The sequence below is a fragment of the Hyphomonas pacifica genome (genome assembly GCF_000682675.1).
GTDB lineage: Bacteria > Pseudomonadota > Alphaproteobacteria > Caulobacterales > Hyphomonadaceae > Hyphomonas > Hyphomonas pacifica.
This window is the reverse complement of sequence record NZ_AWFA01000023.1, coordinates 57672-170038: the sequence shown is the minus strand read 5'-3', so window position 1 is coordinate 170038 and position 112367 is coordinate 57672. Positions and strand designations below refer to the sequence as shown.

Annotated in this window: 113 protein-coding genes, 3 tRNA genes and 1 pseudogene (2 of these 117 cut by a window edge); 40 read left to right on the top strand and 77 right to left on the bottom strand. The window is 56.4% G+C overall.

Going from position 1 to position 112367, the window contains the following annotated elements; translation table 11 throughout:
- Nucleotides 1-856, bottom strand: the 5' portion of a protein-coding gene (locus HY2_RS09150) for a CaiB/BaiF CoA transferase family protein (protein WP_034826870.1). 350 nt of this gene lie to the left of the window's left edge; 856 of the gene's 1206 nt are visible here — the first part of the coding sequence; it begins with the start codon at nucleotides 854-856; its stop codon lies beyond the left edge, outside the window.
- Between the two features lie 156 nt (nucleotides 857-1012).
- Here HY2_RS09150 and HY2_RS16795 point away from each other — a divergent pair, with 156 nt between their 5' ends.
- The 7 genes and pseudogenes from HY2_RS16795 to HY2_RS17135 form a co-directional block, all read left to right on the top strand.
- Complete coding sequence (locus HY2_RS16795; RefSeq protein ID WP_051594872.1) at nucleotides 1013-1711, top strand: TetR/AcrR family transcriptional regulator; 699 nt, start codon at nucleotides 1013-1015, stop codon at nucleotides 1709-1711.
- On the top strand, nucleotides 1708-2211 hold the full coding sequence (locus HY2_RS09140; protein ID WP_034826868.1) for a DUF8051 family protein: 504 nt from the start codon (nucleotides 1708-1710) through the stop codon (nucleotides 2209-2211). The genes HY2_RS16795 and HY2_RS09140 overlap by 4 nt, the downstream gene beginning before the upstream one ends.
- A 125-nt stretch (nucleotides 2212-2336) precedes the next feature.
- Nucleotides 2337-2714: an ArsR/SmtB family transcription factor gene (locus HY2_RS09135; protein WP_233346254.1), complete on the top strand. Its 378-nt coding sequence runs from the start codon at nucleotides 2337-2339 to the stop codon at nucleotides 2712-2714.
- A complete protein-coding gene (gene arsB, locus HY2_RS09130) occupies nucleotides 2714-3760 on the top strand; it encodes an ACR3 family arsenite efflux transporter (RefSeq protein WP_034826864.1) in 1047 nt (348 codons plus the stop codon). Before HY2_RS09135 ends, arsB begins: the two co-directional genes overlap by 1 nt.
- Before the next feature lie 18 nt (nucleotides 3761-3778).
- Nucleotides 3779-4210 (top strand): arsenate reductase (glutaredoxin), encoded by a 432-nt coding sequence (arsC, locus tag HY2_RS09125; RefSeq protein WP_034826862.1) that lies wholly within the window; start codon nucleotides 3779-3781, stop codon nucleotides 4208-4210.
- 11 nt (nucleotides 4211-4221) lie between these two features.
- Nucleotides 4222-4344: a hypothetical protein gene (locus HY2_RS17785; RefSeq protein WP_267895813.1), complete on the top strand. Its 123-nt coding sequence runs from the start codon at nucleotides 4222-4224 to the stop codon at nucleotides 4342-4344.
- Nucleotides 4308-4770: pseudogene (locus HY2_RS17135) on the top strand (NAD(P)H-dependent oxidoreductase); the annotation flags it as partial. The gene HY2_RS17785 and the pseudogene HY2_RS17135, both read left to right, overlap by 37 nt.
- On the opposite strand, the gene HY2_RS09120 reads toward HY2_RS17135, so the two are convergent.
- Nucleotides 4763-4852 (bottom strand) — tRNA-Ser (locus HY2_RS09120). The pseudogene HY2_RS17135 and the gene HY2_RS09120 sit on opposite strands and share 8 nt — an antisense overlap.
- Before the next feature lie 267 nt (nucleotides 4853-5119).
- On the opposite strand from HY2_RS09120, the gene HY2_RS16790 reads away from it, so the two are divergent.
- The 6 genes from HY2_RS16790 to HY2_RS09090 all read left to right on the top strand — a co-directional run bounded on the left by HY2_RS16790 (nucleotide 5120) and on the right by HY2_RS09090 (nucleotide 10756).
- Entirely contained in the window at nucleotides 5120-6328 is a 1209-nt protein-coding gene (locus tag HY2_RS16790) for a septal ring lytic transglycosylase RlpA family protein (protein ID WP_162173281.1), read from the top strand.
- 121 nt (nucleotides 6329-6449) lie between these two features.
- On the top strand, nucleotides 6450-7601 hold the full coding sequence (locus HY2_RS09110) for a D-alanyl-D-alanine carboxypeptidase family protein (protein ID WP_034826860.1): 1152 nt from the start codon (nucleotides 6450-6452) through the stop codon (nucleotides 7599-7601).
- Nucleotides 7594-8247 carry a dTMP kinase gene (gene tmk / locus HY2_RS09105; protein ID WP_034826858.1) on the top strand — a complete coding sequence of 218 codons (654 nt, stop codon included), beginning with the start codon at nucleotides 7594-7596 and terminating at the stop codon, nucleotides 8245-8247. Before HY2_RS09110 ends, tmk begins: the two co-directional genes overlap by 8 nt.
- The gene (locus tag HY2_RS09100) at nucleotides 8247-9182 is read left to right on the top strand and encodes a DNA polymerase III subunit delta' (protein WP_051594870.1); all 936 of its coding nucleotides are present in this window, start codon (nucleotides 8247-8249) and stop codon (nucleotides 9180-9182) included. Before tmk ends, HY2_RS09100 begins: the two co-directional genes overlap by 1 nt.
- Before the next feature lie 9 nt (nucleotides 9183-9191).
- A complete protein-coding gene (locus HY2_RS09095) occupies nucleotides 9192-9965 on the top strand; it encodes a TatD family hydrolase (protein WP_034826856.1) in 774 nt (257 codons plus the stop codon).
- Nucleotides 9965-10756: an MBL fold metallo-hydrolase gene (locus tag HY2_RS09090; protein WP_034826854.1), complete on the top strand. Its 792-nt coding sequence runs from the start codon at nucleotides 9965-9967 to the stop codon at nucleotides 10754-10756. Before HY2_RS09095 ends, HY2_RS09090 begins: the two co-directional genes overlap by 1 nt.
- Nucleotides 10757-10950: 194 nt before the next feature.
- On the opposite strand, the gene HY2_RS09085 is transcribed toward HY2_RS09090, so the two are convergent.
- The 15 genes from HY2_RS09085 to HY2_RS09015 form a co-directional block, all read right to left on the bottom strand.
- The gene (locus HY2_RS09085; protein WP_034826852.1) at nucleotides 10951-11886 is read right to left on the bottom strand and encodes a 5-oxoprolinase subunit C family protein; all 936 of its coding nucleotides are present in this window, start codon (nucleotides 11884-11886) and stop codon (nucleotides 10951-10953) included.
- On the bottom strand, nucleotides 11883-12512 hold the full coding sequence (locus tag HY2_RS16785; RefSeq protein ID WP_051594869.1) for a 5-oxoprolinase subunit B family protein: 630 nt from the start codon (nucleotides 12510-12512) through the stop codon (nucleotides 11883-11885). The genes HY2_RS09085 and HY2_RS16785 overlap by 4 nt, the downstream gene beginning before the upstream one ends.
- Nucleotides 12509-13270, bottom strand: coding sequence for a 5-oxoprolinase subunit PxpA (pxpA, locus tag HY2_RS09075; RefSeq protein WP_034826850.1), 762 nt, complete (start codon nucleotides 13268-13270; stop codon nucleotides 12509-12511). Before pxpA ends, HY2_RS16785 begins: the two co-directional genes overlap by 4 nt.
- Nucleotides 13267-14481 carry an Nramp family divalent metal transporter gene (locus HY2_RS09070; protein ID WP_034826848.1) on the bottom strand — a complete coding sequence of 405 codons (1215 nt, stop codon included), beginning with the start codon at nucleotides 14479-14481 and terminating at the stop codon, nucleotides 13267-13269. Before HY2_RS09070 ends, pxpA begins: the two co-directional genes overlap by 4 nt.
- A gap of 34 nt (nucleotides 14482-14515) precedes the next feature.
- Complete coding sequence (lpdA, locus tag HY2_RS09065) at nucleotides 14516-15931, bottom strand: dihydrolipoyl dehydrogenase (protein ID WP_034826846.1); 1416 nt, start codon at nucleotides 15929-15931, stop codon at nucleotides 14516-14518.
- Nucleotides 15928-16170: a hypothetical protein gene (locus HY2_RS09060; RefSeq protein ID WP_146617165.1), complete on the bottom strand. Its 243-nt coding sequence runs from the start codon at nucleotides 16168-16170 to the stop codon at nucleotides 15928-15930. The genes lpdA and HY2_RS09060 overlap by 4 nt, the downstream gene beginning before the upstream one ends.
- 140 nt (nucleotides 16171-16310) lie before the next feature.
- Nucleotides 16311-17654 (bottom strand): pyruvate dehydrogenase complex dihydrolipoamide acetyltransferase, encoded by a 1344-nt coding sequence (locus HY2_RS09055; RefSeq protein ID WP_034826842.1) that lies wholly within the window; start codon nucleotides 17652-17654, stop codon nucleotides 16311-16313.
- 9 nt (nucleotides 17655-17663) lie between these two features.
- Nucleotides 17664-19064 (bottom strand): pyruvate dehydrogenase complex E1 component subunit beta, encoded by a 1401-nt coding sequence (locus HY2_RS09050; RefSeq protein WP_034826840.1) that lies wholly within the window; start codon nucleotides 19062-19064, stop codon nucleotides 17664-17666.
- 55 nt (nucleotides 19065-19119) lie between these two features.
- Nucleotides 19120-20133, bottom strand: coding sequence for a pyruvate dehydrogenase (acetyl-transferring) E1 component subunit alpha (pdhA, locus tag HY2_RS09045; RefSeq protein ID WP_034826838.1), 1014 nt, complete (start codon nucleotides 20131-20133; stop codon nucleotides 19120-19122).
- A 67-nt stretch (nucleotides 20134-20200) separates the two neighbouring features.
- Complete coding sequence (locus HY2_RS09040) at nucleotides 20201-20500, bottom strand: FtsB family cell division protein (protein WP_034826837.1); 300 nt, start codon at nucleotides 20498-20500, stop codon at nucleotides 20201-20203.
- 70 nt (nucleotides 20501-20570) lie between these two features.
- Nucleotides 20571-21851, bottom strand: a complete 1281-nt coding sequence (eno, locus tag HY2_RS09035; protein ID WP_034826836.1) for a phosphopyruvate hydratase — start codon at nucleotides 21849-21851, stop codon at nucleotides 20571-20573.
- A gap of 105 nt (nucleotides 21852-21956) precedes the next feature.
- Nucleotides 21957-22142 (bottom strand): 50S ribosomal protein L32, encoded by a 186-nt coding sequence (gene rpmF / locus HY2_RS09030; protein WP_034798733.1) that lies wholly within the window; start codon nucleotides 22140-22142, stop codon nucleotides 21957-21959.
- Nucleotides 22143-22269: 127 nt separating this feature from the next.
- On the bottom strand, nucleotides 22270-23523 hold the full coding sequence (locus HY2_RS09025; protein WP_051594868.1) for a dipeptidase: 1254 nt from the start codon (nucleotides 23521-23523) through the stop codon (nucleotides 22270-22272).
- Nucleotides 23524-23744: 221 nt separating this feature from the next.
- Nucleotides 23745-24434, bottom strand: coding sequence for a histidine phosphatase family protein (locus tag HY2_RS09020; protein WP_233346252.1), 690 nt, complete (start codon nucleotides 24432-24434; stop codon nucleotides 23745-23747).
- 44 nt (nucleotides 24435-24478) lie between these two features.
- On the bottom strand, nucleotides 24479-25576 hold the full coding sequence (locus HY2_RS09015; protein WP_034826833.1) for a CaiB/BaiF CoA transferase family protein: 1098 nt from the start codon (nucleotides 25574-25576) through the stop codon (nucleotides 24479-24481).
- 117 nt (nucleotides 25577-25693) lie between these two features.
- On the opposite strand from HY2_RS09015, the gene HY2_RS09010 reads away from it, so the two are divergent.
- On the top strand, nucleotides 25694-26947 hold the full coding sequence (locus tag HY2_RS09010; protein ID WP_034826831.1) for a PleD family two-component system response regulator: 1254 nt from the start codon (nucleotides 25694-25696) through the stop codon (nucleotides 26945-26947).
- On the opposite strand, the gene mfd is transcribed toward HY2_RS09010, so the two are convergent.
- Nucleotides 26944-30405 carry a transcription-repair coupling factor gene (gene mfd, locus HY2_RS09005; RefSeq protein WP_034826830.1) on the bottom strand — a complete coding sequence of 1154 codons (3462 nt, stop codon included), beginning with the start codon at nucleotides 30403-30405 and terminating at the stop codon, nucleotides 26944-26946. The genes HY2_RS09010 and mfd overlap by 4 nt on opposite strands.
- A gap of 43 nt (nucleotides 30406-30448) precedes the next feature.
- Complete coding sequence (locus HY2_RS09000; RefSeq protein WP_034826828.1) at nucleotides 30449-30724, bottom strand: FAD assembly factor SdhE; 276 nt, start codon at nucleotides 30722-30724, stop codon at nucleotides 30449-30451.
- A 79-nt stretch (nucleotides 30725-30803) separates the two neighbouring features.
- On the opposite strand from HY2_RS09000, the gene recG reads away from it, so the two are divergent.
- Nucleotides 30804-32870, top strand: coding sequence for an ATP-dependent DNA helicase RecG (gene recG / locus HY2_RS08995; protein ID WP_034826826.1), 2067 nt, complete (start codon nucleotides 30804-30806; stop codon nucleotides 32868-32870).
- Here recG and HY2_RS08990 read toward each other — a convergent pair.
- Nucleotides 32842-33600, bottom strand: a complete 759-nt coding sequence (locus tag HY2_RS08990) for a DUF502 domain-containing protein (RefSeq protein ID WP_081814991.1) — start codon at nucleotides 33598-33600, stop codon at nucleotides 32842-32844. The genes recG and HY2_RS08990 overlap by 29 nt on opposite strands.
- 58 nt (nucleotides 33601-33658) lie before the next feature.
- On the opposite strand from HY2_RS08990, the gene HY2_RS08985 reads away from it, so the two are divergent.
- The 3 genes from HY2_RS08985 to HY2_RS08975 are packed head-to-tail and all read left to right on the top strand — an operon-like array spanning nucleotide 33659 to nucleotide 35942.
- Entirely contained in the window at nucleotides 33659-34687 is a 1029-nt protein-coding gene (locus HY2_RS08985; RefSeq protein ID WP_233346726.1) for a phosphotransferase family protein, read from the top strand.
- A gap of 4 nt (nucleotides 34688-34691) precedes the next feature.
- Entirely contained in the window at nucleotides 34692-35060 is a 369-nt protein-coding gene (locus tag HY2_RS08980; RefSeq protein WP_034826824.1) for a DUF6285 domain-containing protein, read from the top strand.
- 33 nt (nucleotides 35061-35093) lie between these two features.
- Nucleotides 35094-35942, top strand: coding sequence for a hypothetical protein (locus HY2_RS08975; RefSeq protein ID WP_034826823.1), 849 nt, complete (start codon nucleotides 35094-35096; stop codon nucleotides 35940-35942).
- On the opposite strand, the gene maiA is transcribed toward HY2_RS08975, so the two are convergent.
- The 11 genes from maiA to HY2_RS08920 form a co-directional block, all read right to left on the bottom strand.
- Nucleotides 35939-36580: a maleylacetoacetate isomerase gene (gene maiA / locus HY2_RS08970; RefSeq protein WP_051594867.1), complete on the bottom strand. Its 642-nt coding sequence runs from the start codon at nucleotides 36578-36580 to the stop codon at nucleotides 35939-35941. The two genes, HY2_RS08975 and maiA, sit on opposite strands and share 4 nt — an antisense overlap.
- Entirely contained in the window at nucleotides 36577-37893 is a 1317-nt protein-coding gene (locus tag HY2_RS08965; RefSeq protein ID WP_034826821.1) for an N-succinylarginine dihydrolase, read from the bottom strand. Before HY2_RS08965 ends, maiA begins: the two co-directional genes overlap by 4 nt.
- 14 nt (nucleotides 37894-37907) lie before the next feature.
- Nucleotides 37908-39362 (bottom strand): succinylglutamate-semialdehyde dehydrogenase, encoded by a 1455-nt coding sequence (gene astD, locus HY2_RS08960; protein WP_034826819.1) that lies wholly within the window; start codon nucleotides 39360-39362, stop codon nucleotides 37908-37910.
- A gap of 1 nt (nucleotide 39363) precedes the next feature.
- Nucleotides 39364-40401, bottom strand: coding sequence for an arginine N-succinyltransferase (locus HY2_RS08955; protein WP_034826817.1), 1038 nt, complete (start codon nucleotides 40399-40401; stop codon nucleotides 39364-39366).
- A gap of 1 nt (nucleotide 40402) precedes the next feature.
- Nucleotides 40403-41671 carry a hydrolase gene (locus HY2_RS08950; RefSeq protein ID WP_034826815.1) on the bottom strand — a complete coding sequence of 423 codons (1269 nt, stop codon included), beginning with the start codon at nucleotides 41669-41671 and terminating at the stop codon, nucleotides 40403-40405.
- A gap of 109 nt (nucleotides 41672-41780) precedes the next feature.
- Nucleotides 41781-42953 carry an OmpA family protein gene (locus HY2_RS08945; protein WP_034826813.1) on the bottom strand — a complete coding sequence of 391 codons (1173 nt, stop codon included), beginning with the start codon at nucleotides 42951-42953 and terminating at the stop codon, nucleotides 41781-41783.
- Nucleotides 42954-43211: 258 nt separating this feature from the next.
- Nucleotides 43212-43288: transfer RNA gene (locus HY2_RS08940), tRNA-His, on the bottom strand.
- Nucleotides 43289-43375: 87 nt separating this feature from the next.
- Nucleotides 43376-43918, bottom strand: coding sequence for a transcription termination/antitermination protein NusG (nusG, locus tag HY2_RS08935; RefSeq protein ID WP_034798766.1), 543 nt, complete (start codon nucleotides 43916-43918; stop codon nucleotides 43376-43378).
- A 39-nt stretch (nucleotides 43919-43957) separates the two neighbouring features.
- Nucleotides 43958-44173, bottom strand: coding sequence for a preprotein translocase subunit SecE (gene secE / locus HY2_RS08930; RefSeq protein WP_034826812.1), 216 nt, complete (start codon nucleotides 44171-44173; stop codon nucleotides 43958-43960).
- Between the two features lie 120 nt (nucleotides 44174-44293).
- Complete coding sequence (locus tag HY2_RS08925) at nucleotides 44294-45175, bottom strand: SMP-30/gluconolactonase/LRE family protein (protein WP_034826810.1); 882 nt, start codon at nucleotides 45173-45175, stop codon at nucleotides 44294-44296.
- Between the two features lie 42 nt (nucleotides 45176-45217).
- On the bottom strand, nucleotides 45218-46081 hold the full coding sequence (locus HY2_RS08920) for a 2-dehydro-3-deoxygalactonokinase (protein WP_034826808.1): 864 nt from the start codon (nucleotides 46079-46081) through the stop codon (nucleotides 45218-45220).
- A 152-nt stretch (nucleotides 46082-46233) separates the two neighbouring features.
- On the opposite strand from HY2_RS08920, the gene mazG reads away from it, so the two are divergent.
- Nucleotides 46234-47067, top strand: a complete 834-nt coding sequence (gene mazG / locus HY2_RS08915; protein ID WP_233346250.1) for a nucleoside triphosphate pyrophosphohydrolase — start codon at nucleotides 46234-46236, stop codon at nucleotides 47065-47067.
- A gap of 4 nt (nucleotides 47068-47071) precedes the next feature.
- On the opposite strand, the gene hflX is transcribed toward mazG, so the two are convergent.
- The 9 genes from hflX to HY2_RS08870 all read right to left on the bottom strand — a co-directional run bounded on the left by hflX (nucleotide 47072) and on the right by HY2_RS08870 (nucleotide 58738).
- Nucleotides 47072-48388 (bottom strand): GTPase HflX, encoded by a 1317-nt coding sequence (gene hflX / locus HY2_RS08910; RefSeq protein ID WP_081814990.1) that lies wholly within the window; start codon nucleotides 48386-48388, stop codon nucleotides 47072-47074.
- A gap of 6 nt (nucleotides 48389-48394) precedes the next feature.
- Nucleotides 48395-48643 carry an RNA chaperone Hfq gene (gene hfq / locus HY2_RS08905; RefSeq protein ID WP_034798772.1) on the bottom strand — a complete coding sequence of 83 codons (249 nt, stop codon included), beginning with the start codon at nucleotides 48641-48643 and terminating at the stop codon, nucleotides 48395-48397.
- Between the two features lie 81 nt (nucleotides 48644-48724).
- Nucleotides 48725-50092: a potassium transporter TrkG gene (locus HY2_RS08900; RefSeq protein WP_158534039.1), complete on the bottom strand. Its 1368-nt coding sequence runs from the start codon at nucleotides 50090-50092 to the stop codon at nucleotides 48725-48727.
- A 43-nt stretch (nucleotides 50093-50135) separates the two neighbouring features.
- Nucleotides 50136-51509, bottom strand: coding sequence for a Trk system potassium transporter TrkA (gene trkA / locus HY2_RS08895; RefSeq protein WP_034826804.1), 1374 nt, complete (start codon nucleotides 51507-51509; stop codon nucleotides 50136-50138).
- A gap of 22 nt (nucleotides 51510-51531) precedes the next feature.
- Nucleotides 51532-52920, bottom strand: coding sequence for a nitrogen assimilation response regulator NtrX (gene ntrX / locus HY2_RS08890; RefSeq protein WP_034826802.1), 1389 nt, complete (start codon nucleotides 52918-52920; stop codon nucleotides 51532-51534).
- Between the two features lie 13 nt (nucleotides 52921-52933).
- On the bottom strand, nucleotides 52934-55198 hold the full coding sequence (locus HY2_RS08885) for a sensor histidine kinase (RefSeq protein ID WP_051594865.1): 2265 nt from the start codon (nucleotides 55196-55198) through the stop codon (nucleotides 52934-52936).
- A 108-nt stretch (nucleotides 55199-55306) separates the two neighbouring features.
- Nucleotides 55307-56683 carry a sigma-54-dependent Fis family transcriptional regulator gene (locus tag HY2_RS08880; protein WP_034826800.1) on the bottom strand — a complete coding sequence of 459 codons (1377 nt, stop codon included), beginning with the start codon at nucleotides 56681-56683 and terminating at the stop codon, nucleotides 55307-55309.
- Entirely contained in the window at nucleotides 56676-57749 is a 1074-nt protein-coding gene (locus HY2_RS08875; RefSeq protein ID WP_034826798.1) for a two-component system sensor histidine kinase NtrB, read from the bottom strand. The genes HY2_RS08880 and HY2_RS08875 overlap by 8 nt, the downstream gene beginning before the upstream one ends.
- Complete coding sequence (locus HY2_RS08870) at nucleotides 57749-58738, bottom strand: tRNA dihydrouridine synthase (protein ID WP_081814989.1); 990 nt, start codon at nucleotides 58736-58738, stop codon at nucleotides 57749-57751. The genes HY2_RS08875 and HY2_RS08870 overlap by 1 nt, the downstream gene beginning before the upstream one ends.
- A 118-nt stretch (nucleotides 58739-58856) precedes the next feature.
- Between HY2_RS08870 and HY2_RS08865 the strand changes: the two genes are divergently transcribed.
- Both HY2_RS08865 and HY2_RS08860 read left to right on the top strand, forming a co-directional pair.
- Nucleotides 58857-59993 (top strand): bifunctional 2-C-methyl-D-erythritol 4-phosphate cytidylyltransferase/2-C-methyl-D-erythritol 2,4-cyclodiphosphate synthase, encoded by a 1137-nt coding sequence (locus HY2_RS08865; protein ID WP_034826794.1) that lies wholly within the window; start codon nucleotides 58857-58859, stop codon nucleotides 59991-59993.
- Nucleotides 59994-60061: 68 nt separating this feature from the next.
- Nucleotides 60062-60553 (top strand): CinA family protein, encoded by a 492-nt coding sequence (locus HY2_RS08860; RefSeq protein ID WP_034826792.1) that lies wholly within the window; start codon nucleotides 60062-60064, stop codon nucleotides 60551-60553.
- On the opposite strand, the gene HY2_RS08855 is transcribed toward HY2_RS08860, so the two are convergent.
- Nucleotides 60546-61007, bottom strand: a complete 462-nt coding sequence (locus HY2_RS08855; protein WP_034826789.1) for a type II toxin-antitoxin system RatA family toxin — start codon at nucleotides 61005-61007, stop codon at nucleotides 60546-60548. The genes HY2_RS08860 and HY2_RS08855 overlap by 8 nt on opposite strands.
- A gap of 2 nt (nucleotides 61008-61009) precedes the next feature.
- On the bottom strand, nucleotides 61010-61984 hold the full coding sequence (gene lipA, locus HY2_RS08850; protein ID WP_034826786.1) for a lipoyl synthase: 975 nt from the start codon (nucleotides 61982-61984) through the stop codon (nucleotides 61010-61012).
- Nucleotides 61985-62134: 150 nt separating this feature from the next.
- Between lipA and HY2_RS08845 the strand changes: the two genes are divergently transcribed.
- Complete coding sequence (locus tag HY2_RS08845) at nucleotides 62135-63712, top strand: AMP-binding protein (RefSeq protein ID WP_051594864.1); 1578 nt, start codon at nucleotides 62135-62137, stop codon at nucleotides 63710-63712.
- Here HY2_RS08845 and HY2_RS08840 read toward each other — a convergent pair.
- Complete coding sequence (locus HY2_RS08840; protein ID WP_034826783.1) at nucleotides 63709-64047, bottom strand: winged helix-turn-helix transcriptional regulator; 339 nt, start codon at nucleotides 64045-64047, stop codon at nucleotides 63709-63711. The genes HY2_RS08845 and HY2_RS08840 overlap by 4 nt on opposite strands.
- A gap of 60 nt (nucleotides 64048-64107) precedes the next feature.
- Here HY2_RS08840 and HY2_RS08835 point away from each other — a divergent pair, with 60 nt between their 5' ends.
- The gene (locus HY2_RS08835; RefSeq protein ID WP_034826780.1) at nucleotides 64108-64713 is read left to right on the top strand and encodes a 2-hydroxychromene-2-carboxylate isomerase; all 606 of its coding nucleotides are present in this window, start codon (nucleotides 64108-64110) and stop codon (nucleotides 64711-64713) included.
- On the opposite strand, the gene HY2_RS08830 is transcribed toward HY2_RS08835, so the two are convergent.
- Nucleotides 64704-65702, bottom strand: a complete 999-nt coding sequence (locus HY2_RS08830; protein WP_034826776.1) for an adenosine kinase — start codon at nucleotides 65700-65702, stop codon at nucleotides 64704-64706. The two genes, HY2_RS08835 and HY2_RS08830, sit on opposite strands and share 10 nt — an antisense overlap.
- An 82-nt stretch (nucleotides 65703-65784) precedes the next feature.
- On the opposite strand from HY2_RS08830, the gene HY2_RS08825 reads away from it, so the two are divergent.
- Complete coding sequence (locus tag HY2_RS08825; RefSeq protein WP_034826773.1) at nucleotides 65785-66669, top strand: ATP-grasp domain-containing protein; 885 nt, start codon at nucleotides 65785-65787, stop codon at nucleotides 66667-66669.
- Here the strand turns inward: HY2_RS08825 and HY2_RS08820 are convergent.
- Together HY2_RS08820 and nth are read right to left on the bottom strand one after the other, a co-directional pair.
- Nucleotides 66666-67433 (bottom strand): DUF481 domain-containing protein, encoded by a 768-nt coding sequence (locus HY2_RS08820; protein ID WP_233346248.1) that lies wholly within the window; start codon nucleotides 67431-67433, stop codon nucleotides 66666-66668. The genes HY2_RS08825 and HY2_RS08820 overlap by 4 nt on opposite strands.
- 121 nt (nucleotides 67434-67554) lie before the next feature.
- Nucleotides 67555-68283, bottom strand: a complete 729-nt coding sequence (nth, locus tag HY2_RS08815; RefSeq protein WP_034826770.1) for an endonuclease III — start codon at nucleotides 68281-68283, stop codon at nucleotides 67555-67557.
- Between the two features lie 63 nt (nucleotides 68284-68346).
- On the opposite strand from nth, the gene HY2_RS08810 reads away from it, so the two are divergent.
- The 4 genes from HY2_RS08810 (at nucleotide 68347) to HY2_RS08795 (ending at nucleotide 71651) form a co-directional block, all read left to right on the top strand.
- Nucleotides 68347-68829 (top strand): DUF2244 domain-containing protein, encoded by a 483-nt coding sequence (locus HY2_RS08810; protein WP_034826767.1) that lies wholly within the window; start codon nucleotides 68347-68349, stop codon nucleotides 68827-68829.
- Nucleotides 68830-68931: 102 nt separating this feature from the next.
- The gene (locus HY2_RS08805; protein WP_034826764.1) at nucleotides 68932-70263 is read left to right on the top strand and encodes a cytochrome P450; all 1332 of its coding nucleotides are present in this window, start codon (nucleotides 68932-68934) and stop codon (nucleotides 70261-70263) included.
- Between the two features lie 64 nt (nucleotides 70264-70327).
- A complete protein-coding gene (locus HY2_RS08800) occupies nucleotides 70328-70999 on the top strand; it encodes a nitroreductase (protein ID WP_034826761.1) in 672 nt (223 codons plus the stop codon).
- Nucleotides 71000-71039: 40 nt separating this feature from the next.
- The gene (locus HY2_RS08795; RefSeq protein WP_407066585.1) at nucleotides 71040-71651 is read left to right on the top strand and encodes a DUF1287 domain-containing protein; all 612 of its coding nucleotides are present in this window, start codon (nucleotides 71040-71042) and stop codon (nucleotides 71649-71651) included.
- Nucleotides 71652-71655: 4 nt separating this feature from the next.
- Here HY2_RS08795 and scpB read toward each other — a convergent pair whose 3' ends face one another.
- The 5 genes from scpB to HY2_RS08770 form a co-directional block, all read right to left on the bottom strand.
- Nucleotides 71656-72699, bottom strand: a complete 1044-nt coding sequence (gene scpB, locus HY2_RS17040) for an SMC-Scp complex subunit ScpB (protein ID WP_233346888.1) — start codon at nucleotides 72697-72699, stop codon at nucleotides 71656-71658.
- Nucleotides 72700-72709: 10 nt separating this feature from the next.
- On the bottom strand, nucleotides 72710-73543 hold the full coding sequence (locus HY2_RS08785) for a segregation and condensation protein A (RefSeq protein ID WP_034826755.1): 834 nt from the start codon (nucleotides 73541-73543) through the stop codon (nucleotides 72710-72712).
- A complete protein-coding gene (gene nagZ, locus HY2_RS08780) occupies nucleotides 73540-74583 on the bottom strand; it encodes a beta-N-acetylhexosaminidase (RefSeq protein WP_081814988.1) in 1044 nt (347 codons plus the stop codon). The genes HY2_RS08785 and nagZ overlap by 4 nt, the downstream gene beginning before the upstream one ends.
- A complete protein-coding gene (locus HY2_RS08775) occupies nucleotides 74583-75446 on the bottom strand; it encodes an SPOR domain-containing protein (protein ID WP_034826753.1) in 864 nt (287 codons plus the stop codon). Before HY2_RS08775 ends, nagZ begins: the two co-directional genes overlap by 1 nt.
- Nucleotides 75447-75579: 133 nt before the next feature.
- A complete protein-coding gene (locus tag HY2_RS08770; protein ID WP_034826750.1) occupies nucleotides 75580-76752 on the bottom strand; it encodes a deoxyguanosinetriphosphate triphosphohydrolase in 1173 nt (390 codons plus the stop codon).
- Between the two features lie 27 nt (nucleotides 76753-76779).
- Between HY2_RS08770 and erpA the strand changes: the two genes are divergently transcribed.
- Together erpA and HY2_RS08760 are read left to right on the top strand one after the other, a co-directional pair.
- Complete coding sequence (gene erpA / locus HY2_RS08765; protein WP_034826748.1) at nucleotides 76780-77121, top strand: iron-sulfur cluster insertion protein ErpA; 342 nt, start codon at nucleotides 76780-76782, stop codon at nucleotides 77119-77121.
- 56 nt (nucleotides 77122-77177) lie between these two features.
- Nucleotides 77178-78347 carry an epoxide hydrolase family protein gene (locus HY2_RS08760; protein ID WP_034826746.1) on the top strand — a complete coding sequence of 390 codons (1170 nt, stop codon included), beginning with the start codon at nucleotides 77178-77180 and terminating at the stop codon, nucleotides 78345-78347.
- Nucleotides 78348-78652: 305 nt separating this feature from the next.
- Here HY2_RS08760 and nusB read toward each other — a convergent pair whose 3' ends face one another.
- From nusB to glyA, 7 genes are read right to left on the bottom strand one after another with little or no spacing between them, the layout of a single operon-like run.
- The gene (gene nusB, locus HY2_RS08755) at nucleotides 78653-79120 is read right to left on the bottom strand and encodes a transcription antitermination factor NusB (RefSeq protein WP_051594863.1); all 468 of its coding nucleotides are present in this window, start codon (nucleotides 79118-79120) and stop codon (nucleotides 78653-78655) included.
- Complete coding sequence (ribH, locus tag HY2_RS08750; protein WP_034826741.1) at nucleotides 79117-79545, bottom strand: 6,7-dimethyl-8-ribityllumazine synthase; 429 nt, start codon at nucleotides 79543-79545, stop codon at nucleotides 79117-79119. The genes nusB and ribH overlap by 4 nt, the downstream gene beginning before the upstream one ends.
- A complete protein-coding gene (gene ribB, locus HY2_RS08745) occupies nucleotides 79545-80672 on the bottom strand; it encodes a 3,4-dihydroxy-2-butanone-4-phosphate synthase (RefSeq protein WP_034826739.1) in 1128 nt (375 codons plus the stop codon). Before ribB ends, ribH begins: the two co-directional genes overlap by 1 nt.
- Nucleotides 80673-80682: 10 nt before the next feature.
- Nucleotides 80683-81303 carry a riboflavin synthase gene (locus HY2_RS08740; protein ID WP_034826737.1) on the bottom strand — a complete coding sequence of 207 codons (621 nt, stop codon included), beginning with the start codon at nucleotides 81301-81303 and terminating at the stop codon, nucleotides 80683-80685.
- Nucleotides 81304-81327: 24 nt separating this feature from the next.
- Complete coding sequence (locus HY2_RS08735; protein WP_034826735.1) at nucleotides 81328-81975, bottom strand: RibD family protein; 648 nt, start codon at nucleotides 81973-81975, stop codon at nucleotides 81328-81330.
- Complete coding sequence (gene nrdR / locus HY2_RS08730) at nucleotides 81972-82448, bottom strand: transcriptional regulator NrdR (protein ID WP_034826733.1); 477 nt, start codon at nucleotides 82446-82448, stop codon at nucleotides 81972-81974. Before nrdR ends, HY2_RS08735 begins: the two co-directional genes overlap by 4 nt.
- Before the next feature lie 6 nt (nucleotides 82449-82454).
- Nucleotides 82455-83762, bottom strand: a complete 1308-nt coding sequence (gene glyA / locus HY2_RS08725; protein WP_034826730.1) for a serine hydroxymethyltransferase — start codon at nucleotides 83760-83762, stop codon at nucleotides 82455-82457.
- Nucleotides 83763-83984: 222 nt separating this feature from the next.
- On the opposite strand from glyA, the gene HY2_RS08720 reads away from it, so the two are divergent.
- Nucleotides 83985-84401, top strand: coding sequence for a Ros/MucR family transcriptional regulator (locus tag HY2_RS08720; RefSeq protein ID WP_034826728.1), 417 nt, complete (start codon nucleotides 83985-83987; stop codon nucleotides 84399-84401).
- A gap of 1 nt (nucleotide 84402) precedes the next feature.
- Here the strand turns inward: HY2_RS08720 and hemA are convergent, their stop codons facing one another.
- Together hemA and HY2_RS08710 are read right to left on the bottom strand one after the other, a co-directional pair.
- Entirely contained in the window at nucleotides 84403-85620 is a 1218-nt protein-coding gene (gene hemA, locus HY2_RS08715) for a 5-aminolevulinate synthase (protein WP_034826727.1), read from the bottom strand.
- Between the two features lie 104 nt (nucleotides 85621-85724).
- Nucleotides 85725-86516 carry a class II aldolase/adducin family protein gene (locus HY2_RS08710; protein ID WP_034826919.1) on the bottom strand — a complete coding sequence of 264 codons (792 nt, stop codon included), beginning with the start codon at nucleotides 86514-86516 and terminating at the stop codon, nucleotides 85725-85727.
- A gap of 168 nt (nucleotides 86517-86684) precedes the next feature.
- Here HY2_RS08710 and HY2_RS08705 point away from each other — a divergent pair, with 168 nt between their 5' ends.
- Nucleotides 86685-87449 (top strand): NAD kinase, encoded by a 765-nt coding sequence (locus HY2_RS08705; protein ID WP_034826917.1) that lies wholly within the window; start codon nucleotides 86685-86687, stop codon nucleotides 87447-87449.
- A 77-nt stretch (nucleotides 87450-87526) separates the two neighbouring features.
- Nucleotides 87527-88105 carry an Hpt domain-containing protein gene (locus tag HY2_RS08700; RefSeq protein ID WP_158534038.1) on the top strand — a complete coding sequence of 193 codons (579 nt, stop codon included), beginning with the start codon at nucleotides 87527-87529 and terminating at the stop codon, nucleotides 88103-88105.
- Here the strand turns inward: HY2_RS08700 and HY2_RS08695 are convergent, their stop codons facing one another.
- Together HY2_RS08695 and HY2_RS08690 are read right to left on the bottom strand one after the other, a co-directional pair.
- A complete protein-coding gene (locus HY2_RS08695; RefSeq protein WP_034826722.1) occupies nucleotides 88106-88945 on the bottom strand; it encodes an alpha/beta fold hydrolase in 840 nt (279 codons plus the stop codon).
- A 5-nt stretch (nucleotides 88946-88950) separates the two neighbouring features.
- Nucleotides 88951-90639 (bottom strand): alpha/beta fold hydrolase, encoded by a 1689-nt coding sequence (locus HY2_RS08690; RefSeq protein ID WP_034826720.1) that lies wholly within the window; start codon nucleotides 90637-90639, stop codon nucleotides 88951-88953.
- 155 nt (nucleotides 90640-90794) lie between these two features.
- Between HY2_RS08690 and HY2_RS08685 the strand changes: the two genes are divergently transcribed.
- Nucleotides 90795-91427: a TetR/AcrR family transcriptional regulator gene (locus tag HY2_RS08685; RefSeq protein ID WP_051594862.1), complete on the top strand. Its 633-nt coding sequence runs from the start codon at nucleotides 90795-90797 to the stop codon at nucleotides 91425-91427.
- Between the two features lie 40 nt (nucleotides 91428-91467).
- On the opposite strand, the gene HY2_RS17600 is transcribed toward HY2_RS08685, so the two are convergent.
- A complete protein-coding gene (locus HY2_RS17600) occupies nucleotides 91468-92391 on the bottom strand; it encodes a phasin family protein (RefSeq protein WP_051594861.1) in 924 nt (307 codons plus the stop codon).
- A 139-nt stretch (nucleotides 92392-92530) separates the two neighbouring features.
- Between HY2_RS17600 and HY2_RS08675 the strand changes: the two genes are divergently transcribed.
- Nucleotides 92531-93235, top strand: a complete 705-nt coding sequence (locus tag HY2_RS08675) for a dienelactone hydrolase family protein (RefSeq protein WP_034826718.1) — start codon at nucleotides 92531-92533, stop codon at nucleotides 93233-93235.
- Here HY2_RS08675 and phoB read toward each other — a convergent pair.
- The 5 genes from phoB to pstC are packed head-to-tail and all read right to left on the bottom strand — an operon-like array spanning nucleotide 93232 to nucleotide 98453.
- Nucleotides 93232-93918: a phosphate regulon transcriptional regulator PhoB gene (gene phoB / locus HY2_RS08670; protein WP_034826716.1), complete on the bottom strand. Its 687-nt coding sequence runs from the start codon at nucleotides 93916-93918 to the stop codon at nucleotides 93232-93234. The two genes, HY2_RS08675 and phoB, sit on opposite strands and share 4 nt — an antisense overlap.
- 25 nt (nucleotides 93919-93943) lie before the next feature.
- On the bottom strand, nucleotides 93944-94636 hold the full coding sequence (gene phoU / locus HY2_RS08665) for a phosphate signaling complex protein PhoU (RefSeq protein WP_034826714.1): 693 nt from the start codon (nucleotides 94634-94636) through the stop codon (nucleotides 93944-93946).
- A gap of 10 nt (nucleotides 94637-94646) precedes the next feature.
- Nucleotides 94647-95477, bottom strand: a complete 831-nt coding sequence (gene pstB, locus HY2_RS08660) for a phosphate ABC transporter ATP-binding protein PstB (RefSeq protein ID WP_034826711.1) — start codon at nucleotides 95475-95477, stop codon at nucleotides 94647-94649.
- On the bottom strand, nucleotides 95477-97045 hold the full coding sequence (gene pstA, locus HY2_RS08655) for a phosphate ABC transporter permease PstA (protein ID WP_034826710.1): 1569 nt from the start codon (nucleotides 97043-97045) through the stop codon (nucleotides 95477-95479). Before pstA ends, pstB begins: the two co-directional genes overlap by 1 nt.
- Nucleotides 97038-98453, bottom strand: a complete 1416-nt coding sequence (pstC, locus tag HY2_RS08650) for a phosphate ABC transporter permease subunit PstC (protein ID WP_081814987.1) — start codon at nucleotides 98451-98453, stop codon at nucleotides 97038-97040. The genes pstA and pstC overlap by 8 nt, the downstream gene beginning before the upstream one ends.
- A 133-nt stretch (nucleotides 98454-98586) precedes the next feature.
- Between pstC and hslV the strand changes: the two genes are divergently transcribed.
- Both hslV and hslU read left to right on the top strand, forming a co-directional pair.
- A complete protein-coding gene (gene hslV, locus HY2_RS08645) occupies nucleotides 98587-99141 on the top strand; it encodes an ATP-dependent protease subunit HslV (RefSeq protein WP_034826908.1) in 555 nt (184 codons plus the stop codon).
- A 55-nt stretch (nucleotides 99142-99196) separates the two neighbouring features.
- Nucleotides 99197-100501 (top strand): ATP-dependent protease ATPase subunit HslU, encoded by a 1305-nt coding sequence (hslU, locus tag HY2_RS08640; protein WP_034826707.1) that lies wholly within the window; start codon nucleotides 99197-99199, stop codon nucleotides 100499-100501.
- Between the two features lie 6 nt (nucleotides 100502-100507).
- Here the strand turns inward: hslU and HY2_RS08635 are convergent, their stop codons facing one another.
- A complete protein-coding gene (locus HY2_RS08635) occupies nucleotides 100508-101311 on the bottom strand; it encodes an NUDIX hydrolase (protein ID WP_034826705.1) in 804 nt (267 codons plus the stop codon).
- Between the two features lie 269 nt (nucleotides 101312-101580).
- Between HY2_RS08635 and HY2_RS08630 the strand changes: the two genes are divergently transcribed.
- Nucleotides 101581-102108 carry an EAL domain-containing protein gene (locus HY2_RS08630; protein ID WP_241762397.1) on the top strand — a complete coding sequence of 176 codons (528 nt, stop codon included), beginning with the start codon at nucleotides 101581-101583 and terminating at the stop codon, nucleotides 102106-102108.
- On the opposite strand, the gene spbR is transcribed toward HY2_RS08630, so the two are convergent.
- The 5 genes from spbR to HY2_RS08605 form a co-directional block, all read right to left on the bottom strand.
- Nucleotides 102105-103271 carry a SpbR family protein gene (gene spbR / locus HY2_RS08625; RefSeq protein ID WP_034826701.1) on the bottom strand — a complete coding sequence of 389 codons (1167 nt, stop codon included), beginning with the start codon at nucleotides 103269-103271 and terminating at the stop codon, nucleotides 102105-102107. The two genes, HY2_RS08630 and spbR, sit on opposite strands and share 4 nt — an antisense overlap.
- A gap of 139 nt (nucleotides 103272-103410) precedes the next feature.
- Entirely contained in the window at nucleotides 103411-104748 is a 1338-nt protein-coding gene (gene tig, locus HY2_RS08620; RefSeq protein WP_034826906.1) for a trigger factor, read from the bottom strand.
- Between the two features lie 179 nt (nucleotides 104749-104927).
- Nucleotides 104928-105012: transfer RNA gene (locus tag HY2_RS08615), tRNA-Leu, on the bottom strand.
- A 65-nt stretch (nucleotides 105013-105077) separates the two neighbouring features.
- Nucleotides 105078-106520: a bifunctional ADP-dependent NAD(P)H-hydrate dehydratase/NAD(P)H-hydrate epimerase gene (locus HY2_RS08610; protein ID WP_034826699.1), complete on the bottom strand. Its 1443-nt coding sequence runs from the start codon at nucleotides 106518-106520 to the stop codon at nucleotides 105078-105080.
- A gap of 9 nt (nucleotides 106521-106529) precedes the next feature.
- Nucleotides 106530-107069: a histidine phosphatase family protein gene (locus tag HY2_RS08605; RefSeq protein WP_034826697.1), complete on the bottom strand. Its 540-nt coding sequence runs from the start codon at nucleotides 107067-107069 to the stop codon at nucleotides 106530-106532.
- Nucleotides 107070-107475: 406 nt separating this feature from the next.
- Here HY2_RS08605 and HY2_RS08600 point away from each other — a divergent pair, with 406 nt between their 5' ends.
- Both HY2_RS08600 and glnA read left to right on the top strand, forming a co-directional pair.
- Nucleotides 107476-107814: a P-II family nitrogen regulator gene (locus HY2_RS08600; RefSeq protein WP_034791406.1), complete on the top strand. Its 339-nt coding sequence runs from the start codon at nucleotides 107476-107478 to the stop codon at nucleotides 107812-107814.
- Nucleotides 107815-107870: 56 nt separating this feature from the next.
- Nucleotides 107871-109280, top strand: a complete 1410-nt coding sequence (gene glnA / locus HY2_RS08595; protein ID WP_407066588.1) for a type I glutamate--ammonia ligase — start codon at nucleotides 107871-107873, stop codon at nucleotides 109278-109280.
- 200 nt (nucleotides 109281-109480) lie between these two features.
- Here glnA and clpX read toward each other — a convergent pair whose 3' ends face one another.
- The 3 genes from clpX to HY2_RS08580 all read right to left on the bottom strand — a co-directional run.
- Complete coding sequence (gene clpX, locus HY2_RS08590) at nucleotides 109481-110743, bottom strand: ATP-dependent Clp protease ATP-binding subunit ClpX (protein ID WP_034826693.1); 1263 nt, start codon at nucleotides 110741-110743, stop codon at nucleotides 109481-109483.
- Between the two features lie 126 nt (nucleotides 110744-110869).
- Nucleotides 110870-111493, bottom strand: coding sequence for an ATP-dependent Clp protease proteolytic subunit (locus HY2_RS08585; protein WP_034826691.1), 624 nt, complete (start codon nucleotides 111491-111493; stop codon nucleotides 110870-110872).
- A 112-nt stretch (nucleotides 111494-111605) separates the two neighbouring features.
- On the bottom strand, nucleotides 111606-112367 hold the 3' portion of the coding sequence (locus tag HY2_RS08580) for an alpha/beta fold hydrolase (RefSeq protein WP_233346241.1). 147 nt of this gene lie beyond the right edge of the window; 762 of the gene's 909 nt are visible here — the last part of the coding sequence; its start codon lies off the right edge, out of view; the stop codon is at nucleotides 111606-111608.

Below are 112367 nucleotides of genomic sequence, written 5' to 3'. Positions count from 1 at the left end.
CAGCGCGGTGCTTGCGCCGACTTTTGGCGGAGGTGAAGCGCGGGTCTGCGATCAAATCCTCCCGGTCTATCGCGCGACATATAGGAGCCCAGTCCACCTCACCCTGTCGCGATACCAGACAGATCCAGTTACCATCTTGGGTCTTGAAGAAATTAGTGATCGGCACATTTTGATCGTGTCGCGACTTGGTGGATGCAACGCGATCAAAGAAGAGCTGGATGGCGAAGTCGGACCCTAGTGCATAGAGGCCCGTTCTGAAGAGAGAGGCCTCAACCAAGCGACCTTTACCCGTGCGGCCGGCCTCGACAAGTGCTGCGCAAATGCCTGCGGCAGCCGACATGGACGTTGTGTGGTCGCCAAAGGCCGTGCGATTGGCAAACAGTTCCTCTCCTTTCGGAACAGTCAGGCGCGCAACTCCTGTGCGACTCCAGAAGCTTGCAATGTCAAAGCCGGGACGGTCTGCATCAGGGCCTTCCAGGCCATAACCTGTGAGGGAGCAGTAAACGAGCTTGGGATTCAGGGATTTCAAGCTGTCATAGTCCAGCCCCGAACGTTCTAGACCGCCAGGGCGAACATTGGTGAGGAACACATCGGCATCGGCCACAAGCTTGCGGATAATCTCCTGACCCTCATTCTTTGACGTATCCACGATGATCGACTTTTTGCCACGATTATCGAAATCAAAGACTGGATTATCCTGAATGTCTGTTCCGATGGTTCGGAAGAAAAGGCGGATCGGATCGCCGCCAGGCGGTTCGATCTTGATGACATCGGCGCCCCAATCCCGCAGGATAGCCCCTGCACCAGGCGCAGCCATGTAAGTGGCGTATTCGATGACCTTGATGCCCTCAAGCATTCCGTTTCCTCCTCTTATCTTCGTTGCGACAAAACTGGCGTATTCGCTTCGCAATAGCCAGACCTGTCGATGCGACAAGCAGCCAGCCTATGGACAGAATTAGACCGCCAGTCTAATTACCGCGACATTAGACTAGTGGTCTATAGGTCTCCATGAATGCAAATCACAGAACTTTCCAAGAGCAGCAAACAGCGCCAGCGCTTTCTCGCTTTGAGTGCAGAGCAACAATCTATTTGGCTGGACCCTGCTGAAAAAGAGTTTTCTAAACATGGCTTTAAAGCAGCATCCATGAATCAGATTCTACTGGAGGCGGGCGCAAGCAAGGGCCAATCCTATTATTATTTTCAGGACAAAGCAGACCTTTACAGGGCTGTGATCGAGCGGGCGTTCAAGCGGTTTCTAGCATTGGCGGACCTGAAATACCCTAAGCCATGCTCTCCTGAAGATTTCTGGCGCCAGTCAGCGGCCAATATGGCAATCGTCTCCACCATCATGCATCAGGATGCACGTCTGGCCGACTTGGCGAGGAGTATCCATCAGGACCTAGCGGCCCAGCAAGTCCTGGCTGAGTTCATGCAAATGCTGACACAGCGCCTGACCGTGCTGATTGTCATAGGCAGGGAAGCAGGGGCGGTGCGCCAGGATATACCTCTGGACCTGCTCGTATCGACAGCATTCTCGGCCATGCGGGAGGTCGACAACTGGTTCGCCAATCACATGGAAGCGGTGCTTCCAGACGAGCACGAAACCCTAAATCTGCGTGCGGCACAGATTATATTCATGATGCTCGCGCCTGCCGACATGTCAACTCGGCTCACCCACACACTTTCAACCAAATCAGGAGATCAGAAGTGAGGAAACCTCTGCATTGGGGCGTTGTCGCCCTGCTTGTCGCTTCAGCCGCTAATCTTTGCGTTATGGTCCCGGGCGGACCAATCGAGGAGCGGGATTTCAGCGCCATCTCACCCGTCATTTTAGGCAGCTTCAACCTGTTCCTGACTTTGTTGGGGCTCAGCAGTTTTGCGCTCGCCTACCTGATCGCATCGAAACGCTACAGCGGATACATATTGGCAAGCCTGATTGGCCTTGGATATTTCGCCGTTTATGCGCTGGATTTGACCTTTATCTTCCCCAAATCCCCCACACCCATGCCGGCTTTGCTCTTCAAACTGGAATGGCTGGGCATATTCCTCTCAGTTCCGCTGATTCTTGGTGCCGCCCTCATGTCCAAGCAGCATGCGCAGAACGGGCATGCCGCCAGAGGTGCTATATTCTCCATGCCAGCCATTCTGGGCGCAGGCGTGCTGATCTTGGCGATCGTAACCTTCTCAACCTATTCGGCCATGGGGCTTTAGGAGGAGCATTTTCCATAACAATGGCGGACCTCAGCTAGAAAGTTCAAACCGCCACTTGGAGATTCTGGAGGGGTGGTCGAGAATCCTATTGACACAAACAGGTCAATTATTCGATAATACTAGAAATGTCGAATAATATGACCCCGACCGCCGCCTTATCCAGTCTAGCGGCTCTCGCGCACGAGTGCCGCCTCGACGTGTTCCGCATGCTTGTCAAAGCAGGCACGGAAGGCCTGGCGGCAGGCCAGATCGCGGCAGCACTCGATTGCCCTGCATCCTCTCTCTCATTCCATCTGGCACAGCTCACCCGTGCGGGATTGCTTGAGCAAAAGCGGGAGGGACGTTCGCTCATCTATTCGGTTTCATTCGACCAGTTTGTGGCTTTGATGGGCTTCCTGTTGGAAGATTGCTGTCAGGGCCGATCCGAAATCTGTGCGCCTCTTGCCGAGATTGCGCGAACTGCTGCCTGTTGCAGCGAAACCGATGCGGGAAGCCAGCAATAATGTCGATTTTTGAGAGATATCTGAGCGTTTGGGTTTCGCTGTGCATCCTGGCTGGGATTGCCCTTGGATATCTTTTGCCAGACGTATTTCAATCGATTGCCGCTGCCGAGATTGCACAAGTCAATCTGCCTGTCGCGGTTCTGATCTGGCTGATGATTGTGCCGATGCTGATAAAGGTCGATTTCAAAGCCTTGGGCGAAGTGCGCAAACACTGGCGCGGCGTGGGTGTCACTCTCTTCATCAACTGGGCAGTCAAACCCTTCTCGATGGCGGCTCTGGGCTGGCTTTTCATCGGTTGGCTGTTTCGGGATATGCTGCCAGAAGGCCAGATCGACAGCTATATTGCAGGCCTGATCCTGCTTGCCGCCGCTCCCTGCACGGCAATGGTGTTTGTCTGGAGTAACCTCACCAAAGGTGAGCCGAATTTCACGCTCTCGCAAGTTGCGCTCAATGACACGATCATGGTGTTTGCCTTTGCGCCCATCGTCGGTCTTCTCCTCGGATTGTCAGCTATAACAATCCCTTGGCAGACCTTGCTGCTTTCGGTCGGGCTTTACATCGTGATTCCAGTAATTGCCGCCCAGCTTGTCCGTTCGCAGCTTTTACGAAGCGGCGGAGAAGGCGCGTTGCAGATCGCTCTTGATCGCATCCAGCCGCTGTCCCTGATCGCGTTGCTGGCAACCCTTGTCTTGTTGTTCGGCTTTCAGGGCGAGCAAATTCTCGCGCAGCCGCTCATCATTGTGCTGCTTGCCGTGCCGATCCTCATTCAAGTCTATTTCAATTCGGGGTTGGCCTATCTGCTTAACCGCGTGACAGGCGAGGCGCACTGCGTTGCCGCCCCTTCTGCTCTGATCGGTGCAAGCAACTTCTTCGAGCTGGCAGTTGCCGCCGCCATCAGCATTTTCGGCCTGCAATCGGGTGCTGCACTCGCAACCGTTGTCGGTGTCCTGATCGAAGTGCCGGTTATGCTCTCGATTGTCAGCATCGTGAACAAATCAAAGGGTTGGTACGAGCGCGGCAGCGCGGTCAGCCGCAATCAAATCTGATACAAAGGGAGCAGACCCCTGTCCGATCCGTTTCCCGTAACGATCTATCACAACCCCAAATGCGGGACTTCGCGCAATGTTTTGGCGATGATCCGTGCCGCAGGTCATGAGCCTGAAATCGTTGAATATATCCAGACGGGCTGGGGGCGCGAGCAACTGACAGAATTGCTTCACGTCATGAACGCGACCGCTCGCGAAGTTATGCGCGTGAAGGGAACCCCCGCCGAGGAATTGGGGCTAACGGATCCGAATACCGCAGACGAGGTCATCTTCGAGGCGATGCTGGAACATCCTATTCTCGTCAATCGCCCGATTGTTGTGACTCCGAGCGGTACAAGGCTTTGCCGCCCATCCGAGGCAGTCATCGCCTTGCTCGATAGCTTTCCCGACAGTTTCACCAAGGAAGACGGCGAGACCGTTTATCGCAAAGACGACGCCCCAACGCTTTAGAAATTGCCAAAATGACCGATTTACCCACTCTTGATCCTGATTATCTGTATACCCTGACACTGGATGCGCTGGACGTTGCAAGCGCCGCGCTTCCTGATCCCGTTGTGCTGCTGAGGAAGCTGGTCGCATTCTAGAGCGGTTTGGCGGCGAGGTGCGCTATTTCGATCATCACGGATTACCCCAACCCGATGATGCCGAGGCCGACCATCCCAAGGTCAAAGAACTGCGCAAGCTGCTTTTTTGGTCGGAAGGGCAGGTCTGGTGCAGCCCAAAGCGTCACGGGACGATCACAGGGATTATGAAATCGCAAATCGACTGGGTGCCGCTCTCGCTTAGCGGGGTGCGCCCTTCACAAGGCCGTACCCTTGCCGTCATACAGGTCTCGGGCGGCTCGCAATCGTTTAACACGGCCAATACCCTCAGCATACTAGGGCGCTGGATGCGGATGTTCCGCCATCCCCAACCAGTCATCCGTTGCCAAGCTCTATGAGCAGTTTGACGATGACGGGCGGATGGAGCCATCAATCTACTATGACCGTATCGTCGATGTGATGGCGGAGGAGGAGGGATTCGAACCCCCGGAGCCCGCGAAGGCTCAACGGTTTTCAAGACCGCCGCATTCAACCACTCTGCCACTCCTCCGAAGCGGGCTGTTTCGGACAAGGCGGCGCGTTTTGCAAGCCCCTATATGCGCCTGACGCATGGAAAATAGTGCGTAAAAGTATGGTTAAAGAGAAGTCTCAAACTCGTTAATCTGGTTCATCCTGTGTCCACCAAAGCGTGGTAAACAAGCAAGGTCGGCAGAAAAGCCAAAGACTTGGTGCAAAGCGCCAAAGATGAACTCAGAACGAGGTTGACCTGCGAATGTTCGCCAAACCACAATCCAGATCCCTTCATTTTTCCTCCCTCATGGCCATAGCCATGGTTGCCTTTAGCGTCGCTGGAACAGCTGAAGCAGGCAAAGGAAGCGCTGCGCCTATCGTGTACAAAGGTCAGTCCGTCGGTGGCGAGCGCATATCCAGTGAGCGCGAGACCGTTTTCATCTCTCCCGATCAGGCCCGCCCTGACCGCGATAAGGCTCGCGCGCGCATTCAATTTAACTATCCGGGGCAGGGCACTGGCGCCTCTACTATAAAGACAGCTCAGCCTGTCAAACGTGAATATGCCAGCATTAGTGCGCCGCTGAGTTCCATGCAGGCACCAGTTTATGACCCGACAGTCAGTCCAAAGGGGTTTGATGCAAAGGCCGCCGCGGCGAAGATTGTGCCTCAGCAAGTAGAGCCCTCCGTCGAAGCAGAAGCCTTGCCCTCACTTGCGGTTCCGGCACCAGGAGAGCAGGGGGCACCGCAACCTGCCCAGCAACGCGCACAACGGCAGACACCAGCCACCGCCCAAGCAATTTCCCTGGATCCTATCCCAGTCTTTGACGAAATGGGCCTGGCGACGACTTTCGGTGATGAGTTCGAAGGGCTGCCGACCGCCAATGGCGAAATCTTCAGCCAGAACGATCTGGTGGCCGCGCACCCGACCCTGCCACTGCCAAGCCTGGTGGAAGTCATCAATCCGCAAACAAATGCTCGCGTCATCGTCCGCGTAAATGACCGTGGTCCGTTTGAAGAAGGCGCCATGTTGCAACTTTCGAAGCGCGCCGCCAACGAGCTTGGTATCGGTGGAGCAGGGAGAGGCAATATCAAGCTGCGCTATCTGGGCGCTGCGCCGGCCATCGCACCAGGCACGCATCGGGGAACCCCTGCCGCGAGTTATCAAAGCGTGTCTGCCGAGCCCCCCCAAGCCGCCACACCTGCGCCGGTCTACACATATACACCCGTCGCTGCCGAACCGACGCCTGCTGCGGCAGCGCCAAGCCGCTACCAACCGCAAACCATGGGCGACTATTATGTCCAGGTCGGCGCATTCTCTGATATTTCCAATGCGCAGGATCTCGAAAGACGTCTGCCGGCTGGAATGGCGACCGTGGTCGTGCCTGCCCGCGTAAATGGAGCAGACTATTTCCGCGTTCGCGTGGGCCCCTTCATGAGCCGCGATAGCGCTGATCGCATCCAGGCAGACTTGCGTGCCTATGGCTTCGGCACTGGCCGGGTTGTCACCGCCAACTAGAGAAAACACTTCACAGCCACCATTGACGCTGACCACAAACCGGCCCTTTTTCCTGTATAGACAGGAGGAAGGGCCGGTTTCCTGTTTCGGCCCGGACATCAGCACATTCCGGAGGCCAGACATGCTGCCGAAAGCGAAGATTTTTTCCGCAATGCTCGCCACTGCCCTGATTGTGTCAGGTGCACGCGCCCAGATCATGGACACCCCGGCTTCGCATGCCGTGATAATGGATCATGCGACGGGCACGATCCTCTTCTCGAAAGACGGCTCGGAACCGATGATTCCAGCTTCCATGACAAAGATGATGACCGCCTATCTGGTGTTTGAGCTCATTGATCGCGGTGAGATTTCTCTGACGGACCGCCTGACGGTCAGCGAGGATGCCTGGCGTCGCGGCGGATTCCCGTCTGGAACCTCCACGATGGGGCTCGCCCCCGGCGACACGCCGACAGTCGAGGAATTGTTGCATGGCGTCATCATCATGTCCGGCAATGATGCTTGCATGGTGCTGGCGGAAGGCATCTCCGGATCTGAGGAAGCCTTTGCGCGCCGCATGACCGCCCTGGCCCATGAGCTAGGTTTGAACTCGGTAAACTTCAAAAATGCAACGGGCCTGGAAGCTGTTGGTCACGTCATTTCTGCTGAGGATTTGGCAAAGCTCGCCAAGCTCACCATCGACAATTATCCGCAATATTATGAGTGGTACGACATGCCGTCCTACACATGGCGCGACTACACTCAGGCCAACCGCAATCCGCTGCTCGAAGTATCCGGCGCCGACGGGCTGAAAACCGGACACTTGGAAGAGTCCGGTTATGGGCTGACTGCTTCCGCTGTACGTGATGGGATCCGCCGCACGATTGTGATCAACGGCCTCGACAGCAAGGCCGCCCGAGCCCAGGAAGGCGAACGCATGATGCGCATGGCCTTTCAAAGCTATGACCTGAAAGTCATCACGCCTGAAACTGTCGTCTTGCCGGAAGTCAAAGTCTGGCTCGGCGAGCGCAGTACAGTTCCGGTCTCACTGGCGAGCCAAATGACAATTGCCGGTCACAAGGCGGTTCTGGAAAAAGCCAAGTCAGAAATCGTGCTAGAGAACGCTTTGGAGGCGCCGATCAAGGAAGGCGATACGGTCGGAAAACTGGTCGTCACAGTTGACGGACAGCCGCCTGTTGAAACCCCAATCGTCGCTGAAGCAGACGTCAAGAAGCTGGGCTTCTTTGGCCGCGCTATCGAGGGACTTAGCCAGATGATTTCTGGTGGCAATGGCTGACACAGAGCGCACCCGATTAATCACGCTTGAAGGCGGTGAAGGCACCGGCAAGTCCACCTTGCAGCACGCCATAGCTGAACGTCTTGTCGCACTCGGCGGTGAAGTCATCACGACACGTGAGCCCGGCGGCACGCCCTTGGCCGAAGCAGTTAGGCAATTGGCACTGCACCCGCCAGAGGGAGAGTCATGGTCGGCCATGGCAGAGGCTTTGCTGATGAATGCCGCCCGAAGTGATCATTTGGACAAACTAATCCGGCCAGCCCTGCAAAATGGGAAATGGGTGATCTGTGATCGCTTTGCAGACTCCACGCGCGTTTATCAAAGCGTCAAAGGGGGTGTGGCTGAAAACATTCTTAGGAATATGGAGGCCTCTGTTCTAGCTGGCACGATCCCTGGCCTCACGCTGGTGCTCGACGCACCACTCGAAACAACGTCAGGCCGACGGGCGCAAAGAGGTGGCGAGAAGGATTCATTCGAGACGCGGAACGATGACTTCCATCACGCTGTTCGTCAGGCCTTCATAACGCTTGCGCGGTCAGAGCCTGAGCGCTGCGTTCTGATTGATGCTTCACGGGATATCGACAGCGTCTTCGATGCAGCCTGGACCGCGATCTCCAAGCGTTTTGCTTTGAAAGCGGACGCGTAATGGGCGTGGCTTGGCCCCTTTTTGGACACTGCGCGGCTGAAATGTCTTTTCACGCTGCAGCTGTAAGCGGGAAGCTGCATCATGGCTGGCTGATCGAAGGGCCGTCCGGAATTGGCAAGGCGCGACTCGCGCAACGGCTGGCGGCCTACATGCTTGGCGCGCGCGGCCCTGAGGATGCGCCGTTCGACATCAGCGATGATGATCCGGTGGCGCGTATTTGCCTGTCAGGAAGCCATCCTGATTTGCGCGTCGTGCACAGGGAACTCAACGACAAAGGAAAGCTGCGCCAGGATATCTCGGTTGAGCAGATCCGCGAGTTGACGCATTTCTTCTCTCTAAAGCCGGCCCAGGGCGGGTGGCGCATCGGCATTATTGATGCGCTGGATGAGCTGAACAGAAACGGCGCGAACGCTTTGTTGAAAACGCTTGAAGAGCCGCCTGAACACAGCGTGCTGTTCCTGGTCAATCACGGCACGATGCCTATTCTGCCGACCATTCGTTCACGCTGCCGCGTGCTGCGTCTCGGCCGTCTCAGCGATGAAGATGTGAAAGCTGCGCTCGACCTGGCGGATGCGCCAAGAGAGGCTGTCTCGCTCGCAAAAGGTCGGCCCGGTCTGGGCTTCAGGCTGTCCACACCGTCCGGACTGGCTGCCGCGAATGCGGCGCGCGCTCTGCTGCGCAGCTTGCCGAAGCCCAATGATGCACTCGTCACTGACGCCATGCAGTCTGCCAGTCAGGACGAGACGGCTCTGCAGGCTTTCCTGGAAGAGATTCTCGCTTGGCTGGCCGATCGAGCGGAAACGGATGCCCATGCCGCAAAAGTGTGGCTGGAGACGTCACGGCTTTCCGGTCAGGCGCGCGAGTTGAAGATGGATGCAGCACAGACCGCATCAAAGCTGATTGCCGGCCTTTATGGCGTCGCCAGAACGCACTAAGTCGCAGACATGTTTGATACCCATGTAAACCTGCACGGCGAGCCCTTCGAGGAAGACCTGGAAGATGTTCTTGCGCGCGCCCGCACAAGCGGCGTCCAGCGCATGCTGGCGATCTGCGACCGTCTGGATAATTTTCCGGCCGTCCTGCGGATCGCAGAGGCGCAACCAGATATCTGGTGTTCCATCGGCGTCCACCCGCACCACAGCAAGGACTTTACCGATCTGACCGTAGACGCGCTGGTCGAGGGCGCACAGAATCCGAAAGTTGTGGCGATAGGAGAAACCGGCCTGGACTTCCATTATGGCTACAGCCCGGAAGACGCGCAGGTCAAAAGTCTAAGAACCCATATCGAAGCAGCACGCCAAACCGGCCTGCCATTGATCCTGCATACACGCGAAGCCGACGACATGATGGGCGATATTCTGGAGGAGGAATTCGCGCGCGGTGAATTTGTGCCTCTGCTGCATTGCTATACGGGCGGCTTGCGGCTTGCGCAGCGCGGCCTGGCGCTCAGCGGTTTTGTTTCCGTGTCGGGCATCCTGTCATTCAAGAGCGCTCGTGACGTCAGAGAGGTGATCGCCGAAGTGCCGATGGACCGCATCATCCTGGAAACGGATTGTCCATATCTGGCGCCGGTGCCGATGCGAGGGCGGCGCAACGAGCCGTCCTATCTGCGCCATGTCGCTGAAGCGCTGGCAGCATTGAAGGACATACCGGTCGATGAGGTGATCGCGGTGACGGACGAGAACGCTCAGCGCCTGTTCTCGAAGGTTCGCGCATAATGGCGAGGAATGTATTCACCTTGCTTGGCACAGGGTCTTCTGGCGGCGTGCCAAGGGTTGGAGGCGATTGGGGCGCGTGTGACCCGGCAGAACCACGCAATCGCCGGACACGCTGCTCAGCCCTGGCGCAGCATTTTGACGATGTAGGCAATATAACGAATGTGCTGATCGACACGTCGCCGGACCTGCGCCAGCAGCTTCTGGATGCTGAGATCGGACATCTGGACGCGATCGTGTACACACATGACCACGCAGACCAGAGTCACGGCATTGATGATGTGCGGCCGCTATTTATTAAGATGCGGAAACCCATTCCGACCTATATGAGCGCGGAAGCCCGCAGCACACTGACCAAACGTTTCGCGTATTGCTTTGAGGGGAAGGGCGGCTATCCGGCCATTCTAGACCTTCAGGAGGATTTGCAGCCGCTCAAATCTGTTGAAGTTAGCGGCTTCGACATTTTGCCCATTGATATGGAGCATGGGCGTATACGCTGCATGGGGTTTCGCATTGGCAATCTCGCCTATTGCAATGATGTGAATGGCCTGCCTGAGGAAAGCCTGGAAGCCCTCAAGGGCGTCGATACGTTCATCATCGATGCGCTACGCTACACAGCGCATCCATCGCACGCCAATCTGGACCAGGCGCTGGAATGGATCCGCGAGATCAATCCAAGACTGGCTGTGCTGACCAATATGCACGTAGACTTGGATTACAGGACCCTGGAGCGGGAATTACCCAAAGGCGTTATTCCTGGATTTGATGGCTTAAGCCTTGAATTCACTATATAAGCCTGAAGAGCCATTTCCCATAATGTTGATTATGCGACTTATATATCAAAACTTCCGACCCTGTATGCGGTTTTGAGCGCGCATCGTTTTGTCTTGTTTCTTCGGCCTACGGCGCATGAGTATGCTGTCTGATTATCAGGCCCTCGGCGGCTGTATGCGCTGGAGTAAGATTTCGTTTACCCCTGCTCCGGCGTTTACAGTCGGAAATCCGGCATCCAGGTCAACAGCAATTCCTGTTTCTGTTTGAGGTCAGCGGCCGCTTCATCGGGTGTTCGCTTCAGGAACATGACGGAGTCGCCGGGTCTGATCTGCCCCATCAGGTGCCGATCTGATCGATTTACCTGCAGGATGTGCGGATAGCCTCCGGTTGTCTGGCAATCCGGAAGCAACAGGAACCCCCTTCCCTGTGGAGGCAGTTGCAAGGCGCCAGGGAAAATCCCGGCGCTCGGAAGGTTGCGGTTTAACTCGAGCGTAGGGAAATCGCCATCCAGTTCGATTCCAATGCGACTGGCTCGGCGAGTGGCCGAAAAACTCCGTGACCAGAAGTCAGTCTTACGATCAGGAAAATCTGGTCCAGATGTCGCGCGCAGAGCAAATGCGTTAGTAAACGGCAGTTGCAACTCAGACGGCGTTCTGAGTGGTTCGTCTGGCAAATGAAAACTCGCCTCACCAATCGCCAGTACATCCCCCGACATGAGAGCTCTGCCATCAAACCCGCCGAGATGCGCCGGAAGATATGTAGAAGGACTGGATGCGAACACCTCTCCCTTGAGCCCTCCGCCCACGGACACATAGGTCCGCAAGCCGGCGGTAGGATGTCCAAGTTTCAGGGTCTCACCGCTGCGGACTTTAAGTGTCTCATGAAATGGGACAGGTTTGTCATTAATATGGGCCTCTGAAACGGCGCCTGTCAGACTGATGTGCGCATTGCAATGAAAAACGGCTTCAAACGGCCCATACGTAATTTCAATTGACGCGCAGCTGATATCATTCCCGACCAGTCTGGCGCCCAGTGCGTGAGACACGGGATCAGCTGCCCCGGAAGCAGGAATGCCGACATGGCGCATACCGGTTCTCGGCGTCGCCTGAAGCGTACTTTGCGGGCTAGCCTGAATAATTTCGAGACTCATTGCGACACTTCCAGTTTGATGCGCGTACCAGGCGCAAGAAGGACCGGATTGTCTGACGTCTTGTCGAAAAGACGCTCCGAAACTTGCCCTATGATGGGCCACCCACCGGGACCATCCAATGCGTAGATCCCCAGGAATCCCTGAATGAATCCAACTGATCCCGCGTGCGTTAGCTGGCGCGGATGCTCAAGCCTTTTCCCGACCAGAGCATCACCAACGCCAGAGACATATGCAAATCCCGGCGCAAAGCCCAGCATATCTACCATCAGGTCTGAACCGGTTATCCGATCAAGGAATTCATTTGCGGACAGGCCATTGGCTTCTGCACAAGTTACAAGCTCTGGCGCGCTCTTTTCATCAATCCGCATACGTAAAGTAACGGAGCTGGCACTCTTTTGCGTCACCAGGTTCACCTGATCCAAAGCACTGAGGATAAGCTTCCTGGTAGCCTCTGGCGAGGTTTCACAGGGATCATACTGAACGGTCACGCTTTCACGACCGACGACAACTTCGCTCCAAACACCCTTGCTGCGGAGCGCTTCTGCGATCGCGTGGCGCTGATGATTATCTGATGGCATGAGCCTGTAGGCATCATCGCCGCAGGCAAGGATTTTTTGTAAGATCATAAGGTCGGCGTTTCAATCTCTATGTCGTGCGCATGCAATGCGGCGCGCAGCTCCATTGCACTTTGTATCGCCCCCGGAGTATCACCATGGAGGCAGATGGTTCGAACCTTCATCAGGATCCGTTCGCCTCTTGCGACTTTGACAGACCCCTGATCAACGAATTCAAGAACCTGCGCAATCTGGTCTTTTATGTCCTTCAGCACGGCACCTGGTTCAGACCGCGGAGTGAGGCTTCCATCAGCCTGATATCGACGATCCGCAAATCCTTCCGGAAGGTAGTTCAAATGAAACTCTGCCGCGGCACGGGAAAGCTCACTATTCGGAGGCCCCACTAAAACATTCAGCCGGGCCTCACGCGCAACAGCTGCTATGATGGACGCGAGGCCCGCATTACGTGCGGCATCATTATAAAGCGCGCCATGCGGTTTGAGATGCTCAACAGGCGCGCCGATATCTAGCGCAATACGCAGAAAGGTGCGCACTTGCTGGCGTAGAGTGTCCTTCAACTCTTCGGCTGGCATGGCCATGCTGAGACGTCCGAAATTTTCCTTATCAGGATAAGATGGATGTGCGCCGGCAATCACATTACGTGCTTTGGCTGCCTTGAGGGTCTGGCCCATGCTAGTTTCGTCACCTGCGTGGCCCCCACAGGCAATGTTGCAACGACTGACGACATCCAGAATGGCGCGGTCCATCGCCCGGCCGTTGTGTCCAGGCAATTCTCCGATATCAGCGTTCAGGCAGATTGTGCGGGTCATGGCCAGATATTTAAGGCGCGCAGCACCAGTCTCAAGCCGAGGCCAAAACATATTATCACGACGAAGCTGCCGATCAGATTAGCCGGCAGACGATTGGCATGTGCCCCCAGCAAAGCCTTCCGGTTCATCAAGATTAGCAAAAAACTCGCCAGTACAGGCAGGAGCAGGCCATTTGCGATCTGGGCAAACATGATGACGCTGACGGGCCTCACGCCAGATATCGCTACAAGAGTTCCGATAAGAAGGACAGCCAGCGCAATGAGACGAAAGCCCGCCCCATTGCGCTTCACTTTCATGATTTCGCTCATGGCGTAAGCGGTGGCCAAGGGTGCGGTAATGGAAGACGACAGCCCTGCCGCAAACAATCCTGCGCCCACCATATAGCGCGCGACCGGACCATATGAGGGCTCTATGGCCATTGCCATATCGCGCGCCGAGTTGATCGTCAGACCGCTACCGTAAAGACTCGCCGCAGCAGTGGTCAGGGCAAGGATGGATATCAGGCCGCCCAGGCCAATGGATAATCCAGTATCTCTCCGGGCTTCCTTGATAGCGGCCCCTGTATCGCCAAGCCATTTCTCTCTCACAGAAGAAGAGTGCAGGAAAAGGTTATACGGCACGATTGTCGTACCAATCAGCGCAACCGCCGTGAATAAGCCTGTGTCCGGAATACTAGGCTTAAGCCCAGCCAGAAAGGCCCCGAAGTCCGGCCGCGTGATGATGACACTACCGGCGAAGGCAAGGCTCATCAAAAGGACAAGGCCGATGAGTAGCTTTTCAATATGGCTGTATTTGCCGAAATACAGGAACAGGCCAGCCAGAAGGCTTAAGCCCAGAACCACGATGTTTTTGGGTGATTCAAAACTGCCGGTGACGGCTTCAATACCAAGCGCGCCACCTGCAAGGTTTCCCGCTTCATAGGCTGCATTGCCGACAGCCAGCGCAGACACGCTTAACAGAATGGCGATGCAGCGAAAGACCATCCCGTTCGATGGATGCACGAGCGCAGCCCCGAGCCCCATGCCAGCCGCAAGGCCCAGTCGTGCCGACATCTCCTGAAGAATGATGGTGGCAAACGTTGCGAAAACGAGTGTCCAGACAAGTGCATAGCCAAAGCTGGCACCCGCCACGGTGCATGCTGTCACGGTACCAGGGCCAATAAAGGCCGCTGCCACAAGCGCGCCCGGACCGATTGGCAGTTTCAGACGCACCGTTTCCCCTTATGGCTATGGTCCGAGATAGAGATCAGACGTGTATGACGCGTCCTTCGGCATCCAGAACGGATTCATGCATGGTTTCGGAAATGGTCGGGTGCGGAAAGATCGTGTGGATGAGATCCCGTTCCGTAAGTTCACCCTGCCGTGCTATGACATAGCCTTGGATCAGTTCTGTCACCTCAGCGCCGATCATGTGCGCGCCAAGCAATTCGCCAGTCTTCTTGTCAAAGATGGTTTTCACGAGACCTTCACTGGCACCCAGGGCGATGGCCTTGCCGTTTCCGATAAAGGGAAAACGCCCAACTTTAATGTCGTAGCCTTTTTCCTTGGCAACCTTTTCCGTAAGACCAACGCTGGCGACCTGTGGATGGGAATAGGTGCAACCCGGAACATTCCAGGGGTCAAACGCTTCGGCATGCTCCGCGCCCGCAATGCCTTCCACGCAGACAACGCCCTCATGAGACGCCTTGTGCGCGAGCCATGGCGGCCCCGTCAGGTCGCCAATTGCGTAAAGACCTTTGACACCTGTGCGTCCAAAGTTGTCCACGACAACATGGGTCTTCTCGACTTTGACGCCCAGATCTTCCAGTCCAAGATTTTCGACATTGCCGACAATCCCGACGGCTAGGATAGCGCGGTCGAATTCCTTCTTTTCCTTCTTGCCGGACTTGTCAGTGATTTCCGCCGTCACCGTATCTTTTCCGGCTTTCAGGTTTTCGACCTTTGCGCCCGTAACAATATTCAGGCCCTGCTTCTTGAAATCCTTCTCGGCGAGTTTTGAAATCTCTTCGTCCTCAACCGGCAGGATACGGTCCATAACTTCGGCCACTGTTACCTCTGCACCAAGTTCATGATAGAAGCTGGCGAATTCGATGCCGATAGCACCAGAGCCGATGACGAGCAGGCGCTTGGGCATCACGTCCGGTGTCATTGCTTCGCGGTATGTCCAGATCAGCTTCTTGTCGGCAACGAGGCCAGCCTGAGGAATGTCTCGCGCACGAGCGCCTGTTGCCAGCATGACATGCTTGGCCTGATAGCTCGTTTCCTTGTCGTCTTTGCCCTTGACGATAACCTTCGGCGCAGGCGTGCCTTTTTCCAAGCGCGCGGTGCCCTCGATGACATCGATCTTGTTCTTCTTCATCAGGAACTTCACGCCAGTGGACAACTGGTTGGCTACACCGCGGGAGCGTTTGACCACAGCCTCCAGATCAAAATCTGCTTTGTCGATCTTCAGGCCAAAATCCTTGGCATGTTTGGCAAGATGCATAACTTCGGCAGAGCGCAACAGCGCCTTTGTCGGGATACACCCCCAGTTCAGACAAATGCCTCCAAGGCTTTCCCGCTCGACTATAGCAGTCTTCATGCCCAGTTGGGTTGCGCGGATGGCCGCAACATAGCCACCTGGACCGGAGCCGATCACGATGAGGTCGTATTGGGTGCTCATTGAGTAATTCCTCTCATCTCGTCCCATTTCTTCCGGGCCTCGGCGACCCGTATGGCTGAACTTTCGAACATTTCCGGCGTGCAGATATATTCCGGTTCTTCAGTACTGATCTTGTTCATCATCACGACGCTGTCTGCCGCGATGCTCTCCCTGACCTCTTTGGAAATGCCACTATGGCGCAGCTCTTCCATGAAGGTGCTGAGATTGTCTTCACCGTTCGCCTCGCAAAGCAGATTCATGCCTTTTTCAACGGCAAGATCATTTGCGATGAGACGAATTTGCGTTTCGTTGATCCCTGCGGAGGAGTGTCTCTCTGATGTCTCTTGCTCGCAGCTTGCAACTGCCAGAAGGCACATCAGTGTAGCGGCCGCGTTCCGGATCAAAGCAGCATCGCCTCCGGCGTTTCAACGTAGCGCTTGAAGGCCTGGAGCCATTTAGCGCCTTCCGCCCCGCCAATGACGCGGTGGTCACAGGTAAGGGTAACGGTCATGATCGTGCGGGCAACGATACCGCCCTTGTCATCGACCACGGCGCGCTTCTGCCCTGCCCCAACGGACATGATCATGCCTTCAGGCGGATTGATGATGGAGGCAAAGCTCTTGATGCCGAACATGCCGAGATTGGAAATGCTGAATGTACCGCCGGTATATTCCTGCGGCTTCAGCTTCCGTTCGCGGGCGCGGCTGGCAAGATCCTTAATCTCTTCAGAAATCTCGGCAAGGCCTTTGGTTTCCGCCTTAAAGACAACAGGCGTGATCAGGCCGCCATCAATAGCAACTGCGACCGAAATATTTGCATGCTTGTGATAGGCAATACCATTGTCCGTATAGGACGCATTGCAATCCGGCTCGTCTTTCAGGGCCAGCGCAGCCGCCTTGATCAGCATATCATTGACAGATATCTTCACACCATCTTTGGCGGCCGCATTGATTGCCGCCCGGCTGCTGAGCAGTTTATCGAGCTCAACATCCACATTCAGCGGGAAGTGAGGCACCTGCATGAAGCTGGTTGTCAGCCGCTTGGCAACGGTCTTGCGCATGCCATCCAACGGCACAAGCTCATATGTGTCCGGAGCGTATATGCGGTCGTCAAGCACTTGCGGCAGGATCAGGCTGTCTGGCTGAGTCGGCGTGCCGGAGGATTTGGATGCGGCAGGCTTGGCGCTCTCGACATCACGCTTGATGATACGGCCGCGCGGACCGGTCCCTTCAAGGGTCTTGAGATCAATGCCCTTCATGTCGGCAATGCGGCGTGCCAGCGGGCTAGCCTTGATGCGGCCGTTATCCGTGTTTGCTGACGGCAGCGGAGTGGAAGCAATTTGCTTCGTGCCGGAAGGGGTATCAGACTTTGACGGTTCCTGCTTTTTCTCTTTGGGTTTCGACTCCTCAGCAGGTTTCTTTGCCTTAGCGTCTTCCTTTTTGGGCTCTTCTTTCTTGGGCGAATCCGATTTTACGGGCGCATCAATCGAAGAGGCGTCTTCTCCCTCTTCCGCAAGCACCGCAATCACTTCATTGACCTTGACGCCTTCGGTTCCAGCCTCAACCAGGATCTTCGCCATGGTACCTTCATCGACAGCTTCGACTTCCATCGTCGCTTTGTCGGTTTCGATCTCGGCAATGACGTCGCCGGAGGAGATTGTGTCACCTTCCTTGACGAGCCATTTAGACAAAGTGCCCTCTTCCATCGTGGGAGATAGAGCGGGCATGGTGATATTGATCGGCATGTCTGTCTCCTAGTCCACGTAGCAAACCTTGCGGGCGGCGGCGACAATGTCGTCAGCATCCGGAAGGCTTATGGCTTCGAGGTTGGCAGCATAAGGCAGCGGCACGTCTTTCTGGTGCACGCGGGCCGGCGGGGCATCGAGATAGTCGAAGGCTTCTGCCGTGACGGTCGCAGCGATTTCCGCGCCAACACCAAAGAAGCGCCAGCCTTCTTCGCAGCAAACGATGCGGTTCGTTTTCTTCACGCTTTCGACCACTGTGTCGGTATCCAGCGGACGAATGGTCCGCAGGTCGATAACTTCAGCATCGATCCCCTGCTCTGCCAGAATATTGGCGGCTTCAAGGGCAAAGCCAACCATACGCGAATGCGCGACCAGAGTCACATCTGTGCCCTCACGCTTGATGGCTGCCTTGCCGATAGGCAACACATGGTCGTCAAGGTCAGGCACAGGAAAGCTGTTCCCGTAGAGCAGCTCATGCTCAAGAAACACAACCGGGTTCGGATCGCGAATAGCCGCTTTCAGAAGGCCTTTGGCATCGGCCGCATCATAAGGGGCAACGACTTTCAGGCCGGGAACATGACCATACCATGCCGAATAATCCTGGCTGTGCTGAGCACCGACGCGGGAGGCTGCCCCATTGGGGCCGCGGAACACGATCGGACACCCCATCTGGCCACCAGACATATAGAGTGTCTTGCCGGCAGAGTTGATGATCTGGTCAATCGCCTGCATGGCGAAGTTGAAGGTCATGAACTCCACGATTGGCTTGAGGCCGGCAAATGCAGCGCCAACACCAAGACCCGCAAAGCCATGCTCCGTGATCGGCGTATCGACGACGCGCTTGGAGCCAAACTCCTGAAGCAGCTCACGCGTAACCTTATAGGCCCCTTGGTATTCGGCTACTTCTTCGCCCATGACGAATACGGCTTCGTCACGTCGCATCTCTTCGGCCATGGCATCACGCAGGGCATCGCGAACGGTCGTATCCGTGAAAGATGTTCCCTCCGGAATACTGGGATCGTTCAGCCGTTTTGCCTTGGGCGCTTCGGCTTGCTCGGTCTTACTCTCTGAGTCATCAGAGGACTCTTCCTTGTCGGAAGAGGCCGTATTTTCTTTCGCGTCAGCGCTCGCCGCATCCCCTTTTGCTTCGACAGAATGAGCGTCTTCGCCCTCTTCAGCCAGCACGGCGATGACGGCATTGACCTTCACGCCTTCGGTTCCTTCCGGAACGAGTATCTTGGCGAGTGTCCCTTCATCAACCGCCTCGACTTCCATCGTGGCTTTATCGGTTTCAATTTCGGCAATGACATCACCGGAAGAGATCGTATCCCCTTCCTTCTTGAGCCATTTGGATAGAGTGCCCTCTTCCATGGTCGGAGACAGGGCGGGCATAAGAATATCGACGGACATTAATTGGCTCCGGAAAACAGAATGACTATCAGACGCGACGTTTGTTCCAGAGGCATCAGGCGACCTCTACGTCTTTGAGGACATCCGTCCAGAGTTCGGAAGGATCAGGCTCCGGGCTCTCCAGTGAAAAGTCCGCAGCTTCCTTCACGATAGCTTTGATTTCTTTGTCGATGTCCTTGAGTTCGTCCTCTGTGGCATGACCATGCTCAAGAATCTGGCCTTTCAGGCCTTCGATCGGGTCGTGATGCGAGCGGATGTCATCTACTTCCTCGCGTTTGCGATATTTGGCCGGATCAGACATGGAGTGACCGCGATAGCGATAGGTCTTCATTTCCAGAATATAAGGCCCCTTGCCGGAGCGCGCATATTTCACGGCTTTCTCGCCAGCCTCGCGGACAGCCAGCACATCCATGCCGTCGACTTCCTCACCTTCTATTTCAAAGGATATGCCGCGCTTGAAAAGCTCAGTCTCGGAAGCGTGCCGGGCAACACTTGTACCCATGGCGTACATATTGTTTTCGATCACGTAGACTACAGGCAGATCCCAGAGCGAGGCCATATTGAAGGCTTCGTAAACCTGGCCCTGGTTTGCGGCGCCATCCCCGAAATAAGCCACGGCAACGTTGTCTGTGCCGCGATATTTGTTCGCGAAACCGAGGCCCGTACCAATGGGAACCTGGGCGCCCACAATACCATGACCGCCATAGAAATTCTTTTCCTTGGAGAACATGTGCATTGAGCCGCCCTTCCCCTTGGAATAGCCACCAGTTCGCCCGGTGAGCTCCGCCATAACGCCTTTCGGGTCCATGTCACAAGCCAGCATGTGGCCGTGATCGCGATAGCCGGTGATGATCTGGTCACCCTCTTTCAGGCAAGACTGCATACCTGTCACGACCGCCTCTTGGCCGATATAGAGGTGGCAGAAGCCTGCAATCTTTCCCATGCCGTAAAGTTGTCCGGCCTTCTCTTCGAATCGCCGGATCAGCAGCATGTCGCGGTAGTATTTCAGCATCTCGGCCTTGCTGGCCTTAGAGGGTGCTTTTTTGGTACTCTTAGATTTTGTCGCCATAAATCGCTCCATCCCTTTACCGACTTATGTAGGCGCAGATACGCAACGACAAGTCAGATCAACTATGTCAATTTGCAGGGGTCCGTTCAGACACAAGCAAAACGACCTCGTTTGGGTAGACAAAAGCCAGCTTCTCGCGAGCCATTGCCTCCACAAAGTCCGGATCGACAGAACCTGGCGTAAGACGACGAATATCCGTCTGAAGACGTGTGATTTCCGTCTCGATCCGGGCCAGTTCCGTCTTGCGGTCTTCCAGCTCTATCTGAGCATCTGACCACCGACCAAGCCCCTTCTCCCCCGCAAAGGCGTGGTAAGCAAAATAGAGCACAAGAAGACAAAGGCCAGCGGCCCCGAATCGGGATTTCATACCTATTAGCTAATACAGTTATGGTTAAGAGACCGTGACAGCGCAGATTGGCCGTCACGGTCTAGTATTTTTATTCAGCGTTGATGCGAGAACGGCCCGCATAGATACCAATTGGGCCTAGCTCTTCTTCAATCCGAATCAGTTGGTTGTATTTTGCTATCCGATCCGAACGCGAAAGAGAGCCTGTTTTGATCTGACCACAATTCGTGGCCACTGCGAGATCCGCGATCGTCGAATCCTCTGTTTCACCAGATCGGTGAGACATTACGGCTGTATAGCCATGCAGGTGCGCAAGCTCGACAGCATCCAGCGTTTCAGAAAGCGTGCCAATCTGGTTCACTTTCACAAGGATTGAGTTTGCTGCGCCCTTCTGAAGGCCGATGGACAGCCGGTCCGGATTGGTCACGAATAAATCGTCGCCAACCAATTGAACGCGATCACCAATGGCTTCCGTCAACGCAACCCAGCCATCCCAATCATCTTCAGCCATGCCGTCTTCGACAGACATAATCGGATAACGGCTGCAGAGGTCTGCCAGATAGGCGGCGAATTCATCGGAGTTGAGCGATTTACCTTCACCAGCCAGCTCATACTTACCGTTCTTGTAGAACTCGGTGGAAGCAGCATCCAGAGCCAGGGCGATGTCTTCGCCAGGTTTGTAGCCAGCTTTCTCAATGGACTTCATGATGAAACCAATAGCCTCATCTGTTGAGGCCAGATTCGGCGCGAACCCGCCTTCGTCCCCCACATTGGTGTTGTGACCTGCATCATGCAGCGTCTTCTTCAGGGCGTGGAAGACTTCAGCGCCCATGCGAATCGCATCGGCCATGCTCTCCGCACTTACCGGCATGACCATGAATTCCTGAATATCGATCGGGTTATCCGCATGTGCGCCACCATTGATGATGTTCATCATGGGCGTCGGCAGAACGCGTGCATTGGGTCCACCAATATACCGGTAGAGCGGCATGGCAGAGCTCTCTGCTGCCGCCTTGGCCATCGCCATGGACACGCCTAGAATAGCGTTTGCGCCCAGACGAGACTTGTTCTCTGTGCCATCCAGGTCGATCATGAGCATGTCGATCATGCGTTGCTCGGTGGCATCCAGGCCGGCAAGCTCGTTAAAGATCTCGCCATTAACAGCATCAACCGCTTTGAGGACGCCTTTGCCCAGATAGCGGGACTTGTCACCGTCGCGCTGCTCATGAGCCTCATAGGCGCCTGTAGACGCGCCGGATGGCACAGCTGCGCGGCCTACAGAACCGTCTTCCAGCGTCACATCCACTTCCACAGTCGGATTACCCCGGCTATCGAGTATTTCCCGGGCATGAATGTCGATGATCTCGCTCATGGGTGACTATTCCCTTTGTAAGTGCATATGAAAAAGCGCCCCCTGCGTGGCAGGAGGCGCTCGAACCCTTAAGGCTGTCAGCACAAAAGCGCAACAGCGGGCAATTTAGATATCGTCGCGCGGCTCAAGAACCTGACGGCCGCGATACATGCCGGTCTTCAGATCGACGTGGTGCGGACGACGCAGCTCACCGGAGTCTGCGTCTTCAATGTATGTGTTCATGTCGAGACGGTCGTGGGCGCGGCGCATGCCACGGCGGGACTTCGACTTTTTACTCTTGGGGACTGCCATGACAGGTATCCGGTGGTTTGGCGCGAAAATGCGCGTGAATTGGAAAGGGGCCTCATACATAGGCCGAAAGGTGTTTGCAAGGCATCAACCTCATTGGGCGCCGAATTTCTTCAGCGCCCTGTTGTGATCACTTCTTCTTGGCAGCTTCAACCTCGCGCAGAACCCGCAGCATGTTACCGCCCCAGATTTTCTCCAGATCTTCTTCGGTATAACCCTCTTCCAGAAGACGCGCGGTCACTTTCGGCAGAAAGGAAACATCTTCCATGCCTTCAACACCGCCACCACCATCCCAATCGGCGCCCATGCCAACATGGTCTGGTCCAACCAGTTTAAGGGCATAGAGCATCTGGTCCATAAACACGTCGAATGAGGACAGGGGTGCCGGAAATTCGGCATCAATTGCCTCATAGCGCTTACGGAAATCGGCCATTTGCTCATCCGTCAGGCCAGCCTCTGAGGCCGCATTATATTCTTTCTGAACGGCTTCGATAGCAGCCTTGCGCTCCGGGCTCGGCTCCAAATTCTCGATATAGCTGCCATAGGCATTGATATGAATCACGCCGCCATCATCCGCGACCTTCTTCAGCAGTTCGTCCGTTACGTTGCGAGGATGATCAAAGAGCGTGCGCACGCCCGTATGTGACAGGAAGATTGGCGTAGTCGATATGGCCATGATGTCTTCCACGGTCGAATCAGATGCGTGTGAACCATCAATCATCATGCCGAGCCGATTAGCTTCCCGAATCAGCTCCTCCCCCAGCGGGGTGAGACCGCCATAATCATTGGCCTCAAGATCAGTTGCACTATCGGCAAACTGGTTGTCACGGAAATGGACAGGCCCGATGAGACGTACGCCCTTGTCGTAAAACGTCTGCAGTAACGAAATATCGGTTCCGAGTGGGTAGCTGTTCTCGATGGACTGATAAACGACGCGCTTGCCCTCTCCGACGATACGTGCGGCGTCGTCAGCCGTGTAAGCCAGCTCAAAATTATCCGGATGGGCTTCGACCATCTGAATGATCTCGTCAGACCGATGCAGGGCTGCATTCTTGGCAGATTCATAAGAGGCGTCATCAAGCGGGCCTTGAGGTGTAAAGATGACCCAGAAACCACCATCCAGACCGCCCCGTTTCATTTTTGGCAGGTCTACCTGCACCTGCCCCAACTTAGAGGGATTGTCAGCCATGATGTCAAAATCAGGTTTTGAGAAATTGGCCGGAGTGTCCAAGTGCGAATCAAGCACCATCAGGCGTTCATGAATCTCCGCAGGCGTGGCCACCGCCTCCTGTTCAGTCTCTGGAACGGGTTCGGATTTCGGGGCTGACGGGCTGCAAGCAACCAAAGCCAGAACGGACACACCCAAGGCGAGATGTCTAATCATCTGTAATATATTCTCCAGTTTTCAGACTGGAGCCTAAGCCCTGTTTGCGCCGATGCAAGAAAAATGGCCGCCCATTGGGCGGCCAAGTTCAGCAAGAAGGACGTTAGACCAAAACCCGAAGCGGTTGCCTAAAGCTCAGGCCTAACAATTAGGATTAATAGCAGATCAATCTGAACAGCTACGCGCAGACGCGTTGTGTTTCATTCATGTTCACGCAGGGCTCAGTCCTCTGCACGCGTGAAGATGGCCTCCAGGCTACGCAGATTCATGCCATTCTTGAGATAGTTCGCCGGTGTAAGGTTCACGGCCTTGATCATACCGCGTTCTATCCGCGTGCCTGCATTATCGTCGTCTGGCACCAGATCGAAATCGATAATGTTGATGCATCCCGTATCCTGCTCAAAGCCAGAACAAGCCCCGAGCGGAGCTCCGATCACAGAAGCCAGCACCATGCGATTAACCACCTCATGCGCCACGATCAGCGCGCAGGCCCAGCTTGGTCGGTACAACAAGGCGCGCAAACCTTTTTCGATGCGCACCATGGCATCGGCGAATTTCTCACCCCCAGGCAGGAAGGTCGCATCAGGCTTTCCTGCGTTTTCAAAAGTGAAAGTCATCGTCGCGGCCAGATGCTCTGGAGATTTGAAGTCAATGTATTGGCCAGAGCGAAGCTCTCCGAATCGCGCATCCTCTTCGAGCGGTGGAGCATTTGGATGCTCCGCCAGCACAATCTCTGCAGTTTGGCGCGTCCGGCGAAGACCTGAGCAGATCGCAAGGTCAAACTCTACTTCCGACAGGGCAACACCTGCAGAACGGGCTTCTGCCTCACCCTGCTCTGTCAGATGCGCCACGGATGGATCGCGCGTGTCGCGCACCTCTTTAGAGGTGTAATCCACAAACCCATGGCGCATCAGATATATACGACGCCTACCGGTAGTTCCCGGCAAAGCACTCATTAGCGGCTCACATCCCAATCCTTGAGAATCTCGTCTGTATGCTCGCCAAGCCCTGCCGGCCGGCCCTGAATGGCGCCCGGTGTCACAGAGAATCTCGGCGCTGGCGCAGGCTGCATTACCCCTTCGATTTCAACAAAGGTCTGCCGGTCTGCATTGTGCTTGTAAGCCGGTGCTTCGGTCATGGAGAGAACTGGCGCAAAACAAATGTCTGTGCCTTCCATGATCTCGCACCACTCATCCCGCGTCTTGGTCTTGATGACATCCATGACCTTTTGCTTCAGCTCAGGCCATTTGGATTTGTCCATCTGAGCGTCGAATGACGTATCAGTCAGGCCAGCCTTCTCACGCAGTATGGCGTAGAATTGCGGCTCGATAGACCCGATGGAGATCCATTTTCCATCCGCACACTCATACGTGTCGTAGAAATGTGCGCCGCCATCGAGAAGATTCGACTCACGATCATCTGTCCATATGCCAGCGGCTTTCATTCCATAAAACATCGCGGCCAATGAGGCAGCGCCATCGGACATGGCCACGTCAATCACCTGACCTTCACCGCCATTCTTGACGTTCAGAATACCCGCCAGCATGCCCATGGCGAGATAAAGCGCACCCCCGCCATAATCGCCTACAAGGTTAAGTGGTGGCCGCGGCCGACTATTTCCGTCGCCCATCGCATGCAGGGCCCCCGTGATGGCAATATAGTTCAGATCATGGCCTGCGGAGTGTGAAAGTGCGCCATGCTGGCCCCAGCCTGTCATGCGACCATAAACGAGGTTTGGACTGCGCTTGAGCACGTCTTCCGGCCCTAGGCCATTGCGCTCCATAACGCCAGGCCGGTATCCTTCTATCAGACCATCAGCCTTCTCCAGCAATTTCAATGCAACTTCCACATCGGCTGGGTCCTTAAGATTCAGCCCAATAGAGCGGCGTCCTCGACCCATTACGTCAGCGGCCCTACCCGGTCGGCCATCACCCGGACGATCAATGCGAATCACATCTGCGCCGAGGTCTGACAACAACATGCCGCAAAAAGGCCCCGGCCCGATTCCGGCAAATTCCACAATGCGAACGCCATTAAGTGGTCCTTGGCCCATAATATTTCCTACCCTTACTCATTGTTGATCTTGAGATTAGCAGATCATTAAGCGGCGCACCCACAAAAGGAAGGGGTATCGTAACGTCGCCTTCTCCCCACGAGAGTATCCCTTTTTATGCCTGACCTGTCTTATCTGGACCCTCCTATCGAAGTGGCAGCGGAAAGCCCAAGACTGGAAATGATCCAGTCACGGCTGCGGTCAGGTCGCCTGCGTCCTTACAGGGCAAGCAAGTCCGTCTCGCGAAACTGCTCTGAGCCGCTCTTGGTAGATCTGGCAAGCGCCGACCCGGAAATTCTTCGGGCGCTAGCCAGCTCGATTTTCACGCGCCCGGTGGTTATTCTTGGGGAAGATTCAGAAGGTCGTACGCTCTTTGATGCACTCATCATCGATCGCGATAAGGATATCCCTCTATTGAGGGGGCGACTGGCAGCTCTATCACGCCGTAAAGCGCGGGCAACGGAGCTGAAATTGCGACGTGAGACAGCACGTGAGTTTGGCGTGGAATTCCCGTCCAGCCCGTCAGAAGTCGTTCCGGAACTGCTCTATCTAGGAGATGGCTCCACACGTTTTCTTGCGCTTCAGGCGGCATTGAATGAGCGCGGTGTATCTGTCACCGCGGCGCTTAGCGTTCATACGGCCACAGACTATATGAGGCATCGACGCTTTTCGGCTGTCCTGTTCGATGTCAGGCCCGCCTCGAAGGGACGCGCCAGTCTCGAACAATGGATTTCCTCTGGCGAAGCGGCTTTCTCAAACGTGCCACTGTTTGCATTGGTCGATTCCCTTCATGGTTTTGAGGAATCAGAGCGCAACATACTTGCGTCGACATCAGAGGTGCTGGAGCATGGCGTTGCTGCCAAGCGACTGGCTGAGCATATCGACATGATCAGCCGAAAATATCTTCATGAGGACTTGTTTGACACATCCCTAGACTATTCCGCTGACGTTATTGATGCTGACACACGTCTCCACGCCAGACCATATTTCGAGGCTCATCTGGAAAAGCAGATTGAAGTATCCATACAGCGGGGAGAGCCTCTGTCATTACTGATCGTAAAACACTCAGATAGTGGCTGGTTCGATCTCGGACAACGCCAGCGCTTGGCCGAGATCCTGACGAACAGTTTGCGCGATACAGACATGCCAGCCGTTCTGGGAATAGACTCGTTTGTCATCAGTATGCCAGCGACACCCTATCGGGGCGCAGTGACTCTATGCGAGCGATTCCTGCGATCGGTTGAAGAACACGACCCGCATCTGGCTACACAGATTGGCTGGCGCATCATGGAAAAGCGCACCTACCATACGGCCCGAACATTGGTGGCCAATACAGCCGCCGGCATATTCCAGCGTCTTCGTGTGGCCTAGACAGGCACGAGGCCCGCTGCAGCCTCCAGCTCTTTCAGAAAGCTCCGTATGCGTGTCAGTCTCTGCTCTGGTGTTCCGCCAAGACCGGAATGCACGAGCTTTGAATCCGGACGAATACGCAAAGCTGACGGACGGCTGCGAACGACTTCCAGCAGTTGGCCTGGATCAAGCACGGTGTCCTCCCGGAATGCGAAGACCGCTCCCTTCTCGCCCGCATCCAGCTTGCTGATGCCCAAGGCCTTGCACTGCACCTTGATAGCGGTGACTTCCAGCAATTGCTTGGTCTCTTCAGGCAGCGGACCAAAACGGTCAATCAGTTCTGCGGCAAAGGCTTCACGCTCCTGCGCGGTGGAGATTTCTGACAGGCGGCGATAGAGCGACAATCTGATATTGAGATCTTCAACATAGGTCTCCGGAATCAGAACTGCCGCGCCGATATTGATCTGCGGGGACCACTCGTCTGCAAAGTCCTCGTCCTCATTTGCCCCCGCCTTCAGGGCGTTCACAGCGTCCTCCAGCATGGATTGGTAAAGCTCCACACCAACTTCCTTGACGTGACCGGACTGTTGATCGCCGAGCAGGTTGCCGGAACCACGCATATCCAGGTCGTGACTCGCCAACTGGAAACCGGCCCCGAGCGAATCGAGGGACTGCAGGATCTTCAGTCTACGGTCGGCTGAATCAGTGATGACCTTATCTTTCGGTGTTGTGAAATACGCATAGGCGCGAAGCTTGGAGCGTCCCACACGTCCGCGCAGCTGATAAAGCTGCGCGAGGCCAAACATATCGGCCCGATGAATGATCAGCGTATTGGCTCGCGGGATATCCAGACCGCTTTCCACAATAGTCGTCGACAGCAGAACATCATACTTGCCTTCATAGAAGGCAGTCATGATGTCTTCGAGCTCTCCAGAGGCCATCTGGCCATGCGCCACGATAAAGGAAACTTCAGGCACATTGTCGGACAGGAAGCGTTCCAGCTTGTCCAGATCCTGAATGCGGGGTGCCACGAAGAAGGCCTGCCCGCCGCGATACTTCTCGCGCAGCAGGGCTTCCCGTATCGTTACGGTATCTTCTTCTGTAATGTAGGTTCTGACCGAAAGTCGGTCGACTGGCGGCGTCGCAATGATCGACAGATCGCGAATTCCTGTAAGCGCCATCTGAAGCGTTCTCGGGATAGGCGTCGCAGACAGGGTCAGTACGTGAACGTCTGACTTCAGTTCCTTCAAACGTTCCTTGTGCTTGACGCCAAAACGCTGCTCTTCATCGACGATCAGAAGGCCAAGGCGCTTGAATTCAATCGTCTTGGTAAGGAGGGCATGCGTGCCAACGACAACATCAACACTGCCGCTTGCTAGCCCGTCCCGTGTCTCTGCTGCTTCGCGTTGACCGACCAGACGCGACAGAGGGCGCACATTGAGTGGCCACCCGGCAAATCTTTCGACAAATGTCTTGTAGTGTTGACGCGCCAGCAGAGTCGTTGGTGCAATGACGGCAACCTGCTTGCCGCTCATCGCCGCGACGAACGCCGCGCGCAGGGCAACTTCGGTTTTGCCGAAGCCAACATCGCCGCAAACGAGGCGGTCCATGGGCCGACCTGAGCCAAGATCGCTGAGGACATCCTCAATGGCGTTTAGCTGATCATCTGTCTCTTCATAGGGGAACCGCGCAGCAAACTCTTCATAGAGCCCCTGCCCCGCATTGACGGCTTCAGCACGCTTAAGCTCCCGCGCGGCGGCGATGTGCATCAGCTCCGCCGCCATCTCCAGGATGCGCTTCTTGGCCTTGGCCTTGCGCGTCTGCCAGCCTGCCCCGCCCAGTTTGTCCAGTTGGCTTTCATCATCTTCCGAGCCATAACGGCTCACCAAGTCGATATTCTCGACCGGCAGGAAGATGGTATCGCCACCGGAATACTCAATTTGCAAACAATCATGCGGTGCGCCGGTCACTTCCAGCGTCTTAAGGCCTATATAGCGCCCGACCCCGTGATCGATGTGGACCACGAGATCGCCAGTATTCAGCGTCGCCGCATCGGAGATAAAATTGGCTGACTTCCGCTTACGGCGCGGAGCAGCAAGCCTGTCTCCGAGAATGTCGGCTTCAGAGATGAGGGCAAAATCCGGCGTTTCGAACCCGGCCTCGATTGGAATTTCGACAACCGTGAAATCTGTCTTGCTAGTCGCTTCCAGGCTATGCACAAGCGCCAGATCGGTTAGGCCATGATCTGCCATGACATTGATCAAACGGTCCGCGGATCCAGCAGACCACGCGGCAAAGGCAACCGGGCGACCCGAGCTGTTCAGAGCTTTTGCATGCGCTATGGCAGCTTCGAAAATATTGCTGTCCGTGTGTAGTCTTTCCGGAGCGAAATCCCGTCCCGGACGGCCTTGCAGGTCGAACGCATTTGCGCCCGGCTCTGCGGGATAGAAACGCGCCGTCGCGCTCGCAGCAAGGCGCTGTTCCAACTCCTTGGGAGTGAGGTAAAGCTCCTCCGGCGGAAGCACTTTCGCATGGCGGACATCCCCCCCGCCTGCTTCCAGACGTGCGGCATGATAGTCCTCAGCCTGCGCCAGTCGCTCAGACGCTGCTTCACCGGCCAGATGACCCATTCCTATCAGAGGCGCCTGGCCCAGATAATCGAACAGGGTTTCCATATGATCATGGAATAGCGGCAACCACGCCTCTACGCCTTGCCGGCGAATGGATGCCCGGGCCGCTTCATAGGCCGGATCACCAGATGGAGGGCCAAAGACGGCGAGATACTTCTCGCGGAAACGGGCCAGCACATCATCGTCGAATAGAATTTCGCTGACAGGAGCAAATGCGACGCTCTTTGCATCGCCTGTGGAGCGCTGCGTTTCGGTATCAAATGTACGGAGGGTCTCCAGCGCATCACCAAAGAAATCAAGCCGGTAAGGTTCAGGCGCAGTTGGCGGGAAGATGTCGATAATCCCCCCGCGAATGGCAAACTCCCCCTGCTCGCGTACAGTACTGGCGCGGAGGTATCCGTTTACCGCCAGATACTCTGTCAGATCCTTCTGGTTGACAGACTGCCCCACGCCAACAGCGAAGGAAGAGCGCTTGAGCACGCTGAGCGGCGGAACCCTTTGAACCAGAGACGAGGCCGTCGTGACGACCAGCAAAGCGCCCTGCTCCGGCTGGTATCTGGAAAGCCGCGCCAAGGCTGCACACCGACGCGCGGCCACACCAGCGGTTGGGCTAACGCGGTCATAGGGCAACGTATCCCAACTCGGTAGATCAACCTGATCCAGCTTGGGCTGAGCGAATTGGGCAATCCGGCGCGCCGTCGCCGCCGTCTTGTCGTCACGTGCGACATAGACGCCAACGCCGCCACGCTGGACCAGCGCCTTAGCGAAGGTAATGAGGTCAGCACCAAATGGAGCCCCCGATAGCGCCGCGGGCCCGCTGAGGGATTGCAGGAGGTCAACAGGGGTCATCTGAACCGAAACCTATGGAGAAAGATAGGAATTTGCGGCTCAATCAACCGCCCTGTGCGGCGTAACGGAATGCGATCAGTTGGTCCAGCACCGGGCCGCGATGATTGTCAGGCACAGGCGTCTGACCAATCAACCATGCATACACCTCCCAGTCCGGAACGCCGAGAAGCGCTTCGAACTCATCAAGCTCTTCAGCCTGATAAGCTTCAAGATACTCATCCGCGAATGAGCCCATCAGTAGGTCCATTTCACGGAAGCCTCTGCGCCAGGCGCGGAAATTGAGCTTGCGGCGGCGTGTATCAATGGATGTATCCTGCATGACTTCACCATATAGCCTTCCTGTCAGAGATAAAAAGCGACGATTGTGCACCCAGTGCAGCGCGCATAGTCTGCGTCGCATGCGAGATGAACGCCTCTTTCCACTCTTTGCCGAGCTCACCAGCCTTTCTGGCGTTGGACCGAAGCTGAGACCTGTGCTCGAAAGGCTGACAGGTGGGGAGACTGTCTGGGATCTGTTGCTGCATCTGCCTGAAAGGTGGGTGGACCGCCGTGTGAAGGACACGATCGAGGACACCGTCATTGGAGAGGTCACCACCCTGAAAGGCGAAGTGCATGCTTATAACGCCCCATATTCCGATAAATCCCCACACAAGATCACCCTCTATGACGGAACTGGATTTCTGACGCTTGCCTTCTTTCGGGCAGATGGGCGCTGGCTGCAGGGCCAGTTCCCTATTGGCAAGGAGCGGATCGTCTCCGGCATGATCGAGGAGTATCAAGGCGAACGTCAGATGACGCATCCCGATTACATCATGGACCCTGCCAAGGGAGAGCGGCCACCTGAAGTCGAACCTATCTATGGCCTGACTGCCGGTCTGACCAACAAGCGCGTTCATTCCCTGGCAGTGCAATCCCTGTCCAGAGTTCCGGAAGACCTGCCGGAATGGGCCGACCCGACATTGGTTGCTAACCGGCATTGGCCGGGGTTTCGTCAGGCCCTCTATGATCTGCATTCGCCTGATGAATATGATGAAGACATGTTTGCCCTGGCACGTGAGCGTCTTGCCTATGACGAGGCCCTGGCCCGCGAGTCCGCTTTCGCCCTGGCCCGCGCCAGCCGCGCTCGCAGGTCCTCGCCCGCCATTCCCGCCAATACTGCCGCACATCAGAAACTATGCAGGACGCTTCCCTACAAACCGACGGGCGCCCAGCAGAGAGCTTTTGCAGAAATTTCCGCAGACATGTCCAAAACAGCGCCAATGCGCCGGATGCTTCAGGGTGACGTAGGGGCAGGCAAGACACTTGTAAGCGCCATGGCTGCCGTCCAGGCTGCTAGCACGGGATTCCAGGCTGCCATCATGGCGCCTACGGAAGTTTTGGCGCGGCAGCAATACGAGACCATGGACAAGCTATTGTCGCCCTTAGGGTTCACCGTGGCGGCCCTGACCGGGCGGGACAAGTCGACAGCACGCGAAAGTATCCTGATGGGTCTTGCAGACGGATCTATAGATATCATTGCGGGCACGCAGGCCCTGTTCCAGCAATCCGTGACCTTCCGAAATCTAGGTCTGGTTATAGTGGATGAACAGCACAGGTTCGGTGTGGCAGACCGCATGAAACTGGCCGGTAAGGCTGTCAGCCCGCACATGCTGGTCATGAGTGCGACGCCGATTCCCCGCACACTCGCGCAGGCGGTTCATGGCGATCTCGACGTTTCCATCCTAGATGAAAAACCGGCAGGACGTGTCCCCGTGGAAACCCGCGCCGTCCCGGACACCCGAATCGAGGAAGTGGTCCAAGCTGTCGGACGGGCCCTTCGCCGGGGCGAGCGCGCCTTCTGGGTCTGCCCGAAAGTCGATGTGGACGATGATGATTCCACAGCTGTCGGGCGACATGCGGCATTGAGTGACCAGCTTCATGTTCCTGTAGGGCTCGTCCATGGAAGGATGAAGCCCGCTGAAAAGGATACAGCGCTCGAAGACTTCCGAGCTGGTCGTACAAAGATTCTTGTCGCCACAACGGTCATCGAGGTGGGCGTAGATGTCCCTGAAGCCACAATTATGGTCATTGAGCGCGCCGAAGGCTTTGGACTGGCACAGCTGCACCAGTTGCGCGGGCGCGTGGGGCGTGGAGACCGTCCCTCATACTGCCTACTGCTATACCGGCCTCCACTAGGCGATACAGCGCGCGACAGATTGGATACGCTTCGCCGGACGGAAGACGGTTTCGAGATTGCGGAAGCCGATTTCCGCCTCAGAGGTCCGGGCGACATGCTGGGCCTGAAACAGGCTGGCGCGACGGATTATAGAATCATAGATCTCGCCAGGCATGCAGGCCTGCTGGAGATTGCCCTCAAGGATGCCGAATCTGTTGTGTCCAAAGACCCTGAGTTGAGTGGTGATCGTGGCACGTCTCTCAGGCTGGTCAGAGAGCTGCTTACTCCGAAGATTCAGGCGCCGACTTAGGCGGCGGAACTTCAGATCCCTGCACCGCCTCAGCCTGAGCCGCAGGCCCGCTCTTTTTCGGCAGATGCTCTGGCACGACAAGCCCTGCGGAGAGGATCATCTTAGCGCCCTCCTCCACTGTCATGTCGAGCCGCACTACTTCGCTGGCCTCAATATACATGAGGAAACCGGATGTCGGGTTGGGCGTCGTCGGCACAAAAACACCAATAAATCCCGGCCCCAGCGTAGAGCGTACCTCGCCACGCGCCGGGCTGGACAGAAAGCCGAGACACCAGGTACCAGGCTTGGGAAACTCTATGAGCACGCACTCGCTGAATTGTTCGGTATTGCTGTTGGCAAAGACTTCGACCAGCTGTTTGAAAGCGGAATATACAGAACGGATGATCGGCAACCGCCCAAGAATGCGGTCAGCCAGACTGATAACAGACCGGCCAATCAGGTTGGTCGCGATGGCTCCCAGTATCGTAAGGAAAAGCACCAGGACGATCAAACCGAACCCTGGAACCGCATAGTTGAGATAGGTCTCGGGCTTCAGGGCAGCGGGAAGCAACGGAACGACACGCCGATCAATCTCGCCAATCAGAAACTGAAGAATGAGAAAAGTAACCACGACTGGCAGCGCGATAACCATGCCCGCAAAAAAGCGGCCCCGCAGCCAGGCAAACAGGCTCGGCTTGCCGAGTCGCTCCCCTTGTAAAAGGCCGCCGTCCTTATCGTCGCGTCTGGACATGTCACACTTTCCTCAAACGAGATTTGCGTAGCTTACTCTGGGTTATGCCTTGGCCCAGATGTTGTTCCGCGTAATTGTGGCGAAGATGGGTAATGCAGAACAGATTCAAAAGGCCTTAACGGCATGGGCAGAGCAATTCTATGGCGCTGAAAGCTCTTTGGAGCATGTAGCGCGTCTTTCCGGGGGTGCCAGCCAGGAAACCTGGGCGGTCGATATCGCCGCAGACGGCGGAAAGTACGAGCTGATTCTCCGCCGTGTTCCGGGTGGCTTCAAACAGTCCGCGCGTAATTCCGAGGCAATTGGCCTAGCCACTGAGGCGCGTCTGCTGGAGTGTGCCTCAGGCACAGTACCCGCCCCGAAAGTCATGGGCGTCTTTTCCCCAGACAGCGATATGGGCGAAGCCTTCCTGATGAACCGCATCAGTGGCGAGACCATCGCGCGCAAGATCCTTAGGGATGATGACTACAGCGTTGCGCGGGAGAAATTGACAGTACAGTGCGGTAAGGCGCTGGCAGGTATCCACGCGATCCCGGTGTCCGAACTTCCCGACCTGCCGGAAACTCCAGGCCTCGCGCAACTCGACAAGTACGAAGATATTTATCGCGGCTTTGACATGCCCCGCCCAATCTTCGAACTCGCCATCAGTTGGTTGAGACAGAATCCGCCTCCCCCTTCTCCCGCAGTTCTGGTGCATGGGGATTTCCGTCTTGGAAATTTAATTGTCGACGAAAGCGGCCTGGCCGCGGTGCTGGACTGGGAACTCGCGCATTTGGGAGATCCCCGCGAAGATATTGCCTGGTTGTGCGTCAATTCATGGCGCTTTGGCCATACTGAAAACCGTGTCGGCGGCTTCGGCCAGCTAGAAGACCTGCTATCGGCCTATGCGGATGCAGGAGGACAGAGTTTCTCACCTGAAGATATCGACTGGTGGGAAATATTGGGCAGCCTCAAATGGGGCATCATGTGCATGATTATGTATGAGGCCTATCGTTCTGGCGCCGACCCTAGCGTGGAGCGGGCCGCCATAGGCCGTCGCGTCTCGGAAACAGAGATTGACCTTTTGAACTTGCTGGAAGGAAAGGCCTGATCCCATGCATGATGCTCCCTCCCAGAAAGAGATGATCCAGGCGGTGAAAGCTTTTATCGACAATACAGCCATGCCCTCCCTAAAAGGCCATGCTGCATTCCACGCCCGCGTTGCCTCAAATGTCCTTGCGACCGTATTGCGGGAGATGGACATCCGCCCCGAGGCGGAATCAGAAGAGGTTCAGAGACTGACTGAGCTGCTCGGTACAGAACCAGGCCAGTCAGCTGTCGCCCTGAACAAACTACTGTGCGAGCAAATCCGCAGTGGTGAAATGTCGCTCACGAGACCGGGCCTGTTAAGCCACCTCAAAACGACCACAATTGCACAGTTGTCTGTCGACCAGCCTGGTTATTCCGGGCTGAAAACGAGCTAAACGGCCCGGCAGGCCAGAAATTCAGGAAGAGCTATGAAACGCTTGATGTTACCCATCATTGTTGTGGCGCTATTGGCTATTGCCGGTGGATATTGGGCTTGGACTAGTATTATCTCTCCCCCGCCTTATTTGGAACTGGAACCTCTTAATTACACGGAAGATTCAAGCTGGTCTGCTTTACCCGTGGAATCGCCTCCTGCGGTATGGGTCGATGGTTGGGGTATTGATGTGTTCATCATCAGCAAGGATGCCGCTCTGAAAGGGCGCAGCCAGTCTCAGCTAGAAAAGCATGAGCGCAAGGCCAGAGAGCAGGCCCAAGCCTTGAAAACGAGTCTGCAGCAGATTGGCGAAATCTACGCCCCTCTCTATCGCGATAATGCTCGCAATGATGATATCACGCGCGCCTTTGAAACATATCTTCGGTCGGACAATCTGGGGCGAGCACTGATCATCGTCCAGGATAGCCCTATCCCGCCTTCCATTATCGCACGTCTAGAGCAAGACCCGGATCTGCGAGACCGCTTCGGGGGATTCCTGGCCATCTCTGACGCAAAGGACGGTGTTCCTCCTCTACAATCAGCTCAAACCACATCTGCCACCCCAGATAGCGAGACCAATTCTGAAGAGACCTACTGCCCCGAACGCCTCAGGGATCAGGAAAACTGCCAGATCATCGTACCCGCTCACAAAAGCAAAGGCATCTGGATGATCACAAGTGATAGCGTCCCCGGCGGCACGCTAATTGAAGAATTTCCAGAATGGCTTGAGGGCAATGTTGCCAAAAGCGCAGAACCGCTCGGCGACTTTGAGGAAGTGGAAATTGTTGATATTCGCCGACCAGGCGAGACAGATGAGCGCCGCGATCGCGAAACAGACAATTAAGCGTCTGGAGCGTTGGGCCTCGACTTCCTGAAGGCTTCAAGCGTGTCACAGCGCCGCTCTATTTCCAGCAATATCGAATAGGCCGAGAGGTCCATATCATAGCGACGGGCATTATAGAGCTGGGGCACCAGAGTAATCTCGGCAATGCCCGGCGCATCGCCAAACAGATAACCGGCTTCGGGTAGCGACCTGGCAATTTCTTCCAGAGCATCAAAGCCTCTGCGGATCCAGTCCTGATACCAGCCTGTGATGGCAGCTTCTTCTGCCCCATATGTTTGGCGCAATTCCTTCAAAACTGAAAGATTGTTCAGGGGATGAATGTCACATGCAATCGTATCCGCAAATGCGCGGGCTTGCAGACGTGTCCACGCATCTTCCGGAAAAAGAGATGGCCCTGGCAGGGTTTCATCCAGCCACTCAATAATGGCCATCGACTGGCCACAGACGCGCCCATCTACTTCAATAGCGGGAACCCGCATCTGGGGATTGGCTTTGCGATAGTCTTCCCCGAACTGCTCATCCGCACCTGGCGCAATATTGACCTGCACGGTTTCATAATCAGCTTGCTTCAGATTGAGAGCAATTCTGAGCCTGTAAGACGCCGACGATCGCCAATAATCGTAAACGCGTATGCTCATGCGAGTTCTTCCAGATCAAGGACTTTCAGTAGCTCTTCCCGCGCAAGGCGGCATTCATTGGCAAACTCGGGGTCTGTAAGATCGGCAGGAGACAGCCGGTCACGGTAAGTGCGACGCACAACATCTTGCAGATCATCAATGGTTTCATCATCCAGCAGAACCCCCTGATGGCAGGCATCAATCTCGTCTTCGGTCATGACGACGCGCAATCGCAGGCAGGCGGGCCCTCCCCCGTTTCGCATGGATTGGCGCACGTCGGCATAGATGACTTCCCCAATGGGCCCATTCCCTGAAACCATCTGTTCACAGAACTTACGCGTTGATTCTGTTTCCTGCGTCTCCATGGGTGCTACAAGAACAAGGCGATCCTTTCCCGGCATGGCCAGGAGTTGCGAATTGAACAAATAAGCCTTGATGGCATCGCCGATCGGCACTTCCCTGCTGGGCACCATGACGGGCTTAAGTTCGAACAATCCTTCGGCGGATCGGCGAAGAGTGTTCAATGTCTCATCCGTATTCTCAAAGGCCAGTTCATGGAAAAACAGGGTGTCCAAAGCCCCTACGCTAACCACATCATTATGGAAGGCCCCCGCATTGATAGCAGCCCGGGACTGTCTGGCAAATACTGCTCGCTCCAGACCATGGGATCTCGCTATCGCTTCCGAAGCAAGGCGTGTTTGTCTTGCCGGAAAGCCCACAATGCTCTCGCCCGCATCCCGACCGTACACGAACAGCTCAACACCAACAGCCCCGTGGTTCGCGCACAGGCGTACATGGTTTGCGGCACCCTCGTCTGCGAAATCCGAATGCATGGGCAAGGCACCATGTACGGCAAACATCTCATCATTGGCAAAAACGCTGACAAGACTTGCCGTCGTGTCCGGATGCTCCTGAGCACGATGCAGCATGGTGGAGAGATTAGCCGCAGTGAAATGCAACCGTCCATCCTTTGTATCAACTGAGGGAGATACCGTCGCCGCATTGGCTGTCCACATGCTGGAGGCTGAGTAAGCCGCTTTCAGCAAGCGCGGATCTGTCCTGGCAGCGGTTTCTATAATCTGCGCATCACTTCCATGAAAACCCGCCGACACAAGCAAATCAAAATTGGGGCGAGGCAGAGGTGGCAGAACACCCTGGACCAGACCATATCCAATCAACATGCGCATCTTCTCCAGCCCCTGAAGCGCTGCTTCACGTGGATTGGAGGAATCCCCTGCATTATAGGAGCTTGCCAGATTGCCATCAGACAATCCGCCATAATTGTGGGATGGGCCAATCAATCCATCGAAGTTTACTTCATGGGCTGAGGTCATGCGGTCTCCTTGGACTATTTGGGAAAGCCTTGCGCTGACATTCTTTCAGCAGTGCCGGATACCTGACTGGCTTGCGGCCAGGCGCAATAGTCTGCGGCATAATAAGCGCCAGGGCGGAAATTACCTGACAAGCCAGGCCCTCCAAATGGCATGGCCCCACTGGCCCCTGCCGTCGGACGGTTCCTGTTCAGGATGCCCGCGCGCATTTCCTGATGCGCACGCACCCACAAGGCGTCATCATCACTTACCAGGCCGCCTGAGAGGCCGTACTTCGTCGCATTAGCGCGTTCCAGAGCCTCATCAAATCTCTTCACCCGAACAATCTGCATCAGCGGTCCAAACAATTCCTCATCTGGAATGTCTTGTGCATTTGTGACATCAATGACACCTGCAGTCACAAACCCACCGCCTCGATCCATGCGCTTGAGACGGCGAAGGCTCTTGCCACCTTTCTTGGAAAGCATAGCCTGAAATTCGGTAGCGTTCGCTGCGGCCTGCTCAGACACAAGCGGCCCCATGAAGATGTCTTCTTCATTCCACGCCCCGATTTTCAGACTCTTGGCCCTTGCGACAATAGCTTCGACAACGTCATCACCAAAGCTGCCCTCAGGAAGAATGACCCGGCGCGCGCATGAGCATCGCTGGCCAGTGGTAAGAAAGGCAGACTGCGCCGCGATATCGGCAGCAGCCTCTATGTCGGCCGGGTCCCAGATGATCAGCGGATTGTTTCCCCCCATCTCCAGCGCAAGAATGACTTCTGGACGTCCCGCGAAATGCTTGTGGAAGAACGTACCAGTTGCGGCTGATCCTGTGAAAAGCAGACCATTTATGTCTGCATTCAACAAAGCGCCGCCGGTCTCACGCGCGCCATGAACAATATTCAGACATCCTGCCGGCAAGCCGGCGGCCTCAAACGCTTCCGCCATCAGCGCAGCCACACCGGGCGCTAATTCGGAGGGTTTGAAAACACATGTATTACCAGCCAGAAGTGCCGGCACAATGTGTCCATTCGGCAAATGACCTGGAAAGTTAAAAGGGCCGTACACGGCCATTACACCATGCGCCCTGTGCGTCAAATGCACGGAACCAAAGGCCGCTTTCTGATTCTTTGATCCGGCACGCTCGACCTGGGCGGCAATTGATACCTGCACCTTGGCTTTCATCGTGGCCGCTTCGGCTTTCGACTCCCAAAGCGCCTTGCCCATATCACGGCTGATTGTTTCAGAAATTGCGTCAGTTCTTTTCTCAATCTCAACCGCATAGGCTTCTAGAACAGCTGTTCTGTCCGCCTGCGGACGCCTGGACCAATCCCTGAAAGCATCCGCAGCAGAGACTACCGCCTCTTCCACCTGTTCTAGACTTGCCGAAGCGCCTTCCCAGACAACCTCCCCCGTTGCTGGGCAATGGTTGCTGATAAGCGCTCCATGTCCTTCACGCCACTTGCCAGAGATATAAACAGCGTGTGCCATACTAGCTCCTCAGCCAGATGCGCACCTTGTCACCCGGCTTGATTTTCAATTGTTCAAATATGTCTTTCGATGTGATCGCCACATCATCCTCCTGACACAAAATCTGTGCCTGGCATGCGCGGAAATCTGGATATTTGTCAGTCGAGACCAGTCCCTTACGTGCTTCCGCATCAGAATGCACGTCTCCGGACTCCAGCTTCACGACGCGACTCTCTTGTATCGTTCGCAAGTGGCGTTTCTGCGTTGCAACAAGAGGCCCACCATCGAAGATGTCGACCGTTCGATCAAATTCAAAGCCTTCCCACTGCAACAATTTGTAAGCCCCAACACCATCAGAGTGACAACGGCCAATAACTTCTCGCGCCTCTGGGGGAAGCAAGTCTACATAAATCGGGTATTTCGGCATGAGATCACAGATGAATTGATTGTCCGTGGTCGCAGATAACCTGTCGGCCTCCTTGAAATCCATCCGAAAGAAGTGACGTCCAAGACATTCCCAAAAGGGTGAAACCCCATTTTGGTCAACAACCCCTCTCAACTCGGCAAGCACTTTCTCACCAAACCGTTCCGGGGCAGCAGCCATCATCAAGTAACGCGACTGTGCAGCAAGGCGCCCTGCCCCTCCACCCCTATGATTGGCTTTCAGAAAAAGCGTACCGACTTCCGTACACCCCACATATTCATTAGTAAGCACCAACGCATCCATATCGAAGCGTAGATTGCCGGCAGCATGGCTCGCCTGCGCGAGAGTAATGATGCGGTAATTGAAAAACGGCTGGTCGATGCCAACGCCTGCCTTCACAGCAGAACACCCGACAACTTCTCCGGTGTCGGTATTGTCCATCATCAGAAGATATTTACCGTACTCAATACGCTGCAAGCGCGCATGAAAAGCGTCTTCGGACTTTTTCAAGCGATCCTTGAGAATGCCCTCATCCACAGGAAGGCTCGTAAAGCCCGGGCCCGATAGTTCCGCCATCTCCATAAGAGCAGGTAAGTCATCCATCCGTGATGGACGCATTACATAAGGGATCGACATACTAGTTCCCCATGAGTGACTTGATGCGCTTTGCATCGAGCCGTCCGTCCGCCAGACGATGCAGAATAAGCGCGGAAAGCGTTGCTCGCTCAGAGAAGCTGTCCGTCATGACAAACTCTTCGTGCGAATGAATTCGTCCACCCCTGACGCCTAGCGTATCAACATTTGGCACTCCGGCGGCAAAGATGTTGTTGCCTTCACACACTCCCCCTGTGTCGACAAATTCCAGGTCCAAGCCGATCGCCTGCCCCGTCGCATGGACGGCGTCGAACAAGGCCTGTTGCGCCCCATTGCGGGGTTTAGGCGGACGATAGAAGCCACCATGAAGATGACCCGAAATCCCGTCACGAGCGGTGGTCTTCTCAAATAGCGCCTGGATTTGAGATGTTGCCCACTCCGCGCTTGCCGCATCAGGCGCCCGTGCGCCAAAACGCACAATCGCCAGATCAGGGACGATGTTTACAGCAGAACCAGCATCAATGCTGCCAACGTTCAGCGTGACGCCTTCACGTTTTCCATTCAGGCCTTCGAGGCCCAGAACCATTTCCGCAGCAGCCTCAATCGCACTGCGCCCCTCTTCTTTGGCCCGACCCGCATGCGCTGCCTTGCCGTGCAGGACAATATCAAAAACGGCGGACCCTTTTCGACCGCCGGACATCGCGCCGGTTTCCATGGCGGGTTCATATGTCATGCCAATCAGCGCACCGGCTTGGGCGGCGCGTGTTAAATACTCCGAACTTGCGAAATTCCCTATCTCTTCATCCGGTGTGACGACAATGCGATAGCCAAGCTTGTCTTTAAGAGGGCCGGCTTCAAAAGCCTTCAGCGCCTCAAGCATGACGCAGAGGCCGCCTTTCATATCTGCAAGACCAGGACCATTAAGACGGCCGTCCCCCAGATCAATAACGCCCTCAAAAGTACCCGCCGGAAAGACAGTGTCATAGTGGCCGGAAAGTACGACCTGGACTTCAGCTTCGGGGCGCGCCGTAATTTGCAGGACAGGTCCCGTCTCCTGGGCTTCCGCCTTGCCATTGTCCGCGACAGCTTCGAATCCATCGGTTTCAATAAGCTCCACATCAGCTTCAAGCTCCGAAAAAGCACTCGCAAGCGTTGGGGCAAAAGCTTTCAGGCCGGCTGTATTCCAGCTGCCCGTATTCACGTCGGACCATGCAGACGCTCGCGCAATCATGCCTTCAGCAGCGTCATTCAATCGCTCGCGTGCCGCCTCATCAAGGCGGGTGAGGTCCGTCAGATTTTTGAGTATCGTCATAACGCCTTGGTTTCACAGGTAACCAAATTCGGCAAGTGTCATATCTATGACCGCACAAACAAAAACGGCCCGGCTGTTAAGCCGGGCCGCTTCTAAGCGTAAACAGTTCTTACTGAACCGTGATCGTGACTTCTGAACGACGGTTCAGAGGTTCGCGAACACCGTCACGGGTTGCCTTGGCAAGATCCGTTTCACCTTTGGCTTCCTCTTCGATGATCGCAGAGTCGATGCCACGGGCAGCAAGTGCATTCGCAACAACGTCAGCACGACGCTGAGACAAGCGCAAGTTGTATGCACTTGCACCAGAGGTATCCGTGTGACCTGCAATCGTCACGCTGTTCGGCGCACAACCAGCTTCACCGCTGATATTGGCCACAGCCTGGTCGATGACTGCAGATGCCTGACTCGTCAGGTCAGCGCGATCCCACTCGAAGTAGACCACGAATTCCTGATTAAGGCTTGAGCACACAACTTCCGGAGCATCTGTCGTCGTTGTTGGCGGCGGCGGAGGCGGCGGCGGAGGCGGCGGTGGCGGCGGCGGAGGCGGCGGAGGTGGCGGTGGTGGTGGCGGCGGCGGCGGCGGAGGCGTCACACCAAACGCGTAGCGCAGACCAACGGAAGCCGTGTGGCTCGTGTAGCTCGCATCATAATCAATGCCGCCATTGTAGCCAGCAAGCTCAAGGTCCTCAACGACGCGGTAACGATACCCAACGTCAAGCATCAGGCGATCAGATACTTTATAGCCGAGACCAAGGAGTCCTTGGTAAGCCAGACCAGTGTCTGTATCGCTAAAACCATTAGCAGCAGCCGACTGAGTGCCGTTTGTGAAAACCAAATTATTGGCTTTGGCGTTCGCGCGGACGAAGCCGACACCAAGACCGACGTAAGGCTGCAGAGCGCCCTGACGATTGAAGTCATACAGACCGTTCAGCATCAAGCTGGCTTCTTGAAGGTAGCCAGAGCCGCCAGAGAATGCCGTAGCAGGCGGGTTGAAGAGCCCTGAAACATCAATGTTGCCGCTGCCATAGCCAAGGACGCCTTCAAGGCGCAGGCCATTATCGAAGCCATACCCGAAGCCAGCATCAGCGCCCCAGATCTCGTTGGCGTCAGAGTCGCCAGCCATGGAACCAGGAACATTCTGAACAGCCGGATCGTGGTCAATCGTTCCGTCAAAGCTATAAGTTACATCAGCACGGGAATACCACCCGTCTTCTGCATGTGCGACAAAGCCAGCAGACGCAAAAGCGGCCGCGGCTGTCGCGCACATAAGAGTTCTTTTCATACTCAATCCCCTTTAGTGTGCCGATGACGGGATTGTCCTCGGCCGCAGGTTCATACGGGTAACACCGCGTATGGTTCCTGAATAAACACATTTCTTTCTTGGGGCGAGCCTTTTCGGGAAGTTTAATGAGTAAAAACCGGGCAATTCTTGATTAGCGCGACCCATTTGCAACAGATTGTTACATGCGTTCATAATTGGGAAATATTTGACCGTATTTGCGCCACAAACTGCCGCAATTATTCCACATTTGGGGGAAGATGGTACCGCCTCCCCGGTTCGAACGGGGGACCTCTAGATCCACAATCTAGCGCTCTAACCTACTGAGCTAAGGCGGCACGATGAGCGGGAAATAACGCCCAAAGAAAAGTGTTTCAAGCAAAACTAGGCGATCAACTGCTACGGAGATGATTCGCCTAATTGGCTTATAGTTTTGCGACCTGTTCGAACTCCAAATCAACAGGAGTTCCGCGGCCAAAGATGGATACAGTCACCTTGAGGCGGCCATTCTCTTCGTCGATCTCTTCAACAGATCCTTCAAAGCCTTGGAACGGACCGTCATTGACCTGCACCTGTTCGCCGATCTCAAACGAGATCTTCGGACGCGGACGCTCGGCGCCTGTTTCCGTAGCTGTGCCAAGAATGCGGTCGACTTCGCGCTGACGCACATGAAGGGGTTTCTTGCCACCTTCTGCACCAAGGAAACCGGAAACTTTCGGTGTATCTTTCACAAGGTGATATACATCGTCAGTCATTTGGGCTTTTAGCAGAACGTATCCCGGGAAGTAACGGCGCTCTACGGTCTTCTTCTTGCCGCGTGCAACCTCAACAACTTCCTCGGTGGGGACCTGAATGTCCTCGATAAGGTCTGACAGTCCCTTGCGCTCAGCTTGCTCGAGAATGGTCGCAGCGACCTTCTTCTCGAAGTTTGAATAAGCGTGGACGATATACCATTTGGCTTCAGCCATGAGGCCTACGCGCTCCCTAATGAATTGTTGCCGGTTTGGTTACTGATGAATACCCGTAATGGACTTTACGGCCAGACTAATCACCACGTCAGCGGTAAAGAGAAAAAGAGCGATCAGAACAGACATGATGACAACGAAAATCGTCGCCTGGATGGTTTCCTGGCGCGATGTCCATGTCACCTTGTTACCTTCGGCGCGAACCTGCCGCAAAAAGGTAATCGGTCCTACTCGTTTCTTCTTCGCTTTATCGGCCATTCCGACTCTCTCTTGAAAAACGGGGGGTTAGCGGTTTTGCGCCGTTTAGTCCACGGTTAAGTACACTCACTGGGCTGGTCTGCATGTGAGCGTATTGCCTCGAACATGCAAGGGCTCCACTCAGTCCGCCTTGCCGAACTCGCGGCCTGCCAGCCCTGGAACGGACACACGTACGGAAAAGAGGCTGCCTGAAAGGGGCCGGGAATCCAGCTCCGGAAAGGACATTCCTGCCCGCGCAGTCGTAATGAATAGCGTCCTTAGATCATCGCCCCCAAATGCCACACTTGTTGGTCGCGGGGCTGCCAGGACAATCACCTGATCGATCTCTCCATCCGGCGTGAAGCGCACCACACGGGAAGACTCCCAAAGGCAGGTCCAGAGGCAACCTTCCGAATCAATTGCCGAACCATCCGGATATCCATTGAAGGAGAATGTATTGGCCAGAACCCTCCGCCCCGTCAGGCTGTCACCACCTTCTTCGTAATCATAAGCGAGTATCTCCTGCTCTGCCGAATCGCAGGTGTAGAAGGTCTTGCCGTCTGGAGAGAATTGAAATGTGTTTGTCACCATTACGGAGGGCAGCCGCAATTGGCTTAATGCGCCATCGGCTGAATAGCGATAATATTGACCCTGCGCTTCTTTCTCCTGGTCATCCATTGTCCCGAACCAGAAAGAACCGTCAGGAGCGACTCCCCCATCATTGGTGCGATTTCCTTTCGGCTCATCATCCAGAGTCTTAAGACGCTCATATCCCTCCGTAGACGGATCATATACGCCAATTTCCCTATCCCCCACCATCAGGAGATTTCCGCCATACAGAGCCATGGCACTCGCCTTGATCGGCAGGTCATAGCGCCGCGTATTGCCAGTGCGAGGATTGTAACGGTGCAGCTTGGCCCGCTTTACATCCACCCACCAGAGAAAGCCCTCGCTAGGGCTCCACAATGGCCCCTCTCCCAGCATACATCCGGTCGGGGCGACACATTCCGGCGTAATAATCATTGGCGTTCCATATCCAGACGGCCCAATCACCTGCTTCAGACGCTACTCATCGAGCAACCCTGCGACCTCCGCGATCTCCAGCAAGCCTTCGCGGCGGGTCTCTTCTGTTGAATATTCAATAATTTCGGCCCCAAGGATTTCCAAGGCCAGGCCATACTGATCCAGCAAATCCCCATCGGCGATGAGAATCACATCATCACCGGGTTCGTAATGCGCAGCTATGTCAGCCCCGATCATCAGACCGGCCAAAGCGCATTGGTACAGTTGTGGCTTCAGCTTCCCAATCCTACACGCCGCATGCACGGCGAAGGGAGAAACAGCATTCTCTGTATCCAGCGACTTCTCGGCCCACTCGCGGAAAACGGCCCCTGAAAAGATCTGTGCTTCGGTGTGATGCTGTTCCTTGAGTACAGCCTGCATCAGGCTGACGGTCATTTCCGTCGTGATGCCAACAATCCGACCATGTTCCACAGCAATGTGATGGGTGAAGCGCCCCGGCATACAGACCAAACCATCTGTTTCCTCAATGCCGAAGAGACTTGTCTCCGAACCTAGCAGAAAGTCCGGAGGGCTGGTCTGCTTTATGCCCGGTACAAAATGCAGCCCATGCCTGGACACTAGTCCTGCCGTAATCGCATCTGTGCGGCAAGGGACGGACACTGTATTTGCAATTTCTTCGGCCTGTGGGGAAAAGGATGCCCCGGCGACGATGATGGGACAGGCAGGCATCTCGCCCAGCCATTCATTCAGGAAATAGGATGTCCGGCTGGCACCGTCCGTAGCCGAATCTGCTGATCCTGCCTCTCCCGAATGGGCTGCAATAATCTCGCCATCACCACCATAGGACCAGGCCGAAAGAGTGCGGCCTGAAATAAAAACACCGATAAGTGCTGGATCTTGCGTCATACTGTTGGGGCTCGCTTTTGTGTTCCAGCAAATCTTGCCTGTATTGTGCTTGCGTTAGTCGCGTACGATGTCAATTGGCTTCTCTACTTACAACTCCTGCCTTACGCCCCGCTCATAGTCGCTTTTGCGACTGATTCAGTTTAGGAAACCATATGTCCGATATTGCCCTGAAAGACGAAAAATTGCGCATCGCTGAGAACATGCAGCGGCTGGTCGACATCATGGCTCAACTCAGAAATCCTGAGGGCGGATGCCCATGGGACCTGGAGCAGGATTTTTCCACAATCGCGCCTTACACAATTGAAGAAGCTTACGAAGTGGCGGACGCCATTGAACGCAATGACATGTCAGATCTTCGGGAAGAACTGGGCGACCTTCTCTTTCAGGTCATTTTCCATAGCCAGATGGCTCAGGAAGCTGGTGCGTTTGATGTGGCCGATGTTGCAGAAGCCATCTGCGAGAAAATGGTCCGCCGCCATCCTCACGTCTTTGATCAGGGAGACGACCGTAGCGCCGAGGAGCAAACCGTCGCGTGGGAAGCCGTGAAAGCGGCAGAGCGGGCCGCCAAGGGCATACCTGAGGCCAAAGCGAGTGCTCTTGATGGCGTAGCCCTGTCCCTGCCCGCCCTGCTTCGTGCCGAAAAGCTTCAGAAGCGTGCCGCCCGTGTCGGCTTTGACTGGACAGATCCGGCACACATCTTCCTGAAACTGGATGAAGAGGCAGACGAAGTGCGCGAAGCAATCGCCAGCGGCGAGGCAGAGAAGATTGAAGACGAAATTGGAGACCTGCTTTTTGTCGCCGCCAATCTCGCGCGCAGGATGAAGATCGATCCCGAAGTCGCCCTACGCAGGGCCAATGGAAAATTCGAGCGCCGGTTCCGCGCCATGGAAGCTTTGGCGGAGAAGAATGGGCAGGATTTTACGAAGCTCAACATCGAAGCGCAGGAGGCGCTCTGGCAAGACGTGAAGCGGCTGGAGCGCGAGTAAGCCGTCAGTCCGCCTTCATGTGCGGAAACTCTGCAAAGAACTGCCCCAGCCTGTCATGGGTCAACCGGACAAGCAGTTCGACATGACCGCTCTCGGTAGGCTCTTCAGAGATCACGTCCCCGTTGCGATGAAGCCAGGCCCTGGCCCGGCCGTCGGCAGGAGCAAGATCCAGCATGAGTTCGCTAGCGCCCCGTAGCAGGGCCCCTTCGATCTCGGAGAGCAGCTCTTCAATGCCTTCCCCGGTCAATGCCGAAACCAAAACCGCAGAATGCTCCCTGTCACCATGCGCGGCATAGGAGAGCGCTTCGGCCCGCTCAGGCGGAAGGGCGTCACTCTTGTTCCACGCCTCAATCATGGGCGGCAGCGGCAGGCCGGTCTCTTTTTGAAGGCGCTCCAGAACCAGCATCACATCATGCGCCTGATCCAGGTCAGCAGGGCTTGAGCGATCCCGCACATGAACCAGCAGGTCCGCCTGCATCGCCTCTTCCAGCGTCGCCTGGAAGCTATCAATCAGGTGTGTCGGCAGATCCGTGATGAAGCCGACCGTATCAATCAGTGCCGCTTCGCCTAGAGTGGGCAGGTCAAACCGCCTGATAGTCGGGTCAAGTGTCGCGAAAGGCATGTCGCGCGCAAAGACATCGGCACCGGAGATCCGGTTGAACAGAGTCGACTTGCCAGCATTCGTATAGCCGACCAGAGCGATAACTGGCTTGCCACTCCGCTTGCGCCCTGCCCTCTGAACCGCGCGTGTACGCTTCACATCTTCAAGATCGCGGCGCAGCCTCAATATCTTCTCATCCAGCATCCGCCTGTCAGCTTCCAGCTGGCTTTCACCAGGCCCGGATAGGAAGCCTCCACCGCCACGCTGACGCTCTAGGTGTGTCCATGTGCGCACGAGGCGGGACCGTTCATAGAGCAGCCGGGCGAGTTCCACCTGAAGCCGCCCTTCCTTGGTCCGCGCACGAAGGCCGAAGATTTCCAGAATCAAACCAGTCCGGTCGATTACCTTCACCTCAAGACGGCGCTCAAGATTGCGTTGCTGTACCGGGGTCAGATCGCCGTCGATTACGGCAATGGTGCACTCATGCACCTTAAGGTCTTCAGCGAGACGGTCGAGAATACCGCCAGACAGCAGGACAGAAGAATTGACCTTCCGCACATGCTCAGGCCGCAGGAAGGCCAGCTCACACCCCAAAGCCTCAACCAGGCCAGCAGTCTCCTGCAGACGGTCTTCCGTTGGACGATTGGCAGGTGTGAACCACGGAATAACCGCACCGGCCACCTCTGGCGCCGGCGTGCGATCAATCATCTTGTCGTTCAAGAGGACTTATTCCTCATCCATTTCCTCATCAAAGAGCTGCACAGGAGCGCTCGGAGCGATGGTGGAGATGGCATGCTTGTAAACCAGTTGCGGCGGACGACCGTCGCCACGCAACAGGACGCAGAAATTGTCGAACCACGTCACCACACCCTGAAGTTTGACACCGTTGACAAGAAACACGGTCAAAGGCGTGCGGGATTTCCTGACGGCATTCAGAAATGTATCTTGCAAGTTCTGCTTCTTGTCAGCTGACATAACGTCGGTCCAATCTGGCTTGTTCTTCTTATGTGTCGCGAGCTAACGAGATTACAGGGCTTGTGCAAGTGCGAACAACCGTTAGCCCCGCCAAAAACTCACAGAAAGCGCAGGAAAAAGGGCAAGGATTTCCAATCGGCCAAGGATCATAGCAAAAATGGTTAATAAATCGGCAGCCGGATTGAGATTAGAGGCATAATCCCCCACCACCGCCCCGGAATTGGTGAGGCTGCCTATCGCAAGCCGAATAGACGGCTCAAAACTTTCTCCCAGAAAGCTATATGCGATCATTACGGCGAACACCGCAAATATATAGGCAATCAAATACACCCAGACGCCAATCACGCTGCGCTCGTCCAGTTCGCGATCCCGAAACTGAAACCCGAGAATGGATCGCCTGTAGCCCAGTTGCCGAAATTCCTGACCAGCACGCCGTGACAGCACGATAAAGCGCGCAATCTTCACGCCGCCGGCGGCAGACAACGCTGAGCCCCCGATGAGAGCTGGCAAAACAAGAACCGTCAGAGGGATACGCTGATAGTCATTAGGATCAGACAGGGCCAATCCTGATGTAGAAAGTGCTGAAAGTGCCCAGGATAGCCCCTCAGTAAGGTTGAGATTCGAGAACAGAGCTGCGACGATAAAAACCCCGATCAGGATAAGGAACAGTACGAGTTCCGGGTCCGTAATGGCTTTTAGGGGCTTCCAGTCCCGCAGGGGCAGCCAGATGGCAAGCCCCATGGCCCCGAAGATCAATCCGATGCCCAGCACGATTGAGGGGCCTGTATCGAGCGGCTGTCGGCCTGTTCCTGCCGGATCGACCAATCCCGTGGTCAAAACGCTAACTGCGTCACCCAACGCCCGCTCTGGAGCCACACCAAGAAGCACTAGGGCCGCAAACAGCGCCAACAAACTGATGGACATCATGGCGCAAACGACGCGTGCGACACGCGGCACTGCATCAAAAAAGCTGGTTTCTGGCACAGTAAACAACACCGTCCGGTGAATACCGGGCCCACCTAAATTCAGGGCAGCAAGAACGCTGGCGGCCGTCACAATAGTCGCGAGGCCGCCCAGCAAGTGCAGCATTCCGCGCCAGACGACCAAGCTTATCGGCCACACATCGTCCTCAACGTCTATCACTGACTGTCCGGTCGTGGTCAGGCAGGAGGTCGCCTCATGCAATGCCCTGACAATACTGTCATTATCGACGCCGAGAATGAAGGGGAGTGCCGTCACGACTGGCGTGATAAACCACCAGAGTATGACCGTGCCGAGCGCGTCTGAGGGCATGGCCTTGCGGGTCGGCTTGGGGGTGAGGAGAAGCACGCTGCTTGCCACCACAATAATAGCCAAAATCATCGCGATAAACGCAAAGGTTTGGCTATGTTCGCCTGCGAAAAAGGCAATCACCGCAGACGGCACAGCTGCCGCTGCCACGATCAGCATGAGAAGAGCCAGTACCCGGACGACAGACGCGTAATACATGAGATCAGAAGAAGTCGGGACTGACCCGGAAGTACTTCTCCACCTTTCTTACCAATTCGCCTTGATAGAAGATAATAAGATGGTCTTCAGCCCGTACGGTAACATCCGGACCGGCAATCAGAACCTCCTTGCCGCGGATCACTGCGGCGGCCGTCACCCCTTCCGGTAGATCATCATAGCCTAAAGACTTGCCGATAAGGCTGGAGGATTCCAGCGTAACGCCTTCAGCCACTTCTGCCTTGCCGTCTTCAATGGATTGAAGACCCAGAATACGACCACGCCGCATACGCAGCAGAATTTGCGAGACAGTCAAAGCGCGCGGATCAAGCACAGCGTCTACCCGCAGATCACGCGCAAGTCCGGCCAGCTCGGTGGCATTGACGAGGGAAAGCGTGCGCTTCGCCCCTGCCCGCTTGGCAAGATTGGAAATCAGCAGATTGGCCTTGTCGTCATTAGTAATGGCGATGACGAAATCGGCCTTTGCCGCGCCTGCTTCGGATAAAATATCCGGATTCAGACCATCCCCCTGGATGACAATCGTCCGCTTGACTTTTGAAACGACATCATTGGCGCGGTCCGCATCATTCTCAATAAGGCGGATACGATGTCGGCCTTCCCGCTCCAGCGCGCTCGCAACGTAAAGACCGACATTGCCGCCGCCCACAATCACGACATGGTCCGTACGTTCGGTGTCGCGATTGAAGATAGAGGTCAGCCTGTCTGCATGCTCATCCAGCACCGCCACATAGGCGCGATCACCAGGCTTTAGAACATCTGTAGACCGCGGCGCGCGCACGGACTCGCCGCGTCCGATACCGACAATCCGGGCAGACAGGTCAGGAAACAAACCTCTAAGCTGATCTACAGCCGTATCCAGAAGCGGATTGCTATCATCAATCTCAAGCCCCAACAGACGGATCTTGCCATTCCCGAAGGTCGCACTCATGATGGCGCCAGGTGTACGGAATCGCTGGAGAATGGCTTCTCCAACTTCGACCTCTGGCGAGATCACCATATCGATCGGCAGGCCCTCACGGGAAAAGATGTTTTTCCAAGCCGGCTCAATATAGGATTGGTCGCGGACACGTGCGATCTTATAAGGCACCGAAAACAGCGTGTGGGCGATCTGACAGATTACCATGTTGATTTCATCGAAGTGCGTTACCGCGATGATCATCTCACAGTCAGCTGCGCCAGCCTTCTTCAGCACATCCGGATGCGCCGCGTGGCCGGTAAAGCCACGCACATCCAGATCCGTCGAAACCTGATCCACCAGGTCCGGATTTTCATCAATGATGGTGATGTCGTGTTTCTCTCGTGCAAGACGTCGGGCGATTCCGTGCCCCACACGGCCTGCTCCGCATATCAGAACTCGCATTGTTTACAGCCCTTCGACAGCGTCAGCCGTCCTGACGAGTGAGATTGGAGTTAACGCCCAAAGCCTTTAATTTTCTGTGCAGGGCGGAGCGCTCCATTCCAATGAATTCAGCAGTTCGCGATATATTTCCGTTAAAGCGCGTAATCTGAAGCGCCAGATATTCCCGCTCGAATTGCTCGCGCGCATCCCGCAAAGACAGCCCTACCAGTTCAGCAGATCCGGCCTTGGACATATCAGCGCCTTGGGTAGCCGAATCCTTCGGCAGCTCGTCAACACTCACGGGCCGACTAGCATCAGAGGGAGAGAGGATAAGGATTCGTTCCACCACATTCCGCAATTGGCGGATGTTCCCCGGCCAGTCCATCGACTGAAGAACAGCCATCGCTTCTTGCGAAAACGAGCGTGGCGTAAGGCCAGAAGAATCGGCAATCCGATCCGTGAAGTAACGCACCATGTCGCCAATATCATCCCGGCGTTCAGCCAGGGACGGAACACGAAGCGGCACAACACTTAGGCGGTAATAAAGGTCCTCGCGGAAGCGCCCTTCATCAATTTCTCTTTTGATGTCTTTCGTGGTGGCAGACATAACCCGCACATCCACACTCACATCAGAGCGGCCACCGACGCGCTGAAAACGCTGTTCCGTCAGCACACGAAGAATTTTGTTCTGCGTTCCCAGCGGCATGTCCGCCACTTCATCCAGCAGAAGAGTTCCATTATGCGCCTTCTCAAAAAGACCGATGCGAGTCGTGCGACCCTGGGAGTCCTCTTCTCCGAATAGCGCACTTTCCATCTGGTCTGGCGCGATGGTTGCCGCGTTAACCACAACGAACGGCCCATTCTCACGCTGGGAGTTACGATGAATCAGTCGCGCAGCCAATTCCTTACCGGAACCGGCCGGTCCCGTAATCATCACGCGGGAATTTGTCGGCGCAACCTTGTCGATGGATGCGCGTAGATTCGCAGCGGCCTGGCTGTTGCCGATCCACTGCTCATCATCGCCCGCGCGGTTCTTAAGGGCCGCGTTCTCGTATTTCAGTGCAGCCGACTCGATGGCGCGTTCTATCAGGTGCAGCAGGCGATCAGTCTTGAACGGCTTCTCAATGAAGTCATATGCCCCGCGCCGGATCGCTGCGACAGCCGTTTCGATATTGCCGTGCCCACTGATCACAATGACGGGCAGGATCGGATCAATCGACTTGAAATATTTGAGCAGTGACAAACCATCCATACCACTGCCCTGCAACCAGACGTCAAGGACAACCAGCCGTGGTGTACGTGCGCGCACCTGCTCAATCGCGTTTTCCGCCGTGTCCGCCGTTCGCACGGAATAGCCCTCATCGCCCAGAACGCCCGCGATCAGTTCACGAATGTCCGGTTCGTCATCAACAACAAGAATGTCCAATGCCATGATGTTGGCTCCTCTACACTAAACCGGCCGATACCGGCGGGGTCTCATTATCTTCATTTTCTGCCGTAGTCTGAGGGATCTCAGCCGACAGGGTATCATGCGGCAACCAAACTCTCACACGTGCTCCGCGCAGTTCGTCGAGACGATTCTGCAGAGATATAGAGCCACCGTGGTCGGCAATAATTCTGTTCACAATTGCGAGCCCTAGCCCGGTGCCCTTCTCCCGCGTGGTGACATAGGGCTCGAGCAATCTGTCGCGCGTATCCTCTGGGAATCCCGGACCATTATCCTCAATAGTGATTTCGATGCCCGCATCATTCTGATCCAGCGTGACCCGAATGTTGCCCAGAACTTCCATGTCTTCAGGCATCCCCTCAATGGCCTCAGCTGCGTTCTTGAGCAAATTGCCCAGGGCCTGGCCGATAAGTCTTTCATCCCCCAGATAGCGAACTTCATCCTCATCGCAGACAAAGCTGACATTGATTTCCGGCGTCACGACGCCCTGAGAAAAACTCGTCGCCTGCAACAGCGCCTTCATGTCAAAAACATCTGCACTGGGCTTGGGCATACGCGCAAAGGAAGAAAATTCTTCCACCATGCGGCCAATATCTCCCACCTGGCGGAGAATCGTCTCGATGCATCGGTCGAAGACACCATCATGATCATCAATCTTGCTGGCATAGCGTCTGCGAATACGCTCCGTAGACAGCATGATCGGCGTCAGCGGATTACGGATTTCGTGCGCGATCCTTCGAGCAACATCCCGCCAGGCCAGCTGGCGCTGCGCATTCACGAGCCGGGTGGTGTCGTCAAAAGTCAGAACACAGCCGCCAGTCGGGTCTGGTGCAGTCTTGAGCCGGAAGTGCCGAATGCTGCCGCTGCGATTGAGATCAATGGAGGCATCAACCGGCGCGCCGTGCTCCAGAGTATCCTTCACATAGCGTATAAAATCCGGCGCCACATCCTGCAGCTTTTCGCCCGGCATGATCTCCTCGATGCCAAGCAGATCACCCGCTGAGCGGTTGGCCAGCGTCACCGTCATCTCCGGATCCATCCGGATCACACCGGCGCTGACTTCTGCCAGCAATGTCTCGACAAATTTCCGCCGGTCTTCCTCAACCTCGCGCGCGCTGATCAGTGCGTGGCGCTGCTCAGACAATTGCTCCGTCATTGCATTGAATGAGTGACTTAGCGCGTAGACTTCATCCTTCGGGCCCGAAACCGGAACGCGCACGGTCAGATCTCCATCGCGTACAGCATGTGCCGCAGTTGCCAGGCGCCCAATCGGTCCAGTCACCCGTCCTGCGGCTTCCAGACCAAGGCGCCCTGCCAGCAAAAGTACAAGCGCAGCGATTTGAGCATAGCCGATAGCAAAGATGGTCTGCAGCCGTCCGCCTTGCCGCTTGGCGTTGTTGTATTGAATGATCTCGGCTTCCGCCTCACGCAGACGCACCGCAGCGTTACGGTCAAAATTCTTTACCGTGTAGATGTAACCATCGACTGGTTCTGAAATCTTTATGAGCGCCGTGGCTACGCCGCGATTCTCGTAAAGCGTTGTCGCAATCTCTCCCTTGTCAGCCTCCTCAAAGGCAGACGCTGGCGGAGGGATCAGGATGGCATCCTGCACACTCTCCTGGGCGAGCAATTCAACCCCATCCGCGCCAAGGATCGCAATGGTCAGAAAATCCCGGAAGGCGAGTTCGGAGCGAAGCCCTTCGGCAAAAGTCGCAGACGCCTCGGAGGTCAGCGTCAGCTGGCCATCCTCATCAGACATGCGCGCTTCCACCTCACGCGCAAAATTCTCCACATCAAGTGCAGCAAGACGTAAATCCGCATCAAAAGTCGTTTCGAAATTATCAACATAGTTGCGGAAAATCTCAGCGTTCTTCTCCATCACGGAGTCGACACGCTCACCCAACCATTTGTCGATCCCCTGTGTGAAGACCGCTCCCAGAAACACGGCCACAATCGCTGATGGTACAAGCGCCGAAAAACCGAAGAGCATAACGAATCGTCGCGCCAGCCGTCCCTTGCCTTCGCCCTCGCTGCTGGATTGAATCGACAAATACTCACGCACCACAATCGTGGTCAGTACGATGATGACAACAAAGTTCAGACCCAAAAGCCAAGGCGTTGCGCCAGCCGTTGGATTGTCCGGATCAACACCGGAAATCGCCATAAAGGTTGCAAACACCGCCACCAGAGCAGCGATGATGAAGAGGCCTTCGAAAAGCGCCCAACTTGCCTTTGTAGCTTGCTGACTAAGGGTATTCGACAACTACACACCGCTGGTACATGGCCACCCCGGCCCGTTGCATTAGGGGAACACATGCGTGCCCAGAACGCAACACTGAGGTATTTAAGCCACAGCTGGCAGAGTCGTCAATTAGTCTTCCGCAATACCCAACGCGTTGATCTTCGCCCTTAGGGTGTTCCTATTCATGCCGAGTAGTTGCGCAGCCTTCACCTTGTTACCAGCCGTGACGGACAGAGCCAGCCGGATGAGCGGTCGTTCAACCTGGTCAATTACGCTCGAATAGACGGACGAATCGTCTTCTTCACCGCTCGCAATCAGATCGCCCATTATGTAGCGGTGCAACAGCGTTTCGATGTCTTTCTCAAATCCTGCACTAGAGCCCTTTTGCTCGCTGGCACCTGCTCTCAGCTCCCGCTCCACATCCCGCAGGGTAATGGTCTCGTCGGGACACAATACCGCGAGCCGAAGGACCAGGTTTTCCAGTTCCCGCACATTCCCCGGCCAATCGTAGGCCGTCAGCAGATCAAGCGCGGATTTATCAAAGCTCTTGGCGGCAAGTCCCTGACGCTGCGCGCGAATCAGGAAGGCGCGAGCCAGTTCAGGAATGTCCTCTTTGCGAAGGCGCAGTGGGGGCATGGTCAGACGCACCACATTCAGCCGGTAATAGAGATCCTCCCGGAACTTGCCATCATCGACCAGACGGCCAAGATTGCGGCGTGTGGAGGCAATGATGCGCGCACCGCTGGAGTCCCGCATCAGCTTGACCAGCTGTGTTTGCGCCTCTGCCGGCAAATCGCCAATCTCATCCAGATAGAGCGTTCCGCCTTTCTGATGCACCGCCCCCTGCTCACCATTCGCGCCGAACAGTTGGCGGTTGATCTCGGATGCTGGCAGGGCTGCCAGGTCCAGCGCAACAAACTTACCGTCCTTGGCATCTCCCAACTGGTGAATGGCGCGAGCGGCGAGTTCTTTGCCTGTGCCGCTCTCCCCCTCAATCAGAACGGTCAGGTCTGTGTTCATTACTTTGGCGATAATACGGTAGACTTCCTGCATCGCGTCAGAGCGACCGATCAGAGGTAGCCCCGCATCGCTAATGGCTTTTTGGGATTCCGGATTAATTGATCGCGCAGAAACCTTTGGCTGCGATTTCAGGGCGCGCTGAACCAGTCCTGACAGCATGTCGATGTCGAAGGGTTTCGGCAAATAGTCAAAGGCGCCGTGTTGCGCAGCGGAAGCTGCCGTCAGGATTGTGTTCTGGCCACTCATCACGATGAAGGGCAGCTCAGGGCGGGCCAGCTTCAGAGACGGGATCAGATCAAAGATGGATGCGTCGCCCAGATACACATCGGTGACCACCACATCGCCTTCACCATTGCGAACCCAACGCTCAAGCGCTTCAGGAGAACTGGTCGCGCGAACTTCATACCCTGCCGCCACCAATGTCTGGTTCACGATCAGTCGGATGCTTGCATCATCTTCCGCAAGCAAAACAGTCTTCTCAGCCATGAACTTTTTCCTCTGTGCCAAGCGGCAGTAAAACTGCAAAACGTGTAGAGCCCGGGACGCTGTCGACCCGGATTTGCCCGCCATGGGCGGTTATAACTTCCTTCACAATCGACAGGCCAAGGCCACGAGCCCCCGACTTGCTGCTCTGGAAGACTTCGAAAATCGTGCCCTGGCGATGCCGCGGGATGCCTCGGCCATTGTCCTCAACGGAGACCAACATGGCCCGGCGTAGGCCTGACCCAAGACGCGCCTGTCGGAAGGACAGACCCGCTGCATAGGATGTGCGGACCGTAACCTTTCCGGAGGCGCCTTCTTCGCTGGCTGCTTCGGCCGCATTGCGGATCAAATTCTGGAAGGCCTGCTGCAGATGATCAGAATCGCCCATCAAATGCGGCAGCGAGGGATCGAAATCCCGCTTGAACTCAACTTGCGCGCCCATCGCAGCTTGCTCTGACGCCAGGACACGATCAAGCACGGCGTGAATGTTGAACGGCTCCATCTGCGGTGCCGAGAAAAGCTCAAATGCAGACAGGCGGTTCACAAGACGCTCAATACGGCGCGCTTCTTCCTTGATGATCTCCAACAGCTCGGCCTGGCCATCCACACCGTGCCGCTCCAGCAGCTGGGCCGCCCCAATGATACCGCCAAGCGGGTTTTTCACTTCATGTCCCAGGATACGACCAAAGCCCGCAACCCCCGCAGCAGAATCATTGGCATCGCGCGTGGCTGCTTCACACAGGGCGATCATGTAGCCATTATCATCGGTAGAGCGCACCCATATGTCACAAATCTGGCGAGACAGCAGGCCAGGACCGCTAACCGGTGTACCCGGTGCAGCAATGTCGCCTACTGTTCTCTGGGCCCGGTCTAGCAACTCGAAAACGGGCGAGTCATGATAGACAATCTCGCTCAGCGGCTTGCCCTTCATGGCACGGCGAGAGAGCTGCAGCAGGCTTTCGCATGCGGCATTCACCTCAACGATGCGCCGCCGCTCATCAACCAGTATCAGCGCTATCGGAGACAAGTCTCCCAGTCTTGGCGGCGAAAGTGAAGTATTTGTTGCCATCACACAGGCTCCATTTCCAAGGACAGCGCATAAGCCTCCCGCAGGCCAATCACGAGGTCAGTCACATCATCAATCCGGCAAAGACGGGACCGCAGCGCCCGGCGCTCTGACGGCTCCATGGGCAAATCCAGCGCATCAATGGCAGCAGAGATATGCTTGCGCACTGTCCGGATGCCCAGCAGCTCTCCGTAAAGATCAACGCTGTCGAAGACTTGTTCGATTAAGCTGTCATGCTGCTCACTCAGCGACGGGGTCTGATACGCGCGCCCTTCAAGCTGAGCCGCGATCTGACCGGGCAGCCAAGGTTGACCCATCGCTGCCCGGCCGACCATAACCCCGTGCGCGCCGGACTGCTCCAGCGCGACGCGGGCGTCCCCCACGGACGCAATATCTCCATTGACGATGACCGGCAGACTCACGGCCTGTACCGTGTCCGCAACCCGCTTCCAGTCCGCCTTCCCCTTGTAGAACTGGCACCGCGTCCGGCCATGCACTGTGATCATCTTCACACCAAGACGCTCGGCCTGTGAGGCAAGCTCTGGCGCATTCAGCATGTCATCATCCCAGCCGAGACGCATCTTCAATGTCACTGGGATTCCATCTGCCCCTTCTAGCGCAGCAGAAATGATGTCAAGGGCGAGCGGAATGTCACGCATCAGGGCTGACCCCGACTGCCCCCCTGTCACCTGACGCGACGGACACCCCATATTGATGTCGATGACATCAACGCCGGTCTCGCGCAGCAATTTTGCCCCCGCGAGCATGTCTTGCCGGCGTCGAGCAGCAAGCTGGACGATCCACGAGGCTTCGCCTTCGTGACGGCAAACACGGCGCACAACATCAGGACGAGCCGTCGCGAGCATTTCTCCGGCAACCATTTCAGAGACAACGGCAGGCGCCCCAAAGCGCACTGCCTGTCGACGCATGGGCGCATCGGTGGCGCCGGACATCGGCGCGAGCCATACCCTAGGTGCTCGAAATTTAATCATTTGCCTATCTTTCCATTTTTTTATCTTTTCGCAAGTGCACAATATGCGTGCAGCCGCATTCCGCCGATGCAGATTTGCGGTATAGCCACACTCTCCGCGCTCGCTTAAAAGGCGGCCAATGAGCAAAACCGTCGCGATCATTGTGGCAGCCGGTCAAGGGCGCCGAGCTGAAACAGCTACGCCAAAACAATGGCTAAGGCTGAATGGCAAGCCTGTTATCAACTGGTCCATCGAAGCGTTTCGTAGGCACCCACGCATTGATGAAATCATCATCGTTACGAATGCTGACATCCCGGGTGACATCGAACTTGCGGGGATAAAGATCGCCCCTGGCGGCGAAACGCGGACGCTCTCGGTCATAAGCGGACTTGAGGCGATCTCTTCGCCTGCCGATGACACAGCTGTGCTGATCCACGACGCAGCCCGCCCCGGCCTGACGCACCAAACAATTGATGATCTACTGGCAGCACTTGAAACATCTGACGCCGCGGCACCCTCATTGCCGGTTCAGGATGCCCTCAAACGCAAGAAGGGTGATGCCTTGGAGACTGTCTCCCGCGACGCGCTGTACCGCGTACAGACACCGCAAGCCTTCACCTATGACACAATCAGCAAAGCACTGGAATCTGCGACAGATCTGGTAGACGATCTCGCTGCCGTCGAAGCCCTTGGCGCGACCGTTACGCTGGTGAAAGGCTCAGATCGCCTGCACAAGATAACCTATCCCGAGGACTTTGACATGGTTTCACGCCTGATGAGCTCGTCTCACGTCCCCGTCAGGATGGGGAGCGGCTTTGACGTTCACGCCTTTGAGCCAGGCGATCATGTTACGCTCTGTGGTGTCAAAATCCCACACAGCGCGGGGCTGAAAGGACACTCCGATGCGGATGCGGCTTGGCACGCCCTGACCGACGCCATTCTGGGCGCCGTCGCGCTTGGAGACATCGGCGACCATTTCCCGCCAAGCGACGATCGCTGGAAGGATGCAGACAGCGGCATCTTCCTAAAGGAATCCCAGCGCCTCGCCCTGGATGCTGGCTATGCCATCGCGAATTGCGACATCACGATCATCTGTGAAGCGCCGAAAGTGAAGCCCCACCGGGAAGCAATGCGCTTCTGCACGGCAGAACTGCTGGGCCTTCCCCTCGATGCGGTCAGCGTAAAAGCTACCACGACCGAAGGCCTTGGATTCACCGGACGGCGAGAGGGCATTGCTGCAGAGGCCGTTGTCTCTCTCATCCGCACTGAAGGCTGAACCCATCCATCGCAGATCTGGAAAGTTTCCGGCTTCACGCCAGACGGAACTACCCCTAACCTGTTGCCATGTTTCCAGATCGCCTCCGCAACCTTGCCATGCTCATCCTCGACGATGCCGAACAGGCACGTCTTCGCATCTGCACCGCCGAAAGCTGTACAGGCGGCCTGCTGGCCGGGCTATTGACGGATATCCCCGGCAGCTCTGCCGTGTTTGAGCGTGGCTTCGTGACCTACTCAAACCGCGCGAAAGAAGAGATCCTCGGCATTCCGGGCGATGTGTTGGCAGACTATGGCGCCGTCTCAGAGCCTGTCGCCCGGATGATGGCCGAAGGCGCGCTTGAGGCCAGCCGTGCGAACATTGCGGTTGCAATCACCGGCGTTGCAGGCCCTGGCGGCGGTACACCGATGAAGCCCGTGGGCACAGTGCATGTTGCCTGCGCCCGCGAAAACCGCGCGGTCGTGCACGAAATGCTTCAGACGGGTAACATTGGCCGCGAACAGATCCGCCTGGCCGCAATGGAATGCGCCCTGAGGCTGATCCAGCTACAAATCAGCTAGCGCCCGCCCCATAGCGACGGCCAGCCTCCGCCATGAAGGCTGACAGGATCTTGCTAACAGCAAGATCATGATTGGCCGCGGCCAGCATGCCAATGAACGGATTCTTGAAGTCGTAATCGATATTGAGAGAGATATCACTGACATGCTGGTCAGCAGACAGGATACGCCATTGCGCTTTCAGCTTGCGGAACGGTCCCTTGATCAGGGTTGCCGTCACGACGCCTTCTTCAGGATCACCCTCAACCCTCGTCGAAAAACGCTCAACGAAGCCTTTAAAGCCGACGACCGCCTCGCCCACGCAGTCAAAACTGCCATCCGGCTTACGTACTTCATCGGAGACGCGCATGGCGGTGATCCATTTGATGAAGTCCGGATAGCGCCGGATATCCGAGACAAGCTCGAAGGCCTGCTCCCCGTTATAGGGGACGCGAACGGATTTTGAAAATTGCGGCATGCCTATTGGGCGGCTGCGAGCTGAGCTTCACGGGCCGCACGCAGCTGGGCGAAATCTTCCCCGGCATGGTGCGAAGAGCGCGTCAGTGGAGACGCCGAAACCATCAGGAAGCCCTTCGCGCGCGCAATCTCTTCATACGCCTTGAACTCTTCCGGAGAGACATACCGGTCAATCGCGGCGTGCTTGCGGGTCGGCTGAAGGTACTGGCCAATCGTCAGGAAATCGACACCGGCAGAACGCATATCGTCCATCACCTGCATGACTTCTTCCTTTGTCTCACCCAAGCCTACCATCAGGCCGGATTTAGTGAACTGGTTCGGGTCACGATCCTTTACCTTCTGAAGCAGACGCAGCGAGTGGAAATAACGCGCACCCGGACGGATAGAGAGATACAAACGCGGCACCGTCTCAAGATTGTGGTTGAACACATCTGGCTTGGCGTCGATCACGCGGTTCTCCCAGCCATCCTTGCGCAGGAAGTCCGGCGTCAAAATCTCGACTGTCGCCTCTGGAGCCGCGGCTCGGATTGCTTCGATCGTATTGACGAAGTGCATGGCCCCGCCATCGACCAGGTCATCGCGGTCTACGGAAGTGATCACCACATGCTGCAGGCCCATTTCGGCGACAGCTTCGGCCACACGGCGCGGCTCGTCTTCATCTACACGGCCGGGCGTCAGAGGTTTGCCCGTGGAGACATTGCAGAAACTGCAGGCCCGGGTGCAGATCTCGCCCAGAATCATCATCGTGGCGTGCTTCTTGTCCCAGCACTCGCCAATATTCGGACAGCCCGCTTCCTCGCAAACTGTGACGAGCCCCTTGGACTTCACAATCTGGCGCGTCTCCGCATAGCCTTGAGACGTCGGCGCTTTCACCCGAATCCATTCAGGTTTGCGCATCACCGGCGTGTCGGGCCGGGACTGCTTTTCCGGGTGGCGGTGTTTTCGACCCGCTGGGGTAAGATCAATCAGGTTTGCCATGGCGCGAAGATGGCCTTGAGAGCGTGTTACATCAAGGGAAATACACTGCAGAGTGTATATGCAAACTTGCAATATGGCTTGCAGCATAGTCCTTAAGTGACAAAATATTACAGAAAGTGAGGCATCGCCTCGGAGGAAACAAAGGCCAACATGACCGGACACACCATCCCTGCGCCCCTGCCGTACAAGCCATCCCGCACACGCACAGACCTTTTCAATGCGCTCTACCGCGCGAAAAAGGAATTTGGTGGCGACAAGATTGCCATTATTGACGGGGACGAGCGCGAACTCAGCTATAACGAAATTATCCGCGCATCCTTTGCGCTTGGCTCAGCCCTGCGCAAAGGGACAAAGCCAGGCGAATCGGTAGGAATCATGTTGCCAACCGGCGCCGGTGCCGTGATCGCCTTTTATGCCCTCAGCGCTTTCAACCGAATCCCTGCCATGCTGAACTTCACGGCTGGCTCAAAAAATCTGAAGGCCGCCATGCAGGCAGGTCAGGTCAAGCGAATTATTACCGCTCATCGCTTTGTTGAACTCGGTGAACTGGGACCGCTTGTCAGCGAACTCTCCAAGCATGCTGAAATTGTCTACCTTGAGGATGTCCGCGAGAACCTGTCCCTCGGCGACAAGGTGGCTGGCGCACTCGGCCCGATTCTGCCCGGGCTGGTGCGAAAGCAGGCGCGCTACAAGACACCTGGTGTTGTGCTCTTCACATCTGGCACCGAAGGCGAACCCAAGGGAGTTGTTCTCAGCCATGAGAATGTCATCGCGAATGTGGAACAGGTACGGGCCCATATCGGCCTGGATGCGAATACAGACAAATTGTTCAATCCCCTTCCCACATTTCACTGCTTCGGGCTGACGGTAGGCGCCGTCTTGCCGCTGATCGCCGGTATTCCTGTTGTCTTCCACCCTTCCCCTCTTCAGCCGCGCGAGATCGTCAAGCGCATCCGTGCAACAGCCTCCACCATCCTGCTCGCTACGGACACCTTCATTTCCCAGTATGCCCGTGTTGGCGCCGACGGGGATATGAGTTCCATACGGCTAGCGGTGTGCGGCGCTGAACGCGTGAAAGACGAAACCCGCGCGCTGGTACGCCGCAAATTTGAAATCGAGATCCTCGAAGGCTATGGCGCAACCGAAGCCTCTCCAGTCGTAGCGGCTAACCAGTGGGAGCGTAACAAGCCCGGCACGGTGGGCCTCCTCATGGCCGACATGGAATCCAAGCTCATGCCGGTAGACGGAATCGAGCATGGCGGCAGGCTGCACATTCGCGGCCCCAACATCATGATGGGCTATCTCCGTCCCTCCAATCCCGGTATTCTTGAGAGCCCTGACGATGGCTGGCATGACACAGGCGACATTGTTGCCATTGATGAGGAAGGCTTCATCCGTATCATGGGACGCGTGAAGCGCTTCGCGAAGATTGGCGGAGAGATGGTTTCTCTTGCCGTCGTGGAGAATTGTGCCAGCGCCATCTGGCCCGACAATCTTCACGCAGCGGTCACCCTTCCCGATCCGCGCAAGGGAGAGCAGATCATTCTGCTAAGCGATACCAAAGCCTGCAATCGCGATGACATCCTGGCTTGGGCCAAGAATCATGGCGTGCCGGAATTGTCTGTGCCCAAGCGGGTCTATCATGTCGAAGAGATTCCCGTCCTTGGAACGGGCAAAATCGATTATGGCGCGGTGCAGAGAATGGCGGAAAGCCTTCTGAACGATTAGGCGGAGGTCGTGCGTCGCACGGGCATATGCTTCTTGCCCCAGTCGCGGAGGGTCAGAAGCGCTGGTGCGAGTTCCTGTCCCTTGTCCGTCAGCACATAATCATACCGTTTTGGGCTGGTGCTGTAGGCCTTGCGCTCCAGAATTCCGGCCTCAACAAGCCTCTTGAGCCTGTCCGCCAGAATGTGGCGCGTCATGCCACTTGATTCGATAAATTGCTCAAAGCGCGACATTCCCAAGAAGCAATCACGCAGGATCAAAAGCGTCCAGCGGTCACCCACGATTGAGAGCGCCCGCGCGACAGGGCACCAATTATCGGAAAGATCGGACCATTTCATGCTGACAAGCCTACCCTGATTTGCCATAGTTCCAAAACGAAACTTACCTTGAGGGTAAACATGTCAGGCAAGCTCGAATTCTTTTTCGACTATATTAGTCCATTTTCATATGTGGCGAATGCGGCTGTAAAGCAGGTGAAGGCCAAAACAGGCGCGGAAATCGTGTTTCGTCCCATTTTCCTGGGAGCGATCATGCGTGAGACAGGCAATCGCCCACCCGGCATGGTGCCTGCCAAAGGCGCATATATGGTGAAAGACCTCGCCCGCTGTAGCGCCCATCATGACCTGCCGTTCCGCATGAATCCCCTCTTCCCGATGGTGGATACTCGGAAGCTGTTGAAGGCGACCTGCGGGATGGCAACAGATCCAATTCGCCAGCAGGCCTTTATCGACACCTGCTTCCATCACATGTGGGCGGCTGAACCTGCGCTAAACCCTGCAGACTACGTCTCAATCGAGGCCATGTGCAAAGAGGCAGGTATCAGCTTTGATGAGATCACCACCCTTGCCGAAGAGCCAAAAAATGGCGACGCGCTGAAGGCCAATACCGCAGATGCCATTTCACGCGGTGCCTTTGGAGCGCCAACCTTCTTCGCTGGTGACGAGATGTTTTTCGGCCATGACCGCTTGGACTATGCGGCCCAGGCGCTGACTTCTCAGGCGTAAATGCCAGCCTTCTCGGCAAGCGCCTTGTAGGGCGTCTCTGGTCGCGGACCGAAATGGCTGATCACTTCCGCTGCTGCGATGTGCCCAAGATGCGCACAGGTCGCTAGAGGCAGGCCGCGTGAGACGCCATACAGGAAACCCGCTGCATACTGATCGCCAGCCCCAGTTGTATCTACAACCTTTTCAACAGGTTCAGCCGGCACAGAAATCGGCTCACCATCGCCGATGACCACTGATCCCTTCTCGCTGCGCGTTACAGCAGCAATGGCCGTATCCGATTGCAGCGCAGCAAGCGCCTTGTCGAAATCATCGGTCTCATAGAGCGCCAGCAGTTCTTCTTCATTGGCGAAGACGATATCGATATTGTTGCGCACCAGCTGCAGGAAACTTGCGCGGTGGCGGTCTACACAGAAACGGTCTGAAAGTGTCAGTGCGACTTTGCGACCAGCCGCCTTGGCAACTTCAGAGGCAAAGATAAAGGCTTCCTTGGCCTCATCCTTATCGAATAGGTAGCCTTCAAGGTACAGGATGCCACCCGCACGCACGACAGCCTCATCCACATCATCCTTTGAAAACAGAACGGACGCACCGAGGAAGGTGTTCATGCTGCGATGGCCATCATCTGTAACGAAAATGATGCTGCGTGCCGTCGCCGGGCCAGATTCCAGCGGCTTTGTTGCGAAAGGCACCCCGCCCGCGGTCATTTCCCGCGTAAACTGGCTGCCCAGTTCATCCTTGGCGACCTTACCGATATAGGCGGCCTTTGCGCCAAAGCTGGCAATACCTGCAATCGTGTTCGCGCCACTTCCACCAGACGTGTAGAAAGGATCGATTGCTGCCTGCGTCAGGGCCTCTGCCCGGTCTTCCTCGATCAGATTCATTGCATTCTTGTGAATGCCCCATTCTTCCAGAAACGCATCTGTTGCGCGAGACAGAACATCAACGATTGCGTTGCCGAGACCAACAACATCATAGCGGGCTTCAGTCATGTAGGCATTTCCCTTCAAGCAGGCTGCCAATTGCCAGACAGTCCCGCTGGACGCAACTGTCGGACATGCTAAAGCACATCGCATGAAAATCGCTTACCTTTGTTCTCCAGTCACCCATCCCGACTCGCCAAATCGCCGTTCTGATGCGTTTGAGCATGATTACATGATGCGTGCGCTTCGCCCGGAGTTTGGTGAGCGTGGCATGCAGATTGTAGATGTGTGCTGGGACGATCCGAATGTCCAATGGACGGACTTTGCGGCGGCCATGATCGGCACGACATGGGATTATTGGGACCGGCAGAAGGAATTTCTGAAAACACTGGAGCGGGTTGAGCAATCAATACCCCTCTACAATGCCTCAGCCCTAGTACGCTGGAACAGCCATAAATCCTATCTACGTGACCTGGAATCCAAGGGAGCGAGGCTGATCCCCACTCTCTGGATCAATCTGGTTACGGACGACAATTATTCTGAATCCTTTAGTCTGCTGGACAGTGACGATCTGGTCTTCAAGCGTCAGGTGGGAGCGGGCGCTGCGGGCCAGTTCCGTCTCTCGCCCTCAGACGCAAAGCCTGACATGCCACACCCGATGATGGTGCAACCCTTCCTGCCAATGATACAGGAAGAAGGAGAATTGAGTTTCATCTTCGTCGATGGAGAGTTCTCACACGCCCTAATCAAGCGCGCCAAGACTGGCGACTACAGGATTCAGTCATCCTATGGAGGGCAGGAAGAAAAGATCACACCAAGCATATCTGACCTCGAAGCCGCCAGACAGATCATGCAGACGCTGGACAGCACGCCTCTATATGCACGTGTGGACATGATCCGGGATACAGATGGTGCCCTGCTCCTGATGGAACTCGAACTGATCGAGCCCTATCTTTATCCGGAACAAGGCCCCCAGCTGGGGGGACGACTGGCCAAGGCTGTTGCCAGCCGCCTGAAGGCCTCTGCAGGGCTTTAGTGCCCCAGCTTGTAGACGATTGAAAACTTGGTCGCCGTGTCTGTCGCCTCGAATTCAGGCTGCGGATCAGTGTCATGACGCACGTCAAAGGAAATCCGCGCAGACAGATGCCCATTCAGCGCGGCCGTAAGACCAAGGCTGTTCGTCAGCTGTGTCGACTCCTCACCATAGACAAGACTGCTCTTGTTGCTGAGAGACACCGCATCATTGAAAGCCAGGAAATATTCGGACTGCGCGACCGCACCCAGAGAACGTTCGGTTGTCGCAGGAATGATCAAGGCTGCACCATTGTCGTCAACAGTGATGCGACGTTTCACTTCGTCAATCTTCAAGCCTGGACCGCCACGAATGGTCCAATTATGTTCTTTCTTGTCCAGAATGTGCCAACCGACACCGCCACCAATAAAGCTTCGGCTATCAAAGCCGGTGAACTGATCGACCTCATATGAACCACGGGCAAAGGCAAACATCGTGTCATTGAAGTCGTGGTCTATATCGGCTGCAATCATGTAGCGGTTGCGACTCTCGACGCCATCTTCCTCGCCATAATCACCGGAAAGCTGCAGGCCGAAAGTCCAGTCACCTGCGTTACGATCAACATCCACACCGAGGCCAGCTTGAGTCGTCTCGGTATTGCCTGTGGTCATCCCGGCACTTATGGATGCTTCACCAACCCATCCATCCTTGTCTTCTGCGAAGGCCGGCGCGCTCGTCAGCGCTGCAATTACGGCTGTGCCGAGGATCATCTTACTGTAGGCGGTCATCAATACGCTCCATATTACACACTGTCGCCCTGTAGGGCGCCCGTGGCAGCTGTTTAGCGAAAAAAAGGCAGACTGAAGGCAACTGCGATTCGGTGCATCAACACCACACCCGGCCTGATGCCTACGCCCCTTTCGGGCCCAGCGAGGAAACCTTTGTAGGATCAGGGGTCTTTGGCTTGAACTTGCAGAGGTCTGATATCACACAATGCCAGCATTCAGGTTTGCGCGCCTTGCAGACATAACGGCCATGCAAAATCAGCCAGTGATGCGCCCCCTTCTTGAACTCCTCCGGGGTCGCACGTTCCAGACCGGCTTCCACTTCATCAGGAGTCTTGCCGGGAGCCAGACCTGTCCGATTGCTCACGCGGAAGATATGCGTGTCGACGGCGATGGTGGGCTGACCAAAAGCTTCGTTCATCACGACATTGGCTGTCTTGCGCCCAACGCCGGGTAGTCGCGTGAGTTCATCACGTGTTTCGGGGACTTCCCCGTTAAACTCCTCGATAATCATCCGGCTGAGCGCGATGACGTTCTTCGCCTTGTTGCGCCACAGGCCTATGGTCTTGATGTGCTCGGCAACGCCTTCCTCGCCCAAGGCGAGCATCTTTTCCGGCGTGTCCGCGATCTTGAACAGCTTCTCGGTCGCCTTGTTCACTCCAACATCCGTTGCCTGCGCAGACAAGGCGACAGCCACTACCAGCGTATAGGGGTTCACGAAATCCAGCTCCGTCCGCGGATCAGGACGGTCTTCCGCCAGCGCTGCATACAACTGCGTTGCCTTTTCCTTGCTAAAAACGCGCGGCACTCGCTTGCGGGATTTGCTTGAAGAGGCAGATGAAGTTTTTTTCATGGCCCCTGTCTATAGTCCCCTTTCCTGCATACAAGAGCGTGATAGATCTGATCTGTGTCCGAGATGCAGGAAATCATCTATATGGACGCTGTGTTGCGTCCCAACCGCTCGCTCAGCCAGCGCGGGTTTACAATCGTCATGGCGATTGTCGGCGGCGTCAGTTTTCTGACGGGCATGGCCTTCATCTCCATGGGCGCCATTCCGGTGATCGGCTTTTTCGGGCTGGATGCTCTGGCCTTCTATCTTGCTTTCCGCCTGTCTTTCAAACGTCAGCAAGAAGAAACCCATATACGTATCAGTGCTCGGGAAATGTGCCTGACCCACACCAAGGCAGATGGCTCACGCAAAGAGGCCAAACTTCCGACCGCCTTTGCCCGTGTCGAACTGGACGAGCCCCTCACCCCTAATAGCTGGCTGCGCATCGAATATGGCAAGACAGCCTATATCATTGGACGCTTCCTGACACTTCCAGAGCGAAAGTCTCTGGCCAAAGCCCTGAGAGCGGCCCTTCACGAGGCCCGGCTGGAACGAAACCCCGCTCACTAAAAAAATGACGCGGGCGTCATGGTTTTTTCATGGCAGCCATGCTATGGCTATTTTCGTAGTCAGAAATCGACCTCGAAGAAGGTCACTGCCGGAGGAATAGACATGGCTGCCGATACGGCCCAAACAATTGATCACCCAGCCTTGCAGCGCCCCAAAGTCACGGAGCGCGAGCCCCTTCATCCGGGCTATCTGCGCCTTGGCGAGGAAGTTCCGCCTGCAAGCGAACTTGATATGGAAACGCTGGATCTGGTCGACCCTGAAGTCTGGCGCCAAGGGAAATACTGGGACCGCTTCGCCCGTCTTCGCAAGGAAGACCCGATCCACTTCACGCCGGATTCCTTTGTTGGCCCGTACTGGTCCGTCACTCGCTATGAAGACATCATGGCTGTGGATACAGATCACAAGCGCTTCTCCTCAAGCTGGGAATATGGCGGCATCACGCTCGGCAGCCCGCCGCCTGACTTTGAACTTCCCATGTTCATTGCCATGGACGAGCCGCGCCACTCCGAACAGCGCAAGACCGTCTCGCCGGCCGTTGCCCCGAACATGCTCAAGGAATTTGAGCCTCTGATTCGCGAGCGCACCGCGAAAGTGCTCGACAGCCTGCCAATTGGCGAACCTTTTGACTGGGTGGACCGCGTCTCCATCGAGCTGACCGGCCTGATGCTGGCAACCCTGTTCGATTTCCCGCAGGAACGTCGCCGTGAGCTGACCCGCTGGTCTGACATCGTCACCAACATGAACAATCCTGACATCTGCCCCGGCGGTGAAGAGCAGTGGAAGCAGGAGCTTCTGTCCTGCCTGACCGTCTTCATGGGCATCTTCCAGGAACGTCAGGCCATCCCGCTTAAGAATGATCTGATCAGCCTTCTGGCGCATGGCGAGAAGACCAAGAACATGACGCCGATGGAATTGCTCGGCAATGTGATCCTGCTGATTGTCGGCGGCAACGACACGACCCGTAACTCCATGACTGCGTCTGTCTATGCACTCAACTCCTTCCCGGATGAGTACAAGAAGCTCAAGGCCGATCCTTCCCTGATTCCAAACATGGTTTCCGAAACGATCCGCTGGCAGACCCCGCTGGCTCACATGCGCCGCACGGCGGTTGAGGATGTCGAACTTGGCGGCAAGCTCATCAAGAAAGGCGACCAGGTCGCTATGTGGTATGTCTCGGGCAACCGCGATGAGGCGTTCTGGGAACGCCCGAACGACTACATCATTGACCGCCCGAATGCCCGTCGGCACCTCTCCTTCGGCTTCGGCATTCACCGCTGCGTCGGCAACCGTCTAGGCGAGCTGCAGCTGCAGATCCTGTGGGAAGAACTGATGAAGCGCTTCGAGCATATTGAAGTCCTCGACGAGCCATCCCGCACCTCTGGCGGCTTCGTCAAAGGCTACACCTGGATGCCGGTGATCCTGCACGGCAAATAAGGCTTTGGCTAACGCAGCGCCAAGCCGCTAAACCTCCTGTCAGAGCATGACAGGAGGTTTTTTCATGGATGTCACACAGGCTGTCGATCAGCGTATTTCCACGCGCGCCTTCCTGCCGGATGCCCTGCCGGAATCCGACGTTAGGGAATGGCTGGAACAGGCGCAGCGCTCCCCTTCTGGCGGCAACCTTCAGCCCTGGCGCACGATAGCTGTCACCGGCCAGGCCAAGGATGACGTGATCGCCATGGCAGCGCCAATTCTGGCAGCAGATCCGCGCGGCCAGAAGACGGAGTATCCGATCTACCCCAAGGATCTCTGGGACCCCTACGAAGCCCGCCGGCGTCAGGTTGGCGAGATGATGTATGAAACACTGGAGATCCCGCGCGAAGACCGCGCAGCGCGGATTGCCTGGTTCTCCAACAATTTCCGTTTCTTCGGCGCGCCTCTCGCCCTTTTCATCGTGATTGATGAACGCATGGGCCACGGCCAGTGGGGCCATACCGGCATGTATCTGCAAACGCTCGCCCTACTGGCGGAAGAGCGCGGCTGGGGCACATGTATGCAGGAATGCTGGGGTGTTCTGCGCCCTGCCCTGAAGGAACATTTCAAGCTTGCGTCCACGGAAATGATCTGGTGCGGCATGGCCGTCGGCAAGCCCGACCCGAACCACCCAGTCAATCAATTGCGTAGCACTCGTGCCCCGCTTTCAGAGGTGGTCGAACTGCACGGTTTCTGATTCCCGCCGTAAAACAAACAAATCTAAGTGGCGTACTGGCTTGATGCTGACACGCCGTTCAACTCTTCTTGGCTGCTTTGCCCTGCCCCTGGTGCCCAGCGTTCTGGGCGAGAAAAGCCTGCCTTGGTCAACCCGGCTTGTCCGGGCGGCGCGCAAGCAGATCGGCGTCACACGCACCTATGACCCCGCCTATGTCAGGCTCGCCTATCCGATGGGCGATGTACCCCGCGACAGAGGGGTCTGTACAGATGTTATCATCCGCGCCTATCGCGACGCTTTCGATATCGATCTTCAGGCCATTATTCATGAGGACATGAAGGCTGCCTTCACTGACTATCCCGCCAATTGGGGCCTTAGCCGCCCCGACCGGAATATTGATCACCGTCGTGTCCCAAATCTGGAGCGCTATTTCGAACGCAAAGGCCTGGACAAACCCTTTCCCGCAAGCCCTTCAGGTTGTGACGCCGGTGATCTTTATACGATGCGTTATAATGGGCGGCTGCCCCATATCGGGATCGTCTCGGATCGAAAGACCCGCACGGGCGAACCACTCGTCATTCACAATATGGGCTGGGGTACATCAGAAGATGACATCATAGGGCGGTTCGGACAGGAACGGCGCTTCCGATACGAACCACACTCCCAGATTTAGCGACTTATTCGTCGTCGCCCCATTCATCCATTTTCTGCTCAGGGATCCGCGTCTGCGATTTCAGCTGGATGACGGCATTCTTGATATCCGCACTGTCGAATTCATCACGCTCGGCCTCGCTGCGTTCCGGTGCGCGCGTGTACGAGAAGACGCTAACCGTGCCTTCGTCTTCAGCGTCCTCATCAGAAGCGATATCCAACTCGGCATCTTCGGCATCAAAGCTTTCATAGCCATCGGCAGAAAGTTCATCTTCGGCCTCATCCTCATTATCGACTGACCCTTCAGCCTCAGACTCATCCAGTTCGTCACCCTCTTCCATGAAGTCAGTGACAAAGGATTCGGTCTCATGGCTTTCATCCATGTCGTCGATCAACCTGTCCTCTTCGGTCAGCGCTTCTTCATCCGGCATCTGGAAGCCATCCGGAATGACATCGGACAACAGGCCCTCTGCTTCAAGGTCTGCCTTGCCGGGTAATGTGTCCAGATTTTCCAGCCCGAAATGCTCCAGGAAGGCATCTGTCGTGCCATAGGTCAGCGGCTGGCCCGGTGTCTTGCGGCGCCCCTTAATCTTCACCCATCCGCTTTCCAGCAGCGTGTCGATTGTCGTCTTGGACACAGCCACGCCGCGAACAGCCTCAATCTCGGCGCGCGTCACAGGCTGACCATAGGCAATGATCGCCAGGGTCTCCATGGTGGCCTGGCCCAGCTTCTTCTGAACCTGACGCTCTTCCACAAATAGATAGGAGAGATCCTGTGCCGTCTGGAACCGCCACTTCCCTGCAACCTCAACCAGGTTCACGCCACGATTGGTATACAGTGCGCGCAAGGCCATAAGAACTTCAGGCGCCTCCACGCCATATGGCAGGATTTCGGCAACCTGATCCGCAGACAGGGGCTCTCCAGCGGCAAACAGAATGGCCTCAGCACGGCGAACACCTTCAGCCAGCGCCTCATTTTCATTGTTAAGCAGGGCCTCTTCCGAACGCCGATAGGCAAACGAAAGTTGGGTTACCGGATCGTTTTCCGTTTCCGGATTTTCATCAGTCATCTGAAGTTTCTCAAGCGGTTGCATTACTGCCCCCCTCTGGGCTGGTCCCTGCATTACGCAGATATAGCGGCGCAAAGTGTTCATCCTGCCGCACATCAACTTCGCCATCCCGGACGAGTTCAAGCGCAGCCGAGAACACACTGGCCGTTACGGAACGTGCTGGCAGTTCCGGATCCACAGATGTCATGGTCGTGCGGATCTCTTCCAGAGTGTGCCATTGTTCCAATTGCTGGCGTAGGGCGCGTAGGCTGGTGCGGGCAAGTTCAAGTGGCAGCACCATCTGCTGCTCGATTGTATGCGGACGTTCCTTCTCGCGGCGATCGCGGATCGCGCCAAAGGCCTGGGTCAGTTCGTAAAGGCTGGCGCTGAACTCAGTATGCTTGACCACTTTGGGCTGCTCCGGAGAGCCTCGCAGGAAAACGACATTGTTGAGGACAGGACCTGCTTCCAGCTCTTCCACAGCGCCGCGCATGGCTTCCAGCCGCTTGAGACGGAAAGCCAGCCGCGAGGCCATTTCCTCACCGCTCGGCTCTTCCTCTTCTGCCTTTTCAGGTTTTGGCAGAAGCAGACGAGACTTCATGAACGCTAGCCATGACGCCATCAGCAGATAGTCAGCCGCCAGATCGATACGCTTCGCCTTCGCATCCTCGATAAATTCGAGATACTGCACAGCCAGCGACAGCATGGAGAGGTGCAGCAGATCGACCTTCTGCTTACGCGCCAGTTCCAGCAGCAGGTGTAGAGGTCCCTCATAGCCACCCACATCCACGGTGAAGAGATCACCAGCTTCAGCGTCCTGTACGTCAGCAGACAGCGCATCTATGGAGATCACATCAACGCTCATGCGGTTGCGATCCTCTGCAATTGCGGGAAGTATTCATAAAAGCGCTGCCAACTTTCCTGAGCATTGAACTCCTGCGCATGAGTAGACATCGCTTCGGCACGCATGGCCCGCTCAAGAGCCTTGCCCTCCAGTTCAGGCGATACGGCGGCAACATCTGCCATTTCGGCCAGAATGGCATCTGGATCCTTCAGGAAACCGGAGCAATGAAGCAGCACGTCGCATCCGGCGGCAATTGCCGCAGTGCCCCGCTCTCTCAGGCTTCCGCCCAGCGCCCGCATGCCCAGATCATCCGTCATCAACAATCCATCAAACCCGATTCGGCTGCGGATCACGTCTTGAATCATCACTTTTGACAGAGTTGCGGCCACACCGGCGTCAAATGCGTCATAAGCAATATGTGCGGTCATCGCCATGGAGGCATCGGAAAGGCGCGCAAAGGCCTCAAAATCCTTCGCCAGTTCATTATCACCCGCCGTAACCCGGGGCAGCTCCATATGGCTGTCAGACATGGAACGGCCATGTCCTGGAATATGCTTGATAACGCCTGCAACACCCCCATCGGCCAAGCCTTTCAGGGCTGCACCCGCGAGGTCTGCCACAGTTTCGGGCTCAGTCCCGAAAGCACGATCGCCAATGACGTCATGCGCGCCCGGCACCGGCAAGTCTACGACAGGAGCACAATCGGCGTGAATGGACATGGCAGACAGCTCCGCCGCAATCAGTCGGTGGCTCAGCCAGACGGCTTCCCTTCCGGCCAGGCGGTCCTTCGCGTAAAGCTCTGCATAGTCGTGCCCGCGCGGGAATAGCGGCCATTCCGGCGCTTTCAGTCGGGCAACCCGGCCACCTTCCTGATCGATGAAGATCAGACACGGGCGACCCATGGCATTCCAGATATCATCCACCAGCCGACGGACCTGTCCCCGCGAAACGCAGGAGCGTCCCATCAGGATCAAGCCCCAGGGTTGATGCGCAGCAAACAGCGCGGCCTCATCTTTCGTAAGCACAGGCCCCGAAACGCTGAGGATGCACGCCTTCGCCACTATCCTGTCACCACGATGCAATTCTCGCCGCTAGCCTTCACGGCATCGCAAAAAGCAGAGGCCTCAGCTCGTTCGGCAAAGCTGCCAACGCGCAGCCTGTAGAACACGCCCTTGGCACCCAGATCGGCCCGCTGAACCTGCTTGCGCGCTCCGCGATACAGATCTGGCCGGGACGTCGTCGCCTTGCTCCAGGCGGTCTCCGCCGCTTCCTGAGACCGGAATGCCGCCAGCTGCACCAGATAGGTGCCGCCATCGGTAAACGCGAATTGCGATGTCGGCGCGGCAGGCGCGGCCGGCAATTGCCGTGTGGCTGGCAGCTCGATCGGCGCATTGGAGGCAACCTCCACGCTGTCCTGAGGTTCTTCCGGGCGGTCATCCAGCTCTGCCAGCGCGCGAACCTGATCTGCCACAGCGTTCGGCATACCGTTTTCCGGGTCCGAATCATCCATTTCACGTTCCTGTCCGGGGCGAAGCTCTATTGGCGGTCCCCCCTGCAGCATCTCGCCGCTCTCTTCATCCGTGCCGCCGTCTGCATAGTCACGTATATCTTCTTCAGCACGTTTAGAGGCGTCCATCTGATCGTAGAAGCGCTTATCGACATCCGGCACGGCCACACCACCCCGATCTTCAGGCGCGCGTTTGTAAGGCTGCTTTTCTGCAATAACACTTGGGATTCCCGCCCCATTGGAACGAACACCTTGACGATAGGTGTTCCACACCACCGCGCCAAAGACGAGCAGAACGCCAATAGCGAGCGCCAAGATCAGCGGCCCACGGGCCGTTTCCTCGTCCCGGACCTCAAATCCGCGGTAATCGTCTTCGAAGGGAGAGTAATCACCCCCACTATCCCGATATCGACCCATGGAATCGCCCTTCAGAATGCTGTCACAGAGTTAATATTATGGGGTGTTTCGTTAACGGCACTTGAATGGAACTGCGCTTTCACACCCATACAGGCGTTGAACTGCTTAATGCCCGTAAACCATAAGCCAGTGACTAACGCAGAGCCTCAGGGTCGTACAACCGGCGATATTCATCCATCGCAAATCCGTCAGTCATACCGGCAATATAGTCACACACGATACGGGCGCGTTTGGCCTCAGTGGCCTGAGAGGCATCCATCCGCCAGGGCGAAGGCAGCGTATCCGGCTCATTCAGGAAGATGTCGAACAGGTCTTTCAGCATCCGCTTGGCTTTGCTGCGCATGCGATTGACCTTGTAATGCTTGTACATGCGCTCATACAGGAAAGCCCTCAACGCGCGCTGGCGGCTTTCCAGCTCAGGCGAGAATGCGACAAGCGGTACATCCATCGCTCGCACAGCCGCCGCGCTCTGAGGATTGTACTCCTTGATACGCCGCATCGTCTCCCCGGTCAGGTCGTTGATCCACAGACCAATCAACCGTCGGACAGCCTCATAACACACCATGCGGTCATTCAGATGAGGATACTCTATGCGAACAGCGCGGAACTCATCGCCGACAATCGGCAGGTCCATCAGCTCGTCAATCGTGAACAGTCCAGCAGCGATCCCGTCATCAATATCATGATTGTTATAGGCAATATCATCTGACAAGGCCGCGACCTGCGCTTCTGGCCCCGCGAACTGTTCCGGCTCCAGATCCTTAAGATAGGGAAACCCCCGAAAAGCCGCCGGCAGTGACTCAAAAGGCGTGTCGGGGCCAACCACCGGGCCATTATGCTTCACAAGGCCTTCTAGCAACTCCCAAGTCAGATTGAGCCCGTCATAATTGGGATAGCGTACTTCCAGCTTTGTCACGATGCGCAGCGTCTGGGCGTTGTGGTCAAAGCCTTCATACTCCGCCATGCACTCGTCCAACTGGTCCTCACCGGCATGGCCGAAGGGCGGATGGCCCAGATCATGCGCCAGTGCCAGCGCCTCGGCGAGGTCCTCATCCAGGCCCAGCGTGCGGGCGATACTGCGGGCAATCTGGGCCACTTCTAGGGAGTGCGTCAGGCGGGTGCGGAAATGGTCCCCCTCATGCGCGACGAATACTTGCGTCTTCTGCTTTAGACGGCGGAAAGCCGTGGAGTGGATCACCCGGTCGCGATCACGCTGGAACGGCGTGCGTGTGGCCGACGGGGCCTCGTCATAATACCTGCCCCGGCTGTCTTCATGCCGCGTTGCGTACACTGCTCTCTTTTCCATTGGCCAGAGAATCCCTATCTGTAGACTATGAGCACGATGACGGCCCCTGATGTGACCCTTACAGCCTCTGCTGCCAAGCGGATTAACGCGATTCTGACAAAACAGGACGGCGTAGACTATCTACGTGTGTCAGTTGAGGGAGGCGGCTGTTCCGGCTTCTCCTACAAGTTCGACTTTGACACCGCCGCCAAGGAAGATGACCTCGTCATCGAACGCGATGGTGCGAAGGTGCTGATCGACGAGATGAGCATGGAATTTCTGAAAGGCTCAGAGATTGACTTCACGACAGAGCTGATCGGCGCGGCCTTCAAGATCAACAATCCCAACGCCACAGCGGCGTGCGGCTGCGGAACCAGTTTCTCGATTTAACTTGCATGGCCCCACGGCAAGCCCCCTAAGTGATCCTGTCTTAGGGAGGGACATGCATGTCTAAAGCTCAGCCGTTCCGCATTGAGGTGCCGCAGGAAAAGCTCGACGCCATCATGGCGCGCGTCAAGAACTATGACTGGTTCCCTGCCCCGGCCAATGAACAGGGCTTTGCTTATGGCATGTCCACCACGATGATGAAGGACATTCAGCGCTACTGGATCGCCGGTTATGACTGGCGAAAGGCCGAAGAGAAGCTGAACCATTTCGCCAATTACAAGGCCAGGGTGGACGATATGGAGATCCACTATGTCCATGTCATTGGGGAGGCTGGCGGCCAGCGGCCCTTGCTGATCACGCATGGCTGGCCTGGCTCTGTTTTTGAATTCTGGGAATGTATCGGACCGCTGGCTTTCCCATCGAAATATGGCGGCCGCAAGGAAGATGCGTTTGACGTCATTATCCCCTCGCTACCCGGCTATGGGTTTTCGGAAAAACCCAAATCCCCCATAGGCCCGCGCGCGACGGCTGCCCTGTGGGATAAGCTGATGAGGGAGGTTCTGAAATACGACACCTATCTCGCCCAAGGCGGAGACTGGGGCGCAATGGTCACCTCATGGCTGGGCCTGAACCATGGCGCGACAGACGGCAAAGGCGGCTGCAAGGCCATTCATCTGAACATGATAGGCTTCCGCCCGTCCCCTGCCACACCACAGAATGATGAAGAGGTTGCCTGGCTCACCCGCACACAGGAAGCGATGCAGCGTGAGGGCGCATACTTCATGGAGCAAGCCACCAAGCCCCAAACGCTGGCCATGGCCCTAATGGATAGCCCCGTCGGCACGGCAGCCTGGATCATCGAAAAGTTCCATGGCTGGTCAGATCTATCTGATGGCGGCCTGCTGGACGCCTATACCAAGGACCAGTTGATCACAAACGTCATGATCTATCTGGTGAACGATGCCATCGCGACCAGCGTCTGGTTCTATAATGGGTTCATGCAGGAAGGCGCCAATGTGCTGCCGGAAAATACCCGCTGCGAAACGCCGACAGCCTTTGCCAACTTCCCAGGAGAGTCCGTTTACACACCTGCCCCACGCAGCTGGTTCGAACGCGCATACAATCTGACACGCTGGACCGATATGCCCCGCGGCGGGCACTTCGCGGCCATGGAAGAGCCCGAGGCCTACGTGGAAGATGTCCGCGGCTGGGCGAACGAGTTGGACTAAAAGCCGCCTCTCCCCCTGGTTCCAGCAATGCTGCCAAGGGATTCAGGCTACCCAATCCATAGGAGGGACGCCCGCCCTATCTTGCATCCGTCGCCGCAGCACCAGCATAGCGGTGGCAGGTCCGGAAAGGCGCTGAGTGGCCCACCGCTCATGGCTTTCCGCGCGGATGGGAGCGGGCCCCAATGCATGGGGGCACCAGACTATCCAATACAATTGAATAAACGTCCTCGTGCCACGGAAGCCCGGCTTCCATCCGCAAGGGCCTTATCAATCAGGCAAAACCGGATGGCCAGAAGCCAGTCCGGCTATTGGCGCAGGTCCTTGGCCAGATTGTCGAGCACGGCGTTTGCGAACTTGGCTTCCTGCTCTTCGAAGAAGTCATGTGCCAGAGAAACATATTCATCCAGAATGATCGCATTGCTGAGATGGGTGTGGGCGATGAACTCCCCCGCACCAGCCCGCAGCAGGGCGCGCATCGTGGCGTCCAGACGCGTCAGCTTCCAGCCCTTGGCAAGACGCGCCAGAATGGCCTTGTCGATTGCGGCCTGATGATCGACCACGGACAGGACGATGGATTTGAAGAGATCCGGATCGGCCTCTTCCACAGGCTGCTCATCCGGGCCGATGCCCAGACGATCTTCCATGAAGGCCCGCACGGTCGCCTTGGCGGACTTGCCGGTCTGCTCCATCTCGTAGAGCGCCTGAACGGCAGCGAGGCGTGCACCTGCCCGCCTCGCCCGTGTAACCTCAAAAGGGATTTTGTGATCGCTCACCGAATGAGTTCCTTGCGAAACTTGATCATGGCGAGACAGGCCTCGGCCGCATCCGCGCCCTTATTGCCTCGCTTGCGGTCAGCGCGTGCCAGCGCCTGCTCTTCATTCTCGACGGTCAGGATACCGAACCCGATGGCCTGACGGCGCTGCACGATCAGGTCCATCAGGCCCCGTGCGCTCTCACCGCAGACATAATCATAGTGTGTGGTCTCGCCGCGGATAACGCAGCCAAGCGCAATCGCGCCATCAAAGCGTCCGCTATCGGCAGCCATAGCGATCAGGCCCGGCAGTTCAAACGCGCCCGGCACTTCCATGACGGTGACCTTCGCACCGGCTTTTTCCAGCACTTCCAGCGCGCCGGCTTCCAGCTCGTCAGCGATGTGCTTGTAATATCTAGAAACGGCGACGAGTACGCGGTCCACCATCATTCAGTCTCCTCATTAAGACGGCGCCACCCCTCTATGGTCAGGCCGTATCCGTCAAGTCCTGCAACGCGGGTCGGCTGCGTATCGGACAGATAGATCATGCGGCGAACACCCAGCTCGCGCAGCATCTGCGCGCCGACGCCGTACTCACGCAGCGGTGCCGTAGGATCGACCGGCGCAGATGTTTTAAGACCCAGCCGCTCGGCAATGATGTTCGGACGCATCGTGTTGACGAAAACGACAACGCCCGGCTCATCCGCTTCGGCAATGATGCGCATCGCCCGCTCGACAAGCCCCTGACGCGGCCCGGTCTCACCCAGTACATCGGCCAGAATGTCGGTGCGGTGGACACGTACAAGTGTCGTGGAGTCCGGCGTGATCTCACCATGGACGATGGCAATATGCTCGGAATTGTCGAGCGCATTACGGAAGCAGACCGTCTTGAATCCTTCGCCAAAGGCAGAGGTTAGCGTTGCTTCCACGCGGCGCTCCAGAAAGCGGTCATTCTGGCGACGCCAGGCGATCAGGTCCGCAATCGTGCCAATCTTCAGATTGTGAAGCTGGGCAAAGCTGACCAGCTCCGGAAGACGTGCCATGGAGCCATCTTCATTCATGATCTCGCAAATCACGCCTGCCGGAAACAGGCCGGCCATGCGGGAAATATCCACCGCAGCTTCGGTATGGCCTGCGCGCACCAGCGTGCCACCATCGCGCGCGACCAGCGGGAAAACGTGGCCCGGCGAAACGATGTCGTCATGATCCTTGGTCGGGTCGATCGCAACCGCAATAGTTTTCGCCCGATCATGCGCAGAAATGCCGGTCGTGACACCTTCCTTGGCTTCGATGGAGACCGTAAAGGCCGTGCCCATGCTTTCCCGGTTATTGCGGGTCATCATGTCTAAATTCAGCGTATGCGCGCGCTCCTGCGTCATCGCTAGACAGATCAGGCCCCGTCCATGGCGCGCCATGAAGTTCACATGCTCAGGCGTGGCGAAATTTGCGGGGATGATCAGGTCGCCCTCATTCTCCCGGTCTTCCGCGTCCACCAGGATGAACATCCGGCCATTGCGGGCATCCTCGATGATCTCATCAATGGAGGAAATTGCGTCGTGAAATTCGCTCGACATAATCTGGTGCCTATCGCCCTTCCGGCGCATCCGCGCCAATCATCCGCGCCACGTAGCGCGCCAGCATATCAATCTCAAGATTGACCCTGGAGCCGGGCTGCAGATCGCTGAGTGTCGTGACCTCCCATGTGTGCGGGATGATCGCCAATTGAAAATCGCCATTCGGCAGGGCAGCTGCGACGGTCAGGGACACACCATTCACCGCAGCAGAGCCCTTTGTCGCAAAGTATCGCGCAATCTCTCCCGGGGGGCGGATCGTCAGACGGTAGCTCTGACCTTCCGGCTCAATCGAAACCACTTCGCCAACACCGTCGACATGGCCGAACACGAAATGCCCGCCCAGTTCATCGCCCAGCTTGAGGCTTTGCTCCAGATTGACGCGTGCGCCCTCTTCCCAGTCGCCCAGAACGGTCCTGGACAGCGTCTCCGGTACGGCCTCAACCGCGAACCATGCGCCACGCTTCCCCTCGCCCATATCGACGACGGTCAGGCACACGCCCGAATGCATGATGGAGGCGCCCATGGCGATGTCTTCCAGCGGATAGCCGCTTTCGACCTCAAACCGGCGCAAGCCATTGCGGTCTTCGGCCTTGCGTACGCGCCCGACGTCAGTGACGAGTCCTGTGAACATCTTTTGTTGCCCTCAAAAACCTGCTCAGGCCCGTACATAGGTATCGAAGACGTCATCCCCAATCCGTTCCGTTGCGACAGCGCGCCACCGTGACGCTGCGCCAAGGTCGGACAGACCGAGAGAGCCTAGCGCCGGCAGTCCATCACCGCCAATCAGGATCGGTGCGCGGAACCAGGCGATTTCATGTACCAAGTCTGCGCGAATGAAGCTGGCCGCCAGCGTACCGCCGCCTTCCAGCAGGATGGATGTGATGCCTTCCGCTTCAGCCCGGCGGACCAGCTCTTTCACATCCACACGGATGCCCTTGCCGCACCGCCAGATATCGACCCCACTCGCCGCCAGAATGTCCTGTGGCTGGCCATTTGTGGCAACCACAACACGGCCGCTTGAAATGGATTGCACTAAACGGGAGCTGCGCGGTGTGCGCCCATGGGAGTCGGCAATGATGCGGACAGGCTGGGTCTTCGGCAGCGGCACCGTCCGCGCGGTGAGCAACGGATCATCCGCCAGAACCGTACCGATGCCGACCAGCACGGCATCATGCGCCGCCCGCAATTCATGCGCCTTGGCACGAGACCCGCTGGAAGTAATCCACTGGCTCGTGCCGTCTGCTAGGGCAATTCGGGAATCCAGAGACGTAGCAATCTTGAGGGTGATTTTCACCCCGCTCATTCCTCGTCGCCTTCCTCGTCAAGGTCGAGGGAAGTTTTCTCTATGAAGTGAGCGAAATCGTTCGGGTCGCGGAAATCCTTGTAGACGCTGGCAAACCGCACATAGCCGACGGGGTCGACCATGCGCAGGGCTTCCATGGCGAACTCGCCCACATCATTTGAGGACACTTCCGTTTCGCCTGCGCTTTCAAGCTTGCGGACGATGCCGGAGACCATCTGGTCGATCTGCTCCCGGTCCACGGGTCGTTTGCGCAAGGCAATGGTGATGGACTTGGCCAGCCGCTCGCGGTCGAATGGCACGCGTTTCCCGTCGCGCTTCACGACAGTAATCTCACGCAACTGGACGCGCTCGAATGTCGTGAAACGGGCTCCGCAGGCCTCGCACACCCGTCTGCGGCGCACAGCAGTGTTGTCTTCAGCCGACCGGCTGTCCTTCACCGATGTGTTCTCGGAACCGCAGAACGGGCAGCGCAAGGTCTATCAGCCCCCCAAGCCGTTATAGATCGGGAACGCTGCCGTGAGGGCTTTGACTTCCTCACGCACCTTGTCTTCTGTCGCAGTGCTGTCGCCGCCTGCAACCGCGTCGACAATCTCGCCGATCCAGTTACCGATCTGGGTGAACTCATCTTCGCCAAAACCACGCGTCGTACCGGCTGGAGAGCCGACACGGATACCGCTGGTGATGGTCGGCTTCTGCGGGTCGAAAGGCACGCCATTCTTGTTGCAGGTGATGAAGGCGCGCTCCAGAGCGTGCTCGGCGTCACGGCCAGTCACATTCTTCGGACGCAGATCAATCAGCGCAACGTGTGTATCCGTGCCACCGGAAACAACATCCAGGCCACTCGCCTTGCAGGCCGCCGCCATGGCGCGCGCATTCGCAACAACCTGCGACGCATATTGCTTGAATTCCGGCGTCAGCGCTTCGCCGAACGCAACGGCCTTCGCCGCGATGACATGCATCAGCGGCCCGCCCTGAATGCCCGGGAAGATCGCAGAATTGATCTTCTTGGCCAGCGCTTCGTCATTGGTCAGGATCATGCCGCCGCGGGGGCCGCGCAGAGTCTTGTGCGTGGTCGTTGTGGCAATGTGGGCGTGGTCCAACGGGTTCGGATGTGCGCCGCCGGCAACAAGGCCGGCAAAGTGCGCCATGTCGACCATGAACAGCGCATCCACTTCGTCCGCGATTTCACGGAAGCGTTTGAAGTCAATCTCGCGCGGATAGGCAGAGCCACCGGCGATGATCAGCTGCGGACGGTGAGCCTTGGCCAGACGCTCAACCTCGACAAAGTCGATCCGGTCATCTTCGCGGCTAACGCCATACTGAACAGCATTAAACCATTTGCCAGACTGGTTCGGACGTGCGCCATGGGTCAGGTGGCCACCGGCATCCAGGCTCATGCCCAGAATGGTGTCGCCCGGCTTCAGGACAGCGTTGAATACACCCTGGTTTGCCTGGCTGCCGGAATTCGGCTGCACATTGGCAAAATTGCAATTGAACAGTTTCTTGGCGCGCTCGATGGCCAGCTCTTCGGCGATATCAACAAACTCGCATCCGCCATAATAACGCTTGCCCGGATAACCTTCGGCATACTTGTTGGTCAGGATCGTCCCTTGCGCCTCAAGCACGGCGTTGGACACGATGTTCTCGGACGCAATCAGCTCAATCTGCTGCTGTTGGCGTGTGCGTTCCTTCTTGATCGCGTCGAAGAGTTCCGGATCGCGATCTTCCAGAGACTGGCTGAAGAAAGCCGTGGTATCAAACCGGGCCGGCTGCGCTGTATCTGCCATGGGCGAATCTCCTGCTGGGTTCCCGCGGTGTTTACGCTCAGGCGGCCCAAGCTGCAACCATTGCAGCGCCTTGGCAGCACAATAACATACCGCTTCATGTTGGCTTAGAAATATCTTGAGGTATTTGATGCAAATACTTGAAGAAGTGTGATAATTCAGCGATTAGGTGAACATAAAATCGGCAATTTGACTTCTTTTACCTGCTGGATTCTTGGTGGACGCATGAGTGAGACACAGCAAACCGATTTCCTGACCATGACCAGCCGGATTGTTTCCTCTTATGTGGCAAACAATACACTTGGGCATGAACAACTGCCCGACCTGATCCGCACGGTGTATGAAACCTGTGCCACCCTGTCAGAACCGAGCCCGCCCCAAGCCGAGACACCAGAACCAGCCATCGCTGTTTCCAAGTCTATCACACCTGATTTCCTGATCTGCCTGGAAGATGGCCGCAAGCTGAAGATGCTCAAACGGTATCTGAGGTCACGCTTTGACATGACCCCAGACGAGTACCGCGAAAAATGGAATTTGCCGGCGGACTATCCGATGGTCTCTCCGAACTACGCAAAGCTCAGATCGAAGCATGCCAAGCAAATCGGTCTTGGCAAAAAACCACCGGCGAAAAAGTCCAAATAGATCAGGCTGCCTTGTCGAGGCCCAGCTGTTTCCAGACAGCCAGAATTGAGGCGACCAGCTCGTCCATCATCACCTCATCGTGCACCGGGCTCGGCGTGAAGCGCAGGCGCTCCGTGCCACGCGGAACTGTCGGATAGTTGATCGGCTGAACGTAGATGCCGAAATCGAAGAGCAGCGTGTCGGACAGCGCCTTGCAGCGTTCCGGGTCACCCACCAACAGCGGCACAATGTGAGAGGGTGAATCCATGACCGGCAGGCCTGCATCGCGGAATTTCTGCTTCAGCGATGCCGCATTGGCCTGCTGCATCGAGCGCAGCTTACGGCCCTCATCCGTGCGCAGCTTGCGGACGCTTGCCAGCGCACCAGCCGCCATCACCGGACAGGTGGAGGTCGTGAAGATAAAGCCGGACGCCATAGACCGGATTGCGTCAATGACGGTCTCATGGCTGGCGATGTAACCGCCCATCACGCCGAATGCCTTGCCGAGCGTACCCTCGATAATGTCGATACGGCTGGCGAGGCCAAGCTTCTCTGCAACGCCCGCACCATTGTGGCCGTACATGCCAACCGCGTGAACTTCATCCAGATAGGTCAGCGCGTTAAACTCGTCGGCCAAGTCGCAGATCTCTTCCATACGGCCGAAATCGCCATCCATGGAGTAGACGCTTTCGAATGCGATCACTTTCGGACGGTTCGGATCGTCATTCTCCATCAGCGCGCGCAGGTGATCAACATCATTGTGACGGAAGATGCGGCGGTCTGCGCCGGAACGGCGAATGCCCTCGATCATGGAGGCGTGGTTAAGCGCGTCGGAATAGATGATCAGGTTCGGCAGGATCTTGCCAAGCGTAGACAGGGTTGCGTCATTGGATACGTAGCCAGACGTGAAGAGGAGCGCAGACTCCTTCTCGTGCAGGTCAGCCAACTCCTGCTCCAGATCCACGTGGTAACGTGTCGTACCAGAGATGTTGCGCGTGCCGCCGGAGCCAGCCCCAAAGCTGTCGATCGCATCATGCATCGAATTGATGACGTGATCATCCTGGCCCATGCCAAGATAGTCATTGGAGCACCAGATGGTGACTTCGCGCTCGCCATCCTCAAACCGCGCTGTCGCCTTGGGGAAACGTCCCTTGTGACGTTGCAGGTCGACGAAGACGCGATAGCGGCCTTCACCATGGATTGCGCTCAATGCGTCTTCAAAGGCCTTGAGGTGTTTCATCTGCACAGTTTCCAAAATTACATGGCGCCTACATAAGCGCGTGAGGGAAATTTGATAATGGTCCCTTACGTCACACCCTACAGCAAGCGCATACGTATATTTCCTTAAGCATCATAACCCGGCAATTGCCGATCCAGCTTCCGCATCAGCGCAGGCCAGATCAGTCGCTCTGTCAGCATGCTCATACCGGAAGAATCCTCAGTCAGGCCACCCTGCCCAGCCACCTTCTGCTGCAGATCATTTCCGCACTCCAGCACACCGTCGCGCCCCGCTGAAAGGGCCATGATCTGCATGTTGCAAGCGCGTTCCAGGAAGAACATACGTGTGAAAGCTTGCGCAGCGGTTTCGCCAATGGTCAGCGTACCGTGGTTGCGCAGCAACATGGAATGCTTTTTCGGGCCGAGGTCTGCCACCAGGCGTTCACGCTCATCAAGGTCCAGCGCAATGCCTTCATAGTCGTGATAGGCAATGTCCTCACGCACAACCATGGCCGTCTGGCTTAACGGCATCAAACCTTCTTTCTGCGCAGAGACGGCCACACCCTGGTCGGTATGGACGTGAATCACCACTTTTGCGTCTTCGCGCGCATCGTGAATCGCGGAGTGAATCGTGAAACCCGCCGGATTGATAAAGTGATCTGTCTCCTGGACGATATTGCCCTCCAGATCGACCTTAACGAGCGAGGACGCTGTGATCTCATCAAAGAAATAGCCATACGGGTTGATCAGGAAGTGGTGGTCCGGCCCTGGCACGCGATGGGAAATATGCGTGAAGATCATGTCATCCCAGCCATGTAGCGCAACCAGACGGTAAAGCGCCGCCAGATCCACTCGGGCCTTCCATTCTTCTGCAGAAACGGATGAGCGAATATCAACTTTCTGTGCGCCGTCGGCCATGTTCCGGGTCTCCCTCAATATTGTTTTCTGCAGATTATCCGAAAATACCCGCAGACGCCAGCTGATGTTGACGCCTGCGTCACCTTCCTGTGGCTGCCTGTATTGCCAGAACATTCGCCGCAGTGCTTATCCTTGACGCCTGTAGCAAACCCAAAGCAGATGGCTGCCATGACCGGGATGAAACTTCATTTCTTCGCCTCCAAGCGTCCTGAAGCTCAGGAAGCGCTGCCCAAATTCATCCAGATGTATGGCCAGTGCGACGAGGAAGACGCCGATGTGATCGTGGCGCTAGGCGGTGACGGCGCCATGCTTGATTCGCTGCGCCGTCAGTTTGATGTCGGCAAGCCCGTGTATGGCATGAACCGCGGCACGGTCGGCTTCCTGATGAATGAGTATCAGGAAAAGAATCTGCCGGATCGCATCAATGCCGCAGAGCGCGCGGTGATCTCTCCCCTGCGCATGACAGCGAAGGATGTTCACGAGAACGAGCATCATGCCCTGGCAATCAATGAAGTTTCGATCTTTCGCCAGACCGCTCAAACGGCCCGACTAAAGATCACCGTCGATGGCCGGGTGCGCATGGAAGAGCTGGCCTGCGATGGCGTCATGGTCGCAACGCCCGCAGGCTCAACCGCCTACAATCTGTCAGCCCATGGCCCGATCCTGCCGATTGGCGCCGGCCTGCTAGCGCTCACCCCAGTCAGCGCCTTTCGTCCGCGCCGCTGGAAAGGGGCACTGTTACGCCGGGACGCGTCCGTTCAGATCGAAGTTGTCGCGCCAATGCTGCGACCTGTCGCGGCCGCGGCCGATAATCAGGAAGTGCGCGACATCGTGAGCGTCCATGTCCAGGAAGACCGCAGGCGCCTGACCATGCTGTTTGACCCCGGCCATGCGCTGGATGAACGCATTCTGCGCGAACAGTTCGGATTTTAGAGCCTTTTCAAGACGGTGCGTCAGCACAATGTTAAGTCTTAGGGCATATGGTTAACCTGAATTATCGGGGAAACACGATGCTGAAAGACTTGCTGGAAAAGCTGAAACCCTCATCCAAGGGCAAAGGAGCGCAATCCACGACGATTGCGACCCCTGACATCAGCCGCGTCATCAAGATGCCAAAGCCAGAAACCACCACGACGCAAACACCCTCTTCCCCTATCCAAGACAAAGCCAGCCAAGTCCACGACCCTGAAGAAATGGGTGCCCTTGCCGAAGCGGCTGTCGATGACCTTTCAGGCCAGTTTGAAGCCTGGATGCAAATGGACCTGAATCGCCTGAAAGATGCCTGGGCCGCAGCCCAGGAATCAGATGCCACGCCGGAAGACTATCGCAACCTTTATACGTGTGCGCACAATATTCGTGGTGTTGCAGGCTCCTATGGCTACCCTGCCATCTCACGCCTTTGCGGATCTCTCTGCACCCTGCTGTCAGATACCGCGCCCGGCGAGAATTCCGCGTTGATCAATCTACATGTCGAAGCCTGCCGCGCGGCACACACCTCTATCGGCCGTGGCGAGTCCTCCCAGTCCGTTGCGGACGCTGTGTGCGATGCGCTGGAGCAACGCGTGGCGCGCAAGACATCCAACAGCTGATCAGGCGGCCTTTTCGGCCTCTGCGCCTTCCTCCTTAAGGAAGTCCAGGATGATGGCTGCGGTCTCTTCTGCCTGCGTCACCAGAAACAGGTGCCCCCCGCCCTTCATGATGTGCAAGCGGGCATCCGGCAGGCCAAACTTAAGAATGTGACCATTCGCGACCGGCACGATTGTATCCTGATCGCCCATAAGGATCAGCGACGGCATAGTCAGGAAGCGGATGAATGGCAGGCTGGACCAGCCAATGAATGCCAGCAACTGGTAGACATACCCCTTCGGGTCCGGCGCCATCAGATTGTTGATATGGCGGCCCGCTTCGCCTTCGACCGCGTCGCCATAGAGCGTTTCGAAACTCTCACGCATGAAATCGGGGTCTGAATATCGGCGCGCATCCACCATCTTGGACAGGGATTTGGGCCGCCCAGGCACCATGGTCATACCGGCGGTCGTCGCGCACAGGATCAGTTTGCCAACGCGTTTGCGGTACTGAAACGCATATTGCTGGGCCAGCGCGCCGCCCCACGAGACGCCCATCACATCGACATCTCCAATGCCGTAAATATCGAGCAGCTTTCGCGCCCAGCGGGCCAGCATCCAGGGCCGGTAAGGCCATTGGGTGACCGGGCTCTTGCCCACACCGGGCACATCAAAGGTGATGATGTCCCGATCCGCGAACATCTCACCCAGGCCAGCTGTCAGCTCCAGATTGGCACCAATGCCATTGAAGAACAGCAAGGGCCGATTACCCACCTCTATTTCCGCCTTCCAGAAAGCGGTACGTAACTGGATGCCGTCGACATCCTGCATCAGGATTTCGGGCGCTCTATCTATCTTGGCCATGTCGGTTACTCATCAAAGACATATCTTCCGGGTGCGTCACAGAGAGGCGGAAAACTGTGACTTCCGCAAGCCCTTGGCGCACTCTTCAGAGCACCTGACCTCTGCTTCAGCCATTCCCCCCATACGGGCCACCAACTGCCAGCCTCTTCTGTCGCACCTTCCGCCCAAGCCTCGGCTGTGGGCGTAATATTCGGGTTACGGAACATCTTGGCCTTGGGGTTTCCGGGCGGGTTGAGGAGAGACTGGATATGCCCACTTGAAGACAGGACAAACTCGATAGTCTCAGACCCCAGAAGACCCGTGGTGCGGTAACACGCCTTCCACGGCGTGATGTGATCCGTCAGGCCTGCAACCACGAAGGCATCTGCCTTGACCTGTGTCAGGTCCAGCTTGTGACCGGCCACATCATATTCGCCCGGATGATCAAAGGGCTGATTCAGGCCCAGGTCCAGATAATCAGAATGCAGCTGCGCTGGCAGATTGGTAGAGTCATTGTTCCAGTAAAGAACATCGAATGGTGGTGGGTCTTCACCCATCAGATAATTGTTTACGACATAGTTCCAGACCAGATCATTCGGGCGCATCCAGGCAAACATGCGCGCCAGATCATCCCCCTTCAGAATACCCTTGCGGCGCGAATATTTGCGCGCGACTTCAAGGCTAGCGTCGGAAACAATCTGACCAAGCTCGCTATCTTCACGTTGAGGGTTCAGTACACAGACCATGAAGGTGAGCGTATTGATGCGATCATCGCCCGCTGCCGCCAAAAGGCTGGCCAGCGTCGCGGTGGTGATGCCACCCGAACACGCGCCAGAGATATTGATCTTTTTGGACTTGGTAACCCGGCGGACCACTTCGCTCGCCTGGACAAGACTGTCGATATAATCTGACAGGCCCCAATCCTTGTGTTCCTTGGTCGGGTTGCGCCAAGAAACGACGAAGGGCTGCATTTCCATGGCGAGCAGGAATTGCACCATGGACACCATCGGCGAGAGATCCATGGCATAGAATTTGTTGATCTGAGGCGGAATGATGAAGATCGGTGTACGGTGAACCTTGTCTGTCAGCGGCTGATACTGGATCAGCTCCATCATCTCATTTTTCCAGATGACGGAGCCTTTCGTTGTGGCGAGGTTCTCGCCCACCTTGAAGGGCCTCTTGTCCACCTGGCTGGGCAGACCGCCATTCCTCGTCAGATCGGTATAGGCGTTTTTCAGCCCCTTCAGCAGCGACAGACCGCCAGAGTCCACCACACGCTTCGTCGCCGCCGGATTGCCTAGCAGGGTGTTTGTCGGGGCCATGGCATCGGTGATCATGCTCATCACGAATTTGGCACGGGCATGCTCCAGCTCCGTCATGCTCAGCTCGGCCACCCAGTCATTCAGATGCTCCTGAGTCGCAAGATACGCCTGCATGCCACGCCGATAGAACGGATTGTGCTGCCAGGCGGGATCCTTGAATCGACGATCCTTCGGATTTGCCGCGCGGTCTGACTTTCCAAGCAGGATCTTTGCGTGTTCCGCGGTGATCTTTCCGGCAGTCTTGGCCGTGGTCACCGGGTTTGTCATGGTCGAGCGCAGCATCATCGCGACGGCACCCAGTAATTCCTGTCTGTTGACCCCCGCCATGAGCGGATTCATGGCATTCGTGGCTTCGGCCGCATTCTGGGCGATTTCATCCTTGGCGCCTGGCATTTCCCTTATCCCTCCACATGCCGGTCTTCTCTGACACAAAGGTCAGGCGCCGACTTTGTTTCTGACTTCTTTCCGCCTTGGAAAGAGTAATCATGAAACTTTGAAATAAAATTCGTTCCATAGTCAGAATTGCGTGTCAAACTACTTCGCAACCCATGAAGACCCGAGAGCGCATCCTTCACGTTAGCCTGCTTCTCTTCAATGAAGAAGGAGAAGCCCAGCAAACGGCTGTCGATATTTCGAATGCGCTGAACATCAGTCCGGGTAACCTATACTACCATTTCAAAGGCAAGGACGCGATCATTCGCGCCCTCTTTGACCGGTTCGAGGAAGAGATGCGGATCATCCTGCGCGGGTCCCGCGGCGGGGTGACGTCCATTCAGGACAATTGGGTCTATCTCTACATCATCCTCGAAGAGATCTATGATTTCCGCTTCTTCTATCGCGACCTCGGCCTGCTGCTGGATCGCTACCCCGACCTTGCCGTCCGCTTCCGCGCGATGGTGGCCGAGGAGAAAAAGACGATCCACCGCGTTCTGGATGAACTGACACGGGAATCCGTCCTGAACCTGGATCCACGCCTGAAGGCTGCCCTGGTTGACCAGATCATGATGACGCTGACCTTCTGGCTGGCCGGAGACAGTCTGTCTTCTGAGCATCATGATGGCCCTACCCTGATCCATAAAACCGTGTTCCAGGTGATGTGCCTGATCGTGCCCTATATGGGCGAGGCCGGTTTTGACACGCTGACCCACATGATCGCGCATTACGAAAAGGCGACCTCCTGAAAAAAGGGCGGCCCGTTGAGCCGCCCTGTCAAAGTGCTGTCTAGTTCTTGAGAACCTTGGCCTGTTTGACCCATTCGTCACGCAGGACACGCCCGCGCGCTGCAATGGTTTCATCCAGCTTTTCCGCCTCTGCCTTCGTCATGGCCGCGATCTGGGCAAAGCTTGTGATACCGGCGGCATTCAGCTTTTTCGCCAAGGCCGGACCAACGCCTGTCATCATGGTCAGATCATCAGATGTCGTCGCTTTTGCAGGCGTAGCCTTGGCCGCGGCAGGTTTTGCAGGCGCAGCCTTCTCGGCGACAGCAGGCTTTTCTGACTTCTTCGTCTTTTTGGCTTTTTCAGGCTTGGCCATAGCCTCCTTGACGGCCTTAGTTGTTCGCTTGGCGGCTTTCTTGGTCGTCTTGGTATAACCGGCCGTGGCTTCTCCGGCGACAGATTCAATCTCTGCTGTCAGACGGCTGATACGATCTTTTAGGTCAGAGTTGCGTTCCTTGGCCTTACCGCGTGCCTTGGCAACGGTTTCAGCAACTTCGTCTTCCAGCTTGTCGATCTTGGCGGCGAGCTTGTTGCCCTTCTTGCCGAGATCCTTGACACCCAGAAGATCACGCATGCGTTCCATGCGGGCTTCGAACTCATCGCGTGCCTGTGCCTGGAAGTCACGTGCGGCCTCGGCATATTTGGCAACAGATTGACCAGCCTTTGCGACGGTTTCATTCGTAGCCAGACGCTCGCGCACTTCGTTTTCGATTTCTTCGCCGCGCTTCACCAGATCATCAAAAACATCCGAGGACTGTTTGTTGAACTTGTTGGCGTTCGCCAGCGCCTTGTCATAGGCCTTGCCATAGGCGCCTACGCCAGCAAGCCAGATCTTGTGAGCCATATCAGCCGTATTTGCTTCAATGGCCTTCCCGACGCGTTCAGCCTTTTTGCGGGCCTTCGTCTTTTCTTTCTTGTTCTTTGCCATGAGAGGGCTCCTTCAAAGATATCTCAGCACCCCTGAAAATAAGAAGAAAGTCTAGAATCTGCATACTAATCGAGATCTCCCTTGAAACTGGGGGACGAATGCCCTGTATCTGTTAGAGACACATCAGGAGGATATATCCATGAGCGCAGTTGATTACACCGTCGATGGCAAGACCTATGAAGGCTATTACCTTCGTCCCAAGGGCAAGGATGTTGCCCCTGTCGTGGTGATTGCCCATGCTTGGGGCGGCCTTGGTGACAATGAGATTGAAAAGGCTGAGCGCGTTGCAAATGAACTCGGCTATGCCGCCTTCGCAATGGACGTTTACGGCAAGGGAAAGCGCGGCACGACCGTTGAGGAAAACCAGGCACTCATGAACCCGCTGGTCGAAAACCGCGCGGAATTGCAGAAGCGCCTTGCCGGCGGCCTTGCCGCAGCAAAGCAGCAAGTGGGCGTTGACCCGAAGAACGCCGCAGCGATCGGCTTCTGCTTTGGCGGCCTCTGCGTGCTGGACATGGCGCGCGCAAATATGGACGTTGCCGGCGTTGCCTCATTCCACGGCCTGTTCAGCCCTGCTGACAACATCCCGTCCCCGAAGATCACCGCCAAAGTGCTGATGGAACATGGTTGGCTAGACCCGATGGCCACGCCGGAAGATGTTATGGCCATCACCAAGGAAATGGGTGACGCTGGCGCCGACTGGCAGATGCATGTCCACGGCCAGTGCCAGCACGCCTTCACGACCAAGGGCGCCAACAATCCTGACATGGGCACAGTCTATGATGCCGATGCAGACCGGCGCAGCATGGAAAGCCTCAAGAGCTTCCTGACTGAACTGTTCTAGTCAGCGCGCAGCGCATACCCGGCGGAGCGGACGGTCCGGATCGGATCGTCCCCGCCTTCCTGGCGAAGGGCCTTGCGAAGACGGCCGACATGCACGTCCACAGTCCGCGCCTCGACATAGACGTCAGATCCCCAGACGGTATCCAGCAATTGCTCGCGTGAGAAAACGCGGCCCGGGTGCTGCATGAAATAGTCCAGCAGACGGAATTCCGTCGGGCCGAGGTGAATTTCGACAGTGTTGCGGATCACCTTGTGCGCCACGCGGTCGATCTCGATGTCGCCAACAACAATGCGGTCATCCTTGAGCCCTGGCCGAATGCGGCGCAGCACGGCACGCACGCGCGCCATCAGCTCTGTCGTGGAAAACGGCTTGGTGACATAATCATCTGCGCCGGTATCCAGACCGCGGATACGGTCGCTTTCCTCTCCGCGCGCCGTCAGCATGATGATCGGCAGATTAGGGTTTGTTCCGCCGCTGCGCACCCGGCGACAGACTTCGATGCCGCTGATCTTAGGCAGCATCCAATCCAGCAGCAGCAGGTCCGGTGCCCGCTCCTCGATCATCAGCAGGGCTTCTTCACCATCTGCAGCGATTGCCACCTCATAATCCTCCTTCTTGAGGTTATAGAACAGCAGTTCTGAGACGGCGCTCTCGTCTTCGGCGATGAGCACATAGGGCTTCATGTCAGATCCTCTCAACTAGACCTTTTCAGATACCCGTATTGGGTGTTTTCGGGCGCTCATGCGGAATGAGATATTCGCCAGTGATCTGAAAGTAAATGAATTCTGCGATGTTCGTACAGTGGTCACCAATGCGTTCAAGGTTTTTAGCCATGAACAGCATGTGCGCACCGGCACTGATCGTGCGCGGGTCTTCGATCATGTAGGTCAACATTTCCCGGAACAGGGAATTGTAGTGCTGGTCGATGTCATCATCGCTTTCCCAGACCGTCTTTGCGGCCTCGGCATTGCCGGTCGCATAGGCATCTAGAACCATGTGCAGCTGCAGCGAAACCGGGCGCGCCATGCGGGCCACGCCATGACGCATGGCGACGGGCACGGACTCATCCAGCATCAGCGTACGCTTGCCGATATTCTTTGAGAGATCACCGATCCGTTCCAGTTCACCTGCGGTCTTGAGCGCAGAGAAGACAGACCGCAAATCGTGCGCCATGGGTTGGCGCCGCGCAATCAGGCTGACGATCTGACGCTCGACCTCTTCTTCCAGGCGATCCACTTCCGGATCGCGCGTGATCACGTCACGCGCCATGTCATGATTATTCCTATCCACAGCGGTGCAAGAGTCGAGGATCATGGTTTCCACGATCCCGCCCATACGCATCAAATCTGCTGCGATCTTTTCAAGTTCGTCTGTGAAGGCAGAAACAATATGTTCTGACATGTGAAACCTGTCAGCCGAAACGGCCAGTAATGTAATCCTCGGTGCGGCGTTCGCGAGGATTGGTGAATATTTGGTCGGTGTCTCCCATCTCCACGAGATTACCAAGATGGAAAAAGGCCGTGCGTTGCGACACGCGGGCTGCCTGTTGCATGGAGTGGGTCACGATGACAATGCAGTAGCGCTTGCGCAACTCGTCGATCAGTTCCTCGATGCGTGCTGTCGCAATGGGGTCCAGAGCCGAGCATGGCTCATCCATCAGAATGACTTCAGGGCGAACGGCAATGGCGCGAGCGATGCAAAGACGCTGTTGCTGACCACCTGACAGGCTGGTGCCTGGCTGGCTCAGGCGATCCTTCACCTCTTCCCAGAGGCCCGCGCGGCGCAGGCTTTTCTCGACAACGGCGTCGAGGTCTTCCCGACTGTCGACCATGCCATGGATGCGCGGACCGTAGGCGATATTGTCGTAAATGCTTTTCGGGAACGGGTTCGGCTTCTGGAACACCATGCCGACGCGCGAGCGTAGCAGAACAGGGTCCACATCCGGCGAGTTGATGTTCTCGCCCTCCATGAAAATGTCACCTGTGACTTTCGCTCCCTCAATCGTGTCATTCATGCGGTTGAGGCAGCGCAAAAAGGTCGACTTCCCGCACCCGGATGGCCCGATCAGAGCCGTCACCGCACGATCGTGAATCGCAAGCGACACATCAAAAACAGCTTGTTTGTCATCATAATAGACACTGACATTTCGGCAATCTATACGCGGATAGGTCAGCGCCTGCGTCTTGTCAGCGCCCTCCCCGGTCAGCGCCAGGTCTGCTTTTGCCGGTCCGACCGTATCCATCACCATCTCCGTTCGAACCTGCGGCGCAGGAACACAACAACGACATTCATGATAACAAGAAGCGACAGCAATATGACAATGGCTGCAGCTGTCATGGGCTCCCACGCTCTTTCGGCGTTCGATGCCCAGCTATAAATCAGCACTGGAAGCGCTGTGGCCTCGTCTGTAGCAGAATTTGGTACTTCCGCCACAAAAGCCACCATACCGATCAGCAATAGCGGCGCCGTCTCTCCCAAAGCCCGCGCCATGCCCAGAATGGCCCCTGTAAACATGCCGGGCGCCGCCAGCGGCAAGACATGGTGAAACACGGCCTGCATGCGCGAGGCCCCAACAGCCAGTGCACCACTTCGAATGGAGGGCGGCACAGAGCGCAGCGAAGCGCGCGAGGCAATGATCACCACTGGCAGGATCAGCAAAGCCAGTACGAGCCCGCCCACAATCGGTGCTGACCTCGGCAGCGCGAAGGTGCCTAGCAGCAAAGAGGCACCAAGAAGACCAAACACAATCGACGGCACTGCCGCCAAATTGTTGATGTTCACTTCAATCAGATTGGTCAGCCGGTTGCGCGGTGCAAATTCTTCCAGATAAACCGCTGCGAAGATGCCCATGGGAATGGCCACACAGGCTGTGACCATCATGGTCAGCAGAGAGCCGACAATCGCGGCCAGCGTACCGGCGAGTTCCGGATAGGTGCTGTCTGTGTGGGTGACGAGGCTGGTATGTAGCACCTGGCGGGCATTACCAGCCTGTTTTAGGGCGATGGCCCAGGCAATCTGCTGGTCAGAGATCGGGCGCTCGGCTTCAGGCAGCGGAATGATGTGCGCCACCAGAGGTGCATTTGCCAGTTGTTCAAACGTACCCGTCAGCAGGGTCAGCTCTGCCGCATCCGGCGACAGGGAATCTATACGGGCAACCGCCTTGCCGCCCGCGAGCAGGACAGACCCCATTGCCTTCCCCTCCTCCAGCAAACTGCGTGTGCTTGTGACTTTACTGAGACCAGAGGTGCTGCTGATACGTGCCTTTCCCTCGACATCTGTCTCAATCGTTCCGGCAGAGCCGACCCGGACGGTCACATCTTTCGGAGAGCCTCCTTTGAGGTAGAGGTCCAGATCATCGGACAGCGGCACCCGGACCTCAAGTGATTTGCCAATCAGCGAGGGATTATCCGCAACGCGCCTGGCCAAAGACAGCACCGCCAGACGGTTCACAAGCTCGCTCAGATCCTGCCGAGCGGCTTGTGACTGGCTGGCCTCGGGAAACTCAGCGAAGAGCTTGTCACGGACGAGCGTGTAGAAACCTTCAATGTTGCGGGTGATCTCTGCCTCGCTCGTTTCGCCTTCCGGTGCGACGAGATCGGCGTCCAGCATTATCTCGGCCTGAAAAACATATTGCGTCGTGGCCGAATAGGCACGCGTGCCTATGGCGATGACCAGCAGGGTCAATGCGGACAAGGCAAAGACGATTGCGGCAATCCCATAGAGCCGGAAACGGGCATCCGCCGCGCGGCGCTTCTTGAGATGCTTCAGCGCCTTGGGAGTGATAAGTGAGGAGTCAGGCATCTTACTCATATTTCTCCCGATAGCGCTGAACGACACGCAGGGCGATCAGGTTGAAGCAAAGCGTTACCAGGAACAGGACGAGACCTAGCGCGAAAGCAGACAAGGTCTTCGGGCTGTCGAATTCTGTTTCCCCGGTCAACAGGGCGACAATCTGCACCGTGATGGTGGTGAGATCGGTTGAAGGATCAAGCGATATCCGAGCGCGCTGGCCAGCCGCCATGACAACGATCATGGTCTCTCCAATCGCCCGCGAAACTGCCAACAACAAGGAAGCGACAATGCCCGGCAGCGCGGCGGGCAGGATGACCTGTTTGATTGTTTCGGACTTGGTGGCCCCCATGGCAAAAGCCGCGTCCCGCAAGGTTTGCGGCACGGCATTGATCACATCATCCGACAGGGACGAGACAAAGGGGATCACCATGATTCCCATAACGAGACCTGCGGCGAGCGCACTGGTCGGCTGGGCGGCGAGTACGGGACCATTTGCCAGCCCGATATCGATCAGCGTTGCATTGATCCACAGAGCGATACTTCGCACCCCGGGGGCAACAACCAGCAAGGCAAAGAAACCGTACACAACGGTCGGGATACCCGCCAGGACCTCCAGCAAAGGCTTCACATAAGACCGGGTTTTCCTGGAGGCATATTCGGAAAGGTAGATCGCGGCGAACAGGCCTACAGGCGCAGCAACAAACATCGCGATCAGCGCGATCATGAATGTGCCGAAGAATAGCGGAACAGCCCCGAACTCGGCATTTGTCTGGGCATTCCAGCGCGTGCCGAACAGGAAGTCCGTCACCGGCACTTGGGAGAAGAACCGAATGCTCTCATAGAACAGCGAGGCAACGATACCGACCGTCGTCGCAATGGCAATCGCTGCGCAGAGGAACAGGAACAGCTCCGCCCCCGATTCGACCTGTTGCCGCGCGCGGAAATCCGGTGAGACATGCGAGCGCGCAAACATGACGCCCAGCACCGCGCTGAGCAGGATCGTCGCCAGCGTGGTGATCTTGAGACTACCGGACAGTTCCAGATAGCGATGCGTCACAGCCGTGAAGACACGATCTGATCCATCATAAGTTCGATGGGCAGACACGGCGGAGACAGCATCAAGATAGGAGACCAACTCTGCCTTGGGCAGTTTGTGAAAGGCTGCCGGCAATTCCCTGGTCAACAGTTCTCTGGCGATAGGTTCAGCGAGCAACAGGTATGCCAGCGCCAGAATCAGCGCAGGTGCCAGTCCCCACATGGCGACGTAATAGCCATGATAATTGGGCCGCGAATGAAATTTCCCCGAGGAAGACAGCGAATAGCGCTCAGCCCGGATGCGGCCAATAGAAAACCCGGCCGTCATCACGAAGAGTAGCAATGCGGTCAGCAGCCACCCCATCGGTAATTGGCCGAGCTGTTGCAACATTAAGGAGGAACCCCTTCCAGTGGCGCCCACATAGCCGGGCAAAGCTACAATAATGTGACATATCCTTGTTTGCTTGCAGACAACAGGTGCTGACTTGCACACCGCCCCCTGATCCTCCACATCAAAGCCCATGATGAACGACAAGAACAGTGACGCCATTTGGCACGGCACAACCATTCTGGCCGTGCGCAAGGGCAACAAATTGGTCATGCTGAGCGATGGCCAGGTGTCGATGGGACAGACCATCATGAAGGGCAATGCCCGCAAGGTCCGCCGGATTGCCGGAGGTGACATTCTTGCAGGCTTTGCCGGGGCGACGGCAGATGCCTTCACCCTGTTTGAACGGCTGGAGGCCAAGCTGGAACGCCACCCCGGCCAGCTGCAGCGCGCTGCTGTGGAACTGGCCAAGGACTGGCGGACAGAGAAATACCTCCAGAAACTTGAAGCCCTGCTGATCGTGGCCGACAAGGAGTCCACGCTAGTGATTACCGGTGCGGGGGATGTACTTGAGCCTGAGCACAATGTCGTGGCCGTCGGCTCTGGCGGAAACTACGCGCTCGCCGCAGCGCGTGGCCTGTATGAATACGAAGAGGATTCCGAAGTGATCGGACGCAAGGCGATGCAGATTGCTGCAGATATCTGCGTCTATACCAATGCCCACTTCACACTTGAATCGCTGGAGCTTTGAGGGGCCCAGACCGCCCTACTCCACCCGCTCCTCTGACACGCTTTCGGAAAGATATATGAAAGACCTTACCCCTCGCGAGATTGTCGCAGAACTCGACCGCCATATCGTTGGCCAGACAGGCGCCAAGCGCGCCGTTGCCATTGCCCTGCGCAATCGCTGGCGCCGGAAACAAGCGCCCGACAACATCCGAGCAGAGATCACACCCAAGAACATCCTGATGATTGGTCCCACGGGCGTCGGCAAGACAGAAGTTTCGCGCCGCCTTGCCCGCTTGGCCAATGCTCCCTTCCTGAAAGTGGAAGCGACCAAGTTCACCGAAGTCGGCTATGTTGGCCGGGACGTCGAACAGATCATTCGCGATCTTGTCGAAGCCGCCATTGGCATGGTGCGCGAGCAAAAGCGCGCGGGCGTCAGCCAACAGGCGCAGGACGCCGCTGAAGAGCGCCTTCTGGATGCCCTGGTTGGCGAGGACGCGCAGTCTTCCACCCGCGAAGTCTTCCGCCGCAAACTGCGTGCGGGCGAATTGGACGACAAGCCGGTAGATCTGGATGTCGCGGAAACAAACAACCCGATGCAGATGATGGATATTCCCGGCCAGGGCGGCTCCATGGGCATGATCAATCTGTCAGACATGCTGGGCAAGGCCATGGGTGGACGCACAAAGCGTGTACGGACGACTGTCCGCGAAGCCTATGAGCCCCTGACCGAAGAAGAGGCCGATCGCCTGCTGGATGAAGACGCCATTGTGCGCGAAGCCGTGGCAGCCGTTGAAGAAGATGGCATCGTCTTCCTGGATGAGATCGACAAAGTCGCCGCGCGCAAGGAACGTGGCGGGGCCGATGTCAGCCGTGAAGGCGTTCAGCGGGACCTGCTGCCTTTGATCGAAGGCACAACCGTTTCCACCAAGCGCGGCGCGGTCAAGACAGACCACATCCTTTTCATCGCGTCAGGCGCCTTTCATGTATCCAAGCCGTCAGACCTTTTGCCGGAACTTCAGGGACGCCTGCCCATTCGCGTGGAACTGGAAGCCCTGACGCGCGATGATCTGCGACGCATTCTTGTCGAACCGGAAGCCAGTCTGATCCGTCAGTACCAAGCGCTTATGGCTGCAGAGAATGTCACACTGGAATTTGAGGACGCCGCAATTGATCGCCTGGCTGATCTGGCTGAAGCGGTGAACAGCTCCGTCGAAAATATCGGCGCGCGGCGCCTACAGACGGTGCTTGAGCGCCTGCTTGATGAAATCAGTTTTGATGCCCCGGACAAGACTGGAGAGACCATCACGATCACGGCAGACTATGTGGATGAACGCGTCGCCAGCCTGGCCGGCAACGCAGATCTTTCCAAATTCATTCTTTAGCGCGCGTTACACGTTTACGCGTGAGAGCAACTCAATTGTCTGACCGTAACCTGCCTCTTCCGGAATGACGAGGCAGGCTTCGCCGTTTTCGGTCTTGTCCTGACGCGGCAGCACCGTGACAACAGGTTCAGCTGCGAACCGCTTGGCGGCATCGTGCACGGACGTCGCCTTTGCGAGCTTCTTTAAATTCATCCGTGTCGGGAATATGATGACCGACTCGCCAGCCTCTTCGGAATCCAGCGCGCCTTGGGCCGTGATCCAGACAGAGTCTGTAGTCTCCCGCCCGTCATGGGCAGCGATCTGATCCGGTGGCGCAGGCGCGATATAGAAATGCGTATCGAAGCGTTTGGGCATCAAGTCCGGCGTAATCCAGTGTCCGAAATAAACGAGGCTGTCGAGCGCGAGCACAAGATCATGTTCACGGATCAATTCAAGGAAACTTTGCTCACCCCTGTCCACGGCAGCCCGAAATGGGTCCAGCTTCTCCGCCACATCCGGCCCGACAAGCGGCATGTCTGTGCCCCGCTTCTGCCGGGGCCGCGCCAGCAGCAGGCCTGACTCCTCATAGGCCTCCCTGACAGCAGCAATGCGCGCATCCTGTTGCACGGGACCGAAATCCCCATCGGTATAGGGATCCCACCCCTCACTGGAATCTTCCGCCGTGGCTTTGCCGCCCGGAAAAACGAGTGCGCCGGCCGCAAAATCTATCTGATAGTGGCGCTTTACCATCAGCACTTCCGGCACAGTCTCGCCATCACGCACGATCAATACGGTCGCAGAGAGTTTTGGCTGGGCAGTTTCTTTATTCATTGTGTCCTCCCCCATTTGTTCAAATTTATTCAAAATCCAAATGGATTTGTCCGCGTGATCTTCAGTCCTCTCCGTTAGGTAAAGCAATAGGCACGGTCAGAAAGACGGGAAGAGTGATGCGGGAATTGCTACAAACAAGAGTTGTCGCCCACACTGGACAGAAGGTCCAATTCCGCTTCCACCCGGTCATGCATCTGCTTGACGGGGATTCGTTCGGTGCTGTTTGCGAGATGTCACAGACTTTTGAAGAGTCCGCATCTTTCGGCCCGATGAGCACCGCGAGCAAAGCTACAGATCCGGCCAGATGGCTTTCAGACAGACTCTCCGAAGTTGCCAGCGCCGCGCACCAGATGGACCAGCGCATGCGGCCCATCATTGTGCCCTCGCCTATGGCGGCCCTCTCTCACGCGAATACGGCTATCGCCTGCGATGCCACGATTCGCCGGACGACACTCTGCCAGCAGGAAATTTGCCTGGAATTTGAAGATGCCGCTTTTGCCGGCTGCCCGAATGATGTCGTGCGTCATGTAGCCCATCTGCGCCGCCATGGTTTCCGCGTGTCCGTCGACATGCGTAAATCCTGGCAGACGCCAATTGGCGAAGGCCTGCGCCTGCTGATCGACAGTTTGCGCGTTGATGCGCGCGATCTGGAAATGAATGAGAAATTGATGGACATCTGCGAAGCCGCATCCGCCTCAGGGATGCTCGTAATCGCAGAAAATGCGAATTGGCGTGACGGTGAATTCCTGAACCGCATCGGCATTCATGCGGGCTCGAAACTTCGCACAGATTCCTAAGCAACGCCGAAAGACGTGTCGCTGCCGCTTTCTTCCATGGCGGCCATTTCGGAATAGTAATCCAGCTTTTCCAGCAGGTATTCGAGGTCTTCGCGCGGGATGGCCTGGAACTGGGTCAACACACGCTCGATCATGCGAGCCCGGAAGCGGGCGCGGTCATTCGGTCCGCCATCATGGCTGGTCTCATGGAACACATTCACGGCAGCGCGGAAGGCCGGCAGCATCTTGCGCGGCATGCCAGCACGATCAAACACAGCCTGCAGGCCCAATGGCCCGGCGTCATGGATCATCAGCCAGACACGCTGATGGCCTACGCCTGAAAGCTCAGCCAGTGCATGTTCAACGAAGGGCATCTGGCCACAACACAAGGCGCGCATGATCAGCGAGTGCGTCAGGCGGCCGTTGAGGTTCAGCTGCGTCACAAAGCGCGGCAAATCATGGGAGCGGCCTGCCTGCTCGACCAGATCAATCGTTGCCCGCTCCCGCGCCCCGGACGCCAAATCAATCGCAAGCTGCGCTGGCAGTTCATGGCGGTTTACCAGCATGTCGAACAATTGCCCGGAGACGAGGCTGACCATCTTCTCGGCGATATGTGTCGGGATGTATTCGCGGCTGATCAGACCGCGCTGCACACCCTCATCCGTTCCGTAGCGCCGCATGGTGTCATCATATGCCTTGTCACTCCAATCCGCCCCTTCATTGGCAGAGAGTGCGCGGACGGCTTCCAGAGTGCCATGCTCCGACAACACTTCCGTCAGCGTAAGCGAGAGGGAATCACGTGAGGCAATGGCCACCTGCTTTGCAGCCGTGACCGAGAGCGCCAGTTCAATAAGGTCTTCATCGGTAAAGACAGGCGAATCCTGCAGCACCGGAATCGCGACCGCCTCAATATCCTGGGCCAGCTTGAATGCAATCTCGCGCGGCAGAATGGGCGAATTGCGTAGTGTGACAGACAAGGTACGGCGCACGAGATCAGCGGCATCTTCTGCCAAAATCCCCATGATTTCCTGCGCATAAGCCCGCTCTTCATCCGTCAGCACATCCAGGGCAATGCGGCGGCACAGCCTGTGCGCCACGGAAGCACGCTGTTCTGGCGTATCCCCCTTCATCAGGCGGTGAATGTCGTCTTCGGTCAGTTGCGGGCGTATACTTTGAACGCTCATCTTCTGATGCCTTTGCTTAATGATTCCCTGCAATTTCGCGGTGTGCGGTTAATATGCAGTTTACCTATTCGGGTTTGCGGCATCAAAAAAGCCGGTCACTGCGGACCGGCTTTCTTTAATCAGATTTTCCTGTGGAGACTTATTCTTCATCTTCCTTGAAGAGGTCTTCCCGAGAGACCGTCTCGTCAGACACTTCAGCAACGCCGAGAATGTGGTCCACGACCTTGTCTTCATAGATCGGTGCGCGCAGCTGAGCCATTGCGCCCGGATTCTGCTGGAAGAACTGTACAACCTGTTGTTCCTGGCCAGGATACTGGCGCGCTTCGCGGATCAGAGCCTGGTTCACTTCCTGCTCAGAGATACGGACATCATTCACACGGCCGATTTCTGCGAGCACCAGACCGAGACGCACACGACGCTCTGCAATCTTGTGGTACTCTTCCTTAAGTTCGTCCTCGGACTTGCCCTTGTCTTCTTCAGCGGTACGGCCTGCATCCATTTCAGCCTGCAGCTGCTGCCAGATCTGATTGAACTCCTGTTCCACCATGTTCGGCGGCAGGTCAAAATCGTGGGCTTCGTCCAGCTTGTCGAGCAGGTCACGTTTGGCCTTGGCGCGGGAAGCGGAGTCATGCTCGCCCTGCAGCTGATCTTTCACAAGACCGGTCAGCTGTTCAAGGCTCTCAAGGCCGAGACCTTTAGCGAACTCATCATCGACTTCCGGAGTCTTTGGCGCACGCACTTCATGGACTTTCACCTCGAAGGTCGCTTCCTTGCCGGCGAGGTTTTCAGCCGGGTACTCTTCCGGGAAGGTGACGGTGATTTCTTTTTCTTCGCCGGTCTTCACGCCTACGAGCTGCTCTTCGAAGCCCGGGATGAAGCGGCCAGAGCCAAGCACGAGGGTCTGCTGCTCGGCCGACCCACCTTCAAAGGCTTCACCATCAATCTTGCCGACGAAATCCATCACGACAGCATCGCCGTCCTTGGCTTTCGCGGTTTTGCCGCGCGGCTCGAACTGAGTGTTCTGCTCAGCAATGCGGCCGAGAGCTTCCTGGATCTGCTCTTCAGACACTTCAGCAACCGGGCGCGTCACTTTCAGCTTGGAGACGTCAGCCGGTTCGAATTCCGGCATCACATCGACATGCATGTGATAGGACAGATCAGCATCGCCCGTCACAACCTGCTCAATGTCGCCGTCCATATGGACATCCGGCTGGCCAGCCGGGCGCAGTTCGTTCTCTTCCAGCGCTTTCTGGTTGGTTTCGTCCACCAATTTGTTGATCAGCTCGCCCATCAGGTCTTTGCCAAACATCTTGCGCACATGAGAGGCAGGCACCTTGCCAGGACGGAAGCCTTTCAGCTTCATTTGCGGGCGGATTTCCTCGATCCGCTCATCCAGCTTTGCCTTCAGTTCCGATGCCGGCACTTTGACGGCGAACGTACGGCTGAGACCTTCTGCCTTGGTCTGGGTAACTTCCATCGGTTCAATCATCCGTTTTATTGGGTCACGGGCGCAAAATCTGCGCGCGGGCGCCCTGTGAATCCTGTCTGAAGGGGCGGCTTATGTCATAGCCGAAAGCCCCTGTCCACGCAGGACTCGGCCTGTTTTACAGCATAGAGATCCGCCCCGAATGGCCGAGCCGGATTCCCATGCCTTTTTGGTGCGGATGAGAGGACTCGAACCTCCACGCCTTGCGGCGCTGGAACCTAAATCCAGTGCGTCTACCAATTCCGCCACATCCGCTTGTGACGAGTTCCTACGCGAGCGTTTTCAAGGCATCAACAAGAAAGCTGCGACAGACTGCCAAATCAGCGTTTTTCACCGTGCAAAGCGCTCAAGATATCCGGCAATTGCTTTTCAAGGTCTTCTGAAATCAGACCAGCCCCGACCCGGAGGCCTGCTTCACCATGCAGCCAGCTCGCCATTGCCGCCGCCGTAAAGGCATCGACGCCTTGCGCAATCATACCACCAGCGATTCCCGCCAGAACATCCCCAGACCCTGCCGTTGCGAGCCAGCGAGTGGCATGAGTATTCACGATGGCTGTCCCATCCGGGGCGGCAATGACGGTATCCGGCCCCTTCAGCAAAACGACACAGCCCGCAATCTCAGCGGCTTTGCGAGTCGCCTCCACCTTGTTGCTGGATGTCTCCAGAAGGTCTCCGAAGATGCGTGCGAACTCACCAATATGAGGCGTAATCAGGTCGGACGGGCGCAGCAGCTTGTGCAGGGCCTCCTTGTCGTCGCCGAAGACGGTCAGCGCATCGGCATCCAGGACGGCTTTGGTCTCAGACCCGAGCAGGCACTCGACATTCTCGCGTGTTGTGGAGCTGACGCCCGCCGCAGGACCGAGAATCGCAACCGAGACCGTTTCCAGCGCGTCGCAGACATCTTCGCGCTTTGAAAACTCCTTCAGCATGATCGCCGTTAGGTGGCTTGCATTCACCTGAATCGCATCCGGAGGCGACAGCACCGTCACGAGGCCGGCCCCTGCTCTCAATCCAGCCTGGGCAGCCAGCCTGGCCGCGCCTGTTGCATGTGCAGGACCGCTGACCACGGCAAGGTGGCCGCGCTGATGCTTGTGCGTGCTTTGACCTGGTTGCGGCAGCCTCTGGCCCCAGAGAAGTGGACTGTTCTCCAGAAGACCAGATTTCACTGGCACGCCTATGTCTGCAACAAACACACCGCCGCAATACGCAGCAGCTGGCAGTAAGACGTGCGCGGGCCTTAAAGCCGCGAAGGTGATAGTGCCTTCAGCGCGGAAGCATGGCCCAAGCGGCTTGGCCGTGAAGCCATCTATCCCTGAGGGAACATCAATAGAAACGACTCTGCCCCCGCGTTGCGCCAATGCCGCCGCAGTCCCCTCTAGCGGACGAGATAGACCGCCACCAAACAGCGCATCCAGAACAATATCATGAGGCGCCTCAAGCGCGTCCTGTAGCGGCTTGATATCCTTTTCCCACAGGACTGCCGCCTTGGCGGCATCGCCTTTCAGCTCGTCGCGTGGAACAAGACAAAAGACATCGACATCGCGCCACAGCTTTGCGAGTTGGCTGGCGGCAACGAAACCATCCCCACCATTGCCGCCGGGTCCGCACAAGACCTGAATGCGGCCTTCCGGCCAGTTGGCATGAAGAAATTCGGCAACGGCGTTTCCGGCCCGCTGCATGAGTTCAAAACTATCGAGGCCGCCCGAGAACAAGGCTTGCTCGGCGTCACGCATTTCCTGCGGTGTGAGTATAGGTCTGCCCATGCGGAGATCTCATAGCACGCGGGTTGCGTATTCGCTGCCCAATTCCTTCACTTTCAGCAGCCCGTCTTCGCGCACCAATTGAGTAATGGAGCAGTGGCCAGGCCGGAAGACAATTGTCTCTTCAGCATTTTCGATCGCACTTACAATCGCATTGATCGCGACAAAATGAGAGAAGACGACAGTCCCATCTTCAATCTTTTGTAGACGTGCCATCATATGCTGACGCCAAGGCAAATGCTCGCTGCCTTCAGCGGCCCATGTGCCAGCCATATAGCGCTTCAGCCACGCAACACGGTCAGTTACATTATGCGGTGTCGCAATCTCCGAGACTTCGCGCACAACAGGGGCCGTGACACCCATAATGCGCTCAAAAGGCAGGGCCGTTTCCCGACAGCGTTGCATGGGACTGGTGATTGCCTGTGTAGCCCCAAGAGCCTTTAACTGATCTGCTACGGCTTCGGCCTGTTTGTGCCCAAGATCACTCAATCCCGGATTGGGGTGGTTGCCCCAGGCTGCGGCGGCTTCTCCATGGCGGACAAGAAAGATCATTCACTGAACCTCTGGGTGGCTTGAAGTTGGTCATGCCTCCGACCGAAATGGTCTAGGCGTTCTCGGGATGCACGCACATATAGGATGCACGCACTGCCAGGACCTGGACGGGATTCTTTGGGGCGGGTACGTGCCGCTAAAAAGAATAAAGACCATAGACCGGAAACCTTTGAGTTGTGTTGTATATACTGCAAAGGACCGCAGTCGCACCCTCAAAAGTAACCCACGCGCGGCTGTTCACATGACACACCAAGCATTGCGACGCACAAATATCGTGCAGCAAAGTCCAAAATCTAACCAGCAGTCCGTCGCCTGCCTATAAGAACCCATATCGCTCTCGCCTCAGCGCCAGAAGACGCATACCGCTTGGCTTATACGTGACTTCAACGGCTGGGAGACAAGGGCCATGAAAAAAATCGAGGCAATCATCAAACCGTTCAAACTGGATGATGTTAAGGAAGCCCTGCAAGAGATCGGTCTGCAAGGCATGACTGTGATCGAAGCTAAAGGTTTCGGTCGTCAGCGGGGCCATACCGAGCTTTATCGCGGCGCCGAATATGTCGTTGATTTCCTGCCTAAGCTGAAGATCGAAATCGTCCTTGCGGACACGGCTGTCGAGGGGGCCGTAGAGGCGATCAAAAAAGCAGCACACACGGACAAGATTGGCGATGGCAAGATCTTCATTTCTGATATCACTGATGCGGTGAGAATCCGCACCGGCGAGACAGGCGACGCGGCTCTTTAAGCTACGACGTACTGTAACAAGGTTACCCATGAATTCTGATTTTTACTGGAGGGCAAATTCCAATGGCTGAGAACCTACTGAAGCTGATGAAAGACGAAGACGTACAATACGTCGATCTCCGCTTCACCGATCCACGTGGCAAGATGCAACACGTGTCTTTCCACAAGGACATGGTTGAAGATGACTTCTTCACCGAGGGCCAAATGTTTGATGGCTCCTCTGTTGCTGGCTGGAAAGCCATCAATGAGTCCGACATGCTCTTGATGCCGGACACCAGCACAGCCATGATCGACCCATTCTTCCAGCAAACCACGCTGGCAGTGATGTGCGATATCCTGGACCCGATTTCTGGCCAGGCCTACAATCGCGACCCGCGCACCACGGCGAAAAAGGCAGAAGCCTATGTGAAGTCCAGCGGTGTGGGTGACACGGTGTTCTTTGGACCGGAAGCCGAGTTCTTTGTCTTTGACGATGTACGCTGGTCCACCGATCCGCATAAGACCGGCTACAGCTTCGATTCAACCGAGCTGCCAGTGAATACGGGCAAGGAATACCCAATGGGCAATATGGGGCACCGCCCTGGCCCTAAAGGCGGCTATTTCCCTGTACCGCCGGTCGATTCCGAACAGGACATGCGCTCTGAAATGCTGTCCGTTATGGCCGATATTGGCCTGGAGCCGGAGAAGCATCACCACGAAGTGGCACCTGCCCAGCATGAGCTTGGCTTGAAATTCTCCACGCTCACCACGATGGCGGACCGCCTGCAGCTATATAAATATGTGATCCACAATGTGGCCGCATCCTACGGCAAAACGGCGACCTTCATGCCAAAACCGATGTTTGCCGACAACGGCTCTGGTATGCACGTTCACCAGTCCATCTGGTCTGGCGGCAAGCCGCTTTTCGCTGGCGATCAGTATGCCGGCCTGTCCGAGCAATGTCTGTTCTATATCGGCGGGATCATCAAGCACGCACGTGCCCTGAACGCCCTGACAAACCCGTCAACGAATAGCTACAAGCGCCTGGTTCCGGGCTATGAAGCCCCGGTCATGCTGGCCTACTCTGCCCGCAACCGCTCCGCGTCGATCCGTATTCCTTTCGGCTCCAACCCGAAAGCAAAGCGTATCGAAACGCGCTTCCCGGACCCGACCGCCAACCCGTATCTCGCCTTCGCAGCTCTGCTGATGGCTGGCCTCGATGGCATCGAGAACAAGATCCATCCGGGCGACGCGATGGACAAAGACCTGTACGATCTGCCGCCTGAAGAGGCGAAATCGATCCCGCAAGTTTGCGGTTCACTGCGAGAAGCGCTTGCAGCGCTCGACGCAGACCGTAAGTTCCTTACCAAGGGCGGCGTGTTCGATGACGACCAGATCGATGCATATATCGAACTGAAAATGGAAGAGAACATGCGCTATGAACTCCACCCGCACCCGGTGGAATTCGACATGTACTACAAGGTCTAGGGGCCTTATCTCTCTCCCTTAATCCTTGTAGAGGCCGGTATCGAAGGATACCGGCCTCTTCTTTATCCAGAACTGACGCGTCTTTGGCGGTGCTGCAAACGTGAATAGTTTCGCCACCAATGGCGTTCTAGCGGAAACAAAAACGCCCCGAACCAATTTTGGCCGGGGCGTTTTTTGATTGGAAAGGCCAGGTTAGCGGATCAGCCCGCTTCCGGCTGGCTCTTCTTGGCGTGCACGTAGAGCGGCTCCGCATTACCCTCGACAACTTCGCCATTGATGACGACTTCCTCGACACCGCGCAGATTTGGCAGTTCGAACATCGTGTCGAGCAAAATGCCCTCCATGATGGACCGCAGACCCCGTGCGCCTGTCTTCCGCTTGATAGCGCGGCGGGCAACAGCCGTCAGAGCCTCAGGGGTGAAGTTCAGTTCGACATTCTCCATGTCGAAGAGACGCTGGTACTGCTTGAGCAAAGCATTCTTCGGTTCGGTCAGAATCTTGATGAGGGCTTTCTCATCCAGATCTTCCAGGGTTGCGATCACAGGCAGACGACCGATAAATTCCGGGATAAGGCCGAAACGCTGAAGGTCTTCCGGCTCCGTATTGCGCAGGATTTCACCCACGCCACGATCTTCGGAATCCTTGATGGAGGCACCAAAGCCGATAGATGCGCTCTCACCGCGGGACGAAATGATCTTGTCGAGTCCGGCAAAGGCACCGCCACAGATGAAGAGAATGTTGGTTGTGTCGACCTGCAGGAACTCCTGCTGCGGATGCTTGCGGCCACCTTGCGGAGGCACAGCTGCGACAGTGCCTTCCATGATTTTCAGAAGCGCCTGCTGCACGCCCTCACCCGAGACATCTCGCGTGATGGACGGATTATCGGACTTGCGGGAAATCTTGTCGATCTCGTCGATATAGACGATGCCGCGCTGCGCACGCTCGACATTATAGTCGGCGGCCTGAAGCAGCTTCAGAACAATGTTTTCGACGTCTTCACCGACATAACCGGCTTCGGTCAGAGTCGTGGCATCTGCCATGGTGAAGGGTACGTCGAGAATACGGGCAAGCGTTTGCGCCAGAAGTGTCTTTCCGCAACCCGTAGGGCCAACGAGCAGGATGTTGGACTTTGACAGCTCAACACCGTCCGTTTTCCCCGCATGGGACAGACGCTTGTAATGGTTATGAACGGCAACAGAAAGAATCCGCTTCGCATGAACCTGGCCGATGACATAATCGTCCAGGACATCGCAGATCTCCTGCGGTGTGGGGACCCCTTCGCGAGACCGGACCATGGAGGTCTTGTTCTCTTCGCGAATGATATCCATGCAAAGTTCTACGCATTCATCGCAGATGAACACCGTCGGGCCGGCAATTAGTTTTTTCACTTCATGCTGGCTTTTTCCACAGAAGGAGCAATAAAGCGTGTTCTTGGAATCGCCTGAGCCGTTTTGTTTGGTCATGCCGTCCTCAATGCCGGGTAAGCCTTAATTTCGTCTTTAAAGACGTCCCACCCGTTTACTAACAAGACAATAAGTTTCTGAGCCTGCACTGCAAGAGGCAGGCCGTTTTTGCGCAAGGGGTGTACCCTATTTGTCATCCTCGGCTGTCCGGCGCTCAAAAACCTTGTCCACAATGCCGAATTCCTGGGCTTCTTCAGCCGTCAAGAAGGTGTCCCGATCCAGCTTGCGCTCAATTACATCATATTCCTGGCCGGTGTGGCGGACGTAGATGTTGTTGAGACGGCGCTTAAGATCAATGATTTCCTCGGCGTGGCGCTCAATATCGGTCGCAACTCCCTGATAGCCGCCAGAGGGCTGATGCAGCATGACGCGCGCATTCGGAAGCGCGATGCGCATGCCTTTTTGACCTGCAGCCAGAAGAAGCGATCCCATGGAAGCAGCTTGACCGATGCATACGGTCGAAATTGGGCAACGGATGTACTGCATTGTGTCATAGATCGCGAGACCGGAGGAAACATAACCGCCCGGGCTGTTGATATACATCGCGATGTCTTTTTTCGGATTCTCTGATTCGAGGAACAGAAGCTGGGATGTGATCAGCGCTGCCATGCTGTCATCAATCCCGCCGGTGACGAAAATGATGCGCTCTTTCAATAGGCGGGAAAAGATATCGAATGCCCGCTCGCCACGGCTCGTCTGCTCCACAACCATGGGAACCAGGTTAAGAGCTGTCTGATAGGAAGTCGTCATGAATCGGGCCTTGCTCATCTATAGCGGGAATCTCTACCGGGCAGGAGTGGCAGAATGAAGTATATTTGTCCACGCATCTGTCACCGCAAGAGGTAAAGCGCTGTGGAAACTGCTAGCGAAACGGCCATTCAGGCGCATGGCTGGGTAGATCGCCAGCCGGATTGACCATGAAAGCCAGATAATCGGCATGCACTGTCTCTGCCTGCAAATCCCGAGTCAGCATGTGATAGCCATTTTCGTAATAAACTGTCCTGACATGATCCGGCAGTTCTTTCGCGGTCCGTTTCACGCCTTTGGGCGGCACAACATAGTCATTGGCGCCATAAGACAGCAGCACAGGCAGGTTGGGTGACAAACTCGCAACGCGCTGATGCGCCGTCTCCATCAAGGAGACCAGCCCATAGACCTGATCGATCCGGTTATCCCGCAGCATTAGCGAGTCTTCCCATGTTCGGCGCAACATCTCGATATTGTCTGACGGTTCGATGCGCACGAAACGCTCCGGAGGCCGCACAATCCAACCTGGTCTCGTATGCGTTGAGGCCCACAAGCTGGCCCTGTAGAGGAAATTCATCGCGCCCCACCCCCGCAAACCGGGGCCAGATGCGATCAGCCTGTCTGCATCTGGTGGATTGTCAGACCCAAAGGCAGATATCGCCACAGAGCCCCCCATGGATATGCCAACCACTGTGATCGTTGCATCTGGATGCGCCTTGCGCGCCAGAGCCGCCGCCGTGCGAAGATCTTGCCGCATGACCTCTTCCTCAGGCCAGAGGCCGCGCTTAGGAGATCTACCAAAGCCTCTCTGATCATAGGCATAGGTCGTCACGCCCTGCCCGGCCCAATATGGCGCCGCCATATGGAAAGCATTGGC

What these genes read in the sequence shown, in the direction of transcription:
- HY2_RS16795 (WP_051594872.1), top strand. Translation starts at nt 1,013, where the DNA reads ATGCAAATCACAGAACTTTCCAAGAGCAGCAAACAGCGCCAGCGCTTT.
- HY2_RS09135 (WP_233346254.1), top strand. Translation starts at nt 2,337, where the DNA reads ATGTCGAATAATATGACCCCGACCGCCGCCTTATCCAGTCTAGCGGCT.
- arsB (WP_034826864.1), top strand. Translation starts at nt 2,714, where the DNA reads ATGTCGATTTTTGAGAGATATCTGAGCGTTTGGGTTTCGCTGTGCATC.
- HY2_RS17785 (WP_267895813.1), top strand. Translation starts at nt 4,222, where the DNA reads ATGACCGATTTACCCACTCTTGATCCTGATTATCTGTATACCCTGACA.
- HY2_RS16790 (WP_162173281.1), top strand. Translation starts at nt 5,120, where the DNA reads ATGGCCATAGCCATGGTTGCCTTTAGCGTCGCTGGAACAGCTGAAGCA.
- HY2_RS09110 (WP_034826860.1), top strand. Translation starts at nt 6,450, where the DNA reads ATGCTGCCGAAAGCGAAGATTTTTTCCGCAATGCTCGCCACTGCCCTG.
- tmk (WP_034826858.1), top strand. Translation starts at nt 7,594, where the DNA reads ATGGCTGACACAGAGCGCACCCGATTAATCACGCTTGAAGGCGGTGAA.
- HY2_RS09100 (WP_051594870.1), top strand. Translation starts at nt 8,247, where the DNA reads ATGGGCGTGGCTTGGCCCCTTTTTGGACACTGCGCGGCTGAAATGTCT.
- HY2_RS09095 (WP_034826856.1), top strand. Translation starts at nt 9,192, where the DNA reads ATGTTTGATACCCATGTAAACCTGCACGGCGAGCCCTTCGAGGAAGAC.
- HY2_RS09090 (WP_034826854.1), top strand. Translation starts at nt 9,965, where the DNA reads ATGGCGAGGAATGTATTCACCTTGCTTGGCACAGGGTCTTCTGGCGGC.
- HY2_RS09085 (WP_034826852.1), bottom strand. Translation starts at nt 11,886, where the DNA reads ATGAGTCTCGAAATTATTCAGGCTAGCCCGCAAAGTACGCTTCAGGCG.
- HY2_RS16785 (WP_051594869.1), bottom strand. Translation starts at nt 12,512, where the DNA reads ATGATCTTACAAAAAATCCTTGCCTGCGGCGATGATGCCTACAGGCTC.
- pxpA (WP_034826850.1), bottom strand. Translation starts at nt 13,270, where the DNA reads ATGACCCGCACAATCTGCCTGAACGCTGATATCGGAGAATTGCCTGGA.
- lpdA (WP_034826846.1), bottom strand. Translation starts at nt 15,931, where the DNA reads ATGAGCACCCAATACGACCTCATCGTGATCGGCTCCGGTCCAGGTGGC.
- HY2_RS09060 (WP_146617165.1), bottom strand. Translation starts at nt 16,170, where the DNA reads ATGAATCTGCTTTGCGAGGCGAACGGTGAAGACAATCTCAGCACCTTC.
- HY2_RS09055 (WP_034826842.1), bottom strand. Translation starts at nt 17,654, where the DNA reads ATGCCGATCAATATCACCATGCCCGCTCTATCTCCCACGATGGAAGAG.
- HY2_RS09050 (WP_034826840.1), bottom strand. Translation starts at nt 19,064, where the DNA reads ATGTCCGTCGATATTCTTATGCCCGCCCTGTCTCCGACCATGGAAGAG.
- pdhA (WP_034826838.1), bottom strand. Translation starts at nt 20,133, where the DNA reads ATGGCGACAAAATCTAAGAGTACCAAAAAAGCACCCTCTAAGGCCAGC.
- HY2_RS09040 (WP_034826837.1), bottom strand. Translation starts at nt 20,500, where the DNA reads ATGAAATCCCGATTCGGGGCCGCTGGCCTTTGTCTTCTTGTGCTCTAT.
- eno (WP_034826836.1), bottom strand. Translation starts at nt 21,851, where the DNA reads ATGAGCGAGATCATCGACATTCATGCCCGGGAAATACTCGATAGCCGG.
- rpmF (WP_034798733.1), bottom strand. Translation starts at nt 22,142, where the DNA reads ATGGCAGTCCCCAAGAGTAAAAAGTCGAAGTCCCGCCGTGGCATGCGC.
- HY2_RS09025 (WP_051594868.1), bottom strand. Translation starts at nt 23,523, where the DNA reads ATGATTAGACATCTCGCCTTGGGTGTGTCCGTTCTGGCTTTGGTTGCT.
- HY2_RS09020 (WP_233346252.1), bottom strand. Translation starts at nt 24,434, where the DNA reads ATGCGCCATGGGTTTGTGGATTACACCTCTAAAGAGGTGCGCGACACG.
- HY2_RS09015 (WP_034826833.1), bottom strand. Translation starts at nt 25,576, where the DNA reads ATGGGCCAAGGACCACTTAATGGCGTTCGCATTGTGGAATTTGCCGGA.
- HY2_RS09010 (WP_034826831.1), top strand. Translation starts at nt 25,694, where the DNA reads ATGCCTGACCTGTCTTATCTGGACCCTCCTATCGAAGTGGCAGCGGAA.
- mfd (WP_034826830.1), bottom strand. Translation starts at nt 30,405, where the DNA reads ATGACCCCTGTTGACCTCCTGCAATCCCTCAGCGGGCCCGCGGCGCTA.
- HY2_RS09000 (WP_034826828.1), bottom strand. Translation starts at nt 30,724, where the DNA reads ATGCAGGATACATCCATTGATACACGCCGCCGCAAGCTCAATTTCCGC.
- recG (WP_034826826.1), top strand. Translation starts at nt 30,804, where the DNA reads ATGCGAGATGAACGCCTCTTTCCACTCTTTGCCGAGCTCACCAGCCTT.
- HY2_RS08990 (WP_081814991.1), bottom strand. Translation starts at nt 33,600, where the DNA reads ATGTCCAGACGCGACGATAAGGACGGCGGCCTTTTACAAGGGGAGCGA.
- HY2_RS08985 (WP_233346726.1), top strand. Translation starts at nt 33,659, where the DNA reads ATGTTGTTCCGCGTAATTGTGGCGAAGATGGGTAATGCAGAACAGATT.
- HY2_RS08980 (WP_034826824.1), top strand. Translation starts at nt 34,692, where the DNA reads ATGCATGATGCTCCCTCCCAGAAAGAGATGATCCAGGCGGTGAAAGCT.
- HY2_RS08975 (WP_034826823.1), top strand. Translation starts at nt 35,094, where the DNA reads ATGAAACGCTTGATGTTACCCATCATTGTTGTGGCGCTATTGGCTATT.
- maiA (WP_051594867.1), bottom strand. Translation starts at nt 36,580, where the DNA reads ATGAGCATACGCGTTTACGATTATTGGCGATCGTCGGCGTCTTACAGG.
- HY2_RS08965 (WP_034826821.1), bottom strand. Translation starts at nt 37,893, where the DNA reads ATGACCTCAGCCCATGAAGTAAACTTCGATGGATTGATTGGCCCATCC.
- astD (WP_034826819.1), bottom strand. Translation starts at nt 39,362, where the DNA reads ATGGCACACGCTGTTTATATCTCTGGCAAGTGGCGTGAAGGACATGGA.
- HY2_RS08955 (WP_034826817.1), bottom strand. Translation starts at nt 40,401, where the DNA reads ATGTCGATCCCTTATGTAATGCGTCCATCACGGATGGATGACTTACCT.
- HY2_RS08950 (WP_034826815.1), bottom strand. Translation starts at nt 41,671, where the DNA reads ATGACGATACTCAAAAATCTGACGGACCTCACCCGCCTTGATGAGGCG.
- HY2_RS08945 (WP_034826813.1), bottom strand. Translation starts at nt 42,953, where the DNA reads ATGAAAAGAACTCTTATGTGCGCGACAGCCGCGGCCGCTTTTGCGTCT.
- nusG (WP_034798766.1), bottom strand. Translation starts at nt 43,918, where the DNA reads ATGGCTGAAGCCAAATGGTATATCGTCCACGCTTATTCAAACTTCGAG.
- secE (WP_034826812.1), bottom strand. Translation starts at nt 44,173, where the DNA reads ATGGCCGATAAAGCGAAGAAGAAACGAGTAGGACCGATTACCTTTTTG.
- HY2_RS08925 (WP_034826810.1), bottom strand. Translation starts at nt 45,175, where the DNA reads ATGATTATTACGCCGGAATGTGTCGCCCCGACCGGATGTATGCTGGGA.
- HY2_RS08920 (WP_034826808.1), bottom strand. Translation starts at nt 46,081, where the DNA reads ATGACGCAAGATCCAGCACTTATCGGTGTTTTTATTTCAGGCCGCACT.
- mazG (WP_233346250.1), top strand. Translation starts at nt 46,234, where the DNA reads ATGTCCGATATTGCCCTGAAAGACGAAAAATTGCGCATCGCTGAGAAC.
- hfq (WP_034798772.1), bottom strand. Translation starts at nt 48,643, where the DNA reads ATGTCAGCTGACAAGAAGCAGAACTTGCAAGATACATTTCTGAATGCC.
- HY2_RS08900 (WP_158534039.1), bottom strand. Translation starts at nt 50,092, where the DNA reads ATGCTGATCGTGGCAGCGGCAGCTGTGCCGTCTGCGGTGATTGCCTTT.
- trkA (WP_034826804.1), bottom strand. Translation starts at nt 51,509, where the DNA reads ATGCGAGTTCTGATATGCGGAGCAGGCCGTGTGGGGCACGGAATCGCC.
- ntrX (WP_034826802.1), bottom strand. Translation starts at nt 52,920, where the DNA reads ATGGCATTGGACATTCTTGTTGTTGATGACGAACCGGACATTCGTGAA.
- HY2_RS08880 (WP_034826800.1), bottom strand. Translation starts at nt 56,683, where the DNA reads ATGGCTGAGAAGACTGTTTTGCTTGCGGAAGATGATGCAAGCATCCGA.
- HY2_RS08875 (WP_034826798.1), bottom strand. Translation starts at nt 57,749, where the DNA reads ATGGCAACAAATACTTCACTTTCGCCGCCAAGACTGGGAGACTTGTCT.
- HY2_RS08870 (WP_081814989.1), bottom strand. Translation starts at nt 58,738, where the DNA reads ATGATTAAATTTCGAGCACCTAGGGTATGGCTCGCGCCGATGTCCGGC.
- HY2_RS08865 (WP_034826794.1), top strand. Translation starts at nt 58,857, where the DNA reads ATGAGCAAAACCGTCGCGATCATTGTGGCAGCCGGTCAAGGGCGCCGA.
- HY2_RS08860 (WP_034826792.1), top strand. Translation starts at nt 60,062, where the DNA reads ATGTTTCCAGATCGCCTCCGCAACCTTGCCATGCTCATCCTCGACGAT.
- HY2_RS08855 (WP_034826789.1), bottom strand. Translation starts at nt 61,007, where the DNA reads ATGCCGCAATTTTCAAAATCCGTTCGCGTCCCCTATAACGGGGAGCAG.
- lipA (WP_034826786.1), bottom strand. Translation starts at nt 61,984, where the DNA reads ATGGCAAACCTGATTGATCTTACCCCAGCGGGTCGAAAACACCGCCAC.
- HY2_RS08845 (WP_051594864.1), top strand. Translation starts at nt 62,135, where the DNA reads ATGACCGGACACACCATCCCTGCGCCCCTGCCGTACAAGCCATCCCGC.
- HY2_RS08840 (WP_034826783.1), bottom strand. Translation starts at nt 64,047, where the DNA reads ATGAAATGGTCCGATCTTTCCGATAATTGGTGCCCTGTCGCGCGGGCG.
- HY2_RS08835 (WP_034826780.1), top strand. Translation starts at nt 64,108, where the DNA reads ATGTCAGGCAAGCTCGAATTCTTTTTCGACTATATTAGTCCATTTTCA.
- HY2_RS08830 (WP_034826776.1), bottom strand. Translation starts at nt 65,702, where the DNA reads ATGACTGAAGCCCGCTATGATGTTGTTGGTCTCGGCAACGCAATCGTT.
- HY2_RS08825 (WP_034826773.1), top strand. Translation starts at nt 65,785, where the DNA reads ATGAAAATCGCTTACCTTTGTTCTCCAGTCACCCATCCCGACTCGCCA.
- HY2_RS08820 (WP_233346248.1), bottom strand. Translation starts at nt 67,433, where the DNA reads ATGACCGCCTACAGTAAGATGATCCTCGGCACAGCCGTAATTGCAGCG.
- nth (WP_034826770.1), bottom strand. Translation starts at nt 68,283, where the DNA reads ATGAAAAAAACTTCATCTGCCTCTTCAAGCAAATCCCGCAAGCGAGTG.
- HY2_RS08810 (WP_034826767.1), top strand. Translation starts at nt 68,347, where the DNA reads ATGCAGGAAATCATCTATATGGACGCTGTGTTGCGTCCCAACCGCTCG.
- HY2_RS08805 (WP_034826764.1), top strand. Translation starts at nt 68,932, where the DNA reads ATGGCTGCCGATACGGCCCAAACAATTGATCACCCAGCCTTGCAGCGC.
- HY2_RS08800 (WP_034826761.1), top strand. Translation starts at nt 70,328, where the DNA reads ATGGATGTCACACAGGCTGTCGATCAGCGTATTTCCACGCGCGCCTTC.
- scpB (WP_233346888.1), bottom strand. Translation starts at nt 72,699, where the DNA reads ATGACTGATGAAAATCCGGAAACGGAAAACGATCCGGTAACCCAACTT.
- HY2_RS08785 (WP_034826755.1), bottom strand. Translation starts at nt 73,543, where the DNA reads ATGAGCGTTGATGTGATCTCCATAGATGCGCTGTCTGCTGACGTACAG.
- HY2_RS08775 (WP_034826753.1), bottom strand. Translation starts at nt 75,446, where the DNA reads ATGGGTCGATATCGGGATAGTGGGGGTGATTACTCTCCCTTCGAAGAC.
- HY2_RS08770 (WP_034826750.1), bottom strand. Translation starts at nt 76,752, where the DNA reads ATGGAAAAGAGAGCAGTGTACGCAACGCGGCATGAAGACAGCCGGGGC.
- erpA (WP_034826748.1), top strand. Translation starts at nt 76,780, where the DNA reads ATGAGCACGATGACGGCCCCTGATGTGACCCTTACAGCCTCTGCTGCC.
- HY2_RS08760 (WP_034826746.1), top strand. Translation starts at nt 77,178, where the DNA reads ATGTCTAAAGCTCAGCCGTTCCGCATTGAGGTGCCGCAGGAAAAGCTC.
- ribH (WP_034826741.1), bottom strand. Translation starts at nt 79,545, where the DNA reads ATGGTGGACCGCGTACTCGTCGCCGTTTCTAGATATTACAAGCACATC.
- ribB (WP_034826739.1), bottom strand. Translation starts at nt 80,672, where the DNA reads ATGTCGAGCGAATTTCACGACGCAATTTCCTCCATTGATGAGATCATC.
- HY2_RS08740 (WP_034826737.1), bottom strand. Translation starts at nt 81,303, where the DNA reads ATGTTCACAGGACTCGTCACTGACGTCGGGCGCGTACGCAAGGCCGAA.
- HY2_RS08735 (WP_034826735.1), bottom strand. Translation starts at nt 81,975, where the DNA reads ATGAGCGGGGTGAAAATCACCCTCAAGATTGCTACGTCTCTGGATTCC.
- glyA (WP_034826730.1), bottom strand. Translation starts at nt 83,762, where the DNA reads ATGGCAGATACAGCGCAGCCGGCCCGGTTTGATACCACGGCTTTCTTC.
- HY2_RS08720 (WP_034826728.1), top strand. Translation starts at nt 83,985, where the DNA reads ATGAGTGAGACACAGCAAACCGATTTCCTGACCATGACCAGCCGGATT.
- hemA (WP_034826727.1), bottom strand. Translation starts at nt 85,620, where the DNA reads ATGAAACACCTCAAGGCCTTTGAAGACGCATTGAGCGCAATCCATGGT.
- HY2_RS08710 (WP_034826919.1), bottom strand. Translation starts at nt 86,516, where the DNA reads ATGGCCGACGGCGCACAGAAAGTTGATATTCGCTCATCCGTTTCTGCA.
- HY2_RS08705 (WP_034826917.1), top strand. Translation starts at nt 86,685, where the DNA reads ATGACCGGGATGAAACTTCATTTCTTCGCCTCCAAGCGTCCTGAAGCT.
- HY2_RS08700 (WP_158534038.1), top strand. Translation starts at nt 87,527, where the DNA reads ATGCTGAAAGACTTGCTGGAAAAGCTGAAACCCTCATCCAAGGGCAAA.
- HY2_RS08695 (WP_034826722.1), bottom strand. Translation starts at nt 88,945, where the DNA reads ATGGCCAAGATAGATAGAGCGCCCGAAATCCTGATGCAGGATGTCGAC.
- HY2_RS08690 (WP_034826720.1), bottom strand. Translation starts at nt 90,639, where the DNA reads ATGCCAGGCGCCAAGGATGAAATCGCCCAGAATGCGGCCGAAGCCACG.
- HY2_RS08685 (WP_051594862.1), top strand. Translation starts at nt 90,795, where the DNA reads ATGAAGACCCGAGAGCGCATCCTTCACGTTAGCCTGCTTCTCTTCAAT.
- HY2_RS17600 (WP_051594861.1), bottom strand. Translation starts at nt 92,391, where the DNA reads ATGGCAAAGAACAAGAAAGAAAAGACGAAGGCCCGCAAAAAGGCTGAA.
- HY2_RS08675 (WP_034826718.1), top strand. Translation starts at nt 92,531, where the DNA reads ATGAGCGCAGTTGATTACACCGTCGATGGCAAGACCTATGAAGGCTAT.
- phoB (WP_034826716.1), bottom strand. Translation starts at nt 93,918, where the DNA reads ATGAAGCCCTATGTGCTCATCGCCGAAGACGAGAGCGCCGTCTCAGAA.
- phoU (WP_034826714.1), bottom strand. Translation starts at nt 94,636, where the DNA reads ATGTCAGAACATATTGTTTCTGCCTTCACAGACGAACTTGAAAAGATC.
- pstB (WP_034826711.1), bottom strand. Translation starts at nt 95,477, where the DNA reads ATGGATACGGTCGGACCGGCAAAAGCAGACCTGGCGCTGACCGGGGAG.
- pstA (WP_034826710.1), bottom strand. Translation starts at nt 97,045, where the DNA reads ATGAGTAAGATGCCTGACTCCTCACTTATCACTCCCAAGGCGCTGAAG.
- pstC (WP_081814987.1), bottom strand. Translation starts at nt 98,453, where the DNA reads ATGTTGCAACAGCTCGGCCAATTACCGATGGGGTGGCTGCTGACCGCA.
- hslV (WP_034826908.1), top strand. Translation starts at nt 98,587, where the DNA reads ATGAACGACAAGAACAGTGACGCCATTTGGCACGGCACAACCATTCTG.
- hslU (WP_034826707.1), top strand. Translation starts at nt 99,197, where the DNA reads ATGAAAGACCTTACCCCTCGCGAGATTGTCGCAGAACTCGACCGCCAT.
- HY2_RS08635 (WP_034826705.1), bottom strand. Translation starts at nt 101,311, where the DNA reads ATGAATAAAGAAACTGCCCAGCCAAAACTCTCTGCGACCGTATTGATC.
- HY2_RS08630 (WP_241762397.1), top strand. Translation starts at nt 101,581, where the DNA reads ATGAGCACCGCGAGCAAAGCTACAGATCCGGCCAGATGGCTTTCAGAC.
- spbR (WP_034826701.1), bottom strand. Translation starts at nt 103,271, where the DNA reads ATGAGCGTTCAAAGTATACGCCCGCAACTGACCGAAGACGACATTCAC.
- tig (WP_034826906.1), bottom strand. Translation starts at nt 104,748, where the DNA reads ATGGAAGTTACCCAGACCAAGGCAGAAGGTCTCAGCCGTACGTTCGCC.
- HY2_RS08610 (WP_034826699.1), bottom strand. Translation starts at nt 106,520, where the DNA reads ATGGGCAGACCTATACTCACACCGCAGGAAATGCGTGACGCCGAGCAA.
- HY2_RS08605 (WP_034826697.1), bottom strand. Translation starts at nt 107,069, where the DNA reads ATGATCTTTCTTGTCCGCCATGGAGAAGCCGCCGCAGCCTGGGGCAAC.
- HY2_RS08600 (WP_034791406.1), top strand. Translation starts at nt 107,476, where the DNA reads ATGAAAAAAATCGAGGCAATCATCAAACCGTTCAAACTGGATGATGTT.
- clpX (WP_034826693.1), bottom strand. Translation starts at nt 110,743, where the DNA reads ATGACCAAACAAAACGGCTCAGGCGATTCCAAGAACACGCTTTATTGC.
- HY2_RS08585 (WP_034826691.1), bottom strand. Translation starts at nt 111,493, where the DNA reads ATGACGACTTCCTATCAGACAGCTCTTAACCTGGTTCCCATGGTTGTG.